General features: G+C 62.1%; 113 protein-coding genes and 4 pseudogenes (2 of these 117 only partly in view). 60 read left to right on the top strand and 57 right to left on the bottom strand.

Features of this window, described 5'->3' with window-relative positions:
* Positions 1-844 carry the 3' portion of an SDR family oxidoreductase gene (locus HYG82_RS32985; protein WP_425495343.1) on the top strand. The gene continues 26 nt to the left of window position 1, outside the view, so 844 of the gene's 870 nt are visible here — the last part of the coding sequence; the start codon falls outside the window, past its left edge; the stop codon is at positions 842-844.
* Positions 845-1006: 162 nt separating this feature from the next.
* Here the strand turns inward: HYG82_RS32985 and arlG are convergent, their stop codons facing one another.
* Positions 1007-1498 carry an archaellum stator protein ArlG gene (arlG, locus tag HYG82_RS32980; RefSeq protein WP_235217681.1) on the bottom strand — a complete coding sequence of 164 codons (492 nt, stop codon included), beginning with the start codon at positions 1496-1498 and terminating at the stop codon, positions 1007-1009.
* Between the two features lie 96 nt (positions 1499-1594).
* Positions 1595-2887 carry a TIGR00341 family protein gene (locus tag HYG82_RS32975; protein WP_179261280.1) on the bottom strand — a complete coding sequence of 431 codons (1293 nt, stop codon included), beginning with the start codon at positions 2885-2887 and terminating at the stop codon, positions 1595-1597.
* Between the two features lie 235 nt (positions 2888-3122).
* Between HYG82_RS32975 and HYG82_RS32970 the strand changes: the two genes are divergently transcribed.
* Both HYG82_RS32970 and engB read left to right on the top strand, forming a co-directional pair.
* Positions 3123-3596 carry a DUF7994 family protein gene (locus HYG82_RS32970; protein WP_179261279.1) on the top strand — a complete coding sequence of 158 codons (474 nt, stop codon included), beginning with the start codon at positions 3123-3125 and terminating at the stop codon, positions 3594-3596.
* A gap of 84 nt (positions 3597-3680) precedes the next feature.
* Positions 3681-4298, top strand: coding sequence for a GTP-binding protein EngB (gene engB, locus HYG82_RS32965; protein ID WP_179261278.1), 618 nt, complete (start codon positions 3681-3683; stop codon positions 4296-4298).
* 197 nt (positions 4299-4495) lie between these two features.
* Here engB and ddh read toward each other — a convergent pair whose 3' ends face one another.
* Complete coding sequence (gene ddh, locus HYG82_RS32960) at positions 4496-5425, bottom strand: D-2-hydroxyacid dehydrogenase (protein WP_179261277.1); 930 nt, start codon at positions 5423-5425, stop codon at positions 4496-4498.
* A 194-nt stretch (positions 5426-5619) separates the two neighbouring features.
* A complete protein-coding gene (locus HYG82_RS32955) occupies positions 5620-7059 on the bottom strand; it encodes an eIF2B alpha/beta/delta subunit family protein (protein WP_179261276.1) in 1440 nt (479 codons plus the stop codon).
* A 61-nt stretch (positions 7060-7120) separates the two neighbouring features.
* On the opposite strand from HYG82_RS32955, the gene HYG82_RS32950 reads away from it, so the two are divergent.
* The gene (locus tag HYG82_RS32950) at positions 7121-7621 is read left to right on the top strand and encodes a metallophosphoesterase family protein (RefSeq protein ID WP_179261275.1); all 501 of its coding nucleotides are present in this window, start codon (positions 7121-7123) and stop codon (positions 7619-7621) included.
* A 27-nt stretch (positions 7622-7648) separates the two neighbouring features.
* Here HYG82_RS32950 and HYG82_RS32945 read toward each other — a convergent pair.
* Positions 7649-8110 (bottom strand): annotated as a pseudogene (locus HYG82_RS32945) (pyridoxamine 5'-phosphate oxidase family protein).
* A gap of 279 nt (positions 8111-8389) precedes the next feature.
* Here HYG82_RS32945 and HYG82_RS32940 point away from each other — a divergent pair.
* Positions 8390-10456 carry a hydantoinase/oxoprolinase family protein gene (locus tag HYG82_RS32940; RefSeq protein ID WP_179261274.1) on the top strand — a complete coding sequence of 689 codons (2067 nt, stop codon included), beginning with the start codon at positions 8390-8392 and terminating at the stop codon, positions 10454-10456.
* A complete protein-coding gene (locus HYG82_RS32935) occupies positions 10453-12132 on the top strand; it encodes a hydantoinase B/oxoprolinase family protein (protein ID WP_179261273.1) in 1680 nt (559 codons plus the stop codon). The genes HYG82_RS32940 and HYG82_RS32935 overlap by 4 nt, the downstream gene beginning before the upstream one ends.
* 60 nt (positions 12133-12192) lie before the next feature.
* Here HYG82_RS32935 and HYG82_RS32930 read toward each other — a convergent pair whose 3' ends face one another.
* Positions 12193-12534 carry a hypothetical protein gene (locus HYG82_RS32930; protein WP_179261272.1) on the bottom strand — a complete coding sequence of 114 codons (342 nt, stop codon included), beginning with the start codon at positions 12532-12534 and terminating at the stop codon, positions 12193-12195.
* 230 nt (positions 12535-12764) lie between these two features.
* On the opposite strand from HYG82_RS32930, the gene HYG82_RS32925 reads away from it, so the two are divergent.
* Together HYG82_RS32925 and HYG82_RS32920 are read left to right on the top strand one after the other, a co-directional pair.
* Positions 12765-13535: a coenzyme F420-0:L-glutamate ligase gene (locus tag HYG82_RS32925; protein ID WP_179261271.1), complete on the top strand. Its 771-nt coding sequence runs from the start codon at positions 12765-12767 to the stop codon at positions 13533-13535.
* Between the two features lie 71 nt (positions 13536-13606).
* Complete coding sequence (locus HYG82_RS32920; RefSeq protein ID WP_235217900.1) at positions 13607-14584, top strand: 5,10-methylenetetrahydromethanopterin reductase; 978 nt, start codon at positions 13607-13609, stop codon at positions 14582-14584.
* A 34-nt stretch (positions 14585-14618) separates the two neighbouring features.
* Here the strand turns inward: HYG82_RS32920 and HYG82_RS32915 are convergent, their stop codons facing one another.
* Positions 14619-14813, bottom strand: a complete 195-nt coding sequence (locus HYG82_RS32915; RefSeq protein ID WP_179261269.1) for a DUF8024 family protein — start codon at positions 14811-14813, stop codon at positions 14619-14621.
* 87 nt (positions 14814-14900) lie between these two features.
* On the opposite strand from HYG82_RS32915, the gene HYG82_RS32910 reads away from it, so the two are divergent.
* The 6 genes from HYG82_RS32910 to yciH all read left to right on the top strand — a co-directional run bounded on the left by HYG82_RS32910 (position 14901) and on the right by yciH (position 20541).
* Positions 14901-15161, top strand: coding sequence for a DUF7573 domain-containing protein (locus tag HYG82_RS32910; protein WP_179261268.1), 261 nt, complete (start codon positions 14901-14903; stop codon positions 15159-15161).
* 96 nt (positions 15162-15257) lie between these two features.
* On the top strand, positions 15258-15452 hold the full coding sequence (locus tag HYG82_RS32905) for a cold-shock protein (RefSeq protein ID WP_179261267.1): 195 nt from the start codon (positions 15258-15260) through the stop codon (positions 15450-15452).
* Between the two features lie 250 nt (positions 15453-15702).
* Positions 15703-16683 carry an AAA family ATPase gene (locus tag HYG82_RS32900; RefSeq protein WP_179261266.1) on the top strand — a complete coding sequence of 327 codons (981 nt, stop codon included), beginning with the start codon at positions 15703-15705 and terminating at the stop codon, positions 16681-16683.
* A complete protein-coding gene (locus HYG82_RS32895) occupies positions 16680-17783 on the top strand; it encodes a DUF58 domain-containing protein (RefSeq protein WP_179261265.1) in 1104 nt (367 codons plus the stop codon). The genes HYG82_RS32900 and HYG82_RS32895 overlap by 4 nt, the downstream gene beginning before the upstream one ends.
* The gene (locus HYG82_RS32890; protein ID WP_179261264.1) at positions 17780-20086 is read left to right on the top strand and encodes a transglutaminase TgpA family protein; all 2307 of its coding nucleotides are present in this window, start codon (positions 17780-17782) and stop codon (positions 20084-20086) included. Before HYG82_RS32895 ends, HYG82_RS32890 begins: the two co-directional genes overlap by 4 nt.
* A 161-nt stretch (positions 20087-20247) precedes the next feature.
* The gene (yciH, locus tag HYG82_RS32885; RefSeq protein ID WP_179261263.1) at positions 20248-20541 is read left to right on the top strand and encodes a stress response translation initiation inhibitor YciH; all 294 of its coding nucleotides are present in this window, start codon (positions 20248-20250) and stop codon (positions 20539-20541) included.
* Positions 20542-20685: 144 nt separating this feature from the next.
* On the opposite strand, the gene HYG82_RS32880 is transcribed toward yciH, so the two are convergent.
* The 7 genes from HYG82_RS32880 to HYG82_RS32855 all read right to left on the bottom strand — a co-directional run bounded on the left by HYG82_RS32880 (position 20686) and on the right by HYG82_RS32855 (position 24356).
* Positions 20686-21060: a rhodanese-like domain-containing protein gene (locus tag HYG82_RS32880; protein ID WP_179261262.1), complete on the bottom strand. Its 375-nt coding sequence runs from the start codon at positions 21058-21060 to the stop codon at positions 20686-20688.
* Positions 21061-21231: 171 nt separating this feature from the next.
* Positions 21232-21837 carry an NUDIX hydrolase gene (locus HYG82_RS32875; RefSeq protein WP_179261261.1) on the bottom strand — a complete coding sequence of 202 codons (606 nt, stop codon included), beginning with the start codon at positions 21835-21837 and terminating at the stop codon, positions 21232-21234.
* 305 nt (positions 21838-22142) lie between these two features.
* A complete protein-coding gene (locus tag HYG82_RS32870) occupies positions 22143-22553 on the bottom strand; it encodes a DUF5809 family protein (protein WP_179261260.1) in 411 nt (136 codons plus the stop codon).
* A 25-nt stretch (positions 22554-22578) separates the two neighbouring features.
* On the bottom strand, positions 22579-23082 hold the full coding sequence (locus HYG82_RS32865) for a DUF5810 domain-containing protein (RefSeq protein ID WP_179261259.1): 504 nt from the start codon (positions 23080-23082) through the stop codon (positions 22579-22581).
* 76 nt (positions 23083-23158) lie between these two features.
* Positions 23159-23632, bottom strand: coding sequence for a ribosomal protein S18-alanine N-acetyltransferase (gene rimI, locus HYG82_RS32860; RefSeq protein WP_179261258.1), 474 nt, complete (start codon positions 23630-23632; stop codon positions 23159-23161).
* A gap of 98 nt (positions 23633-23730) precedes the next feature.
* Entirely contained in the window at positions 23731-23856 is a 126-nt protein-coding gene (locus HYG82_RS44310) for a hypothetical protein (RefSeq protein WP_284144994.1), read from the bottom strand.
* A gap of 5 nt (positions 23857-23861) precedes the next feature.
* A complete protein-coding gene (locus tag HYG82_RS32855) occupies positions 23862-24356 on the bottom strand; it encodes a ferritin-like domain-containing protein (protein WP_179261257.1) in 495 nt (164 codons plus the stop codon).
* Between the two features lie 275 nt (positions 24357-24631).
* On the opposite strand from HYG82_RS32855, the gene HYG82_RS32850 reads away from it, so the two are divergent.
* Positions 24632-25717: a M20 family metallopeptidase gene (locus tag HYG82_RS32850; RefSeq protein ID WP_179261256.1), complete on the top strand. Its 1086-nt coding sequence runs from the start codon at positions 24632-24634 to the stop codon at positions 25715-25717.
* A 91-nt stretch (positions 25718-25808) separates the two neighbouring features.
* Here HYG82_RS32850 and HYG82_RS32845 read toward each other — a convergent pair whose 3' ends face one another.
* Positions 25809-26177, bottom strand: coding sequence for a hypothetical protein (locus HYG82_RS32845; RefSeq protein WP_179261255.1), 369 nt, complete (start codon positions 26175-26177; stop codon positions 25809-25811).
* 258 nt (positions 26178-26435) lie between these two features.
* Here HYG82_RS32845 and HYG82_RS32840 point away from each other — a divergent pair, with 258 nt between their 5' ends.
* From HYG82_RS32840 to HYG82_RS32830, 3 genes are all read left to right on the top strand, one after another.
* On the top strand, positions 26436-27977 hold the full coding sequence (locus tag HYG82_RS32840) for a carboxypeptidase M32 (RefSeq protein ID WP_179261254.1): 1542 nt from the start codon (positions 26436-26438) through the stop codon (positions 27975-27977).
* Positions 27978-28173: 196 nt separating this feature from the next.
* Positions 28174-28911, top strand: a complete 738-nt coding sequence (locus tag HYG82_RS32835; protein ID WP_179261253.1) for an SDR family oxidoreductase — start codon at positions 28174-28176, stop codon at positions 28909-28911.
* A 112-nt stretch (positions 28912-29023) separates the two neighbouring features.
* Positions 29024-29530 (top strand): hypothetical protein, encoded by a 507-nt coding sequence (locus HYG82_RS32830; protein WP_179261252.1) that lies wholly within the window; start codon positions 29024-29026, stop codon positions 29528-29530.
* Between the two features lie 133 nt (positions 29531-29663).
* Here HYG82_RS32830 and HYG82_RS32825 read toward each other — a convergent pair whose 3' ends face one another.
* From HYG82_RS32825 to HYG82_RS32815, 3 genes are read right to left on the bottom strand one after another with little or no spacing between them, the layout of a single operon-like run.
* Positions 29664-30245, bottom strand: coding sequence for a hypothetical protein (locus tag HYG82_RS32825; RefSeq protein ID WP_235217680.1), 582 nt, complete (start codon positions 30243-30245; stop codon positions 29664-29666).
* Entirely contained in the window at positions 30242-31132 is an 891-nt protein-coding gene (locus tag HYG82_RS32820) for an ABC transporter permease (protein WP_179261251.1), read from the bottom strand. Before HYG82_RS32820 ends, HYG82_RS32825 begins: the two co-directional genes overlap by 4 nt.
* Positions 31129-32085 (bottom strand): ABC transporter ATP-binding protein, encoded by a 957-nt coding sequence (locus tag HYG82_RS32815; protein ID WP_179261250.1) that lies wholly within the window; start codon positions 32083-32085, stop codon positions 31129-31131. The genes HYG82_RS32820 and HYG82_RS32815 overlap by 4 nt, the downstream gene beginning before the upstream one ends.
* 650 nt (positions 32086-32735) lie before the next feature.
* Between HYG82_RS32815 and truA the strand changes: the two genes are divergently transcribed.
* Both truA and HYG82_RS32805 read left to right on the top strand, forming a co-directional pair.
* Entirely contained in the window at positions 32736-33581 is an 846-nt protein-coding gene (truA, locus tag HYG82_RS32810) for a tRNA pseudouridine(38-40) synthase TruA (RefSeq protein WP_179261249.1), read from the top strand.
* 241 nt (positions 33582-33822) lie between these two features.
* Positions 33823-34977, top strand: a complete 1155-nt coding sequence (locus HYG82_RS32805) for an NADH dehydrogenase subunit (RefSeq protein ID WP_179261248.1) — start codon at positions 33823-33825, stop codon at positions 34975-34977.
* Positions 34978-35413: 436 nt separating this feature from the next.
* Here HYG82_RS32805 and HYG82_RS32800 read toward each other — a convergent pair whose 3' ends face one another.
* On the bottom strand, positions 35414-38059 hold the full coding sequence (locus tag HYG82_RS32800; protein WP_179261247.1) for a glycosyl hydrolase: 2646 nt from the start codon (positions 38057-38059) through the stop codon (positions 35414-35416).
* Positions 38060-38459: 400 nt separating this feature from the next.
* On the opposite strand from HYG82_RS32800, the gene pepF reads away from it, so the two are divergent.
* The 5 genes from pepF (at position 38460) to HYG82_RS32775 (ending at position 43319) form a co-directional block, all read left to right on the top strand.
* Complete coding sequence (pepF, locus tag HYG82_RS32795; RefSeq protein ID WP_179261246.1) at positions 38460-40253, top strand: oligoendopeptidase F; 1794 nt, start codon at positions 38460-38462, stop codon at positions 40251-40253.
* 128 nt (positions 40254-40381) lie between these two features.
* A complete protein-coding gene (locus HYG82_RS32790) occupies positions 40382-40933 on the top strand; it encodes a hypothetical protein (RefSeq protein WP_179261245.1) in 552 nt (183 codons plus the stop codon).
* Between the two features lie 113 nt (positions 40934-41046).
* Entirely contained in the window at positions 41047-42279 is a 1233-nt protein-coding gene (gene pan2 / locus HYG82_RS32785; protein WP_179261244.1) for a proteasome-activating nucleotidase Pan2, read from the top strand.
* Positions 42280-42384: 105 nt separating this feature from the next.
* Entirely contained in the window at positions 42385-42864 is a 480-nt protein-coding gene (locus tag HYG82_RS32780) for a pyruvoyl-dependent arginine decarboxylase (RefSeq protein ID WP_179261243.1), read from the top strand.
* Positions 42865-42923: 59 nt separating this feature from the next.
* Positions 42924-43319, top strand: a complete 396-nt coding sequence (locus HYG82_RS32775; RefSeq protein WP_179261242.1) for a DUF5811 family protein — start codon at positions 42924-42926, stop codon at positions 43317-43319.
* A 128-nt stretch (positions 43320-43447) separates the two neighbouring features.
* Here HYG82_RS32775 and HYG82_RS32770 read toward each other — a convergent pair whose 3' ends face one another.
* From HYG82_RS32770 to ahaH, 13 genes and pseudogenes are all read right to left on the bottom strand, one after another.
* Entirely contained in the window at positions 43448-43888 is a 441-nt protein-coding gene (locus HYG82_RS32770; protein ID WP_179261241.1) for a DUF6276 family protein, read from the bottom strand.
* Between the two features lie 112 nt (positions 43889-44000).
* Positions 44001-44717, bottom strand: a complete 717-nt coding sequence (locus tag HYG82_RS32765; RefSeq protein ID WP_179261240.1) for a V-type ATP synthase subunit D — start codon at positions 44715-44717, stop codon at positions 44001-44003.
* Between the two features lie 159 nt (positions 44718-44876).
* A complete protein-coding gene (locus HYG82_RS32760; RefSeq protein WP_179261239.1) occupies positions 44877-46625 on the bottom strand; it encodes an alkaline phosphatase D family protein in 1749 nt (582 codons plus the stop codon).
* A gap of 235 nt (positions 46626-46860) precedes the next feature.
* Positions 46861-47009, bottom strand: a pseudogene (locus HYG82_RS44485) (zinc ribbon domain-containing protein); the annotation flags it as partial.
* Positions 47010-47441: 432 nt separating this feature from the next.
* The gene (locus HYG82_RS32750) at positions 47442-49055 is read right to left on the bottom strand and encodes a long-chain-fatty-acid--CoA ligase (RefSeq protein WP_179261238.1); all 1614 of its coding nucleotides are present in this window, start codon (positions 49053-49055) and stop codon (positions 47442-47444) included.
* A 290-nt stretch (positions 49056-49345) separates the two neighbouring features.
* Positions 49346-50764: an ATP synthase subunit B gene (locus tag HYG82_RS32745; RefSeq protein WP_179261237.1), complete on the bottom strand. Its 1419-nt coding sequence runs from the start codon at positions 50762-50764 to the stop codon at positions 49346-49348.
* Between the two features lie 2 nt (positions 50765-50766).
* Complete coding sequence (locus HYG82_RS32740) at positions 50767-52530, bottom strand: ATP synthase subunit A (protein WP_179261236.1); 1764 nt, start codon at positions 52528-52530, stop codon at positions 50767-50769.
* Between the two features lie 4 nt (positions 52531-52534).
* Positions 52535-52867, bottom strand: a complete 333-nt coding sequence (locus HYG82_RS32735) for a V-type ATP synthase subunit F (RefSeq protein ID WP_179261235.1) — start codon at positions 52865-52867, stop codon at positions 52535-52537.
* Complete coding sequence (locus HYG82_RS32730) at positions 52864-53916, bottom strand: V-type ATP synthase subunit C (RefSeq protein WP_179261234.1); 1053 nt, start codon at positions 53914-53916, stop codon at positions 52864-52866. The genes HYG82_RS32735 and HYG82_RS32730 overlap by 4 nt, the downstream gene beginning before the upstream one ends.
* Positions 53913-54494 carry a V-type ATP synthase subunit E gene (locus HYG82_RS32725; protein WP_179261233.1) on the bottom strand — a complete coding sequence of 194 codons (582 nt, stop codon included), beginning with the start codon at positions 54492-54494 and terminating at the stop codon, positions 53913-53915. The genes HYG82_RS32730 and HYG82_RS32725 overlap by 4 nt, the downstream gene beginning before the upstream one ends.
* Positions 54495-54518: 24 nt before the next feature.
* Complete coding sequence (locus HYG82_RS32720) at positions 54519-54761, bottom strand: hypothetical protein (protein WP_425495423.1); 243 nt, start codon at positions 54759-54761, stop codon at positions 54519-54521.
* A 225-nt stretch (positions 54762-54986) separates the two neighbouring features.
* Positions 54987-57251, bottom strand: coding sequence for a V-type ATP synthase subunit I (locus tag HYG82_RS32715; RefSeq protein ID WP_235217678.1), 2265 nt, complete (start codon positions 57249-57251; stop codon positions 54987-54989).
* On the bottom strand, positions 57238-57570 hold the full coding sequence (gene ahaH / locus HYG82_RS32710) for an ATP synthase archaeal subunit H (RefSeq protein ID WP_179261232.1): 333 nt from the start codon (positions 57568-57570) through the stop codon (positions 57238-57240). The genes HYG82_RS32715 and ahaH overlap by 14 nt, the downstream gene beginning before the upstream one ends.
* 157 nt (positions 57571-57727) lie before the next feature.
* Here ahaH and HYG82_RS32705 point away from each other — a divergent pair, with 157 nt between their 5' ends.
* Entirely contained in the window at positions 57728-58351 is a 624-nt protein-coding gene (locus HYG82_RS32705; protein WP_179261231.1) for a methyltransferase domain-containing protein, read from the top strand.
* A 45-nt stretch (positions 58352-58396) separates the two neighbouring features.
* On the opposite strand, the gene HYG82_RS32700 is transcribed toward HYG82_RS32705, so the two are convergent.
* Positions 58397-58903 (bottom strand): type IV pilin domain-containing protein, encoded by a 507-nt coding sequence (locus HYG82_RS32700; RefSeq protein WP_179261230.1) that lies wholly within the window; start codon positions 58901-58903, stop codon positions 58397-58399.
* 113 nt (positions 58904-59016) lie between these two features.
* Entirely contained in the window at positions 59017-60240 is a 1224-nt protein-coding gene (locus tag HYG82_RS32695) for a DUF7096 domain-containing protein (protein ID WP_179261229.1), read from the bottom strand.
* A 171-nt stretch (positions 60241-60411) separates the two neighbouring features.
* Here HYG82_RS32695 and HYG82_RS32690 point away from each other — a divergent pair, with 171 nt between their 5' ends.
* On the top strand, positions 60412-61707 hold the full coding sequence (locus tag HYG82_RS32690) for a DUF7345 domain-containing protein (RefSeq protein ID WP_179261228.1): 1296 nt from the start codon (positions 60412-60414) through the stop codon (positions 61705-61707).
* 37 nt (positions 61708-61744) lie between these two features.
* Here the strand turns inward: HYG82_RS32690 and HYG82_RS32685 are convergent, their stop codons facing one another.
* Positions 61745-62521: a hypothetical protein gene (locus tag HYG82_RS32685; RefSeq protein ID WP_179261227.1), complete on the bottom strand. Its 777-nt coding sequence runs from the start codon at positions 62519-62521 to the stop codon at positions 61745-61747.
* Positions 62522-63033: 512 nt separating this feature from the next.
* Complete coding sequence (locus HYG82_RS32680; RefSeq protein ID WP_179261226.1) at positions 63034-64029, bottom strand: radical SAM protein; 996 nt, start codon at positions 64027-64029, stop codon at positions 63034-63036.
* Between the two features lie 190 nt (positions 64030-64219).
* On the opposite strand from HYG82_RS32680, the gene HYG82_RS32675 reads away from it, so the two are divergent.
* A complete protein-coding gene (locus HYG82_RS32675) occupies positions 64220-65335 on the top strand; it encodes a DUF373 family protein (protein WP_179261225.1) in 1116 nt (371 codons plus the stop codon).
* Positions 65336-65351: 16 nt separating this feature from the next.
* Here the strand turns inward: HYG82_RS32675 and HYG82_RS32670 are convergent, their stop codons facing one another.
* From HYG82_RS32670 to HYG82_RS32660, 3 genes are all read right to left on the bottom strand, one after another.
* Entirely contained in the window at positions 65352-66194 is an 843-nt protein-coding gene (locus HYG82_RS32670) for a polyprenyl synthetase family protein (RefSeq protein ID WP_179261224.1), read from the bottom strand.
* Positions 66195-66680: 486 nt separating this feature from the next.
* Positions 66681-67634 (bottom strand): electron transfer flavoprotein subunit alpha/FixB family protein, encoded by a 954-nt coding sequence (locus HYG82_RS32665; RefSeq protein WP_179261223.1) that lies wholly within the window; start codon positions 67632-67634, stop codon positions 66681-66683.
* Entirely contained in the window at positions 67631-68422 is a 792-nt protein-coding gene (locus HYG82_RS32660) for an electron transfer flavoprotein subunit beta/FixA family protein (protein ID WP_179261222.1), read from the bottom strand. The genes HYG82_RS32665 and HYG82_RS32660 overlap by 4 nt, the downstream gene beginning before the upstream one ends.
* A gap of 200 nt (positions 68423-68622) precedes the next feature.
* On the opposite strand from HYG82_RS32660, the gene HYG82_RS32655 reads away from it, so the two are divergent.
* The 6 genes from HYG82_RS32655 to HYG82_RS32630 all read left to right on the top strand — a co-directional run bounded on the left by HYG82_RS32655 (position 68623) and on the right by HYG82_RS32630 (position 75491).
* Positions 68623-69096: a TRAM domain-containing protein gene (locus tag HYG82_RS32655; protein ID WP_179261221.1), complete on the top strand. Its 474-nt coding sequence runs from the start codon at positions 68623-68625 to the stop codon at positions 69094-69096.
* 248 nt (positions 69097-69344) lie between these two features.
* Positions 69345-70538, top strand: a complete 1194-nt coding sequence (locus tag HYG82_RS32650) for a DUF4129 domain-containing protein (RefSeq protein ID WP_179261220.1) — start codon at positions 69345-69347, stop codon at positions 70536-70538.
* Positions 70531-71265 carry a DUF7269 family protein gene (locus HYG82_RS32645; protein ID WP_179261219.1) on the top strand — a complete coding sequence of 245 codons (735 nt, stop codon included), beginning with the start codon at positions 70531-70533 and terminating at the stop codon, positions 71263-71265. The genes HYG82_RS32650 and HYG82_RS32645 overlap by 8 nt, the downstream gene beginning before the upstream one ends.
* Complete coding sequence (locus HYG82_RS32640; protein ID WP_179261218.1) at positions 71262-72713, top strand: DUF58 domain-containing protein; 1452 nt, start codon at positions 71262-71264, stop codon at positions 72711-72713. The genes HYG82_RS32645 and HYG82_RS32640 overlap by 4 nt, the downstream gene beginning before the upstream one ends.
* The gene (locus tag HYG82_RS32635; protein ID WP_179261217.1) at positions 72710-74416 is read left to right on the top strand and encodes a DUF7519 family protein; all 1707 of its coding nucleotides are present in this window, start codon (positions 72710-72712) and stop codon (positions 74414-74416) included. Before HYG82_RS32640 ends, HYG82_RS32635 begins: the two co-directional genes overlap by 4 nt.
* Positions 74417-74498: 82 nt before the next feature.
* Complete coding sequence (locus HYG82_RS32630) at positions 74499-75491, top strand: MBL fold metallo-hydrolase (protein ID WP_179261216.1); 993 nt, start codon at positions 74499-74501, stop codon at positions 75489-75491.
* Between the two features lie 66 nt (positions 75492-75557).
* Here HYG82_RS32630 and HYG82_RS32625 read toward each other — a convergent pair whose 3' ends face one another.
* Positions 75558-76511 carry an AAA family ATPase gene (locus HYG82_RS32625; RefSeq protein WP_179261215.1) on the bottom strand — a complete coding sequence of 318 codons (954 nt, stop codon included), beginning with the start codon at positions 76509-76511 and terminating at the stop codon, positions 75558-75560.
* A 104-nt stretch (positions 76512-76615) separates the two neighbouring features.
* Here HYG82_RS32625 and HYG82_RS32620 point away from each other — a divergent pair, with 104 nt between their 5' ends.
* The 5 genes and pseudogenes from HYG82_RS32620 to HYG82_RS32595 all read left to right on the top strand — a co-directional run bounded on the left by HYG82_RS32620 (position 76616) and on the right by HYG82_RS32595 (position 80953).
* Positions 76616-76969: a hypothetical protein gene (locus HYG82_RS32620; RefSeq protein WP_179261214.1), complete on the top strand. Its 354-nt coding sequence runs from the start codon at positions 76616-76618 to the stop codon at positions 76967-76969.
* 306 nt (positions 76970-77275) lie between these two features.
* Positions 77276-77734: a Tfx family DNA-binding protein gene (locus HYG82_RS32615; protein ID WP_179261213.1), complete on the top strand. Its 459-nt coding sequence runs from the start codon at positions 77276-77278 to the stop codon at positions 77732-77734.
* Between the two features lie 563 nt (positions 77735-78297).
* Positions 78298-78996 (top strand): annotated as a pseudogene (locus tag HYG82_RS32605) (hypothetical protein).
* A 141-nt stretch (positions 78997-79137) separates the two neighbouring features.
* Positions 79138-79923, top strand: coding sequence for an SDR family oxidoreductase (locus HYG82_RS32600; RefSeq protein ID WP_179261212.1), 786 nt, complete (start codon positions 79138-79140; stop codon positions 79921-79923).
* A gap of 49 nt (positions 79924-79972) precedes the next feature.
* A complete protein-coding gene (locus HYG82_RS32595) occupies positions 79973-80953 on the top strand; it encodes a hypothetical protein (RefSeq protein ID WP_179261211.1) in 981 nt (326 codons plus the stop codon).
* Positions 80954-81144: 191 nt separating this feature from the next.
* On the opposite strand, the gene ubaA is transcribed toward HYG82_RS32595, so the two are convergent.
* Entirely contained in the window at positions 81145-81981 is an 837-nt protein-coding gene (gene ubaA / locus HYG82_RS32590) for an SAMP-activating enzyme E1 (RefSeq protein WP_179261210.1), read from the bottom strand.
* Positions 81982-82258: 277 nt separating this feature from the next.
* Here ubaA and HYG82_RS32585 point away from each other — a divergent pair, with 277 nt between their 5' ends.
* The 4 genes from HYG82_RS32585 (at position 82259) to HYG82_RS32575 (ending at position 85908) form a co-directional block, all read left to right on the top strand.
* Positions 82259-82444 (top strand): HVO_0416 family zinc finger protein, encoded by a 186-nt coding sequence (locus HYG82_RS32585; RefSeq protein WP_179261209.1) that lies wholly within the window; start codon positions 82259-82261, stop codon positions 82442-82444.
* A 162-nt stretch (positions 82445-82606) separates the two neighbouring features.
* Entirely contained in the window at positions 82607-82765 is a 159-nt protein-coding gene (locus tag HYG82_RS44640; RefSeq protein ID WP_425495340.1) for a DUF7563 family protein, read from the top strand.
* A gap of 63 nt (positions 82766-82828) precedes the next feature.
* The gene (locus HYG82_RS32580) at positions 82829-84706 is read left to right on the top strand and encodes a UvrD-helicase domain-containing protein (RefSeq protein WP_179261208.1); all 1878 of its coding nucleotides are present in this window, start codon (positions 82829-82831) and stop codon (positions 84704-84706) included.
* On the top strand, positions 84703-85908 hold the full coding sequence (locus tag HYG82_RS32575; protein ID WP_425495338.1) for a M24 family metallopeptidase: 1206 nt from the start codon (positions 84703-84705) through the stop codon (positions 85906-85908). Before HYG82_RS32580 ends, HYG82_RS32575 begins: the two co-directional genes overlap by 4 nt.
* A gap of 98 nt (positions 85909-86006) precedes the next feature.
* Here the strand turns inward: HYG82_RS32575 and HYG82_RS32570 are convergent, their stop codons facing one another.
* On the bottom strand, positions 86007-86261 hold the full coding sequence (locus tag HYG82_RS32570) for a DUF7533 family protein (RefSeq protein WP_179261207.1): 255 nt from the start codon (positions 86259-86261) through the stop codon (positions 86007-86009).
* Between the two features lie 281 nt (positions 86262-86542).
* Between HYG82_RS32570 and HYG82_RS32565 the strand changes: the two genes are divergently transcribed.
* Together HYG82_RS32565 and HYG82_RS32560 are read left to right on the top strand one after the other, a co-directional pair.
* Positions 86543-88423 carry a PAS domain-containing sensor histidine kinase gene (locus HYG82_RS32565; protein ID WP_179261206.1) on the top strand — a complete coding sequence of 627 codons (1881 nt, stop codon included), beginning with the start codon at positions 86543-86545 and terminating at the stop codon, positions 88421-88423.
* A 122-nt stretch (positions 88424-88545) separates the two neighbouring features.
* Complete coding sequence (locus HYG82_RS32560; protein WP_179261205.1) at positions 88546-89151, top strand: riboflavin synthase; 606 nt, start codon at positions 88546-88548, stop codon at positions 89149-89151.
* A 167-nt stretch (positions 89152-89318) separates the two neighbouring features.
* Here the strand turns inward: HYG82_RS32560 and HYG82_RS32555 are convergent, their stop codons facing one another.
* Together HYG82_RS32555 and HYG82_RS32550 are read right to left on the bottom strand one after the other, a co-directional pair.
* Positions 89319-90347, bottom strand: coding sequence for a PrsW family intramembrane metalloprotease (locus HYG82_RS32555; RefSeq protein ID WP_179261204.1), 1029 nt, complete (start codon positions 90345-90347; stop codon positions 89319-89321).
* A gap of 214 nt (positions 90348-90561) precedes the next feature.
* Positions 90562-90987: a DUF7522 family protein gene (locus HYG82_RS32550; protein ID WP_179261203.1), complete on the bottom strand. Its 426-nt coding sequence runs from the start codon at positions 90985-90987 to the stop codon at positions 90562-90564.
* Between the two features lie 212 nt (positions 90988-91199).
* Between HYG82_RS32550 and HYG82_RS32545 the strand changes: the two genes are divergently transcribed.
* Together HYG82_RS32545 and HYG82_RS32540 are read left to right on the top strand one after the other, a co-directional pair.
* Positions 91200-91577 carry a DUF7532 family protein gene (locus HYG82_RS32545; RefSeq protein WP_179261202.1) on the top strand — a complete coding sequence of 126 codons (378 nt, stop codon included), beginning with the start codon at positions 91200-91202 and terminating at the stop codon, positions 91575-91577.
* Positions 91578-91662: 85 nt separating this feature from the next.
* A complete protein-coding gene (locus HYG82_RS32540; RefSeq protein WP_179261201.1) occupies positions 91663-93102 on the top strand; it encodes a ribonuclease FAU-1 family protein in 1440 nt (479 codons plus the stop codon).
* 64 nt (positions 93103-93166) lie between these two features.
* Here HYG82_RS32540 and HYG82_RS32535 read toward each other — a convergent pair.
* Positions 93167-93718: pseudogene (locus HYG82_RS32535) on the bottom strand (DUF7509 family protein).
* Here HYG82_RS32535 and HYG82_RS32530 point away from each other — a divergent pair.
* A complete protein-coding gene (locus tag HYG82_RS32530) occupies positions 93696-94103 on the top strand; it encodes an ArsR/SmtB family transcription factor (RefSeq protein WP_179261200.1) in 408 nt (135 codons plus the stop codon). The pseudogene HYG82_RS32535 and the gene HYG82_RS32530 sit on opposite strands and share 23 nt — an antisense overlap.
* Positions 94104-94727: 624 nt before the next feature.
* Here HYG82_RS32530 and HYG82_RS32525 read toward each other — a convergent pair.
* Both HYG82_RS32525 and HYG82_RS32520 read right to left on the bottom strand, forming a co-directional pair.
* On the bottom strand, positions 94728-94862 hold the full coding sequence (locus HYG82_RS32525) for a DUF7560 family zinc ribbon protein (RefSeq protein ID WP_235217674.1): 135 nt from the start codon (positions 94860-94862) through the stop codon (positions 94728-94730).
* 199 nt (positions 94863-95061) lie between these two features.
* The gene (locus HYG82_RS32520) at positions 95062-95721 is read right to left on the bottom strand and encodes a helix-turn-helix domain-containing protein (protein ID WP_179261199.1); all 660 of its coding nucleotides are present in this window, start codon (positions 95719-95721) and stop codon (positions 95062-95064) included.
* Between the two features lie 84 nt (positions 95722-95805).
* Between HYG82_RS32520 and HYG82_RS32515 the strand changes: the two genes are divergently transcribed.
* A complete protein-coding gene (locus HYG82_RS32515) occupies positions 95806-96582 on the top strand; it encodes an SDR family oxidoreductase (protein ID WP_179261198.1) in 777 nt (258 codons plus the stop codon).
* Between the two features lie 31 nt (positions 96583-96613).
* Here the strand turns inward: HYG82_RS32515 and HYG82_RS32510 are convergent, their stop codons facing one another.
* Complete coding sequence (locus HYG82_RS32510) at positions 96614-97054, bottom strand: hypothetical protein (protein WP_179261197.1); 441 nt, start codon at positions 97052-97054, stop codon at positions 96614-96616.
* 107 nt (positions 97055-97161) lie between these two features.
* Between HYG82_RS32510 and HYG82_RS32505 the strand changes: the two genes are divergently transcribed.
* The 3 genes from HYG82_RS32505 (at position 97162) to HYG82_RS32495 (ending at position 98343) form a co-directional block, all read left to right on the top strand.
* Complete coding sequence (locus HYG82_RS32505; protein ID WP_179261196.1) at positions 97162-97506, top strand: winged helix-turn-helix domain-containing protein; 345 nt, start codon at positions 97162-97164, stop codon at positions 97504-97506.
* A gap of 49 nt (positions 97507-97555) precedes the next feature.
* The gene (locus HYG82_RS32500; protein WP_179264478.1) at positions 97556-97879 is read left to right on the top strand and encodes a DUF7521 family protein; all 324 of its coding nucleotides are present in this window, start codon (positions 97556-97558) and stop codon (positions 97877-97879) included.
* Between the two features lie 188 nt (positions 97880-98067).
* On the top strand, positions 98068-98343 hold the full coding sequence (locus tag HYG82_RS32495; RefSeq protein WP_179261195.1) for a hypothetical protein: 276 nt from the start codon (positions 98068-98070) through the stop codon (positions 98341-98343).
* A 78-nt stretch (positions 98344-98421) separates the two neighbouring features.
* Here the strand turns inward: HYG82_RS32495 and HYG82_RS32490 are convergent, their stop codons facing one another.
* Together HYG82_RS32490 and HYG82_RS32485 are read right to left on the bottom strand one after the other, a co-directional pair.
* Positions 98422-99750, bottom strand: coding sequence for an RNA-guided endonuclease InsQ/TnpB family protein (locus HYG82_RS32490; protein ID WP_179261194.1), 1329 nt, complete (start codon positions 99748-99750; stop codon positions 98422-98424).
* A 173-nt stretch (positions 99751-99923) separates the two neighbouring features.
* Entirely contained in the window at positions 99924-100979 is a 1056-nt protein-coding gene (locus HYG82_RS32485; protein WP_179261193.1) for an aldo/keto reductase, read from the bottom strand.
* A gap of 161 nt (positions 100980-101140) precedes the next feature.
* Here HYG82_RS32485 and HYG82_RS32480 point away from each other — a divergent pair, with 161 nt between their 5' ends.
* The 4 genes from HYG82_RS32480 (at position 101141) to HYG82_RS32465 (ending at position 103307) form a co-directional block, all read left to right on the top strand.
* Positions 101141-101347 (top strand): hypothetical protein, encoded by a 207-nt coding sequence (locus HYG82_RS32480; RefSeq protein ID WP_179261192.1) that lies wholly within the window; start codon positions 101141-101143, stop codon positions 101345-101347.
* A 106-nt stretch (positions 101348-101453) separates the two neighbouring features.
* On the top strand, positions 101454-102353 hold the full coding sequence (locus HYG82_RS32475) for an acyltransferase (protein WP_179261191.1): 900 nt from the start codon (positions 101454-101456) through the stop codon (positions 102351-102353).
* A 73-nt stretch (positions 102354-102426) separates the two neighbouring features.
* Positions 102427-102756 carry a DUF7577 domain-containing protein gene (locus HYG82_RS32470; protein WP_179261190.1) on the top strand — a complete coding sequence of 110 codons (330 nt, stop codon included), beginning with the start codon at positions 102427-102429 and terminating at the stop codon, positions 102754-102756.
* Positions 102757-102992: 236 nt separating this feature from the next.
* Complete coding sequence (locus HYG82_RS32465) at positions 102993-103307, top strand: HalOD1 output domain-containing protein (RefSeq protein WP_179264476.1); 315 nt, start codon at positions 102993-102995, stop codon at positions 103305-103307.
* A gap of 115 nt (positions 103308-103422) precedes the next feature.
* Here HYG82_RS32465 and HYG82_RS32460 read toward each other — a convergent pair whose 3' ends face one another.
* A complete protein-coding gene (locus tag HYG82_RS32460) occupies positions 103423-104187 on the bottom strand; it encodes a hypothetical protein (protein WP_179261189.1) in 765 nt (254 codons plus the stop codon).
* A gap of 554 nt (positions 104188-104741) precedes the next feature.
* On the opposite strand from HYG82_RS32460, the gene thsB reads away from it, so the two are divergent.
* Positions 104742-106421 carry a thermosome subunit beta gene (gene thsB, locus HYG82_RS32455; RefSeq protein WP_235217672.1) on the top strand — a complete coding sequence of 560 codons (1680 nt, stop codon included), beginning with the start codon at positions 104742-104744 and terminating at the stop codon, positions 106419-106421.
* A 117-nt stretch (positions 106422-106538) separates the two neighbouring features.
* On the opposite strand, the gene HYG82_RS32450 is transcribed toward thsB, so the two are convergent.
* From HYG82_RS32450 to lrp, 4 genes are all read right to left on the bottom strand, one after another.
* A complete protein-coding gene (locus HYG82_RS32450; protein WP_179261188.1) occupies positions 106539-106784 on the bottom strand; it encodes a hypothetical protein in 246 nt (81 codons plus the stop codon).
* Positions 106785-106793: 9 nt separating this feature from the next.
* Positions 106794-108065: a chymotrypsin family serine protease gene (locus tag HYG82_RS32445; RefSeq protein ID WP_179261187.1), complete on the bottom strand. Its 1272-nt coding sequence runs from the start codon at positions 108063-108065 to the stop codon at positions 106794-106796.
* A gap of 306 nt (positions 108066-108371) precedes the next feature.
* Positions 108372-108560, bottom strand: a complete 189-nt coding sequence (locus tag HYG82_RS32440; RefSeq protein ID WP_179261186.1) for a hypothetical protein — start codon at positions 108558-108560, stop codon at positions 108372-108374.
* A gap of 196 nt (positions 108561-108756) precedes the next feature.
* Complete coding sequence (lrp, locus tag HYG82_RS32435; RefSeq protein ID WP_179261185.1) at positions 108757-109221, bottom strand: HTH-type transcriptional regulator Lrp; 465 nt, start codon at positions 109219-109221, stop codon at positions 108757-108759.
* 126 nt (positions 109222-109347) lie between these two features.
* Here lrp and glnA point away from each other — a divergent pair, with 126 nt between their 5' ends.
* Positions 109348-110703: a type I glutamate--ammonia ligase gene (gene glnA, locus HYG82_RS32430; protein WP_179261184.1), complete on the top strand. Its 1356-nt coding sequence runs from the start codon at positions 109348-109350 to the stop codon at positions 110701-110703.
* A gap of 114 nt (positions 110704-110817) precedes the next feature.
* Here the strand turns inward: glnA and HYG82_RS32425 are convergent, their stop codons facing one another.
* Complete coding sequence (locus HYG82_RS32425) at positions 110818-111462, bottom strand: metallophosphoesterase family protein (RefSeq protein ID WP_179261183.1); 645 nt, start codon at positions 111460-111462, stop codon at positions 110818-110820.
* A gap of 153 nt (positions 111463-111615) precedes the next feature.
* Between HYG82_RS32425 and HYG82_RS32420 the strand changes: the two genes are divergently transcribed.
* Positions 111616-111885, top strand: coding sequence for a hypothetical protein (locus HYG82_RS32420; protein ID WP_179261182.1), 270 nt, complete (start codon positions 111616-111618; stop codon positions 111883-111885).
* Between the two features lie 114 nt (positions 111886-111999).
* Positions 112000-112518, top strand: coding sequence for a gamma carbonic anhydrase family protein (locus tag HYG82_RS32415; RefSeq protein WP_179261181.1), 519 nt, complete (start codon positions 112000-112002; stop codon positions 112516-112518).
* Between the two features lie 56 nt (positions 112519-112574).
* Here the strand turns inward: HYG82_RS32415 and HYG82_RS32410 are convergent, their stop codons facing one another.
* On the bottom strand, positions 112575-112817 hold the end of the coding sequence (locus tag HYG82_RS32410; protein ID WP_179261180.1) for a hypothetical protein. 252 nt of this gene lie beyond the right edge of the window; 243 of the gene's 495 nt are visible here — the last part of the coding sequence; its start codon lies beyond the right edge, outside the window; its stop codon occupies positions 112575-112577.

Here is a 112817-nt window from a genome sequence, read left to right as displayed (position 1 = left end):
CGGACAGACTGCATTTATCACCGGGACGACGCGGGGAATCGGGAAGCAACTCGCACTCGCACTCGCCGAACAAGGGTGTAATATCGTCTCGACGGGCAAGACGGTCGACGATTCGGAGTCCGATCTGGACGGAACGATCCATAAGACGGCCGATGCGTGTGCCGAGAAGGGCGTCGATACGCACGCCGTCCAGTTGAACGTTCGAAACGAGGCCGAGATCGACGCGGCTATCGAGGACGCGATCGACGAACTGGGCGAGATCAACATCGTCATCAACAACGCCTCGGCCATCCAGATGCAGTCCGTCGAGGAGATGCCGGCCAACCGGTATGATCTCGTGAACGAGGTCAACGTACGCGGCACCTATCTCGTCTCGCGGGGCTTCATCGACCACCTCAAAGGAGTCGAGGAGGACGCCTGGATTCTGACGAACGCGCCACCAGCGAAAGTCGACCGCGCGCCGGGAAGCGCCGCCTACTCCTGGTCGAAGATGGGCATGTCTTTCGTCACGCTGTCGCTTGCCGACGAACTGGACGACCACGACATCGGCTGTAACTCCTTCTGGCCCGTCACTGCCATCGATACGCGCGCGACCCGCTATTTCGGCATGGGAACCGAAGACGACTGGCGAACGCCGGAAATCGTCTCGGACTCGGTTCTCGAGATACTCGATCGCGACCCCGCCGAATTTACTGGGAACGTCGTCTACGACGAAGACATCCTTCGGGACGCCGGTATCGAGGATTTCTCTCGATACAACCTCACCGACGGCGACCCGGCGCCGCTGTCGGCACAGATCTTCGACCCGGACTATTCGCGCCCCGAGGACGGCGACGAGACGTAGACGCGTAACGGCGCAAAGACCCACAGGCACACGAACGAGTGCCAAAACCACTCGAGGGGCCGTCCCGTCGCCGGTGCAGTAGTGACTCTCGTCACTTGTCTCGAGTCGCGACTGAATGCGAACGTCAGTCTTGAATCTACAGGCGGAGCAGGCCGAGGCGGTTCACCCTGCTTCGAAGGTCAGGCGGTCCTGAGCAGTGTGAATCTCGACGACTGCGCGGTGTTCGCCGGTCCCGAGCGACCGGTCGATCGTCACCTCGAGGACCGTCCCGACCCGCCAGTGGTCGCCCCGGGTTCCGAGAAGTCGGACGGAGCGATCGGCGGATTCGACGTACCGCCCGTCGAGCACGACCTCGAGTGCGACCGGCTCGAGCGTCTCTCGGCCGATGTTCTTGATGTACAGCGTACTCTGCCCAGCGCTCTCATCGTACGTCGTGCCCGCAGCGGGATCGTTGATGATGGCGACTTCCGCGTCTATCTCTGCGACCGCCCGATCGGTTTCGTCCGCGTTCGACTGCGCGTACAGCGTTGACTGCGTGACGATAGTCCCGGCGAACATGGTCGCGATGCTGACGGTTGCGATGAACAATAACGTCTGTACGACGGCAATTCGAACCATCCGCTCCGTTGGGAACACAGCGTCGTAAACCGTCATATGCCTACCGGCCGACCGGAACTGGCACCCGGCGGAGCCGATCGTCCGGTGAGACTCGTTTCCGTTCTGAAACGGCGTTCGAATCACTCACGCCGGTTACCGCTCGAGGACGGCGACGTACCTGACCTCCACGGCGACGGACTGATCGGTGTGACGATTAATCCGCTCGTCGAGAACGGTGGCCAGTTCGGGTGGCGACCCGTTCGGCGGGCCACCGATCGTCACGATTACCCGTTCGGGGTTTCGGAACGGATAGTCGTCACCCATCACGACCTCGAACTCGAGCAGTTGGTACTCCTCGTATTCCTCCTGTGCGAGGACTGCCTCTACCTCCTCCCGGGCGTTCTGTTCGAAGTTACTCGTTTCGTAGGATGAGTACGTAATTCCGCCGAGAAACACCGCGAACACGAGAACGATGAGGACGAGACCCACGATCCGCTGGCGAAGCCGTCGCTCCGTTTCACCGAGCTGAAACAGATTCTCCGGACGATAGCCGGCGTACCAGAGCGTCAACAGCCCGGCGAGGTTCACCGAGAGGAGGTTGACGAGGACGAGGACAGTCGCACCGATCGCGGCCGACGGCTGGCCCCACGCGAGGGAGATGCCCGCGACGCCAGCGGGCGGTATTAACGCCGCTGCGATCATGACGCCGACGAGTGCAACGGAGGTTCCGGTAGCGATGCTGACGACTCCAGCGATGCCTGCGCCGAGGGCGATCACGAGCGAAAGCAAATCCGGTGCGAGTCGTTCCGAAATTTCGCCGACGTTAGAGAGGACGAGCCCCGGAGGAACGATGTTCGTCATCCTGACGAGTAACGCAAAGATCGCAGCGGCTCCGATCGCGAGAACCACGCCGATGATCTGGAACGTGATACTTTCGGTGAACAACTCCTCGTCGTCGATCACAGTCCCGACGCTGGCTCCGAGCGCCGGTCCGATCAACGGCGCGATCACCATCGAACCGACGACGACCGCAGGCGAATCCAGCAGGAGGCCCGCAGTAGCGACGATGGCACTGATGATCGTCATCACCGAGTAGACCGGAAACGTGGGCGTCAGCTCCTCCGCTTTGGCTTGTAACTCGTGGCGCGAGATACGCTCCGACTCGACGTCACCGTCCTCGTACTCGTCGCGCAGCGCCTGGAACCGTCGAGAGACGACCGTCTCCGCGTCGACGACGACCGTGTAGGCGTCTTCGTCGATCCCCGCCTCCTGTACCTCGTCGAGGACGGGTTCGACGGCCGCATCCGGCAACGGAAAGTAGACGACCGCCGTGTACTCTCGGCTGCTGCCTTCGTCAGTCACGACGTAATCGATTTTCCGCGCGTCGAGAGTCTCGAGGATCGTCTCTCGTTTTCCCGTCGGCACTGTCAACTGTACGAGCCGCACATCGAAGGATGAGGCACTCTGGGGTCATAACTCCGGGGCATTCGGTCCCACGAAGTATAGTAGTCGTTGAACGTCACTGCACATCTCGCTCGCGAGTTCGCGGCCAGCGAGTACTCGCTGGCCGCAGCAGTGCGAGCGGTGGCAACATCGTCCCACCGGCTACTATAGGTCGGGATAGTCCGTCTACTTCAACTCATTCCGCCGTTTTCTTGTAGTAACTCCCGAATGTACTGGTATGATCAGACGTCTCGCCTCGGTGTCCGGTACGGTAGTACTGATGTTCGCCGTTAGCCTGCTCGCTATTTTCGGCCGCTACGTCATCATCGACCCCGCTACAGCCATGACCATCGGTGCCCTCGTTCTCGCGTCGCTGTTGTCGATCATCGGTAGCACGTCGGACTCGGTCGCCTTCGGTCCCCTCACCGTCCCGTGGAACGTCCTCGTCGGCACAGCGAATATCGTCATTTCTGTTACTGTCGTTTTATCCACAATTCGGGCCGCCGTTGTTACCGGAGACGTGGCTTCGTGGCTCGTCGCCGCGGCGATGCTCACCGTCGGCGTTGCGGTCTCCTGGCAGGGGGGCCAGATCGCTCGCAACAGCCGTCATCTCGATCTCGACGAAACGCCCTCGAGTCGTCGATTCGTAGCCGGAACGCTTCTTCTGGCTGGGACGTTCGGTTTCGGCGTGCTCGCGGGGACGGTAGTGTAGCAATTCGGCAGGACGGCGACGGAATCGTCTCGCGACCGAATCCCGTTCAATGCGTATAAACCACCGAGACACCTACGCCGGTACATGTTCGATACCCGCCCCGATCGAGCGGCCGAAGTCGTCCTCGTCGGCCGCTCGAACGTGGGGAAATCCACGCTCATGCGCGAGCTAACCGGCCACAGCTTCGATACCGGGGGCAAACCCGGCGTCACGCGCTCGCCGAACCACTACGACTGGGCACCCGAAGATTTCGTCATCACCGATCTTCCCGGCTTCGGCTTCATGAGCGGCGTCGACGAGGATCACCGCGAGCAGATCAAGACTGACATCGTCCGGTACCTCGAGGAGTACGCGGAGAACGTCCTCGTGGCGATCCTCGTCGTCGACGGCAAGAGCGTCATCGACATCATCGATCGCCACTCCGGCCCCGACGAGATTCCGTACGACGTCGAGATGTTTCACTTCCTCCGCGACCTCGGGGTTCCGACGGTCGTCGCCGTCAACAAGATGGACAAGGTCGACGACGTGGACGACCGACTCGACGATCTCTGCGACCGACTTGGACTGTTGCCACCCTGGAAGCAGTGGCGAGAAACCATCGCCCCAATCAGTGCGAAACGGGGGCAACTCGAACCGCTCGACGAGGCCGTCCGAGCCCATCTCCACGAGCAGCAACGCGACGACCTGTTCAAGTTTTTCTAGCGCATTCTTCCTCTTCGGGGCGGTTTCTCCCTCTCGGTAACATTTCGATCGAAGGCACTCTTCTCTCCGTTCGCTCCTCCGTTACGACGCTCGTCGCCGCGCTCGAGACCTGCTTCCAGCCACCGAACTGCAGCCCTCCAAGACGCCTTTCGATTCCGCCCTCTAGCCGCTTTCGCACCACCGGACGGACCACCGACTCAGACGACCCGATTCGTCAGGTCGTCGTCCGTCTCGAGTCGCGAGACGTTCTCGCGGACGATCTCGCCGACGTCGCGGAAGTAGTCCCGCGTGTAGGCTGCACAGTGTGGCGAAATGATCACGTCGTCCATCTCCCACAGCGGCGATTCCTCGGGGAGTGGCTCTGTTTCGAAGACATCAAGCGCCGCTCCCGCGAGGTCGTCGGCCTCGAGCGCGTCAATCAGCGCCGGTTCGTCGACGACCGGCCCACGGGCGACGTTGACGAAGTAGGCGTCTGTACGCATCGCAGCGAAGGCCTCCGCGTCGAAGAGGTGACGCGTCTCGTCGGTCAGCGGCACGGTGACGATCACGAAGTCGGCGGCGGCGACTGCCTCGAGCAGGTCGTCCGTCGCGAACATCTCGTCGAAGCCAGGGACGGAATCGGTGGACTGGCGGACGCCGGTTACGCGAATGCCGAGCGCGCCGAGTGTCTCCGCGACGCCCCGGCCGAGGGTTCCGGTGCCGACCACGCAGGCGGTCGTTCCCGGAAGCGTGAACGCCGCGTCCCACTCGGGGCGGTCCCACCGCCGCTGCTGTTGATTCGCGACGTGGTCGTGTAATCGTCGGGCGAACATGAGCAGGTAGCCCGCGACCGTCTCGCCGACCGTTCGATCGTGGATTCCCGTGCTGTTCGTGAGGAGAACGCCGCGTTCCTCGAGCGTCTCGAACGGGAACCGGTCGACGCCCGCCTGAATCGAGTGAATCCAGTGGAGGTCGAGAAACGCCTCGCGATACTCGAGGGTGACGACTGCGTCGCAGACGTCGATCTCGTCGTCACCGATCACAGCGACCTCGATCGACAGGTCGACGAGAGATGTCGCGAGTTTCGCCGGCGGAAAGACGTGGGAAACGGACTCGTGGACACCGAGTCGCTCGAGTTCGACTTGCATAGACGACGATACAGGCGACTTGGAGTTGAAGGTTTGTCCGTCTAAGAGACGTCACCGCTTTCAGGAGAACGCCAGCACCGTCGTCGAACACTATCAACGCACGAGTTCGCGTAGAAAGGACGGCGGCTCGGGGAAAATCCTCGTCACAAGGGGCTCGGAGGGGGTAACTCTTCGTCACGGCCGCCGCTTCGGACCTACTCCCTCGAGTGATTTCGGTCTGTCGTTTCCTGTTCCGCCGAGCCTCGTCTGTCGCGCCACTCCTCTAGCTCGCGCAACTCTTCGGCCACCGTCGTAATTTCCCCGGACTCGAGCGAGCCCCGCTCGGTAACGACCTCGGTGACGCAGTCAGCGGGCGTCACGTCGAAGGTCGGGTTGAGAACGTCGACGGGAGCGTCACCGTCGTAGATCGCAGTCCGGTCGCCGGACTCGAGGTTTACGTTGCCGCGGGTCGAGATCTTGTCCGTGGCCGCGACGACCGACAGCGGAATCCCCTCGCGGTCGGCGGCGATGGCAAGCGCTCGCGTCCCGGCCTTGTTCACGACGGAGCCGTCGGGCAGGACGGTATCGGCGCCGACGACGACGCGATCGATCTCCTCGCTCGCAAGAACGTGGGCAGCCGCCGCATCGGTGTGAACCGTCACGGCTCCGTCGACCGTCTCGGCAAACCGTTCTGCGACGCCGATTCCCTCGCGTGCCGGCCGCGATTCGGCGACGAAGCTGTGCGACGGTTCGCCCTCGCGGATCGCGTCGAAAACCGTTCCCGACCGCGACAGCGTCGCGATGCTCCCCTCGAGCCGCTCGGCCGCGTTGTTCGCGGCATCCATGTCGGCTGCCAGTGCACGATCGATTCCCGAGAGTGCGGATTCGAGAACCGCAGATGCCCCCTTCTCAGAACCCGTCGAATCGGCCATTACCCGGTTGACGCGGTTCCGGAGAACTGCCATCGACGGCCTGGCCTCGAGCAGTCGACTGGCGAGTTCGGCGAGTTCGTCCCACTCGCCACCGTACTCTCCGGCCGACCCGTGGAGCCCGCGGTCGCCGTCTCGAGGCGACGACTGTGTCTCGTTCTCCGCCCGTTCAGCGACGAGCAATCCGGCCCGATCGCGGAGTATCTCGAGTGCGCGCACGGACAGATATGCCGCACCGTGTTCGTCGTCGGCCGCGATCGACCGGACGGTTGGCGCGACGCGCTCGTAAGCGGTCCACAGTTCCGGTACCGTTTTCCGGCCCGCAACTGCCTCGAGCGTCTCGGTCGGTGCGACCCACTCGAAGTCGTCGTGTTCCTCGCTCAATTCGACGTCTCGGGTCTCGCAGTCGAACAGGTAGGGATGGACGACCCATTCTCGATCGAGGTCGGCGTCTACGAACTCGACCGGCCGTCCGGACCGGACGAGCGTGACGGCGTCGCGCTCGAGGCCCGTTTCTTCGCGAATCTCGACTTCGACCTGCTCGTTCGGCGCCCCTTCTGCGAAGCCTGAAACGCCGCCCCACTGGCCCGCGTAGGTCCCGACCGAATCGCTGCGACGCAACAACAGGACCGCGCCACGATTCCGGAGGAATGCGGTGACGACGTGACTCGCACCCGATTCGTCGCCCTCCTCTGCGTGGCGATCCGCATCCGGTGTCTCGCTCATGCTCGGAGAAACGATCGCTTCGGGGGAATCGCTTTCGGGATCTGGGTTCGTATTCACGTCCATGCCACGCGTTGCGCTCGTCTCAGATACGCACGTCCCCTCCCGCGAACGGATCGTTCCCGACTGGGTAGTCGCCGAACTCGAGCGGGCCGACCACGTGATTCACGCGGGCGATTTCGACTCGAGAGAAGCCTACGAGCGGATTGCATCCTACGCGAACGGGGAACTGACCGCCGTTCGGGGAAACACCGACCCGCCGACGATCGAAGTGCCCCACATCGACACGATCGAAATCGCCGGGGTACCGTTCGTGGTTACCCACGGATCCGGTTCGTTGTCGGGATGGAATCAACGGGTCGCGGAGATAGCTACGTCCAGCGCACCCGATGCGGATCCGATCGCCGTCGCAGGTCATACTCACGAGGTCGTCGACGATATCGTCGACGGCGTTCGGGTGTTGAATCCGGGCAGCGCAACCGGTGCGGCTCCGGCCGATCGTGCGACGATGTACGTCGCGACCGTCGAGAACGGCGATGTCGAGGTCGAACTGCGAACCGAGTGACCGGGTTCGCTCGGGACACGACCAGTTTCAGGCGGTGGGGCTCTCGATACCCCGCATCCGGTCGGTGTAATCCCAACTGTACATCTCGTTGGGCTGGATCCGAATGCGGATCTCGTCGCGTGCGTCACTCAGCAGTCACTCTGCGAGATCGGAGTCGGTCCCCCCGAGATAGCGTTCGATGAGGATTCGAAGCGTCGCCTTGTCCTTGTCCGGAGACATAGCAGCGGTACCGTTCCCCCTGACACCTCGGTACGGCGGTTGATTCGTCGAAATTTCGAACGCGACTCCCGCGTCGCTTCGGAGGAAGCGTACGACGTCGGCGTTCGCCCACGTCGCACACTCGAACGAGCCGGCTTCGTAGCGATACCACAGCGCCACCATCCACATGGACCCGTCTCCTCGCTGGGTCGAGAGGCGGATCGGGATCCGTGATTCGTCGAGAAACTCCTCGAGTTGACGGTCGGTCCACGCACCGGTGATCCGTACCATACGAGGTTGTACGACGGCGACGGAGGAAAAACGACCACGCTGGTTACGAAGTCGGACCCGATGGAGCGACACATTCGAGTCCGTATCCGGCACGTCCGGGCCGATCGTAGCCTGTGGCAGTTACCGATACCGGCGAACTGCGATGCTCGTGGACTGTCTACTCGGACGACGAGTGCGTGAACTATACCTATCTCGACCGCCCCCGTGTGACCATGACGCAGTACGTGACGGTATCGCTCCACGACGAATCGAACGCGGTTTTCGAAGCGCCGAGCATCGATGGCAGGCGATGAACTGAGAGCCGACGGTGGCGACGACGGACTCGGCGACGGCGAGACCCGAATCGGCGTCGACGTCGGCGGGACGTTTACCGACGTGGCGCTCTCGGTAGACGATCGACTCGTCACCGCGAAGGTACCGACGACCGACGACCAGCACGTCGGCGTGCTCGAGGGAATCGAAAAGGCCTGCGACCGCGCTGGCGTCGTACCGGGCGAAATCGACGGCTTCGCCCACGCGATGACCGTCTCGGTCAACGCCCTCCTCGAGCGCGACGGTGCGAGGACCGCGCTCGTAACGACCGAGGGATTCCGTGACGTCCTCGAAATCGGCCGTCAGAATCGCCCCGATCTGTACGACCTCGAGGCCGAGAAACCCGACCCACTGGTTCCGCGTGACCTGCGATTCGAGGTCGACGAGCGGACGACGGTCGACGGCGTCGAGCGACCCGCCGACGCCGAGGCGGTCCGCGACCTCGCGACGACCCTGCGCGACCGCGACGTCGAGGCCGTGGCGGTCTGCCTGCTGCACGCCTACGCCGATGCCGAAAACGAGCGCGTCGTCGCGGAAACGCTGCGCAACGAACTCGAGGTACCGGTCTCGACCTCTCACGAAGTATTCGCGGAGTTTCGCGAGTTCGAGCGCACGTCGACGACCGCCGTCGACGCCTATCTCCGGCCGGCGATAGACCGTTACGTCGGTCGGTTAGTCGACGAAGCCGAGGCCGCGGACATTCCCACGCCGTGGATCATGCAAGCGAACGGCGGCATCGCCGATCCCGCGACGGCCCGCGACCGCGCGGTAACGACGACGTTGTCGGGGCCGGCGGCGGGCGTCGTCGGAGCGGCGGCGACCGTCGACGACGCCGACGTGGCCGGACTCGTGACGTTCGATATGGGCGGGACCTCGAGCGACGTGAGCCTCGTCCGTGACGGGCGGGCCGAGCGAACGACCGACGCCGCGATCGACGGTCTCCCGATCTGCACACCCATGGTGGACGTAACCACCGTCGGCGCGGGCGGTGGCTCGGTCGCCTGGGTCGATTCCGGCGGCGCGCTCCGAGTGGGCCCGCGCTCGGCAGGTGCGGAACCCGGCCCGGCCTGCTACGGCCGCGGCGGTGCGGAACCGACCGTCACCGACGCATCCGTCGCCCTGGGGTACGTCGGGCCCGAAACCGCACTGGGCGGTGAACTGACGCTCGACGTCGACGCGGCCCACGAGGCGCTCGAGCGACTCGCCGCCGAGGCCGGCCTCGAGGGTGCACTCGAAGCGGCCCGCGGCGTCTACCGCGTCGCGAACGCGACGATGACGCGAACGATCCGCAGCGTCACCGTCGAGCGAGGCCACGATCCCCGTGAATTCGCATTGGTCGCGTTCGGCGGTGCGGGACCGATGCACGCCGCAGCCCTCGCCGATTCCCTCTCCGCGGACCGCGTCGTCGTCCCGCGGCCAAGCGGCGTTCTCTCCGCGTTCGGATTGCTCGCGGCCGACGAAAGCTACGACGCTGCCCGGACCGTCGGGGTCGATCTGGACGGTGTCGACGCCGTCGACCTCGACGCTATCTACGACGACCTCGTGTCGGACGTTCTCGCCGACGCCTCGGACCCGGACGCGGCGTACGTCGACCGAGCGGCGGACTGTCAGTACGCCGGGCAAAGCTTTGAGCTGACCGTGGCCGTGGACGGCGAGTTCGACGCCGAATCGGTCGCTGAGCGGTTTCGGGAAGCTCACGAACGAGCCTACGGCTACGCGATGGACGAAGCGATCGAGGTCGTTACCCTCCGCGCGACGGCGACGGTTCCCGGCTCCGAACCGGCCATTCACCACGATGGACAAGGTGACGATATCGTCGGCACTCGGGAGGCGCACTTCCCCGGCATCGGTCCGCGGACGGCGACCGTCTTCGACCGAGACCGCCTCGCGCCCGGCGCGGCCGTGTCCGGTCCCGCGATCCTCGAGCAAGCCGAGAGCACGACCGTCGTTCCGCCCGCGTGGGCAGGCGATGTCCTCGCGGACGGAACGCTCGTACTGACGCAGGAACGCGAGACGAAAGAGGGCCAGCGATGACCGCGAACACCGACGATACGGACGATACCGACGGCGACCGCATCGATCCCGTCACCCTCGAGGTACTGCGCAACCAGCTCGAGGGCATCGCCGAGGAAATGGGACAAACCCTGATTCGCGGGGCGTACTCGCCGAACATCAAGGAGCGCCGGGACTGCTCGACGGCGCTGTTCGATGCCGACGGGCGGATGATCGCCCAGGCCGAACACATCCCGGTTCACCTCGGTGCGATGCCGGCGGCAGTCGAGGCCGTCCGCGAGCGCGATCCCGATCCCGGCGACGTGTTCGTCCTCAACGATCCGTTCACCGGCGGGACCCACCTGCCGGACGTGACGATGGTTTCGCCGCTCGCGCCCGGTCTTACCGGGGGCGCCGAGAGCGACGACGATGCCGGCGCCGGCGAGGGGTGCGACGATAGTAGCGACGGAACGGACGGCGACCGAAGCGGCCGCGAAATTGTCGCCTACGCGGTTTCGCGGGCCCATCACGCTGACGTCGGCGGGATGGCTCCCGGCAGTATGCCGGCCGGCTCGCGAGAAATCCATCAGGAAGGCCTTCGGCTTCCGCCGATTCGGCTCGTTGCCGGCGGACAACTCAGGGACGATGTCCGCTCGCTGATCCTCGCAAACGTTCGCAACTCTCGCGAGCGCCGGGCCGATCTCCGCGCACAGCAAGCCGCCAACGAGCGCGCCGAAGCGCGACTCGCCGAACTCTTCGACGAACACGGCCGCGAGACCGTTCGTACCGGGTTCGATGCCGTGATCGAGTACTCTCGCGAGCGCATAGAGCGCGAGATCGCGGCGCTACCCGACGGCAGCTACGAGGCGACCGACGTCCTCGAGGGTGACGGGGTAACCGACGAGGACATCGAAATCGCCGTCACGGTGACGATCGACGGAACACAGATCGAGGTGGACTTCTCGGGGACCGCAGCGCAACTCGAAGGGAACTTGAACGCCCCACTCGCGGTCGCAAAGAGCGCGGTCTACTTCGTCGTTCGCTGTCTCACCGACCCCGAAATCCCGCCGAATCACGGCTGCTACGAACCGGTATCGATCAGCGCTCCCGAGGGATCGCTGCTCGATCCTCGACCGCCCGCGGCGGTCGTCGGCGGCAACGTCGAGACCAGCCAGCGGGTGACCGACGTGGTCTTTACTGCGCTCGCGACGGCCGCACCGGACCGCGTGCCGGCCCAGGGTCAGGGGACGATGAACAACCTGACCATCGGCGCGCGCGACGGCTCGTTTACCTATTACGAGACGATCGGCGGCGGCTTCGGTGCGCGCCCCGACCGCGACGGGATGGACGGCGTCCAGGTCGGGATGACCAACACTCTCAACACGCCGATCGAATCGCTCGAGACCGAGTACCCGCTCCGAGTCGAGCGCTACGCGCTTCGCGAGGACAGTGGCGGCCGGGGCCGGTTCCGCGGCGGGCTGGGCCTCGAGCGCTCGGTGACCGTCGAATCGGACGCGACGGTGTCGCTACTGACCGAGCGCCGTCGCCACGCCCCGAAGGGCGTCGCCGGGGGCGAGGACGGTGCGACCGGCCGGAATCTGATCGACGGCGAGTCGGTCCCCGCCAAGACGACCGTCGACGTGCCGGAAGGGACAACAGTAACCGTTAAAACGCCCGGTGGCGGGGGGCACGGCGATCCGAACGAACGGGAGGAGTAGGTATGGGTGTCGTGGCCGGCGGTGTCCTCGAAAAACGAATCGACCGACAGGAACGGACCGTCAATCGGACGTTCCGGGTCCGACCTTGGGTACTCGAGGTTGACGCGGGCGCGAAAGACGCGACCAGACGACGCGTCCGCCGATCGCACCGAGCGAGGAGAGGAGCAGGAGCGAGCAGAAGTACCACGGTTTGTACTGCACCACGGCGAGGCCAGACCCGGATGCGGGCACGACTCCGAGCGCGAGCAGGTAGAACGCGGTCAGGAGGGCGAGCGAAGACTGGCGGTGGCCGTGCCAGTAGAGGATGCCGACGAGAATACCGGAGAGCAAACCGAGTTGGCCGGAGTGAAGTTCGGGAATAGTGCTGAAAACCGATGCCAGGACGGTCTCGACGGTAGCCATGTCTGGAGACACTGTAAGGAACCGGCATACGTGCCGGCCTGTACAAATGCAGCCACTATCTCTTCAGATCGCGCTGTCACGTTCCGGCGACCTGCGGACGGACGACGGCTCTCGGTCGGGCAGGCATCGCCGTCCGAAGTCCGTCGGGCTCCGGGTCGACGGCTGCGGCAGCGCGGTGCCGAATTCTTCGATGACGGTGCGTTTTTGACGCCGCTTCCCCACCCTCCGATATGGAACTCACAGGCGTGGCGGATCTGCCCGAGATCCGCCCCGGCGACGATATCGCCGCCCTCGTCACGGATCGGGCCGATCTGGAGCCCGGCGACGTACTGACCGTCGCGAGCACTATCGTTTCGAAAGCCGAGGGCCGCACCGCCGACCTCGAGGACTTTCCCGTCAGCGGCCGGGCACAGGAGATCGCCGACCGCATCGCGGCGATGGTCGGCGAGGAGAAAGACCCGCGATTCGCACAGGCCGTCCTCCAGGAGAGTACGGAACTGCTGATCGACGCCCCGTTCCTGTTGACCGAGACGCGCTTCGGCCACATTTGCGTCAACGCCGGGATCGACCGCTCGAACGTGCCGGATCACGACCTGTTGCTCTTGCCGAAGCGACCGGATGAGAGCGCCGAACGAATTCGATCGGGGCTCGAGGAGCGGGGAATCGAGGACGTCGCGGTCATCGTCACGGACACCTCCGGGCGTCCGTTCCGGTACGGACAGCGCGGCGTCGCGCTCGGCTGGGCCGGGATGCCCGCGAGCCGTGACTGGCGGGGCGAACTCGACCGGAACGGCCACGAACTCGGCGTCACCGTCCAGTCGGTCGTCGACGAACTCGCCGCCGCTGCGAACCTCATTACGGGTGAAGGCGCCGGGGGCACGCCGGCAGTCGTCGTCCGCGACTGGGCGTTCGGCGACCACGATGGTACCGACGAACTGTTCCGCTCGGTCGACGACGACCTCGTGCGTCAGGCGCTCCGAGAGTGGAGGGTCGACGAGTGACGGACCGGACGGAGACGCCAGAGACGACGGGGACTGCCGACCAGTCGGGATCGTCGGAGGCAACGTGGGCGATCGAACTCACCCCTGAACACCCCCCCGAACGGGTGGCCGATCTCGCCGCGGTCGCGGAGAAGGAGGGCTTCGACGTCGCATTCACGAGCAGCCACTATTTCAACCGGGACCCGTTCGTCGTCCTCTCACGGATTGCCGACGCAACCGACGAAATTCGGCTCGGACCGGGTGTGGTCAACCCCTACGAGACCCATCCGGTGAAACTCGCCGCCCAGACGGCGACGATCGACGAGGTCAGTGACGGCCGAGCCGTTTTCGGCGTCGGCGCCGGCGACCGCTCTACGCTTTCTAACCTCGGGTTCGAACGTGAGCGGCCGCTGCGGCGCGTCCTCGAGACGTTCGACCTCGCACGCGACCTCTGGACGGGCGAAACGGTCACCCACGAGGGAACGTTTACCGCGCGAGACGCGTCGCTGAACCTCGAGCCGCCGTCCGGAGAAATTCCAGTCTACGTCGGCGCACAGGGCCCTCACATGCTTCGGATGAGCGCAAAGCACGCTGACGGCGTGCTCATCAACGCCGCCCATCCGCGAGACCTCGAGTGGGCAGCGGGCGAACTCGAGCAGGGGGTAGCAGAACGGCCGGCGGATCGCGGACCGTTCGAAACGCTCGCGTTCGGAGCCGTCAGTGTTGCCGGCGACGAAATCGACGCGCGCGAAGCCGCTCGACCGCCGGTCGCGTTCATCGCCGGTGGTGCCACAGAGCAGGTCCTCGAACGCCACGATATCGACCGCGAGGCAGCGGCTGCGGTAAGCGACGCGTTAGAGCGCGGAGATCTGACCGCGGCATTCGACCGCGTTACCCCGGCGATGATCGACGCATTCTGTATCGCCGGGACGACCGAAACGGTCGCCGACCGATTCGAGGCGGCGCTGACCCACGTCGACGGTATCGTCGTCGGCTCGCCGCTCGGGCCGGACCTCGAGGACGCGATCAGGCGGGCGAGCGAGGCGCTCGCTCGCGCGACTGATCAGTGAGAAGTCCGTCGTGTCGGGACGGTTCGAAAGCGTCTCAGCTCGCGGTGAAGAGGTTCCCGACCGCCCCGAGGGTGAGGAGGCCGAAGACGCCCATCGTGAAGACGACGAGGAGTGCCCCGACCAGGATCAGCAGTGGTGCGAGTCCCGCGCCCATCGCCACGTCGCTGAAGAGCTCGGTCAATTCGACGAGGTTGTCCACAATGATGTTCATCGGCGTGAACGTGTCCATGTTCGGGGGGTTGTTACCGGTCCTACTTGGCCGTGCCGGTCCCGCACCGGCGGAGCGATTAAGCTGTCGCCGTTCGTCTCTCGATTCGTGACCGACGACGCGACGCTTTCGGACTTCACGACGGCAACCGACGAGGAGACGGGTGACGAGTCACCGGACTCGAACGACGTCGCCGGGATGCCACCCGTCGACTCGAATCCTGATAGCGAATCGAAGATCGGCGCCCGCGACGTTGGATTCTCGACGTACGCGTCCGGCGAATACAGCTGTTGGAACTGTAAACGGACGACCGATCGCGTCTGGCGTGACGACGGCGAACTGGTCTGTCCGGATTGCAAAGAGTGGTGAACCAACGAGTGAAACGGTACTGACCGTCATCTCGAGGTGCGCCTGCGAGTGTGCCCCCGAACATTTATATCTTCGTCGTGGGTTTGTTTACTTGCAATGGCGAAAGGTACGGTCGCATTCTTCAACGACACTGGCGGTTACGGATTCATCGAAACCGACGACGCGGACGAGGACGTGTTCTTCCACATGGAGGACATCGGCGGCCCTGATCTGGAGGAGGGTCAGGAACTGGAGTTCGAAATTGTCGAAGCTGAGAAGGGGCCACGGGCGACGAGCGTCGAACGGCTCTAGACGATTCCGGCAGGGAGTATCGTTTTCAGACCGTCATTCCGTGAGCGGCGCCACTTCCGAGTTCGTCGATATCGATCACACGAGGTCGAGGAATTGGCGCGATGGCAGGTCCGGCGAACGCAGTGATGACACCGCGCCATCGTTCTTCTCTTTCGACTGGTATTTCATATGGCATAAAACATATGTTCCAGAGGAACGGATGGCGAAGTAATGACCGGGCCGCCCGGGCTCCGCGGAAATCTTAGAGAATATGACTAATGTCAACCCGACAGCGGATACAGGTACCGATTCGACGGTCGATGACGATGCCCCCTCCGTATCGACAGTCGAACGGCTCTGTGCTGACATCGAGGCGAACGTCTCGCGCGTTATCGTCGGCCACGAAGACGTGATCGAACACGTCGTCACCGCCATTCTCGGGCGCGGCCACGTTCTGCTTGACGACGTCCCCGGGGTCGGCAAAACGATGCTCGCACGGTCGATCGCCAGATCCGTCGACTGTACGTTCAGCCGCGTCCAGTTCACGCCGGACCTCCTCCCGACCGACGTCACCGGCGTCAACGTTTTTAACCAGAAGACCCGCGAATTCGAGTTTCAGTCGGGTCCCGTCTTCGGGAATATCGTCCTCGGCGACGAGATAAACCGTGCACCGCCGAAAACCCAGGCGGCGTTGCTCGAAGCCATGGAAGAGGGGCAGGTGACCGTCGACGGAACGACCCGCGACCTCCCGATGCCGTTTATCGTTATCGCGACCCAGAACGCCGTCGAACCGAATCGCACCTACGACTTACCCTTTGCCGAAGTCGACCGCTTCATGAAGAAGCTCCATTTGGGCTATCCCGATCCCGATGAGGAAGCCGAGTTGCTCGGCCGAACGGTCGGCGACCACCCTATCGAATCCCTGGAGTCGGTGACCGACCGCGAGACCCTCGTTGCCGCACGCGAAACCGTGTCGACCGTTCAGGTTGCCGAGCCAGTCCGAAAATATACGACGCGGCTGGCCGCGTTCACCCGCGAGAACGCCCATATCGGCGTTAGCCCTCGAGGGACGATCTCGCTGCTGCGTGCCGCGCAGGCGCGCGCCGTCACCGACGGCCGCGAGTACGTGATCCCGGACGACGTTCAAATCGAGGCACCAGTAGTGATGAGTCACCGAATCAAGACGACTGGTCGCGAACGAGATGGGACGGCAGTCGTCGAGGATGCACTCGAGCGTGTTCCCGTCGAATGAGGCCGAGACTCACGATTCGCGGATGGAGCGTCGTCGCCGTGATATTCGTCGCCGTCGCGATGAGCTGGGGGTCTGGCCCCCGAGCGCTAAACGCAGTCGTCGTGCCACTGTCTGTCGTCCTGTTGGCCGGCCTCGTCGCCGTCATCCGTACCGACCGGCCACGCGTCGACCGTCAGTCCGTCTCCGACGGATTCATCGGGGAGCAGCGACGAATCGAGGTCGATATCGAGAGCCAGCGGCCCGTTGCGGCGTCCGTTCACGATACAGTCGGCGACGGACTTTCGACCACCGACGAACCGATCGTGGAAACGACCCTCGGGACCGGCGAGACGGTTTCGTACGACGTGAGCCTCGAGCAACGGGGCGAGCGGCAAGTCGGCCCGCTATCGATCGCGGTTCGCGACATCCTCGGGCTCGTAGAGCGCCGGTTCGAATACGAGACCACGACCCCAGTCCTCGTCTATCCGCACATCCGTGAACTGGGTCACGGGTCCGTTGCCGACCTGCAGACGCTCTCCAGCGTCGCCGATCGACACGATCACGAGGAATTCGACCACCTTCGTGAGTATCGCAACGGAGATCCGCTGCGTGACGTCCACTGGAAGAGCGCCGCCAAACGCGCAGACGATACCCTGAACGTCATGGAGTACGCCGACGGCGACGAGGCCGGCGCCGTTACGGTCGCAGCCGAGTGTCGCGCGGGTCGGTCCGACGGAGACATCGACCGCGGCGACGAGATGGCCGCAGCTGCTGCCAGCGTCGCGACCTATCTCCTCGAGCTGGGTGCACCGGTCGGAATCGATCTCCCTGACGTGGCGCACCCGCCGGGAACGGGACGAACGCACCACCGCGAGCTGTTGCGGCGGCTGGCAGTCGCCGAGCCCGGCGAACTTCCGGAGTACACGCGGCGAGATGCAGACGTTCTGGTTCGAACTGACGCGGACGGGACGACGATACTCGTCGACGACCGCGAGATACCGTTCGGTCGGCTCTGCGGCCGTGACGAAAACGGCGAGGAGAGTCGAATATCGCGAGTCGGGCCCGGTCCCGACGATAGCACGGGCCGGGACACCGACAGTTCGCCGGAGGTGACCGCATGAGCACCGGGTCGGCTACCCACGCCGGCGATCGAACGATATCGACCGGTACGGACGACTCCCGTGACACCGATGGCGTCCGCTGGCTCGCACTCGGCTGCGTGCTGGCGCTAACGGCCTCGTACGTGAACGTTCTGTACGGGGTAACGCACGTCGTCGGCGGGACGCAATCGCTGATCACCCTCGTCGGGGTGGCGCTTCTCGCTGCGACGGTATTCGCCCGGACGATCCGTCCGCGAACGGCCGCCGCGCTCGCGCTGTCGGCAGCCGGGTTCGGATTTGCCTACTACCTCACCTCGGCTGGCGTCGATCTGGGCGTCGTCTTCACGTCGACCGGCGCCATCGTCTCCGACACCGTCGCACTCCTGACCGGGTTACCGCTGCTCCGGATGGTTCAAGCGGGCGTGTGGACGCTCGGCTTCGCGCCAGCCCCGGTTTTCCTTTCGTGGTATCTGGCCCTCCGAGGCCGATACGCCTCGAGCGCCGCTCTCGGCGGCGCCGCGCTCGGGTTTCTCGTCTTGACCGGCGACGCCGGATCGTTGGTCACCCTGACCGGTACCCTCGCTGCGATCGGTGCCGTCGCGTTCGGCGAATTCGAGAACCGGGGTGGGTCGATCGCACAGGCGGACCTGCTGATAGTCATGTTCGCACTGGCCATCGTCCTTTCGTTGACCGTGACGGCCGTTCCCGGAGAACCGGCTGGCCCGACCCACCTCGTCCAGGGCGAATCGGGCACGCTCGAGGCGACGATCGATACCTCGCCGCAGCGGTCAGGCATCTCTGGCCAGGTCGCCCTCTCGCCGGAAGTCCGATTTACCGTCGAATCAGACCGTCGATCGTACTGGCGGACGGGTGTCTACGACCGGTTTACCGGCAACGAATGGGTCCGAACGGGTCAGAGCAACCCGTACAACGGGGGGATCGACGCCCCGCCCGGCGACTACGAGACGGTCGAACAGACCTTCACCGCCGAAACGAAACTGGGAATCATGCCCGTCGCGCCACATCCGGTCTCCATCGACGGCGAGACCGCACAACGGGCGACCGTCTCCACACACGGCCAGCCGCGGCCCGAGAAGCCACTCCAAAAAGGTGACAGCTATACCGTCGAAAGCGCGATCGTCGACGCCGAACCGAGCGATCTTCGTGCCGCGGGGACGGACTATCCTGACGCGATCACCAATCACTACCTCCAGACCCCCGAAGGGACCTCAAGCGAGTTCCAGGAACGTACTGCCGAAATCACGGCGGATGCTGATACTCCGTACGAGACGGCGGTCGCAATCGAAGACCATCTCGAGTCCACCAAGGAGTACTCTCTCAAAGTATCCAAACCCGACGGAAACGTGGCCGAGGGATTCTTACTCGAGATGGACGAGGGATACTGCGTCTACTTCGCAACGACGATGACCCAGATGCTCCGTGAAGAGGGCGTCCCGGCCCGCTACGTTACAGGGTATACGAGCGGCCAGCAGGTCGACGATAACGAATACCTCGTCCGGGGACTCGACGCTCACGCCTGGGTCGAAGTCTACTTCCCGGACCACGGCTGGGTCCGGTTCGATCCAACACCGGGTGACAGCCGCTCCGAAGTCCACATCGATCGTCTCCAGGAGGCCCGTGCGAACGGAAACGAGGACGTTGATACCGAAGAGAGCGAGAACGTCCCCATCCCCAACAGGAACGACGAATCGCCCGCCGATCCCGGCGATACCGAATCACCCGAGCCGACACCCACCGAGAACGAGACGACGTCAGACCGAACGTCCCCCAACGAGACTGATCCACGGGACACGGATTCCGAGTCGAACGACAGCACTGACGATTTCCGCAACGGGACGGCGAACGCTACCGGAGGTGATGAGTCGTGGCACGATCGACTCGTCGCGTTCGCACGCGAGACGGCGGCCGTCGGTCTGGTGCTGGCCGTCGGCCTCGCTGCGAGCGCACGACGAACCGGCGCACCGGCGCGCATCCGTCGCGCAGTCGGCATCTACTGGCACGGATTCCGAGCTGACCCCGACCGCGACGCCGAACGCGCGTATCGGCGACTCGAGCGACTACTGGCGCGACGGTATCGGCCGCGGCGTCGATCCGAGTCACCTCGAGCGTACGTGACGGCTATCTCGGAAGCAGCCGAAACGGACGGTGAAGAGCCGATCGATCCGCGGACCGAGCGAGTGCTCGAATACCACGAACGTACGGTCTACGGCGGTGGGGTCACGAGAGCAGAAGCCGACGAAGCGATTTCGATCGTCGACGAACTCGCTCGAGATCGACTGCCGATTCTCGGTCGCCTCCGATGAGACCGGTTACCGTCGTCGAGACGACCCCGACCGAGTCGGGACGTCGATCGGTATTCACATTTCTATCCACCGGGGCCCCTATCGAACACTCAAAAAGAACCATGCGAAGGCATGCGGGTCCCGATAGTGTTTAATATGCCCGTTTCATAGCAACGAACGTAATGTCGGAAGTCTGCTCGACGTGCGGGCTGCCCCAGGAACTCTGCGTCTGTGAAGACGTGGCCAAGGGCCAACAGCAACTCAACATCCGCATTGACGAGCGCAGATACGGGAAAGAGGTAACGATAGTCGAAGGATTCGATCCGAAGGATGTCGATCTGGACAGTCTCTCGTCGGATCTCAAGTCCAAATTCGCCTGTGGAGGGACCGTCGAGGACGACCAAATCGAACTCCAGGGCAATCATACCGGCCGCATCGAGGAGTTCCTTCGGAACCGCGGCTTCAACGTCGCATAATGCCCGCGATGCTCTGAGACGACTTCCGAACCACGACCGAACCGCGCGTTCACTACCGTTTCGACGCTACTACCTGTCAGTACCGTCATCGGTCCGTCCGCCGCCGCGAGTCATGAGCGGATGCGACCGGCGGTCGAGGCGCGATTAGAAGGGGGATTCGCGCTGGGCTGATTCGCTGTCGCCCGACTCGTCTCCGTCCTCGCGGACGAGGCCGAACTTCATCCCGTACTTTTCGAGGCCGCCGTCCATGCTTTCGACGCGGGCGTCCGCCGTTCCCTCGTAGGTGGAGATGAGCTGTGCGGCCTGGACGCTGGCCTTGCCGTGTGGACAGACGGTGACGATGTGGTCTGCGTCCTCGAGTTCGTCGACTCGGCTCGTCAGTTCGTGGAATGGAATGTTATCGCTGCCGGGAATGTGGCTGTGTTCGAAGGTTCGCTCGTCGCGGATGTCGACGATGCGAACGTCGGCGTCGTCCTCGAGAAGTTCCTTGACCTCGTCGGTGGAGATTTCGCCGTCCATTACCGGCGCGTTAGGCGGCGGACCGAATAAGGATGCGGGTCCCAGTGCGGCCCGGTCGTGGCCCGCTGCTGGAACTGGCCCGGCAGAAGCCGTTCATCGAACCCGACCCATTTCGGCCGCCGTCGGCGAAATATCGACTGTAAAAGCGGACCGATCGATGACTACGGACGATCACAGGAGCCCGTCTTCTTTCGCCAACAGCAGCGCCGAGAGCGTCGAATCGTTGGCCGGCGCCTCGCGAGCGCGCCCGACCGCTTCGTCGACCGGCACCGTCGTTACTTCGAGGAACTCGTTGTTGTCGTGCTCGCGTTGACCCGGCTCGAGGCCCTCTGCGTAGACGACGCCGCGGTCGTGTCGTAAGACACCCGTCGCAACCGCGTACTCCTGAAGGAGTGCGGTACTCGTCGGACGAAAGCCGGTTTCCTCCTCCAGCTCGCGGGCCGCTGCCTCCGTGTAAGACTCGCCGTCCTCGACGATTCCCGCAGGCAACTCGAGGTGGGTTTCGCGGATCGTCGGACGGTACTGTTCGACGAACAGGAGGCGATCGTCGTCGATAGGTTCAGCATCGTCGCCCGCGGGATCGGCGGTGTCTTCTGTCGCCACGTGGACGCTGGCGTCGATCCGTGCGACGACGACGACCGCCGGCGGCAGATCCGCCCAGTAGTACCGTTTCTCGCTCCCGTCTGGCTGCTCGAGGCGGTCGAAGCCGCCGTTGTACCAGCCCGTCTCGTACTCGGTTCGCTCCTCGAGGAGTTCCCACTCGTCGGGTGCTGTCATCGTGAGAGGGTGGGTGCTCGATGGGATAATAGCTGGTGGTCGCCACTTCAGCCGGTGATGCGGCCGGGTTACCGGAGCAGTTCTGGAAGATCGATTAGTCAGTCGTGTTTCGAGGCTGTCGACTCGATGATGCCACCTCTGATTTCGAGTCCCGAAAAAGACCCGCGCAATCGCGCCCCCAATTGCTATGTTTCGGGACTGCTATCGTTTCGGGACTGCTATCGTTTCGAGACCGCTGACGTATTGCGTTTCTCGAGACGCCAGTCCGTCATCGGTTCCATCGGTTCGGTAATCGTTGTTACCGTCTAGACCAGATCTCGGTATAATCGTCCGAAAGCCTGCCGACGAAGCGTTGCCACCGCCGCGTCTTCCTCGTTCTGGTACGTCGCTGCAACTGCTTCGCTGTCGGGCCCTGCATGCCAGGCGACGCGGTCGACGCTCTCGTGGCCGACCGTCGTCACTTCGCCGTCGTAGGATGCGACCCACTCGTCGAACTCCTGGCGGCTTCCGACGTGGACCTCGAGCATGCTTGCGAAGAGTGCGTCTCGAGCGGTCTCGACGACGTCACTCGTCACACGTTCGTCGTACTCCTGGCGATCGAATTCCATCGCCTTCGCGACCTCGCGGACGACCGTCTGGGCCGCGGGACCGACCGCCTCGTAGCGTTCGCGAGCCCTCTCAGTTGTCGCCGGTGAGAACGTTCCGACCGTATGCATACTCGGATAATCGCCAGACCAGCAGTTACGCGTTTTCGTTTTTGCTGGCGTCGCTCTCATCTGTATCCGCGTCGCGTTCTTCCGTGTCACTCTCGTTGGCGTCGGCGTCGGCGTCCGGCATTGCGTCGTCCGCGTCGCTTTCACTCGAGGACTGCATCTTGCGAGTCATCTCTGCAGCCTCGCGCAAGACGGACTCGGTTTCGCCGGTCATCGAACCACGGCCGGGCTGTCGGCTCTGGCGAGCGAGTCCGTCCTCCAGAGACCCGGGTCGTCCGGGGTCGTGACTGTGGCCGGCCCCGTGTCCGTGTGCATGCCCACCCTCCTCGAACTCGGGCGTGTCGATTTCTGCGGCGTGCTGGGTGACGATTTCGCCAAGCTCCTCGGGGTTGCAATCGCTCCAGTCGGGTGCGTGCTCCTCGAGCCACGCGCGGTGGTTTTCGCGCCCGAGCGAGGCGGTAATCGCGAGGTGGTTTGCGAGGTGACGCGCGTCAGCCTCTTCGGCATCACAGACCGGACAGGCGTATCCCATAGAAATTCCTACGAACGCGAACGGTAAAACCTCCCGCACCCGGAATCGGGATCGGGATCGGTATCGGGATCGCGGATCAACCGAGCTTTCGAATCATCACGATCGCATCCTCGCCGTCGCCGTAGTATCCGGGTACTCGTCGGAGCGGATCGAAACCGAACTCTCGGTAGAGCCGTTTTGCCTCGTCGTTCGACCGTCGAACCTCGAGTTTCACCGTCTCGGCACCCCGTGCGGCGAGGACCCCGAGCGACCGGGTGAGGAGTGCCGACCCGACGCCCATCCCGCGCCGGTCAGGGTGGACGGCGATGTCCTTTACGTGGCCGAGGGATCGACCGACCTGCTGGATCGTGTCGGCGACGACGTAGCCGGCTACTTCGCCGTCGGTTGCTGCGACGAGAAAGCCCGGTTCGCCGAGGAACCGCTCGAAGGCGTCGTACGGCCAGGGCTGGGAAAACGCCTCGTTCTCGATGCGAACGACCGCGAGGAGATCCGCACGCTCCGCGGGTCTGATGGATACTTCGTCGGTTTCCTCCGGAACGGGCGTCGTCACACGAGAGGGTAACACACCGAACAGTAAAAGACGTACGCGTCCCGGCTGTCACCCTCGCGGGGGACGGAGCCGGCGAACCGAACCCCTCGCAGCGGTGTCTACTCCCCAGCGTCACTCTCCTCGTTCCCGTCCGCATCGTCGTCGAGGCCGGTCGTCGGCTCTTCGTTCTGGGTGCCGCCGTACTGGGTCTGCTCCTCGCCGTCCTGATCGCGGTCGTCAGCCATGCGAATCACTCCGCCTGAATCGCATCGATTTCGAACGTCTCGGTCAGTTCCTTCAGCTCGTCGAGGGCGTGTTGCTCCTCTCGGAGGTTTTCCTCGAGGAGATCGGCCGCGTCGTCCATCCCGAGGTGGTCCGCGAGCGGAATGAGGTTCCCGTATGCGGCGATCTCGTAGTGTTCTGTCTTCTCCGCGGCCGCCATATTGTGATAGTCCATCACGTCCTGGGTCGGCTCCATCGAGGTGAATTCCTCGTACTCCTCGAGTAGCCCCTCGACGCCCTCACACTCCTCTTTCTCGGGTGGCTCGCCGAACTCGTCGAAGACTTCCTCGAGGCGATCGATCTGATCCTGCGTCTCTTCGCGATGATCAGCAAACGCCTGCGCGATATCGTCGTGCTCGGTATTGTTCTCGAGTTCCTCGAGCGCATCGAGTAGCTGGTGTTCTGCGTGGTAGATGTCTTCGAGGCCGTGTTCGAACAGGTCATGAATAGTATCCATACTCATGGTGTAACCAGCCGACCGTTCACCAGCCGTGGGAAAAAGGCACGCGCCTGCGACAGCAATGTCGTCGTGCCGACGTGCCCATATTCGGCCGCTACAGTGTGTGACCTCATATTTTGGCATCGGTAGAGCCGTGGGCGATCCGATGGTCGTCCCGGTTCGTCGCGTTGCTCACCGGATCGACCGGCGTCGTGGCTCGCTCGAAAACCGCGACTGGCTCCCGGCCGACGCGGGGACCTTTCGGTGGACTGAACACGTCAGCCGTCGAGACGCCAGCTATGTCTCTCGCCGACCTGACGGGCGATCTCGTTTCGATTCCCAGCCACGAAGACGAGACCGCCGCCGGCGACTTCATCGAGGAATGGTTGCGACGCGAAACCGACGCCAGCGTCCGGCGGGACGACGCCGGAAACGTGATCGCGAGGAAGGGGACCGACACCGAGACGCTCGCGCTCGTCGGCCACCACGACGTCGTCGAACCGGCGGAGTCACAGATCGAAGCCGGCGGAAACGAGTACATCGTCGAGCGACGTGACGGACGGCTCTACGGCCGCGGGACGGCGGATATGAAGGGAGCGCTCGCAGCCGCTATGCTCGCCTTTCGGGACGCGGATCCGGACGGGGAACTAGTCTTCGCGAGTTTCGTCGGCGAGGAAGTCGGCGGGATCGGCGCTCGACACGCGGTCGACCGAGGGTTCGACCCGGAGTACGCCGTCGTCGGTGAGGGATCGACCAACTACTCCGGCTCGGACGTCACCGACGTCGCCGTCGCCCACAAGGGCCGTCGCGGGAGTTCGATCGTCGCCAGCGGGACCCCAGCCCATGCAAGCGAGGCCGACGCCGGCGAGAACGCGATCTACCGCGCCACTGCGGCCGTCGACCGCGTCCGAGACCTCGAGGTTCCGTCGGTCGACGTGGCCGGTGATACGCTCGAGGGGCGGCTCACGGTGACGGAGATCGAAGGCGGATCGGCGATGAACGTCGTTCCCGCCCGCTGTGCGGTCACCGTCGACGAGCGGACGGTTCCGGGCGAACGCGCCGACCTCGAACGAGTCGAAGCGCTCGAGGGGATCACGTGGACGGTCGATCAGGACCTGCCACCGATGCACTGTGAAGACGAGGCGTTCGCCGAGAGCGTTCTCGAGGCCGCTGACGACGCCCAGGATGGTCGCCCCGAACTGGTGACGAAACCCCATGCAACCGACGCTGGTTGGCTTTCACAGGCTGGCACCGAGTGCGTGATCTACGGCCCGTCAGAACCTGGCGAGGCCCACACCGACGACGAGAGCGTCTCGATCACCGTGCTCGAACGGTGTCGCGAAACATACCGACGGATCGCAGAGGAGTGGCCGACTGCGCGGTGAGGCAGGCGTGGCCGACTGCGCGGTGAGGCAGGTGTGGCTGACTGCGCGGTGAGGCAGGAGTGGGTTCGGTGGCGGGGCTGAGCGGTGTCCCTCAGACACCCGGAACGCCGACCGCGGCGAAGCCGGTGACGCCGAGCGCAGCGAGGACGTAGAGGACGATCAGAACGGTAACCCAGGCGACGAGAGCGATCATCGCCGCTGCCGTCCACTCGCCGGGGTATCGCCAGTTGATCACCGCGATGTAGGCGAGCAGGGCGACCAGCGGCCCGACGAGCGGAATCCAGCCGACGAAAAACCCGACGATCGCCCAGACGATCGCCCCGATCAACGCGGTGACGATCGCGTGGTCGTAGTCCGCCCTCCCGACGATGATGCGTGCGCCGGCGTAGATACCGAGCGCACCGATTAGCAGGCTCACGACGAAAACGACGATAGACGCAAGCGGCGAAGCAACGGCCATAGCGATTCGTTATGCATCGGGGTACTCGAATAAGGCATCCCTTGCATATCCAACACATTCCTCGCGCACGGTTGGTTTCCGAACGCGTCGCTCTCGATCCCGGCTCCGGATTCAGGCCGTCTCGAGACTTGACATCTCGAGATTCGATACGTCCTCGCGGTGTTCGCACTCGTGTCACGCTCTCGATTCGCTCGCCGCTTGAAGAGCTGAAACACCGTAACCACACGTTGATACCCCGTCCGGGCGAAGGGAGTATCCATGGCGACCGATCAGGCACAGGATGACGCGAGCGATGGCGACACGTACGACCGATTCGAAGACCGAGTGACGCGCATCTCGAACGTCGGTAATGCCGCCGGAATTCTGCGATGGGATCAGGAAGTCGTAATGCCCGACGAGGGGACGCCGGCCAGAGCACAGCAACTCTCTACGTTGTCCTCGATTAGCCACGAACTTCTGACCGCCGACGAAACCGGGGAACTGCTCGCGGCACTCGAAGGGGATGACCTCGCTGACGAGGAGGAGGCAGTCGTTCGCGAAGTCCGCCGAACGTACGATCGCGAGACGAGCGTGCCACAGAGTCTCGTCGAGGAAATCTCCGCGACGGCGTCGAACGCTCATCCAAAGTGGAAACAGGCTCGGGAGAACGACGACTTCGGTCACTTCGCGCCCACCCTCGAGAAACTGGTCGATCTCAAGCGAGAGTATGCGAACCACATCGATCCCGACGACGATCCCTACGCCGTCCTCTTTGCGGACTACGAGCCGTACATCGATCTCGAGACCGCCGAACGCGTCCTCGAGCGTCTGCGCGAGGAACTCGTCCCGCTGATCGATGCAGTCCAGGACAGCGATGCGGAGCTGGCGACCGACGCGTTCGCAGGCCAGTTCGACGACGACGATCAGGAAGCCCTCGCGCGGGACGTCCTCGATTCGCTGGGGTACGACTGGGAACGCGGCCGCCTTGATACCGCACCGCATCCGTTCTCGTCGGGAACCCAGTTCGACGCGCGCGTGACGACGCGGTTCGACGAGTCGGATCTACTGGGATCGATCACCTCGACGATCCACGAGTTCGGCCACGCGAATTACACGCTCGGCCTCCCCGACGACGGGTACGCCACCCCTCTCGGCGAGGCTCGTGACCTCTCGGTTCACGAGTCTCAGTCTCGGCTCTGGGAGAACCACGTCGGTCGGTCGCGACCCTTCTGGGAGCACTTCCTGCCGATTGCCCGCGAACGGTTCCCGGAACTCGAGGACGTTACGCCGACCGAGGCCTACGAGGCCGCAAACCAGGTCTACGATGACAATCTCATCCGGGTCGAGGCGGACGAACTCACCTACCACCTCCACATCGTGATCCGCTTCGAGATCGAACGCGACCTCGTAAACGGCAACCTCGAGGTTTCGGAGGTCCCCGACGTCTGGAACGACAAGTACGAGGAGTATCTCGGCGTCCGTCCGGAGACGGACGCGGAAGGGTGTCTGCAGGACATCCACTGGTCACACGGCGACTTCGGTTACTTTTCGACGTACTCGCTTGGCTCCGTGCTCGCCGCGCAACTGTACGCCGCCGCGGAGGCCGACCGTGGCCCGTTCGACGACGCCATCCGCGAGGGCGAGTTCGACGAACTAAACGCCTGGCTCCGCGAGAACGTCCACCAACACGGCAAACGCTACGTCACGCCAGACCTGATCGAACGAGCGACCGGCGAGGACCTGACCGCCGACCACTTCGTCGAGTACGTCTCCGGGAAGTACGGTGATCTGTACGACCTCGAGGGATACGGTCGTCGTTGAAACGATGCACCCACCGTTCGGACTGCTGCGGACAGCGAGGGTTCGCTGGCCGTAAATTCGCGAGCGGGGCGTGCACCGACCTGCGACGACTCCTACACTGCCCCCCGAATGCAATCGGGTGACGGCCCGAGCCGGTCGACAGTACTCCGGTTTGTGCCCCTCATTTTTTGTGACGTCGCCCGTCTATCGGGTTACGATGACGAACACACTCATGCAAGATACGGCAATCGTGACGGGTGCAAGTTCGGGTATCGGCGCGGCGACGTGCCACGAATTGGCAGATGCGGGTGCGAACGTCGTCCTCGCGGCCCGCAGCGAGGACCGGTTGCGAGACCACGCGGATGACATCGAGACGAGTAAGAGCGTCGAGACGTTGGTCGTTCCGACGGACGTCCGCGATGAAGAGGACGTCGACGCGCTCGTCGAGGCGACCGTCGACCGGTTCGGTGGAATCGACGTGTTGGTGAACAATGCGGGACTACTGCGTGGCAGCGACGTCGAGTCGATGACGACCGACGAGTTCGAGACGATGCAACGGACGAACGTCGACGGCGTCTTCTACGCGACCAGAGCGGCGTTGCCCCACGTTCGCGACCGCAGTGGCCACCTGATCTTCGTCGCGAGCTTTGCGGGCCAGTACCCGCGCTCGTTCAATCCGGTCTACGCAGCATCGAAGTGGTGGGTACGCGGCTTCGCAAAGAGCATCGCAGCCGATATCGGCGCGGACGGCGTCGGCGTCACCGTTATCAACCCCTCCGAAGTTCGTTCGCAGTTCGAGGCCGACGGGACGACCTTTGCAGACCGGTTCGGCGAGGATGAGGTCAGCGAACCCAAGGAAGTCGCCGAAGCCATCCGCTTTGCGGCGACTCGCGAAGGCTCGAGCGTGAGCGAACTCGATCTGTACCGCCGGGACAAACTGGCCGACGGCTTCTGATCGTCACGGAGCGGCAGCCGTCGATCCCGTTCGGACGGCCGTCGATGCGGTACAAAAGGAGGGTGACACTGCCGGGTACGGACTCACCCGTCCCAGGCCCCCTCCAACGAGTATGCGAGTATCCATTCCACGCATGCCGGGCGTGTACTTCGATACCGACGGCGAGTCGACGGCAAAGACCGTCGCGCTAACCGCCGCCGGTCGGCGAGCACCGAAACCACACGGGTACGCGATTCAGTTCCTCCCGTACCTGTGGTCGTTCGACGTCGACCTCCGGGAGGTGCCGAACGAGCACCCGATCCAGTACCTCCACCCTGAAGGGGCTCGGAGTTTGGGCGAACTCTCCCCCACCCGCGGCGTCCGCGAGGCCGGCACCGAACTCGAATCGGTCATGCGATTCGTCTGGTCGGTCAACGAGGAAGTCGAGTCGGCGACCGGCGAACTCCTCGGCATGTCGTCAGACGACGACGGAATCACCATCGAAGTTCAGGACGGGACCGTCAGCGCAGACGGATCGGCGCTCGAGACCGACGAGTTCGACGTCGACGAGTCCGGCACTGACGAGTTCGACGTCGACGAGCCCCACCACAATAGCTTCGACCCCGACGACGAAGCGTAACCCGGCCACGGTGTCGTCGAATCGGTCGGGAAACAGAACTGACTACAGCGACCTGAACCGGCCATCCGCATCAGTACGAACTAACCCGCCTCTTCTCCGAATGCTCGCCTCCGTATGCTCGACGCGCAATCTGTCACCTCGAGGACACCAGATATCCGCCGATACCGAACGAGAAGACTGCGAGCAGCGAGACCCCGAGACGGAGTAGTTGCGGCGTCGAGCCGAGCGGTGGTGGCCCCTTCGAGATCTCCATCATATCGTACCGCATCACCTTCTCGCGGTGCCTGTCAGCCTCTTCGTCTCGCGCGGGAGGCTCCCGATCGAACGGTTCATCTGCCGTCGGAATGGTGGCGTTCTCGGGCCGTTCGATAGCGACGTAGCCGGGCCGCGTATCCGGATTCCCCTTCCGAAACTCGGCCCGTTCCGAACCGGTCATGTAGTCGAAGGCGGGTGCACCCTCTCCCGTCGGGACGCGGTACATCCCACCGTTCTCGAGGGTCTGTATGTACAGCTCCTGCCCTCGATCTGAGAGGTTTTCGTATTCGACGATCGTGACGCCCTGTTCCTCGAGTTTTTCTCGGCCGTCGAAGGTGATGGCCGTCGTATCGTGCGTGAGTACCGCCTGGACCGGGAACAGAGCAGGTACTGTAAAGAAGAGGATAGCGATGGCGACGAGCACCGTCCCGAACCGGGTGCGTCGATCCGTTGGTATCACTCCAGATCAGCTCGATTAAACGCCCAGTAGCCGACGAACAGCGGGACGACGAGCCAGAACGCCAGAACGACTATGGAGAACTCGTCGGTCAGGTATATCGGCAGATCGAGATCGGCGGTAGCTGCCTGTACAGTCGCGCTTTGATCGACGTTCGCGGCGCTATCCCGGAACAGTTGTTGTTCCAATCCGTCGGGCACCACGAGGTTTATCGATTTCCGATACGCGAGGTACGGGCTCGTGTACTGGACGGCGTTGTAGAGGTCGGGATTGCTCTCCATTCCGAGTATGCCCGTATGAACCACCCGAACCAGATTTTTGACCTGAATCAGGGGGAATACGTAGAGGATAACGAGGACGAAGTACGATACAAGCGAATTGGCGATCGCGCGGCTACGCGTTGCTGCTGCCGCCGATATAGCGATGGCGATGCTAACGAACACCGACCCGTAGATAATCGTCATCAGCAGGGTTCCGAGAATCAGACCGACGGGAAACGCACCGTGTTTTGTCAGCGAAACACTCACGGCAGCGATATACATGAATACCACACCCGATGTGACGATGGCGAACCGACTCAGGAGCTTTCCGGCGAAGACGTCCCGTCGGGTATTCGGCATGGATAGCAGGAACTTGATCCCGCCACCCTCGCGTTCCCCAGCGATAGCCATGTACGTCGCAGCCAGCGCGACGATAGGCAGCAATACAGCCAGAATCTGCGTCATGGTCTGGAACTGGCTCTGAACGATTTCCGTCCCGCTTAGTCTGTGACCGCTGCTCGTGTGTCCGAGTAAGACGGCGATCAATCCGAGGAGGATGGTCGCAGCCCAGAGCGTCTGGGACCGTCGCGCTCCCTTGAAGTCTTTCTTCGTGACGGCGAGCACACTCATACGGAGGCCTCTCGGGACGTGCTGTCCGACCCCTCCGTGCTCGTTCCATCGCGTCCACCGCCTGTATACCGGTTGAAAAGTTCCTCGAGTGATGTCTCGTCGACGAGAATATCGACGACGTTGGCCTGCTCATCGACGCGCCTCACCACATCGGCCTTCACCGAAGGGTCCGTACAGTACGCTGTCAGCGTCGTCTCTTCAACGATCACCTCTGTGACAGCGTCTAACGCCTCGATTTCTTCTGCTGCCGGTTGCATCTCACACTTGAGTTCGATGCTCGCACGGCCACCCGCCTTCTTTCGAAGACCGTCTATCGTATCCATCGCGACGAGTTGTCCGTCGTTCATGACGCCGACGCGATCACAGACCGCTTCTACCTCCGAGAGGAGGTGACTCGAGAAGAAAACGGTCGTTCCGTCATCGGCTCGGTCACGAATTATCGACCGCATCCGTTGGATACCGTTCGGGTCAAGTCCCGCCGAGGGTTCGTCGAGGATGAGGACGTCGGGGTCGTCGACCAGCGCCATCCCGAAGGCGAGACGCTGTTGCATCCCCGTGGAATAGCTGGCAGCTTTCCGAGCTGCGTCGTCTCGGATGCCGACAGTCTCGAGTATCTCGTCGGGGTCGTCCTCAGCGGCTTTGGTCTCGATAGTCCATTCGACGTATTCGCGCCCGGTCAGGTACTCGTCGAACTCGTACCCTTCCGGGAGGACGCCGATGCGATCGCGGATCGCGGCGGTGTCCTTCTGGACGTCCATTCCGAGGACCTGGGCGGACCCGTCCGTCGGCCTGATGAAATCGAGCAACATGTTGATCGTCGTCGATTTCCCGGCTCCGTTTGGACCGAGGAACCCAAATATTTCACCGGATTCCACCGTCAGGTCGAGACTATCAACCGCGATAGTGTCATCACCGAATTGTTTCGTCAATCCATTCGTCCGAATAGAGGGCATGCGTCGACCTCTACGTTCCTTGTAAGGTGTGTAATACCTTACGGTCTGTTGATATATGATGGGAGCGTGCCGTTGCGTCTCGAAATAGTTCGCTATCGCTCTCGGTCACCCGCATACACTTTCGTGTACAGTCGACAGCCATCCGTTTCTCATCCGTTTCGAGTCCCCGAATCCCGTTTGCGAGGAGGCCTTCGAGGGGAGTCGGCGGCTGTCATGCTCAGTACGACCTGTAGCCCACCTGCCGGTAGTTCGATCGATTCCTGATGGAGTAGTCATTGAACGTCAATGCACGCCTCGCTCCCGGATTCGCGGCCAGCGAATCTTCGGCGGTCGCAGCAGTGCGAGCGGTACGTAACTCGTTTCAACAGCTAGTATTGGTTGCCGGCCCGCGCGTTTCGTTCGCTGTCTGCCAAAGCCCGAATCGGTACCGCGAAGCGCGAACCTATGGGTGGTTTTGCGTGACCGATGCTGGGTGATTCCACACGACAGTCCGTTCTCTGCCCCGTTTTCGCAGTATAACCGCACGAGCGCACCTGTATAATCGTCGACCAGAACTGTCGGACGACGAAGAAACGCCGGTCCATCCTCACCAGCACAGCGAACAGTATAACCCGCTGGCCCCGCTGGAACGATTTGAGAACCGATATTCGATGTCTCTTCGCGCGTTCCGGGTCGCCTACGACGGAACTGACTACTACGGGTACCAGCGCCAGCCCGATGTCCCGACCGTCGAGGACGCGATATTCGACGCCCTTCGCGCGCTCGAGGTCTGTGCTCTCGACGCCGACAAACCCGACGGCTACGCGGCCGCCGGCCGAACCGACGCGGGCGTCTCCGCGCTCGCACAGACGATTGCCCTCGAGGCTCCCGCCTGGCTCACACCGCGGGCGCTCAACGCTGAACTCCCCGCCGACGTTCGGGCGTGGGCGGCTGCCGACGCGCCCCAGGGGTTCCACGCGACTCACCACGCCGACCGGCGGGAGTACACCTATCACCTCTACGCCCCGACGGGGGTGCCGACCGCTTCCGAACCGGCCGATTCTCCGTTCGACGACGAACGGTTTCGGACGGCCTGCGATGCACTTTCGGGGTCCCACGATTTCCACAACCTGACGCCGGATGATCACAATACAGAACGCTCGCCTTCGATCGAGGCGACCCGTGACGACGACTACCTCGCCGTGACCGTCAGCGCGGGCGGGTTCGCTCGAGAACTCGTCCGTCGCCTCGTTTCTCTGGCCCGTGACGTCGCCATCGGCGAGGAACCGCTCGAGAAAATCGACCGCGTCCTCGCAGTCGATCCGGTACCGGGCCACGAAGGGGTCGAACCCGCCCCGCCGGAACCGCTCGTGCTGACCGACGTGTACTATCCGAATCTCACGTTCGCCGTCGACGAAGCGGCGGCCGCGGGCGCCCGTGCCGTCTTCGAACGTCGTCGAATCGATCGTCGAACCGGTGCCCGGGTGGCCGGACAGGTATCAGACGGCATGCGGTGAGGCGGCTGGGAGCACGCGTGACGCCGATCTGCTCGAATCGTGCAGTGTACGCTGAGTCGCCTTGCTCCGTTCGATCTCACTCTGACGACTCGGTACCAGTTTCGTACGAAAATTCGCAAGGAATGGGAAATACGTCGACTTCTTTCGGTATATTATCACATATCTCCACCCAATGGTATAAAAATGGCCTCATGCGTGCGGCAGAATTCGTAATCGCCGCCGATTCGTAGCTGTAACCGTCATGGCACGAGGGACACTTCTGTCCGAGCGGCCGTCAAATCGGCAATTGATCGGGGAAAACGCCGTCGAACGAATTCGAAACGCGGGTGTTGCAGGTGCAGGCGGCGCCGGATTTCCGGCCTACGCGAAGTGGGAGCGGATGCGGTCGACGGATTATTTGCTGGTAAACCACCAGGAGAGCGAGCCGAACTACTTCATCGACAAGTGGCTCGGCAAAACGCGTGCGGCCGAGCTCGCATCCCTCTTCGACGCCCTGCTCGAGGACGTCTTCGAGGCCGTAGTCATAAGCGCCAAATGGACCGACCGAGACGAGTACATGATCGAACTCGAGGCCGCGACCGGCGGGACGGTGGTACGGCCGGACGAACTTCCCGTCGATATCGAGACCGAATCCGGCGTCGTGTTCGCCTACACCGAGCCCAGATATCAGTACGGGATGGAATCCGTCCTCCTGAACGTCGTCGCCGACACCGTGATTGGCAGCGACATTCCGACGGACCACGGCTGGCTCGTCCAGAATACCGAAACGATGACACACATCTATCGAGCGCTGACGGAGGAAACGCCGGTCACGCATACGTACGTCCACGTCGACGGTGGCGTCCCGCGACACCGCTTTCTCGAGGTCCCGATCGGGACGCCCGCGAGCGCGCTTTTGTCGGCCGCTGGCCGCCCGCCAGAGACACTTCCGTCGGATGCCATGCTCGCGACCGGCGGCCCCGGTTGGTGTTTCGAGATCGAGCGATCAGCGGAAGAATTCGGGGTTCGCAAGGCCACGAACGGTCTCCTGGTGCTGGACGAAGCGACCGTCGAGGAAAACACGCTCGGAGATGGCCGCATCGACGTCATCGAGTCGACTGACTGGACGGCTCGACCGATGGAAACCGAGCCGACGGAGACGGTCGAACCCGATCGCGTTCGCATCCCCCTCATCACGAACTCGGACCTCGAAGGGACGGTTGCGCCAGGGACTCCCACCGTCGCTCCCGGCGAACGCGTCGAAGCCGGTGACGTCGTCGCGACTGCCTCATCGACCGGAATCGGCATCCCGCATCACGCATCGATCGACGGCGAAGTGACCGGGGTCACCGACTCGAGTATCGAGATCGCTGTGGATGCTACCAGCGAAATCGGCAGATCCAACCGTTCTACGTAGCGATCAGCGTGTCTCATACCGATCGTAAACTTCGTGACCGAGGCCGCGGCGAACCCGAAGGCCTGCTACAACCGCCGACGACCACGTCCCCGGCGAACGTCCGAGCAACCCAACTCGATACAGGCGGGATCGACATCGAGTCGATGCGTTCGGGTGTGGCTCCGGAATATACTATCGGAATCGCCGCTCCCATCGTCGGGATCAGCGCCGAACCAGTGTCCAGTTCACGGAGTACCCCCGTCGTGACCATCGTGCGAGCACCGCACGTCGTCTAGCAGCGAGTACGGCAACGAGTCCGCCCTAGAACGATCGAGTTCCAACACCAGTTGCCCCTGGTCTCGAGTCGCAGACGAACGATTTTCACCCCGCCGTGGCTCACACTTCTTCGAAAACGTTCGGTTCGTGTGCGGTGTTTTTCGGTATCGTTCCCATCCGATCAGATCTGTCGAAGCAACTCGAGAACGTCCATGGAGCCGACCTGACCGTCTCCGTCGAAGTCGAACTTTTCGGGGTTGCTCTGAACGTCGTCCGATTCGAGGTGCTCGAAGAAGGCGTTGACGTCCTCGTGAGTGGTTTCACCGTCGCCGGTGATGTCGTTGTAGCGGCCGTCACCGGTGGAGTCCTGTGCGACGTGCTCTCCGACTGTGATTTTCTCACTGCTATTTCCACTGTTGTCACTGCCTCCACTGCCGGTGCCGTCGTCGTGGTTGCTGCCATTCCTGCCGTTGGTGCCTCTATCGTTCCTGCCGTCACCGCTGTTGTTGCGGTCGCCGTCGCCGCTGTTTCCGGTATCGGCACCATCTCCGCTATTGCTATCGCCATCTCCGTTATCGACCCCCGACGAGGTTGCCATCGAGTTCGCTGGAACCGTGAGGGTTGTTTCGTCGGAGAAAGTCACCGTCGTCGACGAATCGCTCGCGTTGTACGCGACGTAGGTTCGTTCGCTTCCATCGCTGAACACCTGATAGAACGGCGTATCGGCCGTCACAGTGCCGTCCGGAGACCCCATTGCGCGGAGGTTGTGAATCCAGTGATAGGTGTGTGCGCGCGTTTCGCCCGCTTCCACCTGGTAGGAGTTCTTTCTGGCCTCGAACTTTTCGGCTGCGTCCTCGGCATCGGAGAACGCTCGATACATCCACATCAGATCCGGCCAGTAGTCGAACTGATCGGTCCCCCTGGTCTCGACGAGTTCGTCGTAGTTCGTCGCTGGACCGGCGGCGTCCCAGCCGAGATGAAGCGAATAGCCGCTCAACGGCAACCAGTTGATGCCGTGGATCGCCTCTTCGTCGTCGGTCCACCAGGTGGCGTAGGCGTATCCGTTCCCCCAGACCATCCCCGCGGTGTCGTGATCCCACGAGTCCGGGTGGTTCTCGTCGTCGACGTCGAACCAGTACTCGTGGACGGCGTGTAACTCGGTGGTGTAGAGGTAAATCCCGAAATCGCGGAGTTCATCGTTGCCGGTGTACTCGCCCCACTGGATCATCGCCGAGTAGGCGTTTAACGCCTCTGAGGAGGACTCCTGATTGTTTCCGTCGGCGAATTCCGCGCCCCCACCTTCGGCCCACGAGTGGCCGCAGTAGGGGCTGAAGTTCCTGGCGAACGGGTACATCGAGTCCTCCCGACTCGGATTAGCGTAGTCGCGAATCAGGTGCTCGATCATCTCTCCCCACTCGTCTGGGACGGCCCAGTCAGGGTTCGTCCGAGCGATCTCGGCGGCCGCGCGAACGAAGTACCCGTAGTGGAAGTGATGGTCCGAGAGCGAACTCGCCGAACCGTGACTCTCGGGGTAGCCGAGCAGGGTCTTCCAGTTGTCGTTGTAGTAAAAGACCTCTTCGTCCGAATCCGGCTGGAGCCACCGCTCGAGTCCATCTCGTATCGCCCCAATCAACTCGTCAGCGGCCGCGTCCATACCGACCTGCTCGGCGAGCGCACGACTCTCGACTAGGCGACCGAACTCCTTGCCCGCGTTGTAGGTATCGTTCCCGGCCGGGAACGTCGCCTCGATCTCGTCGACGTATCCTCGAAGTTCGTCGGGGGTATACTCCCCCTCGTCGGGGAGGAACGGCAGCATGCCCCCGTAATCGTACGTCGTCGAGAACGACGTCCCCGTTACGAGTCGCATTTCGCCGCGCTGGGAGGTGTAGGTCTCGTTCAACGTAGGGTCCTCGCTGTACTTCCACTGGTGCGGGTGCAACGCCGCGATCGTTCCCGTCGCGTTGCTCTCCGGGAATTCGTCAGTTTCGAAGCGGTACGTCGTGGAGACGGTTGCGTTCGTGCGGTCGTACTCCCACTCGACGCGCGTTTCCGTCACGACGTTGTAGGCGTACCTCTCGTATCTCTCGAGGGATTCGGGGCGTGGCAACAGGGCGACCGTACAGTAGCCGCCGTTTCCGAGGTCGTTGGAAATCGTCGCCGACTCGACGTCCACCCACGTCGTTCCCTCGGGCGCGAAGAGACCGTAGTGGTTCCCGTTGACGGTTACGCCGAGGACGTTTCCGTCGTCGGCGAAGATCTCTGGAACTGACTCGAAGGCGATTTCGGTGCCCCCGCCGGCGTACTCACAGAAGACGAACGGCGATCCCTGTGCGAACCGCGTTCGGAGCGACGTCGCTGTCCCGTCGCCGAACAGGGCCGCAACCGACCAGTCGCCGTGATCGTCGAGTCTGGCGTCCTGGAAGCCGCTGGTCTCAGCGTGGCTGATCGTCAGGTCTTCCTCGGCGGCCATCACCGTCGTCGAACCGTCGACCCACTCGGTGGGATAGCCGACTCCGAGACCGGTCTCCTGTGCCCGAACCAGCAGCGGTTGTGCGAATACGCGCTCCGAGAACGCGTTCCAGACGAGGCTCGACCACCAGTCGTTGGTGGGGACGGGGTCGTCCCCAAAGTTGCTCGTCGTCCAGATTGTTTCCTGCGGTTCGCTCGCGTCAGGTGGGAGTGACGTCCGATAGCCGCCGTTCCCACGTTGTTCGTGACTGCTTGCGCTTGCTACCCCAGCTAGGTCGATCAACCCGGCCGCCCCTGCGATGCCGAGAGACTGACAGTACTTCCGTCGTGAAAATCGGTTAGCGAAATCCTCTGACATGAGTCGTTACGTACACCGTGCCTGATTCCATGACGACAGCCTTTCGCGGTATCCGTCTCCACCGCGGTCAGTCAGTCCCCTCTGGAACGTGGACACTATGGCACGTGTTATATATCACCATCCGATTAGAAATAATTTACTATGTTGCAGATTTAAAAATAAGTAGCGCAGGTGCCGCTCTCGAGACCGATCTCACGCCGTTTTCGATCTGAACCGCCGATCCGAGTGGATATCCGGCCGACAGTACGCACAAGGGAGCGACCAGTGGTCGGAACTGATGCGATTCGGCAGGAAAGCCAGTACGCTAGAACCACCATCTCGCTCGATCGGGGGTTTCGCTCGCTGTCGTATGCTGGTCTGGTCCGGCAAGCTTTACCTCGTGTAATTCTAAACAGCCGCTATGAGTTCCGTTCCTGACCGCTCCGAGGTCGATGAGGAATATACTTGGAACCTCGAGAGCATCTACGCGACGGACGACGACTGGGAGTCCGCTTACGAGGCCATCGCCGAGCGCGTCGACGAACTCGAGGCCTACGAGGGCCAGGTCACCGACGATGCCGAGACGTTTCGTACCGTGCTCGAACTGCGCGACGAAATCATGCGCGAAGTCTCGACGGTCGCGGCGTACGCTCGCATGCGCCGCGACGAGGATACGACGAACCAGCAGTATCAGGCGCTGACTGCCCGCGCCCAGTCGCTTGCAGCCGACGCTCAGTCTGCGGCCTCCTTCATCGACCCGGAGATTCAGGAGCTGTCCCGTGAGGACTTCGACTCCATGATCGACGCCGAGCCACAGCTCGAGACGTACGATCATTACGTCGACGATGTTCTCCGGATGAAACCCCACACCCGGTCGGCCGAGGTCGAGGCGCTGCTTGCTGACTTGAGCGAGGTGACGGGCGCGACGGGAGAAGTGTACAATATGCTCTCGAACGCTGATATGGCGTTCCCGACCGTCGAGGATTCATCGGGCGAAGCCGTCGAAATCTCACAGAGCAACTTCACCAACTTGCTCAAACGGCCCGACCGCGAGTTCCGCGAGCGCGTCTACGCGGCCTACTTCGACGAGTGGGAATCCGTCCGAAACGCCGTCGCATCGGCCTACAAGAACAGCGTCAAAGCCGACGTCAAAACTGCCCGAGCGCGAAACTACGAGACTGCACGCGAAGCCGCTCTCGATGGCCCGAACGTCCCCACTGAAGTTTACGACACCCTCGTCGACACCGTCCACGACAATCTCGGAAAACTTCATCATCACGCCGAACTCAAACGCCAGGCGTTAGACGTCGACGAACTCCGAATGTGGGACCTCTACATGCCGCTGACCGGCGACGAAGGCCCAGATCTCGAGTACGATCAGGCGACCGAATACGTCGTCGACGCGCTCGCACCGCTGGGTGACGAGTACCAGTCTCGAGTCGCCGACGGACTCGATTCACAGTGGGTCGACGTCTACGAGAACGCGGGAAAGCAGTCGGGTGCGTACTCAGGCGGCACCTACGACACCCAGCCGTTCATTCTGCTGAACTACCAACACGACATCTCCTCGATGTATACCCTGTCCCACGAACTCGGCCACTCGATGCACTCCGAACTCACCAAAGACGAACAGCCGTTCATCTACTCGAGCTACGAAATCTTCGTCGCAGAGGTTGCAAGCACGGTCAACGAGGCGTTGCTTACCAACCAACTGCTCGAAACCGTCGACGACCCCGAGTTCCGGAAACACGTCCTCAACGAATTCCTAGAGCGCGTACGCTCGACGCTGTACCGACAGACGCTGTTCGCCGAGTTCGAACACGAAACCCACCGGCTCGAAGAAGACGGCGAACCGCTGACGGCCGACCGACTGGACGACATCTATCGCGGCCTCAAGGAGGACTATTACGAACCCGCCGTGATCGACGATCGGATCGCCCGCGAGTGGATGCGCATCCCCCACTTCTACCGGGCCTTTTACGTCTACCAGTACGCGACCGGTATCTCCGCGGCGCTTGCTATCGTCGACGACGTCCTCGAGCGCGGTCAACCGGCCGCCGATGACTACCTCGATTTCCTCCAGCGGGGGTCCCGGGAGTACCCGCTGGAACTCCTCCAAATCGCCGGTGTCGACATGAGCACCTCGGACCCGATCGACCGCGCGCTCGAGACCTACGGTGAGCGCCTCGACGAGTTCGAGTCGTTGTTGACGTAACTCACCATCTGACCGCAGACGAACGCGGTTAATATATCCTATAACAACTATGTGTATATTGGGGGCGTACAAATTCACATCCCACTCGAGAGTTCGGCGATCGAAGCCGACAGACTCCATCGCGGTCTATGAGCGCAATCGAGACGACTGGGCTCCCGATCGTGACACTCGTGACCGGACTCGCGACGCTGATCTCTCCGTCCACGCTCTTCGAACGGCTCGGCCTGATCGTCGTTGCTGGCTATCTCACCTGTGTCGCCGTGACGATCACGCCGGCGATCGGAATGGCGTTTCCGCGATTTAGTGGTAACTCGGTCGAACAGCGCCGGGACGTGATTCCACCGCGGATGAGTGCCGTCTTACTCCAGGGGGTCCTCACGATCGGTCCCGGAGCGGCTCTCGCCGGGCTCGTCGTTGCCCCGGAATCGACTCACGCGGTGCTCGTCGGGTCGTTCGTGCTCCTCCCGGCACTGTTGCTCCGATCACTCGCAACGGTGACCGGCGGCGCGTTCGCGACGCTCGCCGAGTGGTCAATGGCTCTCGCGGAACGATTGGCGGCGGTCGATCTCATCCACCTCCAACTCCTCGGCTGTAGTGCGTTGTTGCTTGGTGGTGCGCTCATCCCGACAGTATCGTACCGTCACGCTATCGCCCGATTCGACCGTCACACTGTCGACTGAGCGCGCAGTCGATATCGACTCGTCCAAGACGCCAGAGTACGAACGTGACAATCAAAAACCATCCGGGACCCAAAGGCACATTTACTATCGATATCTTAACGGCGTATATCAGGATGTCTCGAAGCCCGTCTATTCCCGACCGACCTCACCGCGATATAGACTCAGATCTCCCCGACGACGAGCGGCTCGAGGCGCTTCGCGGGCACTACGAAGACCTCGTCGAGGTCAACGAGCAGTTGACTGCCCAGCTCGATGACGCAGAGAAACGCCGCCAGCGCCTTCGGGAGAAAGTCGATCGCGTCGAACGAGAAAACGAATCGCTGAAGAGTTCCTCGCTTTACATCGCCACCGTCGAGGACGTCCTCGACGACGACGAGGTCATCGTCAAGCAACACGGTAACAACCAGGAGGTGCTGACCGAAGTCTCCTCCCGGATGGTCGACCGCGTCGAACCTGGTGACCGCGTCGCCGTCAACGATTCCTTTGCGATTCAGACGGTGCTGAACGCTGAGACCGACGCGCGCGCGCAGTCAATGGAAATCACCGAGAAGCCGGGAGTTACCTACGCGGACATCGGCGGTATCGACGAGCAAGTTCGCGAAGTTCGCGAGGCCGTCGAGCAACCGCTCGCCGAACCCGAACTGTTCGACGAAGTTGGAATCGACCCGCCCAGCGGTGTCCTCCTCTACGGGCCGCCGGGGACGGGCAAGACGATGCTCGCGAAAGCCGTCGCCAACGAGACCGATGCGACGTTCATCAAAATGGCCGGGTCCGAACTCGTCCGCAAATTCATCGGCGAGGGATCTCGCCTCGTTCGCGATCTCTTCGAGATGGCCCGTGAACGCGAACCCGCTATCATCTTCATCGACGAGATCGACGCCATCGCCACACGCCGGACCGAGTCGAAGACCTCCGGCGATGCCGAGGTTCAGCGGACGATGATGCAACTACTCTCCGAGATGGACGGCTTCGAAGCCCGCGGCGAGATTCGTATCATCGCCGCGACCAACCGATTCGACATGCTCGACCGTGCGATCCTCCGTCCCGGCCGGTTCGACCGTCTCATCGACGTCCCCGAACCCGACTGCGACGGCCGCGAACAGATCCTCGAGATCCACACCCGCGGAATGAGCGTTTCCGACGATGTCGACTTCGCCGAGCTGGCCGCCGATACCGACGGTTACTCCGGCGCAGATATCGAGAGCCTCGCTACCGAAGCCGGCATGTTTGCCATCCGCAACGACCGCGATACGGTCACACATAGCGACTTCGCCGAAGCGTTAGAGAAGATCGAAAACGACGACTCGAGCGACGTAATCTCGTCTGCGGGTTACTTCTATCAATAACTACGTTCCTCCGTCGTTTGAGCCACCGGAGATGTCTCTTGGTCTCCCTCTTTTAGGTTCGCTTCGGATCGCAACGCCTTACGCTGCCCATCCCCCAGTACGAGTATGAGCACGATTCGAGTCGTCTGGGGGTCGTCGTCGGGTCCCACGGCGATGGCTTCCTACGACGCCGCCCTCGCCGAAGCCGGTGTCGAGAACTATAACCTCGTCCCGGTCTCCTCGGTGATCCCGGCGGCGGCCGCTGTCGAGGCCGTCGGCACCGCACCGGACCTCGGTCCCGCCGGTGAGCGATTGACGGTCGTCGAGGCGCGAGCGACCACTGCCGGTCCAGGCCGAGTGAGCGCTGCGCTTGCCTGGTCCCAGTCCGCCGACGGGGGGCCGGGGTTGTTCTACGAGACCGCCGGCGAGATGGATCGCGCCGACGTCGAACGGCGAGTTCGCGAGGGACTGGCCGCCGGACAGGAACTTCGCGACTGGACCTTTGGGGACCCGCGAGTCGCCGTCGAGAGTCGACAGGCCGATTCGGGTCGGTACACGACGGCCGTCGTCCTGGCAGTGTACGGCGACAGCGACCCGATCCTGTAGATTGTCCGAAGGCGAACCCTTTTCACCCGGCGGCCCATTGATACGGGCACACACTTCTCATGAACGGAAATACGCCGTACGCAGGTCTACCGGGCGAAACTGGGGCAGGACAGCGTGCCGCGGCGGACGTTCCGGACCTCTCGAGTGCGCAGAGGCGACTGCTTCACCGCGACGTCTCGCGGATCGCCGCCCGTACGAGAGAGTACCTCCCGAACGAATATATCGTCGACGCCGACGTCTCGACCAGTTTGACCGGCCCGCAAGTCACCGTTGCAGTTCGCCCGCCGGTCGGCCACCCGGTCAGTGCCGGCTTCACACCAGACCTGGACGAAGCGGCGGCGGAAGAGGTCATCACCGCGGACGAACGCGATGAGGTCGCCCGAGGCCTGGCCGCAAGCGCCGCTTTGCAAGTCAAACAGGCCGTCAGTGATAACGTTCGGCCGACCGGAAAATAGCTACCGTCGTTTTCTCCACTTGATCCGTCGTCCCCTTCGAGCGATCAACTCTCAGTACCTCGATACCGACTCGTCTTCGTCATGATTGCAGTTGAGACTGGCCCATAGTCCGACGATAGTGCGAGGGGTCAGTACAACAGTTGCTCGAGCTGATGTTGCCGTCGATCGAGATCGATCACCGGATCGACCGACGGATCGTCGCTGAGGCGATCAAAGACGAGCAACGGGTCCGTTCCGGTGCGTTCGACCTCCTTGAGCAACAACTCGATTGCGGTACGGTTCGTCGCAAGTGACGAACACAGTCCGATTGCGAGTATCATCGGTATCGCACGCTCTGGGTGTGCCGGAAACGCATCGCTGATCCGTGTGAAGTCGGGCGAATTTCCCGTGGTCGCGTCCTCACTCGCAGCGATGCCTTTCTCCGAGACCGAGTCCGGATTCGGGGCAGGTTCGAGGGACAGACAATGCGGGCAGACCGTAGCGAACGCTGCCTCCGATGGCGAGTACTTGCGGTACTCGTCGGGAAGGGAGAACAAAATCGTCGACGTACCGCATTCGGAACAGTTCATACGTGTCCTCAGCTGTGGATGCGACAATTCTCGGCTGTGGCCGCGACAGTTCTCGGCTGTGGCCGCGACAGTTCTCGGCTGTGGCCGCGATAGTCCTCGACGGACGGTCGGCTCAGTCGTCGTCCGCAGTCGCTTGCTCCAGTTCCGTTTCGTCTTCGGACTCGGGCTCCGTTTCGTCCGCGGTTTCTCGCGCTTCCTTCTCCTCAGCTTCCTTTTTCTCCTTGATCTTCTTCAGTCGGAACGTCTCCTCGCGCTCCTGTTCCTCGAGTTTCTGCTCGATGTACTCCTGGTTCTCGTAGAGTTCCGGCAGGAGCTTGAATTCGAGGGCGTTGACCCGACGTTTGGTCGTCTCGATCTCTCGGAGCATCTTCTTCATCGCCGTTTCGACCTCGGCGGCGAGGATGATGCTCTGCAGCAGATCTTCGTAGGCCTCCGCGGCCTCGTCGATTCGGGCAGAGGTGCCCATAATCCCGTACCCGCGCTGGTCGAGGCTCTTGGTGACCCGCGAGGATTCGATCTGCGGGACGACGACGCCCATGATGTTCTTCGATTCGGTCGTGATTTCGGGGTGTTCTTCGAGTGCGGCCGCGGCACCGCGGACCGCGACGTCGCCCTCCATCGCCCGGGCCATGTTGATCTTCTGCTGGGCCGCTTCGTAGTCGTCAGCGAGGTTGCCACGGACGTCCTGGGCTTTGTCCAGAATGTCCATGAACTCCATGATCAGCCCGTCACGTTTCTTCTCGAGCGTGCCGTGTCCCCGCTCGGAGAGCTCGATGCGATCTTCGATCGCCATCAAGTTCTTGCGGGTGGGCTTGACGTCGTTGGCCATCTTGTGGGGGGATAGCGGCCGCAGTCGGATAACTGTTTACAGTTTTCGTTGGCCGCTCCACGTTTCATCCTCGCTCGCAGGCGTTCGATCCGTGTTCCGTCAGACTCTCGGAGACGGTCCGGTACCGAACACGGAGGTCGGAACCGAATTTAGCCGTCCCTATCGGTCCGATCGCGTGTCGCGTTCGTAGAGTGCGGTACTGCCGTCTGGGCTGCTATACTGAACGAGCTTCGTCCGTTCTGCATCTCGAGAGTTCGTCTCTTTGTCGACTTCGTACACGGTGAAGGTGCACTCGTCTCGGGAAAACTCGACGACGGCGTAGCCGTGTCGGTGGAAGTTACTGAACTCCAGCTGCTCGTTTTCTTTTTCAGCGAGGTGTGCGAGCGCTTCCTCGTCCCAGTCGCCGGGGAAGTCGACGACGTCGGCAGCGTTGACGCTCGTCACCGAGGGGGTCATGAGTTCGATACCGACGCGTTCGTCGGTCTGGTTCCGGTCGATTTCGCCGTACCCGCTTTTCACGTATCCGGCCAGCGAGGCGTGGAGGTCGCCGGTCAGCGCGACGAAGTTCTGCGGATCCGCATCGGCGACGTGTTGCATGAGCTCCTTCCGCTCATGTTGGAACCCGTCCCAGGAGTCGAGGAACAATTCGACCTGATTCGATCCGTCGCCGATCGTCAGCGGCATCGTCAGCACCTCGTTTGCCCAGACCGTCCAGATCGCGTCCGACTCGCTGACCCAGCGTTTGAAGTCTCGTTTCTGCTCGCTCCCGAGCATCGTCCGTCCCTGCGCCTCCTCGTCCGTGCAGAAGATCCGCCGTCCGTCTTCGCAGGGTGGGCCGTCGCGATAGAGACGTTCGTCGGTAACCGCCAGATCCAGGAGGTCTCCGAATCGGACAGTTCGCCATAACTCGAGTTGATCGTGGAGTGTCGATTCACTTCCGTCGAATTCGACGCGGACCGGCGTGTATTCGATCCAGGCCTGAATGCCGTTCGCGGTAAACTCCGTCGCGACGCTCGGCTGCCCACCACCGTTTTTGTCCGGGAGGACGGGGGCACCCGTCTCGTAGTTCCAGTATCGGTTGTTGCCGACCTCGTGATCGTCCCAGCCGTATACGAACGTATGTCGTTCCAGCCCGTCTTGCAGCAGTTCGTCCCGCTTATAGGTTCGATAGAGCGTCCGGAAATCGGCCAGCGACTCCGCCAGCGGTTCACCGCTGGGGAGATCGAAGTCACGCCCATCCGCGATACCCGCGTTCGGCGCGGTGTAGGATCCGTCGGCGGATTCGTACACGAAATCGCCGAGGTGCACGACGAAATCGACGTCTTCCGCCGCGACGTGGTGGTACGCTCCGTAGTACCCGTTCTGATAGTCCTGACAGGTCAGTACCGCAACGGACAGGGAGTCTGGGCTTTCGTCCGGAGCTGGGAGCGTTCGGCAGCGGCCGGTTCGCGTCGCGACTCCGTCGTAGATGAACCGATAAAAGTAGAATCGATTCGACTCGAGCCGTCCGTCGAGGTCGACCGAGACCGTGTTGTCGTGAGCGCTCGAGATCCGCTCGGCCGGAACGGTTCCCTCGTAGACGATGGCTTCGAATTCGTCGTCCGCCGCGACCTGAACGCCCATCGGACGGTCGCTATCTGCCGCTTCGGTGGAGAGACGAGTCCAGAGAATAACGCCGCTCTCCGTCGGTCCGCCGCTCGCTACTGACTGTGGAAACGTCTCGTTCGGATCGACCGTCTCGTCGAATTCGAAGACGCTCCGGTCCGAGACGCTCCGCGCTTCGACCGGGTGAACGATGTCGCGTTGACCGAGTACCGCGGCGAGTCCGCCCGTAACGGAACCGATGCTGAGTTTCTCGAGGACATCGCGTCTGTTCGTTCCGCGTCGTGTCGTGCCCTGGTCGGACATACGACAGCACTCGGAAGACACAGCAAAGATTTATTATATTTGTACAAAATTCAACTACCATATATACTGGATAGATACAGTCGTCTATATACGAACGTCAGTCGATCGTCCGAGACTTCGGTATCGAATTTGCAGTTTGCGTCGATCCCCAGATTACCTGTCAACGTCAGTGATGCTGCCGTGGACGTACTCGGCCATCGCTGGCGTTCGACGCTCGCTCGAGCGGTCGTCCCTGGCCCAAGTACAGATCGACCATGTTGCCCGACAACTGGCCTTTATAGAGTTCCGAGTAGCCGCAATTCGCACATCTCACGACCATGAAATTCCGGTTCTGAACGTCGAACTCCTTCGACAGACCGTTCCTCTCGTCGAAATTTCGTCGATTTCCGTTTCCGTGTGGTCGCACTTCGGTCAGCCGGGATCACTTCTGCTCATATCATATCGTCATCGACGGAAAGCAAGATACGTATGCGTCGTCTCTCGGGTGATCGACAAGCGATGGCCAGCGTGCTCGTCGTCGTGGCGCTCGTATCGCTCCTGTCCCGTACGACCTCTGGCTGGCGATCGGCCGGGACACGTCGAATACGACGGAACCCGATTGTGCGGTAGCCGAATAATTCGCCGAAGAGGGCGGTGGATAAAGCCGCACCCGCTCGATTTCAATGGTGATCGCTCGCGTGTCTGCGGTGGGTGACGCGGATTCGACGGGGATAGCCCGCAGTCTCAAACTACCGAGATCCGTGGCGGGGAAGGCCGGTGGGGGATTCTGAATCGACGACCCCCTACCGAGTTCGCCCCGTCGTGCTCGGGGTGTCCTTACCCCTGTCCGACCATTCGCTCTTCGTCTTCCCACTCGTCCTGACGGAGTTCGTACTTCTGGACTTTTCCCGTCGCGGTCGTCGGCAGTTCCTCGACGAACTCGACCCGGTGGACGACCTTGTAGCCCGCCAACTTCTCTCGCGTAAACGCCTCGAGGTCACCTTCGGCCACGCCCGGGTCGTCGGGATTGCCGCTTGCCGGGACGACGAACGCCTTCGGCGTTTCCCCCCACTCGTCGCTCGGGGCCGGGATCACCGCCACGTCTGACACCTCCGGGTGATCGAACAGCGCGTCCTCGAGTTCGATGCTCGAGATGTTTTCGCCGCCCGAGATGATGATGTCTTTCTTTCGGTCCTGGATGGCGATCATGCCGCGTTCGTCGATCGTCGCGAGGTCGCCCGTGTGGTAGTAGCCCTCGATGCGGTCGGAAAACGCTTCCTCGGTCTCCTCGGGCTTCTCCCAGTACTTTTCCATGATCTGGTTGCCGCGGACGACGACCTCGCCGAGCGTCTCGTCGTCGCGGGGAACGTCGGTGCCATCTTCGTCGACGACACGGATTTCGGTTCCAAGATAGGAAAGCCCCTGCCGTTTTTTGATTCGGAATCGGTCGTCGCTGTCGTCGTTGAAATGTCGGCGAGCGTCGGAGGTGGTGATCAGCGGCCCCGTTTCGGTCGCGCCGTAGACGTGTTTCAGGTACCAGCCGAATTCGTCTTCGACGGTGCGGATGGTCGCTTCCGGCGGTGCGCTGCCGGCAGTCGCGAGCCGAACGCTCCTATCGCCGGTCGTCTCCGGTTCGTTCTCCTCGTAGTAATTGACCAGCATGTTCAACACCGTCGGTGCGCCGCACATGTACGAGACGTCCTCCGATCGCACTGCGTCGAATATTTCTCCGGCATCGATCCCGCGCGTGCAGACGTGTTTCGCGCCGATTCCGGTCACCGCGAAGATGTGTCCCCAGCCGTTCGCGTGGAACATCGGAAGCGTCCACAGGTAGACGTCGTCGTCGGTGATCTCCTGATGGCCGACCAGCAGGTACGCGTGGATCGTTTCACACCGGTGGGTGCGACAGACCCCCTTCGGATCGCCCGTCGTCCCCGAGGTGTAGTTGATCGTGATGATCTCATCTTCGCTCATCACCGGCCGGTCGTACTCGGTCCCCGCATCCTCGAGGACGGCGTCGAAACTCTCCCATTCTCCGTCTACTTCGGTAGTATCATTCGTGACGAATGTCTCCGTCGGCACCTCGTCACGGATCGCCTCGATCTTCTCGGCGTACTCGTAGTCCGCGTAGATCGCATCCACGCCCGCGTCAGACAGGATGTACTCGAAGTCGTCGGGAGTCAATCGGTAGTTCAGCGGCGTGTGAATCGCACCGAGTTGCATGATTCCGTACGCCGCCTCGAGGTGGTAGTGGGTGTTCGGGTCGAGGACGGCGACGCGGTCGCCTTTCTCGATGCCGCGTTGCTGAAGCGCCGCCGAGAACCGATCGGCGCGTTCGCCGAGTTCCTCGTAGGTGAACCGTTCGCCTGTCGTTGCCACGACCGCCTCGTCGTCGCCGTAGTGGGTCCGCGCCCGGTCCAAGAACTCCGGCACGAGCAGTGGTTTGTGCATGCGTACCACACTTGGCGGGCGGGACATACGATGGTTTTCATCAGTCCCACGCAGAGAATGTCTCCGAAACTGATAATTTGGAACGAATTCAGATAGTATGGACTTCATCGCACCTGAGTTCGGAGGCGAGAATATGAGTTCCAGTCTCGTGGCTGAGTGTCTTCTTCTCGCAGAAGCGTCGGTATCGGAATCGTATTTCGTCCTTCGACGAAGATGGTAGGTAGCGCATCTGTTACTCCCCATCTGATCGGGTCATCTAACGAAATACGGGCAAGAAAAGATCGCCTTCTTCAGTCGTCGGCAGTCGCTTCGACCGCCTCGCCTTCTTCTTCGCGGTAGTGCTCTTCGATGAGGTCCTCGTCGATCCGGTTGAGCTCCGTCTTCGGCAGCGCCGACAGCAGATCCCAGCCGACCTCGAGCGTTTCGTCGATCGAGCGGTTGGTGTCGTAGCCCTGCTGGACGAACTCGGTCTCGAAGCGGTCGGCGAAGTCGAGGAACTTGTTGTCGCGTTCGGACAGCGCCTCGCGGCCGACGATGTTCACGAGGTCGCGCAGGTCCTCACCCTCGGCGTAGGCGGCGTACATCTGGTCGGAGACGTCGCCGTGGTCTTCGCGAGTCAGGCCCTCGCCGATCCCGTCGTCCATCAGCCGGGAGAGGCTGGGCAGGACGTTGATCGGGGGTTCGATCCCCTGACTGTTCAGGTCCCGGTCCATCATGATCTGGCCTTCGGTGATGTACCCGGTCAGGTCCGGAATCGGGTGGGTGTCGTCGTCGCCGGGCATCGTCAGGATCGGAATCTGCGTGACCGATCCCTCCTTGCCCTCGATTCGACCCGCGCGCTCGTAGAGCTGCGCCAGGTCGGTGTACATGTATCCGGGGTAGCCACGGCGGCCCGGGACCTCCTCGCGTGCGGCACCGATCTCTCGCAGCGCCTCACAGTAGTTGGTCATGTCCGTCAGGATGACCAGCACGTGGTAGTCCTCCTCGAAGGCCAGATACTCGGCCGTGGTCAGGGCGAGTCGCGGGGTGACCTGTCGCTCGACTGCGGGGTCGTCCGCGAGGTTCATGAAGACGACCGAGCGCTCGAGTGCGCCGGTGCGCTCGAAGTCGTCCATGAACTCGTTTGCCTCCTCTGCGGTGATGCCCATCGCGCCGAAGATAACTGCGAACTCGGAGCCTTCGCCTTCGCCCTCTTCCTCTTCGGGAACGGTCGCCTGTCGGGCGATCTGTAGTGCGAGTTCGTTGTGGGGAAGCCCCGATCCGGAGAAGATCGGCAGCTTCTGGCCCCGGACCAGCGTGTTCATGCCGTCGATGGCGGAGACGCCGGTCTGGATGAACTCCTCGGGGTATTCACGCGAGAAGGGGTTGATCGCTTCGCCGACGATGTCGCGGCGTTCGTCGGGAACGATTTCCGGGCCGCCGTCGATTGGATTCCCGGACCCGTCAAGCACCCGTCCGAGCAGGTCCTCGGTGACGGGCATCTTCATCGTCTCGCCCAGGAAGCGAACGGAGGCGTTGCGGTCGATCCCGCCAGTGCCTTCGAACACCTGGATCGAGACGATTCCCTCGCTCGATTCCAGTACCTGTCCGCGCAGGGTGTCGCCCTGTGGTGTCTCGATCTCGACGATCTCGTCGTATCCGACAGGTTCGTCGACCTCGGCGAACACCAGCGGACCGCTGATTTCCGTGATAGTCTGGTACTCTTTCATTGTTAGTACAGTGCGCGCAGTTGCGTTTCGAGGTCGCTTTCGATCTCGTCGATGAACTCGTTCCACTCCTCGGCGGTGCCCATCCGGTTGAGCCGCGGCGCCGCGTCGACGTCCTGAATCTCTTCGACCGGGACGCCGGCGTCGAGCGCTTCGAACGCCTCGTCGTTGAACGTCTGGATCGCCTGGAGCATCCGGTAGGTCTTTTCGGGTTCGCAGTAGGTGTCGACGTCGTGGAGTGCGTTTTGCTGGAGCCAGGCTTCACGCAGGTAGCGTGCGACCTCGAGCGTGAGCTGCTGGTCTTCCGGCAGCGCGTCCTTGCCGACGAGTTGGACGATCTCCTGTAGTTCGTCTTCCTCGTCCAAGACGTCGACGGCCCACTGGCGAACCTCTGGCCAGTCACTCTCGACGTTTTCCTCCCACCACGGATCGAGCTGGTCCTTGTACAGCGAGTAGGACTCGTTCCAGTTGATCGCCGGGAAGTGCCGACGCTCCGCAAGGTCGGCGTCCAGCGCCCAGAAGGTCTTGACGATGCGCAGCGTGTTCTGGGTGACGGGTTCGGAGAAGTCACCGCCCGGCGGCGACACAGCGCCGACGACCGAAATCGATCCTTCGCCGCCGTTGATCAGCTGGAACTTGCCGGCGCGCTCGTAGAACTCCGAAAGCGCGGCTGCCAGATATGCGGGGTATCCTTCTTCGCCGGGCATCTCCTCGAGTCGGCTCGAAATCTCCCGCATGGCCTCCGCCCATCGCGAGGTTGAGTCGGCCATCAGTGCGACGTCGTAGCCCATGTCACGGTAGTACTCCGCGATCGTGATTCCCGTGTAAATACAGGATTCGCGGGCGGCAACGGGCATGTTCGACGTGTTTGCGATGAGGCACGTCCGGGCCATCAGCGGGTTCCCGGTCTGCGGGTCGGGCAGTTCCGGGAAGTCCTCGATGACCTCGGTCATCTCGTTACCGCGCTCGCCACAGCCGATGTAGACGACGATGTCCGCGTCGGACCACTTGGCGAGTTGCTGCTGGGTGACGGTCTTCCCCGAGCCGAACGGGCCGGGAATCGCCGCCGTCCCGCCTTTCGCAAGCGGGAACAGACCGTCCTGAATTCGCTGACCCGTCACCAGCGGCTCGGTCGGCGTCTCCTTATCGCCAGCGGGTCGGGCCTCGCGGACCGGCCACTCCTGGTGCATCTGGATTTCTTCGCCGTTCGAGAGTTCGACGACGGTCTCCTCGACCGTGAACTCGCCGCTCTCGACGCTGGTCACCTCGCCGCCCTCGTAGTCCGGCGGCACCATGACCTTGTGGTCGATGGTGATGGTTTCCTCGACCGTCCCGACGACATCGCCGGGTTCGACGGTGTCGCCTTCCTCGACCTCGGGGGTAAACTCCCACAGCTTCTCGAGGTCGATCCCGGGGGCGTCGACCCCGCGGTCGAGAAACGCCGTCCCCATCTTCTCTTCTAAGACGTCGAGCGGCCGCTGGACGCCGTCGTAGATGGAGTCCAGCATGCCCGGTCCGAGGTCGACGCTCAGGGGCTCGCCCGTGTTCTGGACGGGTTCGCCCGGGCCGACGCCGGACGTTTCTTCGTAGACCTGAATCGTGGTCAGGTTCCCTTCGATCTCGATGACCTCGCCCATCAGTCCTTCGTCGCCGACGTAGACGACGTCGTTCATCCGGGCGTCGAGGTCCGTGGCGGTCACGACGGGACCGCTCACGCTTTCGATTACACCGTCTTCGTCGACGGATTCGATGTCTTCTGCCTGGCTCATAGTATTACTCGCTTTCGTCTTCGTCCATCAGGTCGATACCGATCGCACGTTTGATCTGGTCGCGCAGTCCGCCGCCACCCGTTCCGCTGCCGATGGTGACGACGACCGGTTCGACGCTCGTTTCGACCTCCTGGCGAACGTTGCGCGACAGGTACTCGAGGTCGTCGTCGTGCATGACGACGATCCCGACGTCCTCGTCTTCGAGGGCCGCTGTCGCTGCGTCGTCTAGTTGTTCTTCTTTCTCGTCGTCCGGGACGTTTTCGAACCGTCTCACTCCCGCGAGGCGGAAGCCGGTCGTAAACTCCGGGCTGCCGACGACTGCGATTTCCTGGCTCATAGGATCACCAGCTCCTCTTCGATCTCGCTTTCGCTGAGTCCGACCTCGCGTCCCCGCGCGATTGCACGGATGTTCTCTACCTCGCGCTCTTTCGCGAGGATGTACGAGAGAACGGGGGTAATGGTAGTCGGATAGATGCTCGAGAGCGTGTCCGCGTACTCGAGCAACGCAGCGTCTAGTGCGTGTTCGAACTGTATAAGGCTGTCAGCATCACGAAGGCGCTCCAGTGCCTCCGACAGTCGGTCGCCGTAACGTTTGTTTTCTGCGATGTGGTCGACGAGTTCGTCGTAGTGACCGACAAGTCGATTCAACTCGGACTCGTCGAACAGGACGCCACCGTCGATGTAGTAGGCTGCGGGGTCGAGATCGGAACCACTTCTTGCGAGTCGCAAGGCATTTCGCGCGTTTCGAAAGTCGATCTCGGTTTGCAGGAACTCGACGTACGTGGCTTCCGGCCCCTCCTGTGGTCGGCCGAGGTCCTCGAGCAAGTTCTCGTAGAACGCTCGGTCCAACGCATTTTCGAGTGGGACGAGCGTCCCGACAGCTTCGAACTCCTCGTAGGCGTCCGCGAGCGGCGCTTCGAAGATCGTGCCGCCGAGGATTTCGATCACGTCCTCGATCGAGTCGACTTCGACCAGCCGGTCGATCGTCCGATCGTCGAGTTCGCCGGCTCGGATGAGGTCCGTCCGGATCGCTTCGGAATCCGAATCCGTGTAGATCCCGCGGATGATCGTCTTTACGTTCCAAACGTCGAACTTGCGGAGGTAGCGCGCGATGAGGTCGTAGAGACGGCCCTCCGCCCAGTCCAGCAGGTCGTCGAAGTGCTTCGCGAGGTTGCGGTTCAGCGCGTACTCGATCAGGTCGACGCCCGAAAACCGCGTTCCGAGTTCGTTGATCTCGCGTTCGTACTCCGTTTCCTCCATGAACCGCGCGATCTCGCTCGGCCCCATCCGGATCAGCTTGCGGTAGTCCTCGTCCGCCAACATCGCCGCCTGACGCGAGCGAACGCGAGCGTTCACGTATTCCGGATTCGAGGCACCTGAACTCATTGCTCGAAGAGTCGATTGCTGATATCCCGGAGGTTGTCTTCCCACACGTCCTCGAGTACGGTGTCGAACGTGTTGTTGATACGGACGCGGGACTGTTCGCTTTCGGCGACGATGCCGCCGAGACAGTCGTACTCACCAGCGTACTCGTAACCGTCGTAGTCGGCGAGGATCGAGTCGATCAATTCCTCGTCGTCGCCGCGGCCGTAGACGTTGACGTCGTCGCCCTCATCGAACTCCTCCGTCGCCGCCTCAAGCAGGTCGCGGGTGAGCGCTTCGCGGGTGTCCCCCTCGAGTGCTGCGAGTTCGTCTTCGACCGCCTCGTGGACTTCCCCGAGTACGTCTCGGCGTGCCTCCAGGCGCTTTTGTTTCGCCTCCAGCTTCGCACTGGAGAGTCGCTGTTCGCGCAGTTGCTCGATTTCGCGATCGACCGCCGCTTCGGCGTCTGCGACGATATCTTCTGCATCCTCCTGGGCGGCCGATTCGATCTCTTCGGCGCGCGTTTCGCCCTCGGCACGGATATTCTCCGCACGCGCGTGAGCCTCTTCTCGAATGTCCTCAACGACTGTATCCAGACTCATTGTAGGAAAGTTCGATAGGACGCTTTAGACGAAGAGCGCGACCAGTGCGAAGATCACGAGCGTCTCGGGCAGGACCGTCAGCAGAATCCCGATACCCGGGGAGATGGAGTCCTCGGCGAGTGCGCCGACGACGGAGGCCCCGATCCCTCGCTCCGCATAACCCGCGCCGATTGCCGCGAGACCGATGCCGATCGCTGCAGCCGGCCCCTGTTCGAGGATCACGAGCGGTGCGGCGGTTTCAGCGAGACTGTTCAGCGCGAGTCCGATCTGGGGTAGAGTTTCGATTGTCATGATTGAGTTTTCCTTTGTGGTTTTGCAACCGGACAGGTGGTACTACTCCCCAGCGTCTTCTTAAAACTTCCCAAACCAAATTGCCGATTTTGCCGGCCTAACCGTTGATACGTGGCGTCCGAAGGTATTATCCTTTCGATTCGAACGAGAAAATATGCAGGAGGATAACAATCGTGGCAGTAACAGGATCGGCGGACGAGGTCAGTTCTCGTCGTCGGACCGAATTCCGCCGAAGGGTTCGAATACCCGTCCGCCGCCTTCGTAGAACTTGTTGAAGAACTCGACGTACTCGAGACGGATTCCCTGTAGACCGGCGCTTGTAATCCCCAGCAGGAGGACGACGATGTGGCCGAGAACGAGGATGAATACGCCCAGGATGGCCATCCCGATGCCGCCGTGGAGCAAGCCGCCGAACATGACCTCGGTCACTTCGTGACCGTGGTAGGTGCCCTTCTCGAGCATTTCCTGCGGGGCGTGGCTGGTTCCGAAGTGCCACTCCGCGTGTTCGCCTTCGCCGACGACGTACACCCCGAAGAACAGCATGTTGACGACGAACGCCATGCCCGCCTTCGCGAGGATCACCGCTGCGATCCGGAGGTACGAGAGGACGTCACCGAGGACGTTGAAGCTCTCGAGGCCCCCGATGATTATCCCGAGCACACCGTAGTGTTTGACTTCTCCGTAGATCATCGTCACGAGCCCGATGCCCGCAAGCGGGAGTCCGACCATGATGCCGACCTCCGTGGCGAAGCCGGTAAAGCCGAATTCGTACGCGGCTTCCGAACCGGTGCCGAATGAGGTAAACAGGAAGTCAGGCTTGACGCCCTCAGCGTGGCGGCTGAGGATCCAGACCCAGACGCCGATCATGAGCAGCGCCCACGAACCGTTCTCGAGGTACGCATCGGTGACGCCGTGATCGAGATCGTTGATGAATCCGAAGATGTACCCGACGGTAAGATGAGCCAGTCCAAGGAGGACACTCACCAGTAGCCACGTCTGACCGTACTTTGCGTACACGGGCTGGAGTCCCTTGTGCAGCGGCGGACTGCCGTCGAAGAGAATCTCTCCCAGCACGTGCAATCCGAAGATTTCGCCGTACAGGATGCCAAACAGCATCGTGAATCCGCCGGCCCAGATGCCGATCGCACCCAGGCTCCGAACGATGTCCTCGTCGAAGCGGCTGTACAGCGTGTATCCGGCGATCGTGTACAATATTCCGTAGCCGAGGTCACCCAGCATGAACCCGTAGAACGCCGGAAACGTCAACAGCAGGACGACTGTTGGGTCGAGTTCGCTATATCTGGGTCGGTCGATCAACCGCAGCAGAAACTCGAACGGCTTGGCGGGGCCGACGTTGTCCTGAATGACCGGCGGTTCGTCCACCATCGTCACGACGCCGGTGCTGCCGGCGGTCGTGCCGCCGTCGGCGGCAACTTCCTGCGTGGCGACTTCCCGCTCTTCCTCGTCGGTCGCCTCGTCCGGCCCGCCGGGACCGCCGTGGTCGACCTCTTCCGTGCGCGTCGGATATCCCTCGTCGTTGTAATCCGCCCGGACGAGTTCCTCGATCTCGAGGCTGTCGCCGACGGCGTCGTTCAGGGCCGCGACGAGGCGGTCGTACTCTTCGGTTGGGAGCCATCCCTCCGCGACGAACGCGTGATCGGTCGTCGCGAACTGCAGCGGGGCTTCCGCCTGCTGGACCTCGACCGTCAGCTCTTGTTCGGCTCCCAGGAGGAACGGGCCCTCCGCTCGCCTGATCTCTTCGAGTTCCGCGTCGATGTCGTCGAGCTGGGACTCGAGGTCACGCTTTCGACTCTCGAGGTCCGATACGTAGTCGGTCGGGCTCTGGTCCGTCTCGGGTATCTCATGGCGCGTAAATTCGACGCCGACCAGCGCCTCGTCGATCGAGTTTTCGTCGCCGTCTTCGGCGGGTGCGGCCACGATAGCCACGACATCGCCGCCGGTGAACGTCTCGTACGCCCGAACGTCGTCGGACGTGTCCAGGGCTGTCTCTACCTCATCGAGCGAGCCCTCACCGACGAGAACGTCGACCGTCTCGTATCCCGACAGCAGATCCAGATCGATGCCCAGTTCCGCGAAGGGAGCGATGCCATCGATCTTCTCGTTGATCTGACGCAGCTCGTCGTTGATCTCCGTCCGTCTGTCGTCGAGCTCGTTTATTCGCGTGCGGATCTCCTCGAGTCGCTGTTCCCACCCTTCTTCGAGCGCCTTCGGTTCGGCTTCATCAGCCGATAGATCGAGGGTGCTTTCGAGGGCGCGGACGGTCACCAGCTTCTCGGAGGATTCGTCAGCTCTTCCGATCGGGTTCCCGTTGTCGAACGCGTCCCAGGACCCGTCGTAGTCCGAGAGGTGGACCAGACCCAGTTCGTGAATCGTCTCGATGACCGTGGGCATCACGCCCTTGGAGCCGGTCACCGAGACCTTGCTCATTCGCTCAGGTCTGAGCATGAACGTCCTCCTGGAACAGTTCGACGACGTGGTCGGTCACCTCGTCGACCCGACTCCGGGCGCGCTCGGCGAGTGCTTCGCGCTCCCGTTCGCCATCTTCGAGGACCTGCTCACATTCCCGGTCGATCTCCTCGCGAGCCTCCTCCAGGCGGCGCTCCTTCAACTCTCTGGCCTCCTGTTCCGCTTCCGTGCGAATCTCCTCGGCACGTTCCCGGGCCTCGGCTATCCGCTCGTCGCGGTCGTTTTCTGCCTGTGCGACGATCTCGTCGGCCTCGTCCTCCGCCGACTTAATTCGTTCGAGAACCTCTGGCCTCGGCATACTCTAAGCAGTCGGATGTTTGCCAGAGCGCGTATATGGTAGTTGCGAAAGTGACTCGGCACGAACCGGTGCCACGCCTGCAGTAATACCGACTTACTCCTCCCGTACAGCACCGAGAACAGCAGACATATGCTGATCCGACCGAAACTCCTTGTCAATGGGACTTCTCGAGAACAAGGCGCGGGCCCGACTGTTCTACAAGTACCTCTCGCGAGTCTACGACCGGGTAAACCCCTTCGTCTGGACTGAAGAGATGCGCACTGAGGCGCTCTCTTTGCTCGAGTTCGAAGACGAGATGACCATCCTTGACCTCGGCTGTGGCACTGGCTTTGCGACCGAAGGATTGCTCGATCACGTCGACGAGGTCTACGCGCTCGATCAAAGTAAACACCAACTCGCACAGGCGTACGAGAAGTTCGGCAAACGCGCCCCGCCGGTCCACTTCCATCGCGGCGACGCCGAACGGCTCCCGTTCGCGACCGATACTTTCGACGTCGTCTGGTCGTCGGGCTCGATCGAGTACTGGCCAACCCCGATTCTGGCACTCCGAGAAATCCGCCGCGTCCTCAAACCGGGTGGTCAGGTACTCGTCGTCGGGCCGAACTATCCAGATAACCCGATTTCCCAGCGCCTCGCCGATGCGATCATGCTCTTTTACGACGAGTACGAGGCCGATCGAATGTTCAAAACAGCTGGGTTCGAGGACGTGAAACACGCGTTTATGGGCCCCTCGTACGACCCCGACGTCGCCATCACGACGATCGGCCGCGCGCCTGCATAGGCTAAGCGCTGGCGTATCAGCGAAATGATCGTCGCGTTCGTGGTATCAGGTCGCCGTCGTCTCGAGCTTTGCTAGTTGTCGATCATCGACGACAAGCGAGACAGTGACCGAATCGCCGGCCGTAAGTTCCGGACTGTTCGTCTTTGCGATGGAAACGCCAGCGTGCTCACCCGCCGTCCACTCGGAATCTGCTTTTGCGTTGAACGGGCCGTCCGGCGCCCCATCGAATCCGGTCGCGCCGACGAACGGAACCGGCGGTTGTCGCGTCAGTGCCGTGTTGTTGACTGATATCGTCATCGACAATCTCTCGACATCGATGGGATCGCCAGCAACGTGTTCGATCACAATTGCCGACCGATTCGCATCGACCGAGAGCTGAAAAGCTGCGGTTGGATCCGACGACGCAAGCGACCACGCGTCGAGTCCAACGGCGATGACGACTGCCAGACAGACTGTGAGCGCGACCAGCACGAGTACGCCGACGACGTGACTGACCCCACGGGTTTCGTTCGCTCGTGATCGACACCTGTCGCGTATTCGTCCCGGTTTCACGACCCGGTCTGGCTGCGCTCTCCCGTATAAACGTTTGTTACCTTCCCCACAGCGAGCGGTCGCTCGTCGGCACGTGTCGACAGTGTCCCGCCTGAACCCCTACCGGACTGCGACTAGCGCGACACCGTTGCGTTAACCACACCGTTTGCCGTTTTCGCCTCGAGTTTGTGTTTCCCGATCAGCGGAGCGACCCACAGCGTTCCGTCTTCGCCGGTGTTGCCGACCTCGACGCCGTCGAAGGTGATGGTTGCGCTAACGGGCTCGCCAGTTTCCTGATCGGTCACGGTTACTTCGACCGGCCCGTTCGCTGGTGTCCGGTTCATCGTCATGTTGAGTCCGTCACCCGTCCACGGTCCGAGGTACTCACTCGGGAGCGACGGCGCGATGAGTTCCTGGACCTCGCGGTGGACCTCACCCGACCCGGCGTCGAGGTAAATTTCGAGCCGGCCCTGACTGTGACCGATTTCGGTCCAGTAGTGATCGGGGCTGTTGTCCTGGAAATGCGGAGACCCGTGTTCGTCTGCCCACGGATAGAGTTCTATCGTTCGCTCGAACGCTTCGAGATCCTCGAACTGGTCGGACGCCGTTTCGTTCCGATTATCGAACCGAGTCGTCTCGACGATGTAATTACTCCCCTTCATCATCGAGATACTGTATCCCGACTGTGATGTCGAGACGATCACGTTTTGATTCCGCCCGCTGTTTGGCGTCTTCGATAGCCAATCGAGTTGCGTCCGAAGGGACGTTCGGTGGAAGCTAAAAATGTTCTTGTCGACTCGAGTTTGTCGGGAGGGGAGTGAATAGCCGGGGATTCGGTCCGCTTTGGCATCCAGTTCGTCGAGTCGTTCCGAAAGCACCGCAGCTTCGTTGTGATTCCGAAGTAGCGTCTGAAGCAGTTGTGCTGTCGACCGGTCGCCGTCTGCGTGTTCCGTGACCGCGTTTCGTTCGCGGCGCTCGAGCCGGTCTGCTTGTTGTTTGAGTCGTTCATACGCTGCCTGAACCATCGCTGCTCGTTCCTCCGGAGTCGCGCGGGTGAATTCCTCCTCGACGAGGGCGTACTGTCCGTGGTCGATTCGGAGTTCGTCGTCTGCGCTTGCGAGTACCATTCCGAGATCAGGCCGATACTCGGTATACTCGCTTCGGATGTCTCCGTTGAGGTGGAGTCGGTTCGTCGTGTTGGCGACGTCAGTCTGCGTCAGTCGAGGCGGGATCTGGTTTCGGGAAGTCTCGACTGACTGTTCGTCCGTTCCCCTGGTTGGCGCCGCTGCACCGACGGTCGCTGCGGGCACAGAGAGGACGAGAAGTAACGCGAGGAGGGCGGGGGCCGCGTTGTTCATCGAACCACCGTTTGTACTCCTGATACAAAAACTGGTCGTCTGACGATGATATCCGTGAGCCCCTTCATTTTAGGCATGTTCACGGTTTCTGAGACGGCACACAGCCGTCGGTTACGTTTTATTTTTCGATGGAAAGTGTTTTTTCCCCCGGGAAACCACCCGTTGGTACGCATGCGGATTACCACTGCCGCCACACTCGCCCTCACGGTCCTCCTTGCTACAACTACGCTGGGGGCAGTGGCCGCTACACCATCGGCATACGAGCCGACGGCTGTCGATCAGTCGCCGTCAGCGGCGCCCTCTCTTTCCCCAGCGTTCGAGCAATCCCCCTCCGTTTCGTCTTCATCGACTGCACCACCGCCACTCGAACGTCCGGATACCTGGCAGGTGATCCGTATTCACGTCTCTGCCGACGGTACTGCGACGTGGACGATCGAAAGTCGGTTCCTCGTAACGAACGATTCCGACGCAGAAACGTTCGATCAATACGCCAAGACAGTTGTGTCAGGACAACCGAGTGGGCCCTACAAACCAGAAACGTTCCGCGAGTACGTGAACTACGCGTCCGAATCGACCGGCCGAGAGATGTCGATTCGAGATGCAGGATGGAACGAACCCAGAATCGAACAGCTCCAATCTGAAGACGGTCAGTCGGCCGACGATTCGAACGTCCGGGTCGGCATCATCTCCTACTCGTTTACCTGGACCAACTTCGCAACCGTCGACGACGACCGAATCCACGCCGGTGATGCCTTGCAAACGGACGACGGTCCGCTCTTGCGGACGCTGAGCGACGGCCAGCGTCTCGTCGTCGAACCGCCCGACGACAATTACGGGTTCGTCGACGCGCCGACGGGCACCGAAAACGGGGCACTCGTCTGGAACGGTCCCCACGAGTTCGGTATGAACGCACTCGAGATCACCATCATTCGCGGAGCAGGGGGTGGTCTGTTTTCCGGTTCGGCCCTGCTAGCTATCGGATTCGTCGGTCTTGCCATCGTCGTCGGTGTTGGTAGCTATCTCCTCGCGCGGCAGGAAGACGTTGATGTGTCCGTTTCTCTCGATCGCCTCCCGGTGCTACGACGTCGCGACAGCGGTGATGAGGGGCTACCAGAACCGACTGCCGAAGGTGATGGCGGATCCGAATCGATCGACCCGCAGTCTGCCGATTCCCTCCCAGCTCACGGCACTGGACCGATGTCAGGAACGGAACTCGAATTCGAGGAACCTGTTGAAGACGGAATCGACCCGGAACTGTTGAGCGACGAAGAACGCGTCCTTCGTCTCCTCAACAAGAACGGTGGCCGAATGAAGCAAGCCTCTATCGTGTCAGAAACTGGCTGGTCGAACGCCAAGGTGTCACAGCTTCTCTCGAAGATGGACGACGAGGGTGAAATCGAGAAGCTCCGGATCGGCCGGGAAAATCTCATCACGCTTCCGGGTGTCGACCCGACCGCACTCGATTGACCAGTACGGCGCGTTCCGCTCGGCTCGTCGTTTCCGCCTACGTCTCACTCGTTTCGGATTCGTTGCCCTCTGTCGACTCCGTCTCGTTTGTATCGCTGTCGTCGTCCACTTCTGGTTCGTCCGTCCCCGTTTCACCGCCGGAATCGGGGTTAAAGTGGATGCTCTGTGTGGTCGCGTCTAAAACGTCGTCCCAGTCTTTGTCCCTATCCACCAGGAAAACCTCGACGTTGAGGTCGTCCTCGCCGAACTCTTCGATCCCGGCTGGACGAACGTCGATGTGGTATCGTCCGTTTTCTCTCTGGGGAACCTGTGACGTGCGCTCGATGAGTTTTCGATCATCTGGCCCCTGATTGATCTTGACGAAGAAGTACGGCTCGCCTCTGACGGTCCCGTGGCTCGGTGGATCGATGTTCGGCATACTCGTGTTGGCGGTGACTTCGAGATTGAAGTTCGAGTAACCCTGTCCGTCTTCGGCGGGCACTTTGTCGACGAACTCGACGGACTCGATGCGGTCGATCGCCTCACCGTTCAGGTCTTTGCGTTCGAGCGGCCGGTTCGGTTCCTGTGGTGGGCTCCACTCAGCGTTTGCCGTGTCGTCTTCGTTCTCGTCGTCCCCGTCGCTCGGTTCCGTGTTATCGGAAGAATTCGAATCGTTGGTGGACTCGTTCTGATCGTCGGAGACTGGTTCGGTTGGCTCATCTGTATCGTTCGTGTCGTTCGCGGGCCCGTCAGTTTGCGATCCCCCAAATGCGCTGCACCCTGAAAGGATCATAAGCAGCGCAACTGCGATGACAGCAACTTTTCGAAATTCCATCGTACCCCTTCGTTCCGGAACCTAGCCCATTATTACAACCTCGATAAACCGACTCACCTTGTTCGTCAGAAAATACCGGTATCCATCCTTGTATCGGCCACTTTCGAACTGTTTTCCGGTGTGAAACGGTCGCTATACTGTGGCAAAAACCGTTCGAAATCGAACACGTCGGCTTCAAGCCGCTACTGATACAATTCGTCGCCACTGTCCCCTCATCCGCTATTGTAAGGCGTTTTAGTCATGGCTAATCTACCTGGCCATGTTTAATCTGCCCCAATACAGCACAAGAGCAGCGCTTGAGTATTCGTGCTGGCGAAAGCCGCATCGTTCTCCGCCTCACGGTCTTCCCGGCCGGGTTACCGAGGCCGGCTTTACCGCCCTGTTTCGGCAGTCGTCTTCGGGCGCTACGCGAGCGGTGTCCGTTCGACGACCTGACGCATGCACCTTTTTCTCGTCGGGTTCGCTCACTTCGTTCGCGTCCCCTCCTCGAAAAATCTGCACCAAAAACGGGACTACGCGAGCGGCGTCCGTTCGACGACCTGACCGTCGTACGTTGGATACTGCTCGACGATCTCGCCGCCCTCGAGGTCGCCTTCCTCGATCATCTCTTCTAAGAGCCACCAGGCGACTTCGACGTGGTTCGACTTGACGGTGTAGAATTCTTCGGGGACGCCAAGCGCCTCGAGGCGCGCTGGCTCGGTGTCCGTTTTGCCGTAGACGAGGGTCCCGTCGTCGGTAATATCGTCGAACTCGCGTCGAACGTTACGGGCCATGCGCTTCAGGCGGCGGCGGTGTTGGGCGGCGTCCTTGAAGACGGAGGTACAGAAGTAGACTCGCTCGTGATCGCCCATCTTTTCGAGGATGTCCTCTCTGGAGCCGTCGACGGCGCTCATGTGGCCTTCTTTGAGTTCGAACCCTTGCTCTTGCATGCGGCGGTAGTTCCCCTGGGACATCTCGAACTCGTTGACGTTACAGAACTCGGCGGCCCCCTCGTCGATGAATTCGAGAAATTCCGTTTCGGCCCGGATTCCTGGAATTTCGAATGCGGGTGTCAGTCCTTCGTCACGGGCGATGTAGAGGATGTCCTCCCACTCGGTTCCGTGGAGGTCGCCCCACTGTTCGTAGGGCGGGTGGAAGCGAATTTCGTCGAGGCCGGCTTCCGAGAGGCGGCGCATGTTCTCGCGACCGCCGGTGATGCCGGTGTAGAGGTGCGTGTGGTGGTCCTCGCCGAACTCGTCTTTGAGTAGCTCGAGATAGTGGCAGGTCCGACCGAGCGCCTCCTGGGGCTCACCACCGGTGATAGACGTTCCGAGCGCGTCCATCCGACGGGCTTCGGTGAGGACGTCGTCGTCGGTTTCGACGAGTCGTTCGTTTGCGTAGACGTCGGTCACGTTTTTGCGATTCTCACCGAGGGGGCAGTAAAAGCAGTCGCGCTGGTCGCAGTAGCCGTAGACGAACATCACCATCTTGCCGCCTTTCGCGCACTGCTCACAGCCCTTCGAGATCATTCGACGAAACGTAACCGGTCGAGACCCAAAAGCTGTACGAAACAGACCTGCGCCGTGGTTTCACAGATACGCCCACGCAGACCCGTCGACGGAAACCGGCTCGGGGACGCCATTTCCGCCGCTGACCGTCGATCGTGAACAGTTTCGTTGTCCAGAAGAGGGAAATACCGCGGCGTGCAAGCACGACGCAATGCTGTTGGTCCTCTGTGTCGACCTCGACGACGACCTCGGCCGAAAGACCGGCTTTTCGACGCCGGTCATCGGTCGTGCTCCTGTCGAGGAGGCGGCCGTCGCTCTCGCGACCGCGGACCCGGAGGATTCGGACCTCAACGTCATCTTTCAGGGCTTGCATATCTACGACAACCTCGCTGACCGCGGCGAGAGCGTCGAGGTCGCCGTCGTCACCGGTAACGATGACGGAGACGTCAGCGCAAACCGCGAGGTCGGCGACGAGGTCGATACCGTCCTCGCGAGTCTCTCGACCGGAGAAGACGTCACCGCACTCGTCGTCACTGACGGTGCCCAAGACGAATCCGTCATCCCGATTATTCGCTCGCGCGTCCCCATCGACGGTGTCAGACGCGTCGTCGTCCGACAGGCCCAGAACCTCGAGTCGATGTACTACACGATCAAACAGGTACTCGACGACCCCGAAACGCGGGGGACGGTTCTCATTCCGCTGGGGATCCTCCTGTTGATCTACCCACTCGCGCTGATCGGGACCGTATTGAACATGCCCGGTATCGTCCTGGGAACGACGTCGGCGCTGCTCGGGTTCTACCTGATCTCGCGGGGGTTGGGACTGGGCGATCGGCTCGATTCGGCCGTCGAGCGTGGTCGCCGCTCGCTGTACGCCGGCCGAACGACGCTGCTCGCCTACGTGGTCGCCGCGGCGCTGTTCGTTCTCGGCGGCGTCAGCGGTATCGACACCCTCGAAGCGGTGCAAGGGTCGACCGAGGCTGACCTCGAGGTCCCGGTCATGCTCGCTGCGCTCGTGAACGGTTCGATCCTCTGGTTTGCCGCTGCCGGGCTCACGACCAGTCTGGGTCAGATCACCGACGAGTACATCGCTGGCGCGCTCGAATGGCGCTACCTCAACGCGCCGTTTTACGTTCTTTCGATCGCAATCGTCCTCCACGCTGTGAGCGCGTTCTTCCTGGACGAAGTCGGGATCACCTACCTCGCGGCGGCTCTCACAGCCGGGACGCTGTTAGGTATCGTGAGTACGCTCGCCTTTGCGGTCGCGGAATCGCGCTTTTCAGATGTCGACCGAGAAGACGGGACGCGCGGTGCCGAGCGAGCCTGAGTCCTTCTCCCATCCATCACCGTTCGCGCTCGACGACGAACTCCGCCAGCTCGAGTAAGTAGTTCCGTGCCTCGGGATCGGCGACGTCCACCCGTTCGAGGGCATCGATCGCCCGGTCGGCCTCCGCCCGAGCGGTCGCATTGGCCTCTTCGGGCGTGAGGTCGGTCACCTGAACGACCGATGGGCGTTCGAGAGCGGCGTCGTGACCGGTGGGTTTGCCGAGGTCGGTCGGGTCGGCGACTGCGTCCAGGACGTCGTCCCGGATCTGGAACGCGACGCCGACGCGTTCGGCGTACTCGCCCAGCGCGTCGACGGTGACGGAGTCGGAGTCGGCGGCAATCGCGCCCAGTTCGGCCGCAGCCCGGAATAGCGCGCCGGTTTTGCGCCGCGCCAGCGTCATGTACTCCGCCTCGTTCGCGGGTTCGGCTGAGAGCTCGGTCGCCTCGCCGACGCCGAGTTCGACCATCGCGTCGGCGACGACTCGAGTTGCGTCCGGGTCGGCCGAAAAGAGCGAGAACGCCTCGCCCAGCAGTCCGTCGCTGGTGATGATCGCTGGACCGTGACCGAACTCGGCCCAGGCGCTGGTCGTCCCCCGGCGGAGGTCAGATCGATCGATGATGTCGTCGACGACCAGCGATGCCGTGTGAACGAGTTCGATTCCGACGCCGAATTCGACCGCCTCCTCGGCCCGACCGCCGACGGTTTCGCAGGCCAGCAACGTTACTATCGGCCGGACGCGCTTCCCCCCGGAGAGCGCAACGTGGCGAACTTCTTCGGTGAGCGTCTCGGGTTCGACCCCTTCGACCACCTCGACGAGACGCTCCTCGATTAGCGCCCGTCGGCGCTCCAGCAGTTCCATCACCCGGGCTTAGGATGGGGTAGAAAAGTAGCTAACGAATCCATACCAAGTGTTTCCCTCAGTGACGCTTTCACTCCGTTGTCGGATACGTATCGCCTGCTCGGGCGGCTCACGGCTCCCAGTTCTCGTGCTGGGACGACGTCGAAGCGGCCAGTCCACCCTTTTCCACTCGGGTTCGTTCCGCTCACCCTCGTGCAAAGATCTCGACCAAAAACACCGGAAGAGCTGCACTCTTTCGAGCCCTCGTTCACTACGTTCACGAGAAAGACTCCTCACTTCCTTCCGGCTGCGTCCGTCAGAATAACGTGGTTCTCGGCCTTCGGCCTCCGAACCGGGCGTCGGTCGCGGTTCGATTACTGGAACTCGTCGATAAGCGCCGGGACGACGTCGAAGAGGTCAGTCCGACCTTTTTCCACTCGGGTTCGCACCGCTCACCCTCGTGCAAAAACCTCGACCAAAAAGCCGCTCACTTCGTTCGCGATCGGGCTACTGGAACTCGTCGATAAGCGCCGGGACGACGTCGAAGAGGTCGTCGTGGATCGCGTAATCGGCGATGTCCATGATCGGTGCGTTGGGATCGGTGTTGATCGCAACGATCGTATCCGACCCCTTCATGCCGGCGACGTGCTGGACGGCACCGGAGATGCCGATCGCGATGTAGACGTCGGGCGTGACGACTTTGCCGGACTGGCCGACCTGGCGGTTTTTGGGCAGCCAGCCGTTGTCGACGATCGGACGCGAGGATGACAGCGTCGCGCCGAGGGCGTCGGCCAGATCCCGGATCAGGTCGAGGTTCTCCTCTTCTTCGATTCCGCGCCCGATCGAGACCAGCAGTTCGGCCTCGCTGATGTCGACGTCGCCGCCGCCGACTTCCTCGAAGCCGCTGACGGTCGAGCCGATGGCGGCTTCGTCGATGTCGGCGTCGAAGGCGTCGATCGTGGCGTCGCCGGTCCCTTCGGCGGCCGGCCACTCTGCGCTGCGGATCGTGACGACGGCGTTATTTTCGAGTTCGTTCGTCGTCTCGACTTTGCTGCCGTACATTTCACGGGTTGCGATCAGGGTTTCGCCGTCGGTTTCGAGGCCGATGGTGTCGGTGACGACCGGGAGGTCGAGTGCGTTGGCGACGGCGGGGGCGTAGTCGAGTCCGTTGACGCTGTTGGGCGTAAGGACGTACTGGGGGGCGAGTTCGTCGTAGAGTTGCGTGATCGCCTGCGTGTAGACGTCGTGGTTGAACTCTTCGCCGTAGGGGACGGTGTGGATGGCGTCGACGCCCTCGCGGTTGAGTTTGTCGGCGAAGTCGTCGACGGTGCCGCTGATGACCGCGAGGTGGAGGTCGCCGCCGGTTTCGTCGGCGAGGCTGCGGCCGGCGGTGATGAGTTCGTAGCTGACGTCGCGGAGTTCGCCGCGGCGGTGGTCGGTGACCGCGAGCACGTCGGTCATTGTGCCACCCCCTTGTCGCGGAGCAGTTCACCGAGTTCTGCGGCGGTATCGTCCGGGCCGCCCTCCCAGACGGTGACGTCGCTTTCGCTTTCGGGTTCGTACATGTCCGTCAGTTCGAGGTCGGCATCGATGGCGCTCTCGTCGACGCCGAGGTCGGCCAGGTTCTGGACGTCGAGTTCCTTGCGCTGGGCCTGGCGGATACCGCGGAGGCTGGCGTAGCGGGGCTCGTTGATCCCGGTCTGGATCGTCAGCACGGCCGGCAGCTCGATTTCGTTCAGTTCTTCGACGCCGCCCTCGAGTTCGCGGCGCACCGATACGGTGTCGCCGCTGAAGTCGTGCTCGAGGTGATTGACGACGGCGCCCCACTGGAAGCCGACGTTTTCGGCGACGGACACGCCGGTCGCGGCGAAACTGTCGTCCCCGGCCTGGACGCCGCTCAAGACGAGATCGGGCTCTTCTTCCTCGACGACGGCGCTCAAGATCTCCGTCTTCGCGTTGACGTCGAGCAGGTCGACGCCCTCGAGGGAGTCGTCCCAGACGCGGACGGCGCGGTCGGCGCCTTTGGCAAGCGCCTGGCGGATGGTCTGTTCACAGTCTTCCGGCCCGATGGTGACGGTTACGACTTCGTCGGCGATCCCGGCTTCCTGGAGCTGGACGGCTTCTTCGATCGCGTAGTCGTCCCACTCGTTGAGATCAGCACCGAGGTACTGATCTGCAATCTCGGTGCCGTCGATTTCGAACTCGTCTTCGACGGTCGCCACCTCTTTGACCGTTACGAGAATTTTCATCAGCCATCACTGGGGCGTCCAACCCGTAAACCTTTTCGAAACGCAACGTCTCCCGCAATCCGTTTCCGTACCCTATAACCGTCATTCGATCGGTGTTATTTCCATTCCATTCTCGTGGCGAGGAATTCCCCCGATTGTTTGAACCTCGTAACTATCCGAAAGACGGAAACGGTTTAACGCCACCGCTGATAGTACAGAACATGGCAGACTGTCCACTTGCCGACGACTGCCCGAGCTTTTCCGAACGAATCTCGGGTATGGGGTGTCAACATTACGGTGATCGGGGTGGCAAAGAGTGGTGCAATCACTACAATCAACCCATCGATGACCTCAAAACGCAGCCAGTCAAACCTGGCGAGGAAGTCGTCATCGACATCGTCGACATGCACGAAAGCGGTGCCGGAGTCGGACGAACCGAGGACGGGTTCATCGTCATGGTCGACGGCATCCTCCCCAAGGCTCGCGCCCGAGTCGAAATCACACGTGTTCACAGCAATCACGCACGCGCAGAAGAGCTGGAAATGCTCCCGATGGATCCCGGAGACGAATCGACGGATGCTGAAACGACTGACGACGTCGCCGCAGAGAGCGATGGTGAGTCGGATGCTGGTACCGATGGCGACGATCCGTCACGCGAGCGCCTTGGCAGCCGCGAGAACTTCTGGGGCTCCTGATCCGCCCCCACGAGTGGACAGTCGGTCGTCGTATTGGTGATGCCATGTTTCGAGTGTGATTTCTTTCGATACGCTAGCACTCGGTTTGGAGTGATACCGGTTTCTTCCCGTTCGTGGCAATAAAGCGTAAATACCGATTGCGTCTACTGTACGGTACTATGAATGGTGGGCCGAGTGCTGGACGGCGAGCACTCGCAATCGGTGCGGTAGTATGTGCGATCTGTGGGTTGATCTTGGCGGCGAGTGGGATGGCGCCACTCACCGCAGCGTCGCCAGCGAGTGACGTTTTCGAAGACCTTTCCGGAGATCGAATTTCCGGCGGCTCGACGGAGCTATCACCTGCCGCCGGAATAAGCGGATCTGGTGGTATCGGTGAAAGCGGTGGGGGCAGTGGTGGCAGCGCTGGTACAGGTGGTTCGTTACTCGGCTCGAGCCTCCTCGACGAAGCCGACGTGTCGGGAAGTCCGCTTTTCGGTAGTCTCTTCGGCGAATTGATGGCGCTGTCGAACGGGGGCGGTGGATTCGGCGGTGAGCTGGCTGGCGGCGACAGCGAAACGGCGTCGAATGGCGAGGGGAATGGACCCGATAGCGACGCAACGGACGGGGGTGGCGAAGCCGAGAAGTCGTCCCTCGAGCGGGATCGAACCGGCGGAAACGACGGCCAATCCGATGCGCCTCGAAGCGAGAGCGGCCCCGACTCGGCGGGAAGCAACGGGCAGACTACCACGAACGCAGCCGAGAGCGGTTCGTCGCTCACGGACTCGGTCTCGGAGCTCTCCGGCTACCCAGTGGTGGCTGTCCTCGCCGTGATCTCCCTCTTGCTCGTCGGCTATCTCTTCTTCATTCGAGACGAGCCGATCAGTACCCTGCTTTCGATCCTGGCTCGACTCGTTTCGTTCTCGCTTGCGGGTGTCGTCGCCTGCTCGCGGGCGATTGAACGAGGGCTCGTTGCACTTCGCAGAGTGACTTCGATCGCTGAACTTCCGGGGCTCGTGTTAACCGCGATAACGAACGTAATTCGTTCGATCGGCGAGCGCGTTCGAGACGCCGGCTCGTCGGCGGCGCTGGTGTTGCTCGGTAACGGCGAGGACGATGGCGACGCCGCTGCTGCCCTCGAGGAACGGGCCGCCCCTCGCGAGCGAATCCGGCAGGCCTTCGAGAGCGTGATCAACGCCTCGCCGATGTATCGGCGGCGCGTCGCGACTACGACGCCGAAAGATGTCGCTCGGAGCGCCACGAACGCCGGTGCACCCGCCGATCCGGTCGAGACGATCACCGACTCCTTTCGCGACGTAGAGTACGGCGATCGGGATCCGGACTCCTATCTCGAGCGAACGAAAGCCGCTCACGACCGACTGCGTGACGCACTCGACGCGACATCCGAGGGTGGGGACGACGAACTGGGCACGGTGCCGGAGACGGAGGACGGGACCGATGAGTAGGACGCCGTCGACGGCCGGACTCGCGATCGTCACGTTCCTCGCGGCGGCGTTGCTCGCTGTCGGTACAACTCTGACTCTCCAGCCGACGGTGCTTCTCGATGCGGTTCCCGTACTCGAAGCGCTATTGATCGCGCTCGACCCGAGCGCGGTCGTGCTGGCGCTCATCCTCGTCCTCGTTCTGCTCGCGCCGACGCTCGGTATCACCGGCCGGCTTCGCTCGTCGTCGACGACGTCGCTGATCGGCGAGGCAGACGAGTCGGCTACTGGACGTCCTCGGCTCGACACCGAAGCGACGGCCGACTATCCGATCGTCGGCGATCCGTTCGATCGCCGGATCGAACTCGCGAGGGCCTACGACGACCGGCCGCGTTCGACGCGCGAAGAAGCCCGTGAGCGGCTCGTCGAGTCGCTCCGTCCGATCGCTGCGACCGCCTACGCGAACCGGGCCGGACTGACCGAACCCAGCGCGATGGCCGCGATCGAGGCCGGAACGTGGACCGACGACCCGCGAGCCGCCGCGTTCCTCGGAGGCGACGAGGGACCGTCGACCCCGCTGTGGCTCTGGCTCGTGGACCTCGTCAGCACCGCAGACCCGTTCGTCCGGAGCCTCGAGCGTACGATCGACGAAATCGACCGCATCCAATCGACGCCGGCGGTTGCAACCGAGACGACATCGACGGTGACCGCGAACGCAGAGCCTGGCACGGATGCGGAGGTGACGTCGTGACCGAATTCACCCGCCGCGCTCGCTGGCACGGCGCGCTCGTCGTCGCTCTGTTCACTGCCTTGCTCGCGGTCACGCTCGGCATCCCGGCTCTGTTCTTCCTCGCGGTCGTCGCGCTGGGGTTCGTACTCGTCGGACAGGCGAGTTCAGTCCCCGACCTCGGCGCCGAAAACGAAACCGGCCGCCTGGATGCAGATACGACTGCCGACGCTGATTCTCCCCCTGAAACCGACGTCGACTCCGACTTGCGACTCGAACGCGCGGTCGAGGACTCGCGGGTTAGACCCGGCCAGTCGGTGACGGTGACGCTGTCGGTGACGAACGAAGGGTCGACTGTCGCGTCGGACGTCCGCGTCGTCGACGAACCGCCCGAAGAGGTACCGGTGACCGGCGGTTCGCCCGCGTTCGCGACCGCTGTCCGGCCGGGCGAGACGGTTTCCCACGAGTACGACCTCGAGCCGCCGCGCGGGGAACACGAGTTCGGGACGGCGACGGTCCGCTGTCGTTCGCTGTCGGCGACGGCGGTCGCGACTGCCGAGTACGATCTCGGTGGCGACGACAGTTTCACCTGCGAGACGCTGCTGGATTCGTTCCCGTTACAGGATCGGACGATCCAGTTCGTGGGTCAGACGCCGACCGATGACGGCGGAAGCGGCGTCGAGTTCTTCGCAACTCGAGAGTACCGCCGCGGCGATCCGATGAACCGGATCGACTGGCACCGGTTCGCCCGAACGGGCGACCTGGCAACCGTCGAGTACCGCGAAGAACGGGCGGTGACGATCGTCTTCGTGATCGACGACCGCGCGAACGTCCATCGCAGAACGAGCGACGGCGGCCCGGATTCGTACGACCTCACGCTATACGCCGCCTCCCGCGGCGTCGTCGCCTCGATCGAGGACGGCAACCGAACCGGCCTGGCGATGCTCACGGGCGAGACGTGGATCGAGCCGGGGGCGGGCGATGCCGTTCGGAGTCAGGTCGCGGACGCGATCAGCGACGCGGCCGGCGGGTCGGGGAGAGAGCCACAGACCGGATCGAAATCGGAGTCGGGTACGTTTTCAGAATCTACGGCTGGTCGTCCCGTTGCGGACGGCGGTGACCGGTCCGATGGCGGCACGCTCGCGGTCGACCTCGAGCGGCGGTTGCCCCAGCGCGCGCAGGTCGTTCTGTGTACGCCGTTGTTCGACCGGGCGGCGGTCGATATCGTCGAAACGCTGCGGACACGCGGGCGGGCGGTGACGGTCGTCTCCCCCGACGTGACGGCCGATATCGAGTCGTCGTCGGCTACGACGGGGGCCAGGATCGCCGGCCTGCAGCGGGCGAATAGGATCGATGCGCTCCGCGGACTCGGTGCGACCGTCGTCGACTGGCAGCGCAAAGATCCGCTCTCGGTCGAACTGGCCAGGGCGTTCCGTGCAGGCCCCGGCGGTCGCGGAGGTGGGCCCGCGTGAGGGGCGACGCTGTCACTGGCTCCGCCGGACGAACGAATCGTCGCGGCCGCGACGGAAACGACTCGGTTGCGGGAGGGGCGGTATCGCGGCGAGCGGTCGCCCGGGAGACCGGACGATACGTCCTCGAGTCAGCGATACGTGGTGTACGGACGGCACTCCGTAGACCGACGGCGAGTGACGTCGCGATGATCTGCTGGACCCTGGGAGTTGGGATCGCGATCGGTTCGACGCTCGTCGGCCGCAGGCTGGCCGTGCTGGCGACCGGGGCCGGGCTAGCAGCCGCGCTGACCACGGTATTGCTGGCGAGCGAGCGGCCGCTCTTGCGGGGTCTCGGCGGCGTCGTTGCGGCCCCGGTTTCCGTCCTGGTGTCGTCGCCACTCCTCCTCGCGAGCGTACTCGCGTTGACCTCGTCGGGGGTGGGGCTGATCGCCGGCGTAACCGTCTGGGCGCTCGTCGTCGCTGCCTTCGCGGCCGGGCTACTCTCCTGGCCGCGGTTCGGACGCGGTGGCGTCCGTCACGGTTCGACTGGGACGATACTCGCCGCGCTCGGCGTCGTCGCCGTCGCGGTGCTGCCGATTCTCCCCAGGGCTGACCTCCGTGCACACGCTGTCGCGGCCGCAACGGACACGCTCGGCGTGATCGAGGACGTCCTCGTTACGCCCACCGGAATGCTGGCGGTCGTCTCGTTTGCCGGACTCGTGGCCGTCGCCGCGATGCTCTCGAGCCGTGCGCTCGCGACGCTCCCGTTCGAGCGGCTCGTCCCTCCGGACCGCCGCGACGCGGTTACGACGGCTGTATCGGGCCTTCGCCGGGGATGTTCGCTTTCGATTCGCGGGGCACTCGCGCTCGGGGCCGGAGCCGTCATCGCACCGATCGCCGTCGATCGACTCGACGGACCCGTGGTGACGCCGGTCGCGCTCAGAACGGAACTGCCGGCTCCGGCCGGTGACGCGCTGGCGTCGCTCGTCGTGATTGCTGGCGTCCGACTGGCGCTGGTCGCGCTCGCGGGGATCGCGTTCGCGCTCCTCTTTCTCGAGTGGTCGCGTCGCATCCTCGGTCGCGGTCCCGCGGTCGTGGTAGCCCGACTGGTCGCACCGATGATCGGCGGCGCGCTCGTCGCGATCGTGCTCGTCCAAGCGACTGCGGATTCGGCGCTCGCGGCGGATATCGAAGGATTTCTACGGGCAACTCTCGAGGGACCAGCCCCACCGTCGGTACTCGAGTTTCTCACTTCAATTCCGCCGTTTACGCTAGTGGCGATCGTGCTGGTCTTCGCGCTGGTCGCACTGTCGTCGCTGCTGTGGACGGTGACCACGTTACGAGTGATTCGACTGCTTCCTGAGCGAGCGATCGGCGCCGCGCTCGCTGCGGGCGCGGTGTTCGTGCTGGCAGTTGCACTCGCGATCGTCGGCCGAGTCGAGCCGGCCATATGGACGACGGCGGCGGCGTTCGTCCTGTGGGACATCGGCGAGTACTCGGACGTAATTCGAACGGAACTCGGCCGCGGTGCGTCGACGATGCGGGCGGAGCTCGTCCACGTTGGCGGGACGCTCCTTTCGGGCGGCGTCGTCGCCGGCGGAACCGTTGCTCTCTACCGGTGGCGTGCAGGCATCCCCATGATCACCGATCCGGTGATCGCCGCCGTTGCCGTCGGGTCGGGGCTGTTCGTGGTCGTTCTCGTAGCTTGGGCGCTTCGCGGCTGACGCCGTGAGCACCGATCCGAACCTCCGTTCGTAACGTGCCGATTCAGATAACGTTTTCTTGGGTCCTCTGAGATGTGGGTGCATGGAACGAATATCGCTGTCGAATTCTGCGTTCGAAGGTGACAACAATACGTACCTCTTTTCGGATGGACCGGAGACGGTACTGATCGATACCGGAGACTGGATGGCGACGACCCGCGAGCAACTCGAGTCGGCGTTCGACGAACGGGGGCTCGAATTCGCCGACGTCGACCGGATCTTTCTTACGCACTGGCACCACGATCACTGCGGGTTAGCCGGCGAAATTCAGGCCGAAAGCGGGGCCGAGGTCCACGTCCACGCCGATGATGCGGCACTCGTCGAAGGTAGCGACGACGCCTGGGAAGCGATGTACGACCGCCAGAAAGAGTACTTCGAGGAGTGGGGGATGCCCGAGGAGAACCAGGCGGCGCTTCTCGAGCGGATGGCCGACGGCGAGACGACCGTCGAAACGCCGTCCGTCACCCCGTTCGAACACGGCGAGACGTTCTCGTTCGACGGCGTCGAACTCGAGGTCGTCCACACGTCCGGACACGCGGCCGGCCTCAGCATGTTCGAGGCGGATCTCGAGGGTGAACGGCAGGTCTTTTCCGGCGACGTGCTACTGCCCGTCTATACGCCCAACGTCGGCGGTGCGGACGTCCGCGTCGATCGGCCGCTCGAGAAGTACCTCCGCGCGCTTCAGGGGATCGTCGACGCCGGCTACGACCGTGCGTGGCCGGGCCACCGCGATCCGATCGCCGATCCCGCCGACCGCGCCCAGTACATTATCGATCACCACGAGGAGCGGTCCTGGCGCGTCCTCGACGCGCTGGACCGACTCGGTCCCTGCGATACCTGGACGGTCAGCGCCGACCTGTTCGGTGAACTCGAGGGCATTCACATCCTCCACGGACCGGGCGAATCCTACGCCCATCTCGAGCATCTGGAACGCGAGGGGACCGTCGTTCGCGAGGGGACCGACTATCGGCTCGCCGATGGCGTCGCAGACGAACTCGCACGGACTGAAGCGGAGCGCTGGGAACTCGAGTATTGACGACCCGACCGTGGTGGGGTAACGAATGATCGACGCGTCGGCGACCGAGCCCCGACCGCTGCACTCTTACTCGTCCATCGACGGCACGGGGGTACTGTTTAGCGCCCCGTCGACGATCGAGTGCGGATCGACGTCGCGGACGTCCGCCTCCGTCGTCAGGACGATTCGGTGGTCCAGCACCGGATGGACGACAGCGTGGACGTCTTCCGGGGACACGTAGTCTCGACCTGCGATCGTCGCGCGGGCCCGACTCGCCTCGAACAGCCGCTGGAGGCCACGCGGCGAGATTCCGACCTCGACGCGCTCGTCCTCTCGAGTTGCTCGACAGACGTCGACCAGATACTCCTGGATCGCGGGATCGACGGTGATCGACTCGGGAACGTCCTGCAACTCGAGTACTGCATCACGAGTAACGACGCTGCTGACGTCAGGCGTTCGGGACTGGCGGTCCGCCCGCCGGTCGACGAGCTCGAGTTCGCCGTCCCGGTCGGGGTAGCCCATCGTCGTCTTGATCATGAAGCGGTCGATCTGGGCTTCCGGCAACGGAAAGGTCCCCTCCTGCTCGACTGGATTTTGCGTCGCGATGACGAAGAACGGGTCCGGCAGCTCGCGGGTCTCGCCGCCGATCGAAACCTGCTTTTCGCCCATCGCCTCGAGCAGCGCGGCCTGCGTTTTTGGCGGCGCACGGTTGATTTCGTCCGCAAGAACGACGTTCGCGAAGATCGGACCTTCATCGAACTCGAACTCGCCTGCCTGCTCGTCGTAGACGTGCGTGCCAGTGATGTCGGCCGGCAACAGATCGGGCGTAAACTGGATTCGTTTGAACTCGAGGTCGAGTGTCGTCGCGAGGCTCCGTGCTGTGAGCGTTTTCCCGGTCCCGGGGACGTCCTCGAGGAGGACGTGTCCCTGACCGACGATGGCGGTGAGGATCGTCTCGAATCGTGTTCGGTCACCGATAACTGCCGTCTGAATCTCCGCAAGGACGTCCTGACTAGTCTCGGCTGCTGCGGATACGTTCATGCACGGCGTCAGTCTCCGACCGATATATACAGTTCGGCCAACCGATCGGCGAGCCGCCCGGCACCGAGAAGTATTTACTCTATGCCGAGTAAGAGTTGACTGTGATGTGGCAAGATCTCGTATTCCTGGCCGGTAGCACCCTCTCGATCGTCTTCCTCGCACCAACGGTACGCGACTCAACGGCCCGAATCCCGCTCGGCTCGAGTGTACCGTCGATGACGATCGGTGCGATCTATGCGCTGACGTACGGGACGATGGACATGTCGTTCTCGGCGGTCGGTTCGTTCGGCGTCGCGACCATGTGGTCGCTAATCGTCTGCTACCGCTCGCCCGGTCCACACGACGGCCCCGCGAACGTTGCTCGGTTCGTTGGCTCCTTGATCCGGCGGACGCGCCAGTCAGTGACCGGAACGGCGACCGAAACCGATCGCGGTGCGACCGGCCACTCGGCTGACTAATCGACACGTCTCTCGTCTGCTTTCTCGGCTTGGTTTCGACTGTACGACCCCGTTCTGATCGCTCCCAACGTCGGAAGTTCTGTTGTGATCGCTCCCAACGTCCGAAGTTCTGTTGTGATCGCTCCCAACGTCCGCACAAGCCTCTTCCTGGCGGCGGTCGAGTCGCCCGAAGCGACCGTAGCGTGACCCAGCGATGGTCTCGATACCGGGTTCGCTCAGTGCCGGGACCGGGGAAGCTTTGATCCCACCGGCAGCTATTACTACTATGCGCACGCGAGACTGCGTATCGGGCTGGAGGGGGGAACTATGATCGACGAGGTAGAGGAACTTCTCGAGGAGATCGGCTTCGAGGCCGAGACCAGCGTGTTGACCCACCGACAGGCTCAGGTACTCGTGCTGCGAGAACGCGGCGTTTCTCAGGCCGATATCGCAGACAAGTTGGGAACCTCGCGAGCGAACGTCTCGTCGATCGAGTCCAGCGGTCGCGAAAACGTAGCGAAAGCCCGGGAAACGGTCGCATTTGCGGAGGCACTTCGCGCACCGGTTCGCGTTCGTGTTCCCGCTGGGACCGACCTCTACGACGTGCCCCAACTGGTCTACGATGCCTGTGACGAGGCCGGTGTCAAGGTCGATCATACCGCACCTGACTTGATGAAGGTCATCAGCGACGCCGCCGGAAACGCGGTCTCGGGCCGGCAAGTGTCATCACCGCTGATCGTCGGCGTCACATCCGAGGGGATGGTTCGGGTTCGCCATCAGGAGTGAGCGGTACTTCGTCGGCCTGCACCCGTCAAACGTCGATTATTGCGTCCACCAGCCTCCGTTCCGTTCCCTGTTTCTCTGACGTCCAACCGAGAGGGCGAGCGTCTCGCGTGATTCGAGTCGGCGAACGGACGGCCGACCGCTGGCCGCTTCCACAACCGCGTGCCCGACCTTCGAATCCGGTTTTCGCAACCGGGCGCACCCCACTCGAATCATCCTTTCAACACGCGCTCCAGTCTGTGGGACAGAATATCCCACAATTTTCGCTTTTTCCGGGAACGATAGTCGATGCGGTACACGATTTCGCGCCGAGTAAGCAACGATCGGACGCGGTGTTACGGTGATCGAATACATGAATCGAAAACCTGACACTATCGATGCGAACTGCGGTTCGATCGGTGTATCGTCCCGAAACTGGGTTCCCGTCGATCCCGTCGTGTACTCGCCATCGGAGGTGAGCGTACGTGAGTAACTCTCAATCCGGATCGGCGGTTTACGGGCGACTGTTCGACGGTTTCGCCGTGTCGATATCGGACGTTTTCGAGCGGTTCGGGCTGGCGTTCGTGATGGTCGCCAGCTACTTCGGCTCCGGATCGGTCTTCATCATAAGCTCCGCTGGGGTGCAGTTTGGCGACGCGATGGCGTGGCTGATCGGCCTTGCGGTCCTCCTCGGGATCATGGCCCAGGACATGAGCGCTCGCGTGAGCATTTTCGGCGATTCGCTCGGTCAGTTCACGCGGCGCTAGCTCGGTGAACGCGGTGCGACGGTGCTGCTATCGTTTATCTCGATCGGCTGTGTCCTCTGGGGATTCGAGTTGACCGCGGCGTCCAATAGCATCAGTCCGATTCTGTGGTGTCCCGCGTATATCCTCCACGAGGCCCGCGGGAAAGCGATTCGATCGCCTGACCCCAAGCGAGCCCGTCGGTCGTTCCGTATCGTCTTTGTCGCCCTCTGCGTCTTTGTCGCCCTCTGCGTCTTTGTCGCCCTCTGTCTGGTCAGCGGCCTCTCGCCGCTGGTCCACGTTGTCCTGAACCTGAGCGTCGTCGAGATGATCATTCTGTTCCCCGCCTGGAACGGCGTGTTCGGGCTGCCGATCGCGGCCAGCCTGCTATTCTGGGCGGTTAACGACGAGGAGACGATGGGTAATCGCGTCAGCGATCTGCGCCAGAACGTCGCCAACATTGTCCTCGTCGGCCTGTCGGTGGTTCTGGCCGTCCTCTCGCTGCAGGACGTTCTCGAGACGATTTTCGGCGGCGGCTTCTGACGTCGTTGCGGGGACCGCTGTGTCGGGTCCGGTTTCGGCTTTCTCGGCTCCATCCGACGCGTCCTCCGACCGGTATCCGGTGGCGTCCGGCCTGCTGTCGACTCCCCGAGAGATTTGTACGCTGCCTGCGTCGGCTTCGGTATGGACTTCGACCTACACGGAAACAGTGCACTGGTAACCGCAGCCTCGAGTGGCCTCGGCTTCGCGAGCGCACAGGCGCTGGCGGAAGAAGGCGCAAACGTTGCGATCTGTGGCCGTGACGGCGATCGACTCGAGTCGGCCCGGGAGGACCTCGCTGAGATGGCGACTGGCGACGTTCTCGCCGTGCAAGCGGATCTGACCGATCCGGATGACGTCTCGCATCTCGTCCGGGAAACGGTCACTGCCTTCGGCGGGCTTGACCACCTCGTCACGTCGTCGGGTGGGCCGCCAAGTACGACCTTTCTGGAGACGGACGAGCAGGACTGGTACCGGGCCTACGACATGTTAGTGATGAGTGTGGTCTGGACGATCGAGGAGGCGTACGAACAGCTGCTTTCCTCCGAAAACGGGACGATCACCTGTATCACGTCACGAACCGTCCGGGAGGTCGTAGACGGGCTCCTGCTCTCGAATTCCGTCCGCCGAGGCGTGATCGGCCTCGTCAAAACGATATCGCGGGAATTCGCGCCGGAAATCCGAGCGAACGCGGTTCTGCCGGGTACCATCGAGACCGCTCGAATCGAGGAACTGGTCGAAGCCGGCATCGAGCGCGGTACCTACGCCGACTACGAGGCGGGACTGGAAGCGCTAGCAAGTGACATCCCAATGAAGCGCATCGGCGAACCCCGCGAACTCGGCGACGTCGTCGCTTTCCTCTCGAGTCCACGCTCGAGCTTCGTCAACGGGATCGAGGTACCGATCGACGGCGGACTCATGCGGAGCTAACGAGCGTCGAATCGTAACTCTCTCGGCACCGCTCGGAAGAGTCGGTCGTGTGTACGGTCCGGTTCAGTTCGCTGGGTACGTCGCATTGCTGTTGACACCCGCCACGTTGCTCCTCGCTGCAGTTCGCTCACCGCCCGCAGTCCCGACCGAGCTTGCACCCCTTCAGTTCGGCATCGTTCTGACGGGAACCGTCATTGCGGCATCGGAGCGCCGACGTCTCTCGAGCCTCGATGCGGCCGGATTCGATCGAACCGACGTCGTCGACGTCGGGACGGTCGGGATTGGGGCTGTCAGTACGTATCTTCTGAGCACGAACCTCGGTTTCGGTCCGATACTTGCCTCTGCGCTCGTCGGACTGGTCGTCGGCCTCAGCTTCCCGCAGATCGACGGGCCGGCCTACTGCGGTTCGTTCGTCGGGATGGTTTCTCCGGCGGTGTTTCCCTCGCTTGAGGGAGTTGCGATAGCGGGCACTGTCGCCGGCCTCGCGTTCGTCTCGACGGCGAAATCGTTCGGCGGGTTCGGTGGTAAGTACGGGACGATCGCCCTCTTTGGCTGCATCGTGACGGTGTCTCTAACGGGTGCCGACTACGCTACCGGAAGTCCACTCGCCCCATCGCTCGCTCCGTCGATCGTCGTCGTCGCCATCCTCGCCGCGCTCGCGACCGTCGGACTCCGCACTCGCGGCGGGATGAGTTCTGTCGTTGCCTCGGCTGCGGTGGGGGTGAGTGCCGTCGTTCTGCTCCCGGTCTTGTTCGGTTTCCTGACGGGACAGGGTTCGACCCTTGCCGCCGTCGCCTTCTGTGCCTCGTTCGTCGGCATGTCGAGCGGCGAACGATTAGAAACGACAGCCCACGTCGCGGGTGCTGGCCTCCTGTGCGGTCTCGTCTTTCTCGCCGTCGCCCCCGCACTGACCGGCGCGGGCGGCAAACTCGGTACGACCGCGTTCGTCTCCTGTCTCGCGCTGGCAGGTGCGCTCGAACTGAAAGCCGTCGTCGACTCGACCGTCCGTCGGCTCTATCCGAGCCGCTAACGGGCGAATCGAACGGCTGTACGCGCTGGTCCGATCGAAAGTAGTCGGTCAAAATGAGATGCTATAGTAGTCGTTGAAACGATTTACCCACCGCTCGACCTACTGCGGCCAGCGAGTGTTCGCTGGCCGCGAATTCGCGAGCGGGGTGTGCAATGACGTTCAACGACTACTATAGTCCTCTCACCCCGGGGTCAGTCCGCCGAAATCTCGCAGGTCCCCTCGTAGGCGACGTCCCCGACCGACTCGATTTCGGGGTCGTCGCCACAGACCGGGCACGACGGATTCGACTGCACCGGGACCTCCTCGAAGCTCATGTCCATCGCGTCGTACATCAGAAGTCGCCCCTCGAGCAGGTCACCCTTCTCGAGGAAGAACTTGACGACCTCCGTGGCCTGAATGCAGCCGACGGTGCCGGGGAGGACGCCGAGAACGCCTGTGGTAGCACAGTCGGGGACAGTACCGGGTTCGGGCGCTTCCGGAAAGATACACCGGTAGCACGGCGGCGACTCGTTTCCGCTGCGTTCGTTCGTGAACGTCGTGATCTGCCCCTCGAACCGGTAGATTGCGCCGTGGGACAGCGGCGTCTCCGTCAGGACGCAGTGATCGTTGAGCAGGTACCGGGTCGCGAAGTTGTCGCTTGCATCGAGAACCACGTCGTAATCCGCCACGAGATCCGCCACAGTGTCGGGCGTGACACGAGTCTCGTAGGTCTCGACCTCGATATCCGGATTCAACTGGGCGACGTGATCGGCTGCGCTGTCGACTTTCGGCCGGCCGACGTCGGCGTCGCCGTGGACGATCTGGCGCTGCAGGTTCGAACGCTCGACGACGTCGTCGTCGACGATCCCCAGTCGGCCGATCCCGGCTGCTGCGAGGTACTGAATCGCCGGCGAGCCGAGCCCACCCGCACCGACGGTCAGGACCGATCCATCGAGCAGTCGTTTCTGCCCCTCGGGTCCGATCTCGTCCATAATTACGTGTCTCGAGTAGCGGTCAAGCTGGGTCGCATCGAGGCGTAAGTCGCTCATGGGTTCCAGTTGGTTCGAGACCGAGAAAAGTCCGCGGGTTGGGCTATAGTAGTCGTGGAACGTCATTGCACACCCCGCTCGCGAATTCGCGACCAGCGAGTATTCGCTGGTCGCAACAATGCAAGCGGTGGGTAAATCGTTTCAACGGCTACTATATCGTCACCAGTTTCCGACCACCCGTATGTGACTTCATCGACATCTCTCGTCGCAGCCTCCGGTGGAGGCAGCATCTTCATCGACCCAACGATTTAATAGTGTGGCATGAGTTCACACACTTATGGCAACCTCACCCACGGATGCCGGTGACGACGTCATCGATCAATTCCTATCCGATCGCGGTCATTCGGTCGAGAAAGTAGGGTGGGAACAGGAGTATAACAAGAAGCAGTGCCCCGATTGTGGTGGACTCCACGATACGTCGGCAACCTCCTGTTCAGTCTGCGGGTGGGAACCAGCGACGTAGCGACTGTGTCACAGGAGGTCGATTCACGGAGCGATACCCGCGTTTTCTTTCGGCAATTGCGTCGAGTAACCCAACCAGCCGATGCACTCACGAGGCGTTTTTATCACTGGCAATTCGACACAATTATAATCTATTACTGAGTATCGCGTATCGAGAAGAACTATGCCGGAATGTCAGAATTGTGGCGGATTCGTTACGGACGCGTATGCCAGGGTATTCACCCCACGCGACATCGACGACCCGCGTGTTTGTCCGGACTGCCAGGACAAAATTCGCGACGGTGCCGATGTGAGAGATGCCCGCTCCCCCCGGGATCCCTAACCGCGTTTTCTTGTCGAAGAAAACCCACGTCACTTATGGGTGTCGCGCTCTTGTATAGCTACAATGGCTACGACGGACACGAAGGTCATCCGCCTGTTTGGTGGTCCGGGAAGTGGGAAGACGACCGCCCTTCTCGACCATGTCGAGGATATCCTCGACCAGGATGGCGTCACCTTTCGGGATATTCTCGTTGTCTCATACACGCGAGCGGCAGCACAAGAAGTTCGAGAACGACTCGCTGACCGCCTCGACGAAAGTCCACGTGCGCTGCAAGGCAACGTCTGTACGATGCACGCCAAAGCGTACGAACTACTCGATCTTTCTCGAAGCGACGTTATCGGTGAATCGGACAAGGAGGAATTCTGTGAGGACTACGGTCTCGAGTACGAAGACGAGTACAGCGGTGCCGGTCGCCGGACTGCACGGTCGACGACGATCGGAAACAAGATCATCGCGACCAGCCAGTGGCTCCAGCGAACCAGTCGCGACGTCTCTGACTGGTACGACGTCCCGTTTCAGTGGAACGACGAGGAAGTGCGTCTCCCCCCGGAGATCGATGCAAACGCGCAGGAAGGCAACAAGTACACACCGACCTGGCCAAGCGACGACGATCGCATCGACGTTCCCGAGGCCATCCGTGCCTGGCGCTCGTATAAGGGTGAGCAGGGCAAGATCGGCTTCGCCGACATGCTCGAGCGAGTCAAACAGCGCTCTCTCCTGCCGAACGTCGATTACCTGGTGATCGACGAGTTTCAGGACATCACCACCCTCCAGTACGACGTCTACGAAGAGTGGAAACCCCACATGGAAAAGGTCCTGATAGCCGGTGATGACGACCAGGTCGTCTATTCCTGGCAGGGTGCAGATCCTGCACTCCTGCTCGAAGAGGAGGTCGACGACGACATTATTCTCCCGAACTCCTACCGACTTCCGTCGAACGTCCTCAACGCGGTCAACAAGGAAATCCGCCACATCGAGAAGCGCCAGGACAAAGACCTCAAGCCGCGCAAAGAAGGCGGCGCTGTCGAGGCTCGCGCGAACGCGTCGATGCTCGACGTCGTTCGTATGGTTCGGCGGACGCTCGTCGAAGGCGACGGCACGATCATGGTGCTGTTCAGAGCCCGCTATCAGATGTTCCAGTTCATCGACGAGTTCATCACTGAGGGCGTTCCGTTCACCTCTCTTACGGACCAGCGAATGTGGACTGACCGGCTCACCCAGTACGTCCGGGCAGTCGAGGCCGTCGACCAGGGGGAGGACGTAACGGGTCTGCAGGCCCGACGGCTGGCCGACATGCTTCAGGAGTCCGCGTTCGGCACCAACGAGCGCGACGCTCTCTTCGACGAAATAGACGACCGCCAGGAGAACGCTGGTATCGACGATCTCGAAGACCTCATGATTCCGGCGTCCGTAATCGAGGACCATGCCCCGTTCATGCCCGGCCCCGCTTCGGCGTCGGACATGCTCCGAAAAGTCACGAACTTCCAGAAAAAGAGCGTCCGGTCGTACTTCGCAATCGGCGAGTATCAGGGAATGGACACCGACCGCGTCCGCGTCGGCACCATCCACTCAGCAAAGGGGCGAGAGGCCGACCACGTCTTCGTCGGGACCGACCTCACCGAGAAGGTCGTCGAGCAGATGGTCGCCAGTGTTGACGATCCCACGGACATTCCCGAATGCGAGAAATTCACCAAGACGACCTCGCCCGTCCCTGTCCTTACCGACAACGAACGCCGCGTCTTCTACGTCGGGATGTCCCGCGCCAGGGAACGTCTCTTCCTGCTCGAGAACCTCGTAGACGGTGCACCGACGTTGCCGATCGACGTGCTGCTCAGGAACCGTCTCACCGACTCGTCGATCGATGAACTGATCGAGCTGGCTCAGGAACCCGACGCCGACCCGGACGCCGACGAAGTCGAAGCCGAAGCCGAAGCGCCGTGACCGAGCGGACCAACCGCAGTTCCGGGGACGACGTTCACGCAGCCCTCGACGTCGATATCGGCACCCAGCGACGCGACCGTGTGGTCGCAGCCCTTTCAGACCCCCTCACGGGGCACGATGCGGCGGCGTTCGTTCACGTCGGTACCGACTGCGATCCGGGGATCCGATACGCGTCCCAGATATCCCAGCAGGGACTCACAGCGATTGCCTACGACAGCATCGAGCGGGAGTGGCTCATCCGCTCGACTGCCGACGAGCCCGGCACTCATCCAGCCGAACGGGTCGCATCCGTTCTCGCCGACCGCGGCCGCGAGGGGACAATAGTGACTCCAGCTGGAGTGCCACACGACGCCGCGCTCCACCTCGAAAATGCGGGGTTCGAACTGGTTTCGACGGACGCGCTCGAACGAGCGCGGGCGGTCAAGACGGCCGGCGAGTGCGAGCGTATTACGGCCACCCAGCGAGCGGCGAGCGCTGGCATTCGGCGAGCGGCATCGATTCTGGCCGACGCAGTGGTCGTCGATGGACGACTCGCGGTCGGCGATACCGTCGGAGACGGGAGCGAAACCGCCCCCGATACCGACGCTGACCTCGATACCGATCCCGAGTTTCTGACGCCGGCACGAGTACGGATCGCCATCGACGAGGCTATCGTCAGGGCCGGTGCGCTTCCGGCTGGTAACACCGCTGTCAATCCCGCATCCGATACCGGGACCATCGACACTGCGCTCCGACCGGGTGACCCGATCGTACTCGAGACAGCGCCCCGAGGCCCGGCCGGCTACTACGGCGGACTCGTCCGAACGTTCGTCGTCGACAGCGACGGCGGGCGAGAGCGACGGGTCCACGTCGCGGTCACCCAGTCGTTTCGCTCGGCGCGGTCGATGCTGACAGCCGGTCCGGAGTCGGTCACCGCCGTCGAGGCTGACCTCGAAGCGGAGGTTCGTTCGTTTGGTATCGGCGACAGCGACGCGATCGAGACGCAGGTTTCGGGTGTGGGACTCGAACCCCGCGAACGGCCCGTCGACGGTGGCGACACGCTCGATCTTGGGACCGTTGTACGTCTCGACGTCGCCGCGAGAGTCGACAGAAACGATTGGCTCCGGATAGCTGATCTGCTGGAATGTACGGACGACGGCGAGCGTCCCACCTGGCTCGTGGCCCCGTCGCAGTCGCTCGATCCGTCTGCGATACTCGAGTGATCCCTTCGATGGCAGCCGATAATTATCGGTTGGAACCCTGTGTGATCGGATCTGGCGGTGCCTCGTTGCTGGCAGCTGTCGTAACGACGCGATCTCCGCTACGGTCGGTCGTCTTCCCGATCTGGCTCCGACTCTTTTGTGACCGTTCCAACGACCCGCTTTGCGAGTAGTTCGGGGATGTCCGACGGGAGCGTGAGCCAGTGTTGAACCACGACGAGTCCAATCGCCAGGGCGATGAGCGCAACGCCATAATTCGTCTGCCCGCTCATCACTAATTCGAGCCCCGCGATCGCTGCGGGGAGCGCCAAGACGAGAGTCCCCCCGAGCTTGATCGTGTCGATAATTCCGGCCATTGCAAGGGGATAGTTTCGGCACCGCCAAAAGGCCGACGACGGGCGGCGTCGCAGTCGTCGGTTCGTGGCCTGAGATGAACTCGAGTTACCATCCACCTCAATATTTGACGGATGACACTTTTGATAATTCGTTTTGGATATTCGATCTAAACTGTTATATTCCCATCAGAATAACTCGCCAATCTTTCGTTTTCGTCGGACATGGCGGATCGATTACTAAAAGTTTAAACGGGATTGCACACCGTAATTCGATACCGACCTGAGCGCGGCGAACCCACGATATGTCTCGACAATCCCGACAATCTCGACATCGATACGAAGCGATCTGTGAAGCATCGCCCGATGCGATCGTCCTTGTCGATACCGAGGGCCGGATCACCTACGCGAACGGACGAGTCACGGATCTGTTTGGGTACGAACCGGATGAACTCCTCGGAGACCCAATCGAGATTCTCGTGCCGGAATCGTCCAGCGCCATGCACGTCGACAAGCGGAATCGATACATCGACGATCCCGAAACTCGCCCGATGGGGGCGAATCTCGATCTATTCGGCCGCCGGAAGGACGGGTCACTGATTCCGATCGATATAAGTCTCAGTCCGATCGAAAGCGATAGCGGTCTCGAGGTTATGGCCGCGGTTCGAGACATCAGCAAGCAGTACGCGCTCCGGATGAAATATCAGACGATCCTCGAGGCGGTTCCGGATGCGGTCGTCGTAGCGGACGCGACGACCGGCGAGATCGTCGAGATAAACGAACAGGTCACCGACCTTCTGGGATACGAGACGGAAGAACTCGTTGGAGAGCGCCAGTCGGTCCTTCACCCGACGACGGAAGATGACCGGTATCGGCGCCTCTTCGAGCAATACATCACAGCCGAGCAGTCGATACTCACGCAGTTCCCGGACGGCTCAGATATCTACGTCGAAACCAAAGACGGTGGGCGAATTCCGGTCGAAATCAACGCACACGTATTCGAGTTACAGGAGCGCCAGTTGATCGCGGGCGTCTTCCGCGAAGTGACGGCCCGAAAGGAGTACGAACGACAACTCCACGCGCTTCACGAGGCGACGCGTCGACTGATGCGAGCGGACGACCGGGAAGAAATCGCACGTCTCGTCGCCGACTCGGCGAAGACCATACTCGGATATAGTAGCAACGTCGTCCGGCTCGTGAACGATGAAATGCACCTGCATCCGGTCGCCGTGACCGATCAGGCGAAAGCGGACATGGGGGACCGCCCGGACTATCCGACCAACGGTGAGAATCCCGTGAGCCGTGCGTACGAGAGCGGTGAACTTCACCGGTACGATGACGTCCGCGAGATCGAGGACGGCTACGACCGTGGCAACGTCCGTTCCGCACTCTATCTCCCGATGGGGGACCACGGGGTAATCAGCATCGTCGATCCCAAAGCCGGCGCGTTCGATCGGTCAGACGACGAACTCGCGTCGATTCTGTCGCTGAACGCGGAAATCGCCCTGAACAGGCTCGCATACGAACGTTCCCTCGAGCGGCAGAACGACCGACTCGACGACTTCGCGAGCATCCTGGCACACGACCTTCGAAACCCCCTCAACGTGGCCTACGCGTTGTTAGAAGACGCTCGAGCAGGCCACACGGTCGCGGAACTCGACGAGATGGAGACCGTTCTCGATCGGATGACGGGGATCATCGACGACGTGCTGACGATGGTTCGAGGCGGCTACGACGTCGACGCCGTCGAACCGCTGGTGCTCAGTACTCTCGTCACGGAGTGCTGGGAGACCGTGGCAACCGCGGATGCGACGCTCCGAGTCGATTTTGATGGCGTCATCTACGCGGATTCGAGCCGGATCCGAAACGTGTTCGAGAACCTGTTTCGCAATGCAATCGAACACGGTGGCACGGATGTCTCCGTCTCCGTCGGGGTCGTCGAAGACGGCTTTTACGTCGCCGACGACGGGCCCGGGATCCCCGAAGCAGAGCGCGATCGGGTGCTGGAACCGGGCTGGACCACGACCGAAGACGGAACGGGACTCGGGCTAAACATCGTCCTCGAAATCGCACAGGCCCACGGCTGGGATGTCTCCGTCTCAGAAAGCGAAGCCGGCGGTGCTCGATTCGACTTTACCGGAGTTCGAACCGCCGTCTACGACGGGTCTTTCGACATCGAGACGTAGTCTCCAAGCGGTGTCGGTTCCGACTCCGTGGGTCCCCCATGGCACCCTCTCTGTCGGTACCGTGACCGGCGGGCGCGTCTGAACCCGGAACCGCTTTCCTTCGTCGGCCGTCACCTGGACCTATGTTCACTGGAATCGTCGAAGAGACCGGCGAAATCGTCGCTCGAGAGCAGACCGAGGACGGGCTTCGACTGCGAATCGGGGCCGACGACGTTGCACGAGGGCTCGAACACGGACAGAGCATCAGCGTTAGCGGCGTGTGTCTGACGGTCGAACAGTATGCGGACGGCGAGTGGTTCGACGTCTTTCTGGCAACCGAAACGGTCGAGCGGACCTACCTGGGCGATCTCCAGACGGGTGCCACGGTCAACGTCGAGCGGGCGATGCCGGCCGACGGCCGGTTCGACGGCCACGTCGTCCAGGGTCACGTCGACGCGGTTGCCACAGTCACCGACGTCGAGTCGGTCGACGAGGACTGGGTTTTCGAGTTCGACCTTCCGGAAGGGTACGAGCGCTACGTCGTCGAGAAGGGATCGATCACGCTCGACGGCATCAGCTTGACCGTCGCCGACCGTGATCCGGACCGCGGTCGGGTGACCGTGGCAATCATCCCGACGACCTATCAGTTAACGACGCTCTCGGAGAAATCACCCGGCGATCCCGTCCACCTCGAGGTCGATGTTCTGGCAAAGTACGTCGAACGACTGCTCGAGGCGCGTTTCGACTGAGGTTGAATCCGAACCGCCGAAGTCGTCATCGGGCGTCGGGTCGCGGGCCGCTCGTGAGCCGACGAACCCGATCGAAGCGCAGGTCTACGAAAGTCAGCCGATCGATACCGGTGACGGGCACGAAGACGACCGAACTGACGCGACCGTGATGAATCGATTGCAGTTCCCTAGTCCCGGCGGCGGTTCGGTGGGTCGAACTCTGTCACCTCCGACTGCGAGACCTCTTCGTCGCCCCTGACGGCGCGATACGTGTCGCGGTAGCGGGAGATCTTCCGGTAGAGATAGTAGCCGATCGTCAGGTCGTAGACGACCACGTAGACGACGAACGCGACACCGAAGCCGAGGGGAAGGAGATCGGCGAGGATGGTCGGGACGAAGCCGACCGTCACGTTGTACGTTCCGTGGACGAACGCCGCAACGAGCAGCCCCTTGAGAATGATCGGGCCCGCGTAGTTGCGATTGAACTTCGCCAACCCGAGATAGTAGCCTGCGATCGCGGAATAAATGACGTGACCGGGTCCGGCAAGCGCCCGAACCGTCGCGATCCCGCTCGCGGCGAGGAACAGATTCCCCTCGGGGGGTGCTTGTCCAATGTCTCGGCTGATGTAGAGTACGTTTTCGATGGCCGCGAATCCCAGCCCTGCGACGGCGCCGTACACTGCACCGTCGATGACGGCGTTGAAACTGTCGCTTCGATAGGCGAACGACTGGACGGCGAGTAACTTGACCGTCTCTTCGATGGGGCCGACTATCAGGTAGAAGTACAGAATGCTGCCGCCGATGCTGACACCGAACAGCGTCTGCGTAGACGAGTTAACGAGGGCCGCAAACGTCGCGAACAGCACCGCAAGCAGAAAGGTGACGACGAGCAACGAGAGCGGTTCGCTCGTCGTTATATCCGCATACCAGATGTAGGCCGCGAGCAAAGCTGCGGGGACGATCGAGAGGCCGAAAAAGAAAGCGACGAACGGATCTTCGAGGACGACTGCGGCAGGTGAGACCAGTAAAACGAGGGTAATTCCGAGCGCGAAAAGCAAGATAGCCGCCCGAAATCCGTATCTACCGACCTTGTAGAGTGCGTATGCGAGTCGATCCAGGATCGATCTCGGTTCCCACGTCGAGACGTCGTAAAGATCGGTCGACCCGTCGCCGTTTCGCTCCTCTGCTCGTTCGATCGGGTCGTGCCTGCGCTGCATGGTCGTCCGTACGATTTCCTGCCCGGTATAGGTTCGGCCACTGACGACTCGAGCGCTGCTTCAAGACGGGCTGTCGCGTCTCGAGGGGCGGCCGTTCCGGTCTGCAGACAGATGTACTGCCCATCCGCGCGATGCCGAACGGACGGAAATTCCGATACTGGAGCGCTTCGGTCATCGGATCGCACATCCGAAAGTTCTTCGTCGCGGTTCGTCGCTACTCGCCACGTAACAGTTCTTGAACAGCGATGGCTGCGTCTTCGAATGCGTTTGCGTCCATACTGTCGATCGTCAGCAGGACACCGGACCCGCCCTGGAGCACTCGAAGGACGAAGCCGTCGTCGTGGAACCGGACGGTAAACTCATACTCGCCGATGTTCGACCCGGCGTCTCCGTGACCGAGCGCCGTCCGGACCGGTCCCTCCGCGAACCCGACCTGTTCTAACTCGACCAACTGTGCTTTGGCTCGCCGAGCATCGTCCACCGAGTCGTAGAGGTCCTGTCGGAGGTACAGGATGTCGAAGTCCGACGGTGTGAAGTAGATCGTGCTCCGAAGAGTGTCCCCGAGACTGGTCCGTGCGGCACTTGCGATACCAGTGGCCAACTCTTCGATGATTTCCGTCCTGTACGGTTCGTCTATCATGAGCCATGTTGGCGGCTCTCGGTATCAAACGTTTCGCCTACAGTGACGGCGACTGGAAACGGTTCGGCCGGTCGATTCCGCTCTTGCGGGCGGTCGACGGTCGTCGACCGCGCCGCTTACACCGTTTGCGACGGCTGTCAGTCGAGGTGTATCTATAGTAGTGGTGGCTCGAACACGGAATCGTCAAAGGCCTGCCGACCCAATCGGCGCGTATGCACTTCGATCAGCGAACGCAGCAGGCGCTTCGCGATGTCGGCCTCGAGACCGACGATCTCCGGGCCGCCTCCGAGGCCGTCGTCGAGGCCGTTCAGGCGGATGCGGCAGCGCTCGAGGCGTTCTTCGACGAACACGACACCGTCTACTCCGATATGGATATGGCCCATTCGAGCGCCGAGTATCCGGAACACGCCGTCGACTACGCCGACATCACGACCCACGGCGACGAGATGCGCGGCTGGCTCCGGTTCGATACGTGGGGGGTCTACGTCGAGGACGGCCGGATTCTGGACGACGAATACGTCGAACTCTCCCTCGGGCCGACGATCAACGACCGGATTCGGTTCGCCGCCGACCGGGACACGATGCAATGATCACCGCGGTCGAGACGAGGCTCGGGTCGATCGAGCGGGGTCCACGACAGGATAGAGAGGGATCGCAGCAGGGGGAGGCCCGGCGATGACGAGGGCACGAGTCCGAGGCATATACACGACGGCCGTCACCCAGCTGCTGGCGGAGAACGATTGCGAGGTCGTGCAGGCGTCCGAGCCGATCCGCGACCGGTTCGACCGATCGTTCGACGCCGCGCCGGCCGACGTTTCGGTCGAGACGACCCGCGACCGACAGGGCGTCGCGGTTTCGGGCGCAGCCGATGCGGTCGAGGTAGTTGCGACCGAACTCGAGGCGCTCGCGATCGACTCGTTCCGTTGGCCGACCGACGTCGCTCGCGGGGCGGTGTTTGACGCGGAAGTGCTCGAGGCTGGGGGCGGCGGCGGTGCCGTCGTCGACCTCGGCGAGGGCCGCCGCGGATTCCTGAACTACGACGACGTCGACGGCTACGTGGACGATGGGAACCGATATCGAGTCCAGGTCCACGAGCCCGCGCCGCCGTGGGATGACGACCGGCCGCTCGTCCGACCGACCCTCGAGATCCATGGCGGTCTGTGTACCCTTTCGCGCGGTCGGAGCGGCGTTACGGCGGCGCTTCGCGGTGACCGAGCCGAGGAACTCGTCGGTATGACGGATCTCCTCTCGGTCGACGTTCCGGACGACTGGGGAATACGCTGGCAGCACGCGGCGGCCGACGCGGACCTCGGAGCGATGGAAACTGCCCTCGAGGATGCTGCGGATCGGGCGCAATCGCTCGAGGACGCGCTCGCCGATGCATCGGCCGAACCGAGCGGACCGGCTCTGCTCGCTGCACCGGAGACGACAGCGTGGTGCTGGTTCGGCCGGGAGTCACGATTCGCACTGGACGGCGTTCGACGGCGGGTCGAAACGACGATGCCGGGACATCACCGGACGAAAGCTGCGGATCGAGCGGCGAGCGCGGCGGTCGACTTCGCCGAAACCGTTTGCGGGTCGTTCGGAACGAACGGCGGCGATGTCGACTCAGAATTCCCGTTTGGGACGGTGGCTCGCCAGTTCGGCCCGACGGGCGGCGATCGGCTCGAGATCGGTCACGGCAAACCCGACGGACGGCTCGTCTCCCTCGGACGCGGCACCGTAACCGACTGGAATCCAGCGGGGAACGTGACCCTCGAGCGCTCGATGCGCGGTGGCGGCCAGTACGACGCGCTCGGCGTCCCCAAGGAGGCGGGTGACGTCGCCGTAACGAAGTTCCGCGAAGGCCGATGGTGGTACCCGACGACGTACAAGGCGGCTGACGGGACGTCGAAAGGAACCTACGTCAACGTCTGTACGCCGGTCGAACTGTTTCCGGACGCCGTACGATACGTCGATCTCTATGTCGACGTTATTCGTGGCGCCGATGGGGCAGTGGACGTCGTCGATAGGGACGATCTCGATGACGCCGTCGATGATGGCCTCGTTTCCGAGGAGCTAGCCGAGAAAGCGACCAGCGTTGCGGAGGCTGTCGAACGCGCCCTCTCGAAGTGACGTCATGTCCGTTCAGCAGGCCGTCCGCTCTCGGAACGTTCTCGACGAATCTGACTCGAACCGGTTACTCGCGAGAGTCGAGCGTACCGAACTGTTCGCGATTCATTGTAGTTACGACGAACCGTCTCACCGTGTCGACCAATTCGTCTGCCGTCTCGTACGTTTCGATTCGGAGGTCTCATCTGGTTCGCGCTGACCGGATCATCTCGCTGGTGACGTTCGCTTCGTGTACGAAGACGATCCTCTCGCCGTGTGTGTCAGCCACGTTCTCGAGGATACTCCCCGCTTCTTCACCGACCCCGAAATTGTGTCCGAGGAACGGAACGACGAATACCGTCGCATTCGAGTGACGAGCGTATTTGATCCTTTGCGTCACGGCATCGACCTGCTCCGTGTCGACATCGACGTCGACTGCGAGAAACGCGTTCACTCCCGGATCTGTCCGAAGATGGCCTTGAACACGCCTGAGTAGCGCTTTCGCTTCGTCTATCGCGTCTTCGTTCTGGAAGAGTTTTCGAAAATAAAAGGTAGTGTTTTCAGCGAATGCTGGCTCGACAACGGCTAAAAGCTGAGAGCGAGTATCGCGAGACAAGATGGGGACGAAACGTACCAGGATCGCCGACGACGTTCCGGACGACCCGAACGAATTCCTCCCAGAGATGAGCGTTCTCTCCCTCGACGAGTATCTCGACATGCAGGCTGCGATCGGGAACCGGACGCGCTTCGAGATCGTGTACCGGCTCTCTCATACCGGTGAGATGACGGCCACCGAGCTCGATGCAGTGATGGATGTCGACGATAGCACGCTTCACTACCACCTCAACGAACTCCGCGACGTGGGGCTGATCGAGAAACGCGTCCGAACGGAACGGGACGGCGACGGACTGTATGCATACTACCGAGCGACGGTTCTCGGTGACGGTATCCTCGAAGACGGTGTCGAAGAACTCCTGCGCCGTGAACGGGCCTTTCTGGACACGTACGATAGCAGCCGCAACTGACTCGAGCGCAGGTGCTTGCTCGAGCGTGGATGCGGACTCGAGTTCTATCTTTAAACAGCGAGAGAATCCCGCCGGTTACGGCGTTGACGTGACGCGAAGCGTCTCGTTCGCACACCAGAACGCATAGCGTTCTGGGGACGGGCGTGAATCGAGTACTCTCATTAAATTTTTATCGAATTGGAACGAAAGGTACGCCACGAGGCGGTACATCCGCCCCCATGTCGGGACAATCGGACAATATCGGGATTCCGTCCGCATTCATTGGGAGTATCCTGCCAAGAGAACGAGTCGGATACCGACGGAAAACAAGCAAGATACTCCCGAATCCCGTGTGGGATAGGGATAACGGGGGCGTGGCACTCCCAGTATATCGTCGGTGTACGAACCCGAGGTTCCCAAATCAACCGCGTGCGGTGCGGTGGGAAGCCCCGTCGTCGTCGGGCGACGCCCGACTGCCTGAGGGACCGACGGTCCCTCTCCGTTTACGGCGGGGAGGATGTCACACTGACCGCTCCATTTCGCTTACGTTTTGCCGTCGCACTCGTTTCAGCGGTCCGTTCTCAGGGTATGATTCTGTTTTTCTGGCCGTTCAGGGTCCCCGTATAGCGACGATTCGACAGCCGCTCACATCGCGAAGTTGTCGGAGGTCACCGATCGCCCACAGACGGGGCACCCGTTCGCCAGCGTTGCCTCGCGCATCGGTCCCGTGACGGGGATCTCTCGACCACAATCCGGGCACGTGAATTCGTACGGTTTCATTGGTCTCGGGAGGGGATTCCTCAGTTACTCTATGGTCTCTCTTCGCATAGGGGGGGTACCCAGATATAGAGGGACGTATATATGGCCTCGCGGTCACCTCCGGTCCCGTGCTGTCCTCGATTTCAACGCGGCTGGACTGGGTGGCGGCGATTTCGTGCCGGTTTCCGTCCACCGACGGGGCTGTCGACGAACGTAACGCTCATCCCGTCAGGACCGAGCGGAGGAGTTTGGATTCCGCCTTTCGCAGGTGTTCGGCGGCCGTACTCGGAGCACAGTCGATCGCAGTCGCGACTGCTTCGTGATTCGCCTCACGAGGTATCTCGTAGTACCCGAGGTCGAACGCCGCGTCGATCGCCTCGCGCTGGCGCTCGCTCAACAGCGACTCGAGGACGCCGGGCGTCGCCGCCAGACCGCCGATCTCGGCTATCGTCACCGCGATCGGATCCGGAATCTCCTCGAGTGCGGTCTGGATCGCGTCCGACGGGCCGAACGCCGAGTACGAGACGGTGCCGTCGCGTTCGTACTCGATCGGCGGGATGACGACGATCGGCGTTCGCGTGACCGCGTCGAAGAGTTCTCGCATCGGCTCGTTCGTCGCGTCCCGTATGTAGACGTAGAACGCGTCGTCACCGGCCGACGTGAGTTCGTACGCCAGCACTTCGGGAATCGACTCCATCGCCGCCACGAACGGCTCGCGGTCGCCGACGACGTAGTGCATGATACCGAGTTCGTCGCCGGCGACGTTCCAGTGCATCGCCGTCGCTCGTTCGACGTACGACGCATTCGCGAGGACGTCGTACATCGGGTGTATCTCGGCTTCGCGGCCGTTCGCGTCGAGCGTGACCCGAACGTGTTTCATGAGACATCTGTCTCCCTCGTTGACTTAAACCCCACAGACGAATCCGGCACGTATGCTTACCTACTTCGGATCGAAATTCCCGCTATGACCACTCGAACGCTTCTCACGGGCGCGACCGGGACGCTCGGGACGGCGTTGCGTCCTCGATTATGCGATGCGGGACACGACGTTCGCGCGGCGAGTCGCTCACCCCCGGCTGGCGACGATGACGACGTCTCGTGGACTGCTCTAGATCTGATCGACGGAACGGGCGTCCGAGCCGCGCTCGAGAACGTCGATGTCGTCGTCCACGCGGCCAGCGCGCCTCGCGGGGATAGCGAGGCCGTCGACGTCCGCGGCACCGAGCGACTACTCGAGGCAGCCGCCGATGCCGCGGTTTCGAACTTCGTGTACGTCTCGATCGTCGGCATCGACGACATTCCGTACTCGTACTACGAGCACAAGCTGGCGGCCGAGCGGGCCGTCGAGGCGAGCCAGGTACCGTCGACGATCCGCCGCATCACGCAGTTCCACCCGTTCGTCGGCGAGCTGCTCGAGATGGTATCGCGACTACCTATCTGGCCGTTACCGACGGCGTTTCGGCTCCAGCCGATCGACGTCGGGGAAGCGGCGGATGCAGTCGTCGAGTGTGCGACGACGGAACCACGCGGTCGCACGCCCGACGTCGGCGGTCCCGAAGTGCGAACGGTCGGCGATCTCGCACGGAGCTACCGCGGGGCGAAGGGATTGCGACGGCCGGTCGTCCGAGTACCGCTTCCGGGGTCGATCGCCGCCGGGTTCCGCGCCGGCGAGGCGACCTGTCCGGATCGAGCCGACGGAACGGTGACGTGGGACGAGTGGGCCGAATCCCGGTTCGAGTGATCGCTGCGACCCGCGCCGTTCGGGCTCGTCCTCACAGGAGATTCGCGACGACGAACGCCAGCTGTCCAACGAGGAGCGCTATCAGGGTCGCCAGTACGCACAGTTCGTACAGCCCGCGGGTGTAATCGGGGTCGAACGCGACGGAACGCTCGAGGCCCAGCGCGAGCCCCCGCAATCCGAGATACATCAGTGCGATGAGCACCGGAAACGCCGCCAGCGCGAGCGGCGTCGGCGCGTACTCGGGGCCGTAGTACGCGCCGACGCTCCAGCGGATGCGGACGCTGTCTCCGAGTGCCTGGGCCGACGCGAGACTCACCGCAGCACTGGTGAGTACGACGAGTAGCCCGCCACCGCCGGTCGGGCGGAGCCGACCGCCGGTGGAACTCGTCCACAGCGCCCCCGCCCGCGACGTTCCGAGACGAATTCGTTCGACAAACCGTTCGAGCGCATCCGACAGGTGATGCCGTGTCATCGTCTATCGGGACCGACGGGACGTGGGAGAAAAAACCGGCTGGCACAACTGCAGCACCTGCAGTGGCGAAAATCCCTTTATGTGCGTTCTCTGTACACACGGAAACCGTGAGTGAGGAGGTCGACGTCGAAACGATCGGGGCCTTGCTCGAGGACCCGACGGTGCGGACGATCCTCACCCAGACGAGCCAGGAACCCATGACAGCGAACACCTTGAGCGATCACTGCGACGCGTCCAAACCCACGGTGTATCGACGGCTGGAGGACCTCCGCGAATGCGGACTCCTCATCGAGCGGACCAAACCCGACCCCAACCGGGGTCACCACCGGACCGTTTACGCGACGAATCTGGAACGAATCACGGTCGAACTCGGGGACGACGGATTGTCACTCCACCTCGACCGTCGCGAAGATATCGCTGATCGGTTTACGAAACTAATCGAGGGGATGTGACGTGAGGTCGACGCCACTGCCCGACCTTGGACCCGTGTCACTTTCTGATCTGGGACCGCCGCCGCTCCAGCTCTGGGACGCGTCGCTGCCGCCGGAGTGGATCGCGACGTTCGTCCAGGCGACTGACGTCCTGAGCGCGCTCATCGGATTGTTCATCGCGTATCAGGCCTATCGTGGCTACCGGCGAAACGACAGTCGGCCGATGCTGTTTATCGCCGTGGGGTTTGCGCTTGCGCTCGCCGTGCCATTCCTGTTATTGTTGCTCTATGTAGCACTGCCGTTCGTTTCGGAACCGATCGCCGCCGTTCTCGGCCAGTGCAGCCAGGTGACCGGTCTACTCACTATCCTGTATGCGCTCCGAATGCCGTCGTAGCTCTGTCTGCCGGTATAGCGTGGCGTAGCTGGCCGTCGTGAGGAGCGAAAGTAGCGTGAGACACAGTGGGAGCGCATACCCGCGCCTTTCGGTGCAGGAGGACGTCAATACGCGTTTCCCGGAGCGGGTTTGGTCCACTGTACAGTTCATGGCGAACGGTTATACTGTGCTACTATCTACCACTGCAAATGGGCTCGCTGAACGACGAAATGGCTGACGTTCGGTCGGACGTCGACCACGTCCGGACACAACTCAGAGAGGACGTTCCGGACTTCTTCGGCTTCGACGTTGCTGTCGGTAACATCACGTACAACGCAAACAGTAATAGCGTCTCCGTAACCGTCGAGCCGAGTTCTCGAGCACGAGAGCAACTGTCGGACGAACTCGGCGGTGTGAACGTAAAGACGGATGGGAAACTCGAGTTCGAGTTCCGGCTTACGGAAACGTCGTCAGAGTCGGTGTGACATCCTCCTCGCCGTGAACGGAGAGGGATCGAAGATCCCTCAGGCAGTCGGGCAGAGCCCGACGACGGCGAGGCTTCCCTACCGCAGTTGGGATATTTGTGGTTTGCAGCTGCTCGCTTGTTCAGCGAACGTCCCCTGTCCACGACTATGGTCGTATTCTCCACGACGGAACAGGTTGACTACTGGACGTGCCACACGCCCGCTACTCCTATCCTCTGTAGATCGAGGATTCAGAGTTACCTTTTCTGCTTGGTCTAACCGACACCGAATGTTCTCCGCACCATTCGAATCGGCGTTCATCACGGCCTCACACTCACGACAGACGTATAAGCCTCGCTCAACACGGTTGGCGTCTCGTTTCTGCCCACAACGCGAACACGTCTTCGACGTGTCTCGCTCGCTCACTATGACCACAGTGATACCTTCGGCTTTCGCCTTGTATGTGAGTAAGTTCGTGAAGCGGTCGAACGCCCATCCGTGCAAGCCTTCGTTGCCACGGTCGCCCCAGTTCCGAGCCTCACCAGTCTCGTCGTCTTCGCGGATGCCTTCGAGGTTGCCGACAGCAATTGTCCCAACACCTCGTTCAACACACTCTGCAACGATGTGTTTCGTGACGGCGTGTAAGTAGTGTGACCGACGCTTAGAACGCTTCTTGCGGAGTCTCAAGGCATTGTTCGAGCGAGATGAGTTGCACTTCGCAATCTCCTTAGCGAAGTACCGTTCGTCGGTCTTGAGAGCGTTCCCCGGATACAACTCGTGGTCGCCCGTAGAATACGAGACGGCGGCGAAGTTTGAGATACCGAGGTCAATGCCAGCAGTTTCGTCGCCGGGAGATTCGGCCTCGATTTCGTGTTTGCACACGATGTGAAGTTCCCATTCGCCTTTAGAATCGTTCCAGACTGCTTTCACTTGGCCAACGTTCTCGATCGTCACGTCTGGTCGGGTTTCAATCTCACAGAGGATGAAGTCTGACCAGTGTTCTTTCAGATTTCGACCTTTAGAGAGTCGAATCCGATTATTCTTTGCGTCGTGTTTGAACCCGTCTTCTTTGAACGTAACTGTCGATCGTGGGTGATCGTCGCCGTTCTTCCGATACTTCGGTGGGTTTGCGCGGTCGTCCCCGTTTCGGCGTTTAGCATACCAACCACTGAACGCTTCAGCGAGTTCTTCTATGACTCGCTGACTCGACTGAGAATTACGGTCGGCATAGCGTTCGTGATTCTTCAGATATGCCTTGAGTGGGCCATCCTCAGGGATTGTCCCTGTTTCACCCCAGATGCGGTCACACGTCCAGCGTGCGATGTTCCAGAGCTTTGCGGCGGCAAACCCAAGCGAGTCCAGATCACTCTGCACCTGTTGCTGGTTGCGAATGGTAGCAACATAGGTGTGAGTGACCTGAATCGCCATACATAGTCTATGTAGACAATCCTACTTAATAGTGCGGATTGGTATTAAATATCCGGCCTGCCATCGACGGTGGTGTGTGAATGAGTCGTCGGATTCACGCCCGGCGTAAACGCCGGGATTCTCTCCTTGAAAAAGATAGGTCAGATGACTGCTTGATTCGAATCCGGGACCGATCAGTCGGCCGTGAGTTTGTCCAGACCGGCCGATTCGATGTCCTCGCCGCTGACTGACGAGCGCAGCGCGTCCATCCCGTCGTCCCGGTCGATGTCGAAGTCGGTTTCGTACAGTTCCGTGACGCGGGCCATCTCTTCGTCAGAAAGCTTCGGCACGTCACTGGCGGCCGCCCACTCGTCTATGTCGGCTTTCGTGCGGAACGTCGGCGTTACGCTGGCGACCGGGTCGTGTGAGAGCAACCACGCGATAGCCGCTTGCCCCATCGTCCGCTCGCCGTCTCGCTCGAGGAAGCGGAGTTTCTCGAGTTTCTCCCAGCCCGTCTCGTACCATTCGTCGGGACGGAAGCCGCGGTGATCGCCCTCGCCGAGTTCGGTATCGGGGGTGACCTGCTCGTTGAGGATGCCCGACGAGTGAGGAACGCGGGGAATGAGGCTCGTCGAGGAACCCGTTCGTTCGATCGTCTCGAGGAAGTGATTTCCGACTTCTTGCTCGAGGACGTTCCAGACGAGTTGGACGGAATCGAATTCTTCTTCGATCGCGAAGTCGCCTTCGGCGAGCCAACCGATTGAGGGGCCGAGCGCGAGTCCCGTGGCGTCGATCGTGCCTTCCGCTTCGAGTTCGTCCAGCAACTCGAGGACGGCAGGCGTAATTTCTTCGACGTTGGCGTTGTGAAGCTGGAGGACGTCGATAGAGTCCATTCCGAGCCGGTCCAGGCTCTTCTCGACGGCGTCTCGGAGATAGTCGGGGTCGACCTCCTTGGGTAGTTCGCCGTGGCCGGCCTGTGGGTTGGTGTAGAAGTCGTAGCCGACTTTCGTGGCGACGGTGACCTCGTCGCGGACTTCCGACAGCGCCTGACCGAGTAATTCCTCGCTTCGGCCGTGGCCGTAGACGTCGCCCGTGTCGAAGTAGGTGATTCCCTGATCGACGGCGTACCGGACCATTTCGAGGGCGTCCTCTTCGGATCGATCGCCCCACCAGTCGGTACCGACGACCCACGCGCCGAAGCCAACCTCACTGACGCCGACGCCGGATTCGCCGAGTTCGCTGTATTGCATACTCGCCCCTTCGGAGCGGGGGAACTTATGGTGTACGGAACGCTCGAACGGGCGATCCGAACCCGTTCGGGAATCGGACTGGGGACGGGTCCTGGCCTGATCCGGATTGGGGCCACGGTTCAAGTCGAACCGCTCTTTGACTCCGCCGAACAGTGATGCGTATGGACGAGTCCCGTCAGCGGAACCTCCCCCTGTTCGCCGTCGTCGCGTTCGTAGCGGTCGTCGGTTTCGGCGTCGCGTTGCTGGACCTCCCGCGGGACCGCATTACGGGTGGGGCGGTCGTGCTCGGTGTCGCACTGGTCGGCCTCGCGCTCGTGTTACCCGCGCTAATTCTTTCCGAGTGGCAGTCAGCGGACGAGAAAGAGTAACACCGATTAGCTACTAATCGGTTCACGTAACGTGCATGCCAGTGGGACCGGCAATCTCGACCACACAACCGAACCACTATCAACTCGGCGGACTATACTCCGCTGTATGACAAAGCGGTACATCTCGCTCCCCAACGAGGCGGAGGCGGGGATGCGCGAGTTCATCGACGAAGTCGACCGACGGTTGTCGAGCGACGAGGACACCTGTTCGGTCGTCGAGGACGTTCTGATCGACCTCTCGGGGGATCGGGAAGCCTACGAACGGTGGCAAAACGGCGCGTCGGCCACGCCGGCTGAGCGCGTTCGTCTCCAGAGTTACGATCCATGTAACACGACTCTCGAGAGCGAATATTACGCCGAAAAAGACGAAGAGAAGTTCCGAACGTCCAAACATCTCCAGTGGCTCTGGCGTCAGTTCGACAGTCTACCGATCGCGGATAACGTCGAATTTGCGCTGCGGTTCCGGCGGATGCTCGCGGACTACCTGTTCGAAGACTGTGGCGAAAACTGTCGGTTTTTCAAAGGCATTTCGTTCACGTACGGCCACAACATAACGATCGGCGACAACGTCGTCGTCCACGACGACGTCCACCTGGACGATCGGGGTAAACTGACCATCGGCGATCGGGTGTCGATCTCGGACGGCGTTCACATCTACAGTCACGATCACGACGTCGTCGACCAGACCGAGGTCAGAAATTATCACACCATCGTCGAAGACGACGTCAGACTCACCTACGACTCGATGGTCCGCGCGGGAAACAAGGTCGGTGAAAACGCGATCGTCGGCGCGCGTGGCATCGTCCAGCACGACATCCCGCCCCATCATATCGCGGTCGGCATGCCCGCAAACAGCGTCAAGATCAAACCCGGATGGGAAGACGTTGCTATTCCTGTCGAGGAAGCCGGCGTCAACCGACAGGAGCAACGCCACCTCGAGTACGAACTTCCCGAGGACCTCGCGGTCTTCGACGAATTCCAGCGCGATTTTCACTCATCCCGATAGTCACCGTTTCGTGATTCTCATCGAATCGTAATGCGGGGAATACCCAAGTGCCTCGAGAACGTATCTCACACCGATGGAGCTCTGGGGCTGGCTCATCGGTTACGTGGCGTTGTTTGCCCTGCTTCACCTGTTACTGTATTATCTGTACGCCCGTCGCGACGATGGCGACAACGATCGCACGCCATCGTTTGCCGACCCTAACCGCGCCAGCATTCGGTCGGCACCCGGTTCTGACCGTTTTCAGCGATCTGCCGACGAGGTCGGTGACGCTGATCCAGGGAGCGACGGCCGTGACCTCGAGGGAGGGAGCGAGTCGATACGCTGTCCCCACTGTGGAGCACCCAACGCGACTGACCAGACGTTTACGTACTGCTGGAACTGCATCTCCGGGCTCCGGCAGTGAGCGCCACTCGGTGATACCGGTGTCGCGTCTCACCCACGTGTTCGACCGAGGTCTGTCGAGTGGTGAGCGTGGGTCAGCAAGGCAGACCGCAGCCGACGGATATTCACGATTCGTTCCCTTTTCGGTGAAATTCACCAATACTGACGAGAGAGCACCGCTCAATCTGACGAATTGGTCCGGTAAGCAACGATTACGCTTTTGGTGTTCAAACAGAGATGGATAGAAGACGAACCGTTATGACCGGATATGCATCCCCTGCCTCGCAGTCTCGCTCTCCATCCGTGTATCGCGCCACGCACGACCCGACGGGCCCGGCCACGCTCAGTACGACTGTCATTCACGCGCTGGCTGATTGTATGGGTGTGGACGTAACCGACAGCCGCGTCTCGCTTTACGATTCCGTCGATCCTGACGCTCTCGACAAACTCTTCCGGCCGCGCCACGACGGCACGCCGCGGTCGGGCGCGACGCTTTCGTTCCACGTCAACGGATACCACGTCCGCGTCAGCGGTACCGGCGAGATCGTGATCGAACCGCCTGCCCGCCGCTAACCGCACTCGTTTTCTCCGGGCACGCTGACTATCGCCGGCCCTGACGACCCAACGACGTTTATCTTCACGCCGACCGGTAACCGCGCGACGGAACGCGGTCCGTGCGTCCCGATTTTCACTCGTCGCTTCGCTCTGAGAGCCCCGTTACGAGTCGCTCGAGGTGATCGACGCCGGCGACGGCGACGACGTCACCCGGTTCCGAACGAATCTCCTCGAGACGGCCGACCATACAGCGCTCGCGCGTCTCGTCTCGGTACGCCAGTGCACTTCCGTCGGTATCGACACTTCCCAGTAATGCCTGTACGCCGGCGACGTGCGAGCGCTCGTGTGCGGCTTGTCGTTCCGGCGAATCGTCGACGTCGCAGTCGTACTCGATCGGGTCGTCCGGGGCGACAGTCATCGAGGTTGCGTGCGTCATCGTCGCGGCGACACGGCAGGCGAGGGCTTCGCGCGTTGCACCCCCGAGACTCGAGATGACGCGTCGAGCCGTTCCGGGAGAGACGCGATCGGCTACCAGTCGAGTAAGGAGCTCTCGGAGGAACGACCAGTTCGGTGCGTCGATGCCCACGTGATCCGCATCCGGAGCCGCACGGATCGCGGCGCTCATCTCGCCGCCGAAACGCGGCGGTGTCGAGCCGTCGGCGTCGCCGTTACGAGCGTAGACCCGGTACAGCGGCAGCGCTGCCGGTGGGAGCTCGAGCGCGAGCGTTTTCGGCTCGACGCGCTCGAGAACGTGCTGGACGCGGGCGATACTTGCGGGGTGATCGTGGACGACGCCGAGGAGAACGAGGTCGCCCGCCATACCCGGAAGCCGGCGGCAGAACTGAGCAGTGATTCGGGGATCGTCGAACGTTTCGGAAAATGGCGGAGACTCGGCCATTGATCGAGTGGTAATACGTGACTACCGTCATAACTCTTCCGTTGCGTTGACTCGGCACCGAGTCAACGATTGTCTCGGTGGCCGCCTCTGTCATGGCGTACACTGCAGACGGAACTCGCCGATTCAGTTCTCGCCTGTCTCGTTATCATATCGTTTCATCGATCCATGCGTTGGTTGGCCTGACGTTCAGTCTAACTTGGTTGCTCCTCTCCGTTGCGCTTTGCATCGGTAAGACTAATCAACGCACCCAGTTGCGATTGGACTACCAGTTGTGACCAGTCTGCGTTGCTGACAATCTCTCCATCGGCACCCGTCGTCGGCGGCGCAAAGAGAGCGCGGTGTCGGACCGACAGCGTGTTTCGTATACCATTATAAAAAGAGCCTCTTCCTGTTGGACTGTGAACTATTGGCGTTCGAAATCTACCGCCGCAAACCGACGAAATTGTCCCGCATTGCCACGGTTTCTCTCCGACGATGACTGTTCGATCGCTCGACGCTGGTCGAGGTGATAGAGAAATATTTATATAGAATCACAATCAATCATCCATCCGACTATGAGTCAGCGAATGCAGCAGGGTCAGCCGATGATCGTAATGAGCGAGGACTCCCAGCGCGTCAAGGACAAGGACGCGCAGGATTACAACATCAGTGCCGCCCGTGCGGTCGCTGAAGCCGTCCGGTCGACGCTCGGCCCGAAGGGAATGGACAAAATGCTCGTCGATTCCATGGGATCGGTGACCATCACCAACGATGGCGTCACCATCCTCAAAGAGATGGACATCGACAATCCCACGGCCGAGATGATCATCGAGGTTGCCGAAACACAGGAAGACGAAGCGGGAGACGGAACCACGACGGCCGTCGCGATCGCCGGTGAACTCCTGAAAAACGCCGAGGACCTTCTCGAACAGGACATTCACCCGACGGCGATCATCAAAGGCTTCCACCTCGCCAGCGAGCAGGCCCGCGAGGAGATCGACGACATCGCGACCAACATCGACACGGACGACGAAGAGCTGCTTCGCAAGACAGCCGAAACCTCGATGACCGGCAAGGGGACCGAGGTCAACAAGGAATACCTCGCCGAACTCATCGTCGAGGCGATCCGACAGGTCACCGTCGTCGACGATGAAGGCGAGAACGTCGTCGACCTCGAGTTCCTCAACATCGAAACCCAGACCGGAAGCAGTGCCGGCGAATCCGAACTGCTCGTGGGCGGTATCGTGGACAAAGACCCCGTCCACGACAATATGCCCACCGAAGCCACTGACGCAGACATCCTCCTTCTGAACGAGGCTATCGAGGTCGAGGAGACCGACGTCGATACCGAAGTCTCCGTGACCGACCCGGACCAGCTCCAGAAGTTCCTCGACCGAGAGGAAAAGCAGCTCCGCGAGAAGGTCGATCACATCGCCGACACGGGCGCCGACGTCGTCTTCTGTCAGAAGGGCATCGACGATCTCGCCCAGCACTACCTCGCCAAAGAGGGTATCCTCGCGGTGCGCCGAGCCAAGAAGAGCGACCTGGAATTCCTCTCGGAGGTCATCGGCGCGTCGGTCGTCTCCGACCTCGAGAGCGCGACCGAGGCCGACCTCGGCTTCGGCGACGTCACCCGCGACGACGAAGACGAACTCTTCTACGTCGAGGGCGAGGACGCACACGGCGTCACGCTCTTGCTTCGCGGCTCGACCGATCACGTCGTCGACGAACTCGAGCGCGGAGTCAACGATGCACTCGACGTCGTCGCCCAGACCGTCTCCGACGGCCGCGTTCTCGCTGGCGGCGGTGCAATCGAGGTCGAACTCGCTTCGCGACTGCGCGACTACGCCGACTCCGTTTCCGGTCGCGAGCAACTGGCAGTCGAAGCGTTCGCCGACTCGTTCGAACTCGTTCCGCGCGTCCTCGCCGGGAACGCCGGGCTCGACTCCATCGATACGCTGGTCGACCTGCGAGCAGCCCACGACGATGATGACGTTACGGCGGGCCTGAACGTCTTCTCGGGCGACGTCGAGGACACCTTCGAGGCCGGCGTCGTCGAACCGGCCCACGCCAAAGAGCAGGCCGTCACCTCCGCCGCCGAAGCGGCCAACCTCGTCCTCAAAATCGACGACATCATCTCCGCCGGTGACCTGTCGACCGACAAGGGCGACGACGAGGAAGGCGGTCCCGGTGGCGCCCCTGGCGGCATGGGCGGCATGGGCGGCATGGGCGGCGGCATGGGCGGCATGATGTAAGATCGGTTCGGCGCAACCGCTTTCTGCCGTTCGCACCACCGCTAAAAACACGGCCCGCGATCGGAGCGTCAGTGCGGATTGTCGAGCACCCGACGCGCGACGCTCCACTGAGGCCGCCTACATCGATCCCGGCGGTCCGAATTCCCGGGGCGCCGTGACGACATTCTCACGGTCGCCGGTGGGGAGTTCGGTCGCCGTCTGCTCGTTCTGCCGATTCGGCTGGTATTCCGTCGGCGGCGGCACGACCGTTCCCGACGGCGAGTCCTCCGGCGGCTGTACATCAGCTTGCCGTTCCTCCGTCTCCGCCGATTCGGTGGCGACGTCGACGGCCTCCGTCTCGTGGGTCGATATTGTTATTTCCATCGTGTGTCACTACCGTCTGACGGCGTATTTGACGTCACAGTCCACCGATGCGTTGGTTCGTTTATTCTGTATGCGAACCCGGTAGTAGACGCCGCTGGTTGTCTTGTACGCCGACTCGACCGAACTACTCACCCATCCACCCGCCGTTTCGGGAATCGCATCGAAATCGACGCTGTAGCGGTCGTGCCAGGGGCCGCTCCACCGGTAGGCCGACTGCCCGGCGTTGAGGCTCATGGAGAACGCGGTCCCTGTGATCCGCATATCGTCCGGGTCGACCAGTTCTCTCCCGGTCATCGGCTCGAGGCGGCCGTGGAACTGCTGGACGGCGTCCATCGGTATTCCGAGCGTCAGACTGCTACTTCCGGCGAACAGAAGACTCGACCCGTAGAACCCGTCGGGCCGCTCGACGCCGATGAGGCTTCCGCTGTCGCCGCCGGACGCGATCGGCTCGAAGACGTCGAGTCCGACGAACCGGGCAGTCCCGTGCTTGAACCCCACGTTGAACGTGGCGTTGCGGGCGGTGCACTTGCCGTTCGTCACCGAGGTCGTCCGGCCGCTTTTCGTGTGCCGTTCCCCGATCTCTGCGTCGGTGAACGCCCGGAGGTCCGAACCGAGTTCGAAGATATCCGACTGGAGGTGATCCGGTCTGACCTCGACGAGGGCGCTGTCGGTCGTGTTGTTCCCGCTCGTCGAAATCTCGCTAAATTCGACGAGGGTGCCGATCACGTCGCTCGAACTGCCGCCATCGTACGTGCCGGGCTGATACACGTCGTCGCCGTCGCTCGCGTCTCCGCTATCAGCGGCCACGTGTGAATTCGTGAGGAAAACGGTTCGCCCGTCGGTCGTCCGCAACGGTGGCGTTCCAAGCGTCCCAGCGGTTACGTCCGGGTGACCGACGGAGACGCCGGCCGGTGCCGGTCGCCACTTCTCCTTTCTCGAGAGGCTCGGCGGAATCGCTTCGAGTTCCGGTTCCGCTTCGGCCATCTCCATCGGCGGCTCCGACGGCCGCATCGCCTGCTCGAGCATCTTTACGTCTCCGGACTCCTGAACGTCGATCTTGTAGGTTTCGTCGTCGATATCGAGCTCCTTGGGCAGGATGTCTTCGTCGGCCAGCTCTTCTTCGGGGCGCTTTTCTTCGACGTAGACGACGATCGCTTCTCGATCCGTGATCCCCTCTTCCCGAGTTTGCTTTAGCCCGAACGCGGTTCCGGTTACATTTTCGGTCGATTCGAGGTCCTCTCGGACCGAGTCTGGGATTTCCATTGTGTCAATCTGTGCCATGTGTTGTACCTCCTTCACATATAGTCGTCAGCCGATACCGACCGTCTCCCGTCTCCGGCTATTTCCCGTCTCCGGCAGTGTGCGTACACCTAGCACTCATAAAAATATATCCGTAAGTAATATTATTTGCTTATCAGCAGCGGGTGACCATTCGCTTTCGCGGAATACGATCGGCTACCATGTTCGCCGATGCACCACCGACGACTCAGTGTTCTCCCGGTCACCGTAACGCACCGGACGGAAAATCTTGCGTCCCGATCGGTCGCAGTCAGGTCACTCGTGTGGTCGCTATCGACCGGTTCGTCGTCACCCGTTGATCGGCTCGAGGTCGGCTTCGCGAACGTGGAATTCGACCAGCGGCGTCGACATGCTCGTTACAACGAACCACAATTCGTCTCCGTGTTGGTATTCATCAGTGACCATCGCATTTTCGCCCGGCAACGGTGGGCGTGCTTTCTGGGGCTGTGCGGACTGCGTCTCGGAACTGTCGTCCATTCTGTCCTCCCTTTTCGGCGGCGAGATTGTCAACGCTTCGGCTTCGCAAGCAGGCCGTTTGCGAGTCACGGAGGCTGAACAGTCTGTTGACTCATCAAAATCAGTCGGCCGGAAACCGCCACTACGAGACGGGACATCGCGCCGAGAAGTACGATCAGTATCCGCGTTCGGTTCCGTCTCTGACTACCATTTCGATTCAGTCGTTCTCCTCGACTTCGAGTTCGAACTGCTCGTTTTCGCTTACGGCGTTGAGAACGACGCTCGTGTTCGAGGCCTTGATGTCAGGGTCGGTCAGCAACTGTTTGATCTGGTCGTTCATTCCATCTGTATCCGTGAACTTCCCGATGGCGATTACGTCGTAGTCGCCGGTGACCTCGTAGACGCTGGTCATCTGGCGGTGATCGCGTAGCGTGTCGGTGACGTCGGGTAACGCGTTCCCCTCGACCTGAAGCTGGATAATCGCGGTCACGTCGTACCCGACCGCATCGTAATCGACTTTCGGCGTGTAGCCGTCGATCACACCCTGTTCCTCGAGAGCGGAAAGGTGGTTCGAGACGGTCGTAACCGAAACATCCAGTTCTTCGGCGAGGCTGCGAAGGCTCGCTCGGCCATCGCCGAGAAGTGCATTTACTAGTTTTGCATCGAGATTTTCATACGTCATCACATCTACCCTCTCACCGGAGCCTTTAGAACTTTACGAATATGCACTTTCCTACGAGAGATGGAAGAATTGCATGGAGCAGTAGTGTTTTAGTAGCAGAGTTACGAGGATAGCACGACGAGAAAGATGACAAGCGGAAACCTCTCTGAAACGGAACAGGCGGTACTCGACGAAATCGAGGAAAAGGACGTCGACTTCCTCAGACTGCAGTTTACGGACATTCTGGGGACGGTCAAGAACGTCTCCGTACCGGCCCGCCAGGCCGAGAAGGCGTTTACGGAAGGGATCTACTTCGACGGGTCGTCTATCGAAGGGTTCGTTCGGATTCAAGAATCGGACATGCGACTCAAGCCCGATCCGGACACCTTCGCAATTCTCCCGTGGCGCCAGAAAGAAGAGAGCGCAGCCGCCCGAATGATCTGTGACGTCTACGATACCTCCACTGACAGGCCGTTCGAGGGCGATCCGCGTCGCGTCCTCAAAAACGCCCTCGAGCGCGCTCACGAGATGGGTTATACGGTCAACGCCGCGCCCGAACCCGAGTTCTTCCTCTTCCAGGAAGACGAGGAGGGTCGCGCGACGGTCGAGACCAACGACGCCGGCGGCTATTTCGACCTCGCACCGAAAGATCTCGCGTCGGACGTCCGCCGCGACATCATCTACGGGCTCGAAAGCATGGGCTTCGAGGTCGAGGCCAGCCACCACGAAGTCGCCGAGGGCCAGCACGAAATCAACTTCACCTACGACGATGCGCTGACGACCGCCGACAACGTCGGCACCTTCCGCACCGTCGTTCGGGCGATCGCCGCACAGCACGACTTGCACGCGACGTTCATGCCCAAGCCGATCCCGCGAATCAACGGCTCGGGAATGCACACGCACATCTCGCTGTTCACCGAAGACGGCGAGAACGCGTTCCACGACGAGGACGACGAGTTCAACCTGAGCGAGGAGGCCCACGCCTTCACCGCGGGGATCCTCGAGCACGCGCCCGCAATTACGGCGATCGCGAATCCGACGGTCAACAGCTACAAGCGATTGGTTCCGGGGTACGAGGCGCCGGTTTACGTCGCCTGGTCCGACCGGAACCGCTCTGCGCTGATCCGCAAGCCTGCAGCGCGTACTCCCGCGGCTTCGCGCGTGGAACTGCGCTCGCCCGATCCGTCCTGTAACCCCTACCTCGCGCTCGCCGTCATGATCCACGCCGGACTCGACGGGATCGAGAAGAACCTCGAGTGTCCGGACCCCGTCCGCGAGAACATCTACGACTTCGACGAGGAGAAGCGAGAAGAGTACGGGATCGACACGCTCCCGTCGAACCTCGGGCAGGCGGTCGACGCTCTCGAAGAAGACGAAGCGATCTACAGCGCACTTGGCGATCACGTCAGTTCGAAGTTCGTCGAAGCCAAGCGCCAGGAGTTCCAGGACTACCTGGTCGACGTCTCCGAGTGGGAGCTCGACCGCTACCTCGAGACGTTCTGAGCCACTGGACGGAGGGTCGATCCACAGCTTCGTTTTTGGTGCCGACTGCCGACTGTTGCCGACTGCCGACTGCCGACTGTTGCCGACTGCCGACTGCCGACTGTCGCCGACTCCTTATGCTTCGCTCGTCGATAGCTCGTGGTCGTGGGACTCGAGCGCGAGCGTTTCCGGATCGAGCGTGTAGTAGCGTTCCCAGGCCGGTGCGAGACTCACGACGCGGGACCCGCCGATGTCGGCCGTTCGGTGGCGGTGATGGTGACCGACCAGACAGAGCGACGGGGAGAGCGCCTCGAGCAGTTCGTCGACGTGTTCACAGCCGGGATCGTAACCGTACGACAGCAGCCCGGTCGGTGCTTCGTGGGTGAGGAAGACGTCGACGTCTTCGAGTTTGGCTGCATGTTCGACGTCCTCGTGGGTAAAGTGGCGACGACGGTCGTCCGACAGGTCCGCTCGTGAGTGATCGTACCTGGTCGGTGCGAAATTTCCCGAGAGGCCGGCAATCCGGAGTCCCTCGAGTGTGGCCGCCGTGCTCGCGAGGAGGTGGACGTTCGTCGTTCCCGACGCATCGCCTGCACGAAGCGCGTCGATGACGTCGAAGTCCTCGTTGTTACCGGCGACGAACCAGGTCGGGGCCGGCAGATCGTACCGCTCGAGGTCGCCGACCTGGAGGACGCGATCCGGCTCGAGCGTTCGGTACAACTCGAGGAGAGTTTTCCGTCGATCCGAGTCGGCAGCGTGGGCGTCGCCGAGGACGAGCATGTGGTTCGTTCGAGCGCGAGTCGGAAATCGTCGCCGGCCCGACGTGCCGCCAGCCGAGCGGACAGTACGGCTCCTTCGTTCGCTGACCATCGCGGTGGGCTGGAGGCAGATTCAGGGCCGTTCTTTAGATGCACCGCTGTCGGACGATCACCTATGGCCGACACGCCAGACGTCAACGCGGTCGAGACCGAAGACGAGTACATTCACGTTCGCTTTCGCGACCCGGATCGATACGACGAGATCCGGACACCGGAGTGGGCGGAAAATCCGGCGGAGTCGGTATCCGAGGGCAGCGAGGTCAGGACGGGAAAACTCGAGGGTAAAGACGACTGGGAGGTTACGAGCGTCCTGATCGAGAAACACGTCGGGGAGGACAAGGCGAAAGAACAGGCGAAAGAGATCGTCGACGAAATCGAATCCTGATTCGACCTCGCACGGCGTTGTCGCCTCCGTTCCGGTACTCGAACCGTCCGGTCTGACTGACAGTCGCCGTCGGGACGATCCGGTATTATACTCTCGTCCGTGGTCCGATCGCCCATGGACGACAGTCGAACCTACGCGTTCGAGGGGGAGCGGCCCACGATCGACGAGTCGGCCCGGGTGAGCCGGGACGCGATACTCGTCGGAGACGTAACGGTCGACGCGGACGCGAGCATCTGGCCGGGTGTGGTCTGTCGCGGCGACGTCGGTCCCGTCGAGATCGGTCGCGAGACGCACGTCGGAGACAACGCGACGCTTCACGCCGCGCAACTCGACGCGGAGGTGATGGTCGGCCACGGGGCCATCCTTAACGAAACGATCGTCGAAACGCAGGCGCTCGTCGGGTTCAACGCGACGATCAACACCGACGTCACGATCGGCAGCGGGAGCATCGTCGCCGCGGGGACCGTCGTCCCCGACGGGTACTCGATCCCGCCGGAGTCGTTCGTTCGCGGCGTCCCCGCCGATATCACGCCGCTCGAGAAGACTGGAATCGACGCAGCGTCGATCTTCGAGTCGTATTCATCTGGCGAGTACACTGACCTGGCACAGCGCCACGAAGAGGTGTTCGAGTAGCCGCTCGGACGGATGAACCGACGGTACGCACGGAACGGCGGCGAACTGGGATCTGATCAGCGAGTCGAATCGAATTCGAAGATTTCGCGATAGAGCCCCGCCGCGAGCTGATCGAGGTTCGATTCGGCTTCACTCGCTGCCATCGTATCGCCAATACCGCGCCACTCGATGGTCAGCCGGGCTATCGGAATCAGTGCGATTCCGCCGATGACGATCTCACCGTCGGGAGTGTGTACCCGCCACTCCGTTTGCATGCCGTTCGAAGACCTGGTAACGTCCTCGATCCGTCCACCTGCCGT

This window comes from Natrinema halophilum, assembly GCF_013402815.2.
GTDB lineage: Archaea > Halobacteriota > Halobacteria > Halobacteriales > Natrialbaceae > Natrinema > Natrinema halophilum.
Note: the sequence above shows the minus strand (reverse complement) of the source record. Positions and strands in the feature narration are given on the sequence as shown.

Coding starts and splice junctions, on each gene's coding strand:
- arlG (WP_235217681.1), bottom strand. CDS start 1,498: ATGACGGTTTACGACGCTGTGTTCCCAACGGAGCGGATGGTTCGAATT.
- HYG82_RS32970 (WP_179261279.1), top strand. CDS start 3,123: ATGATCAGACGTCTCGCCTCGGTGTCCGGTACGGTAGTACTGATGTTC.
- engB (WP_179261278.1), top strand. CDS start 3,681: ATGTTCGATACCCGCCCCGATCGAGCGGCCGAAGTCGTCCTCGTCGGC.
- ddh (WP_179261277.1), bottom strand. CDS start 5,425: ATGCAAGTCGAACTCGAGCGACTCGGTGTCCACGAGTCCGTTTCCCAC.
- HYG82_RS32955 (WP_179261276.1), bottom strand. CDS start 7,059: ATGAGCGAGACACCGGATGCGGATCGCCACGCAGAGGAGGGCGACGAA.
- HYG82_RS32950 (WP_179261275.1), top strand. CDS start 7,121: ATGCCACGCGTTGCGCTCGTCTCAGATACGCACGTCCCCTCCCGCGAA.
- HYG82_RS32940 (WP_179261274.1), top strand. CDS start 8,390: ATGGCAGGCGATGAACTGAGAGCCGACGGTGGCGACGACGGACTCGGC.
- HYG82_RS32935 (WP_179261273.1), top strand. CDS start 10,453: ATGACCGCGAACACCGACGATACGGACGATACCGACGGCGACCGCATC.
- HYG82_RS32930 (WP_179261272.1), bottom strand. CDS start 12,534: ATGGCTACCGTCGAGACCGTCCTGGCATCGGTTTTCAGCACTATTCCC.
- HYG82_RS32925 (WP_179261271.1), top strand. CDS start 12,765: ATGGAACTCACAGGCGTGGCGGATCTGCCCGAGATCCGCCCCGGCGAC.
- HYG82_RS32915 (WP_179261269.1), bottom strand. CDS start 14,813: ATGGACACGTTCACGCCGATGAACATCATTGTGGACAACCTCGTCGAA.
- HYG82_RS32905 (WP_179261267.1), top strand. CDS start 15,258: ATGGCGAAAGGTACGGTCGCATTCTTCAACGACACTGGCGGTTACGGA.
- HYG82_RS32900 (WP_179261266.1), top strand. CDS start 15,703: ATGACTAATGTCAACCCGACAGCGGATACAGGTACCGATTCGACGGTC.
- HYG82_RS32895 (WP_179261265.1), top strand. CDS start 16,680: ATGAGGCCGAGACTCACGATTCGCGGATGGAGCGTCGTCGCCGTGATA.
- HYG82_RS32890 (WP_179261264.1), top strand. CDS start 17,780: ATGAGCACCGGGTCGGCTACCCACGCCGGCGATCGAACGATATCGACC.
- yciH (WP_179261263.1), top strand. CDS start 20,248: ATGTCGGAAGTCTGCTCGACGTGCGGGCTGCCCCAGGAACTCTGCGTC.
- HYG82_RS32880 (WP_179261262.1), bottom strand. CDS start 21,060: ATGGACGGCGAAATCTCCACCGACGAGGTCAAGGAACTTCTCGAGGAC.
- HYG82_RS32875 (WP_179261261.1), bottom strand. CDS start 21,837: ATGACAGCACCCGACGAGTGGGAACTCCTCGAGGAGCGAACCGAGTAC.
- HYG82_RS32870 (WP_179261260.1), bottom strand. CDS start 22,553: ATGCATACGGTCGGAACGTTCTCACCGGCGACAACTGAGAGGGCTCGC.
- HYG82_RS32865 (WP_179261259.1), bottom strand. CDS start 23,082: ATGGGATACGCCTGTCCGGTCTGTGATGCCGAAGAGGCTGACGCGCGT.
- HYG82_RS44310 (WP_284144994.1), bottom strand. CDS start 23,856: ATGGCTGACGACCGCGATCAGGACGGCGAGGAGCAGACCCAGTACGGC.
- HYG82_RS32855 (WP_179261257.1), bottom strand. CDS start 24,356: ATGAGTATGGATACTATTCATGACCTGTTCGAACACGGCCTCGAAGAC.
- HYG82_RS32850 (WP_179261256.1), top strand. CDS start 24,632: ATGTCTCTCGCCGACCTGACGGGCGATCTCGTTTCGATTCCCAGCCAC.
- HYG82_RS32845 (WP_179261255.1), bottom strand. CDS start 26,177: ATGGCCGTTGCTTCGCCGCTTGCGTCTATCGTCGTTTTCGTCGTGAGC.
- HYG82_RS32840 (WP_179261254.1), top strand. CDS start 26,436: ATGGCGACCGATCAGGCACAGGATGACGCGAGCGATGGCGACACGTAC.
- HYG82_RS32835 (WP_179261253.1), top strand. CDS start 28,174: ATGACGAACACACTCATGCAAGATACGGCAATCGTGACGGGTGCAAGT.
- HYG82_RS32830 (WP_179261252.1), top strand. CDS start 29,024: ATGCGAGTATCCATTCCACGCATGCCGGGCGTGTACTTCGATACCGAC.
- HYG82_RS32820 (WP_179261251.1), bottom strand. CDS start 31,132: ATGAGTGTGCTCGCCGTCACGAAGAAAGACTTCAAGGGAGCGCGACGG.
- HYG82_RS32815 (WP_179261250.1), bottom strand. CDS start 32,085: ATGCCCTCTATTCGGACGAATGGATTGACGAAACAATTCGGTGATGAC.
- truA (WP_179261249.1), top strand. CDS start 32,736: ATGTCTCTTCGCGCGTTCCGGGTCGCCTACGACGGAACTGACTACTAC.
- HYG82_RS32805 (WP_179261248.1), top strand. CDS start 33,823: ATGGCACGAGGGACACTTCTGTCCGAGCGGCCGTCAAATCGGCAATTG.
- HYG82_RS32800 (WP_179261247.1), bottom strand. CDS start 38,059: ATGTCAGAGGATTTCGCTAACCGATTTTCACGACGGAAGTACTGTCAG.
- pepF (WP_179261246.1), top strand. CDS start 38,460: ATGAGTTCCGTTCCTGACCGCTCCGAGGTCGATGAGGAATATACTTGG.
- HYG82_RS32790 (WP_179261245.1), top strand. CDS start 40,382: ATGAGCGCAATCGAGACGACTGGGCTCCCGATCGTGACACTCGTGACC.
- pan2 (WP_179261244.1), top strand. CDS start 41,047: ATGTCTCGAAGCCCGTCTATTCCCGACCGACCTCACCGCGATATAGAC.
- HYG82_RS32780 (WP_179261243.1), top strand. CDS start 42,385: ATGAGCACGATTCGAGTCGTCTGGGGGTCGTCGTCGGGTCCCACGGCG.
- HYG82_RS32775 (WP_179261242.1), top strand. CDS start 42,924: ATGAACGGAAATACGCCGTACGCAGGTCTACCGGGCGAAACTGGGGCA.
- HYG82_RS32770 (WP_179261241.1), bottom strand. CDS start 43,888: ATGAACTGTTCCGAATGCGGTACGTCGACGATTTTGTTCTCCCTTCCC.
- HYG82_RS32765 (WP_179261240.1), bottom strand. CDS start 44,717: ATGGCCAACGACGTCAAGCCCACCCGCAAGAACTTGATGGCGATCGAA.
- HYG82_RS32760 (WP_179261239.1), bottom strand. CDS start 46,625: ATGTCCGACCAGGGCACGACACGACGCGGAACGAACAGACGCGATGTC.
- HYG82_RS32750 (WP_179261238.1), bottom strand. CDS start 49,055: ATGCACAAACCACTGCTCGTGCCGGAGTTCTTGGACCGGGCGCGGACC.
- HYG82_RS32745 (WP_179261237.1), bottom strand. CDS start 50,764: ATGAAAGAGTACCAGACTATCACGGAAATCAGCGGTCCGCTGGTGTTC.
- HYG82_RS32740 (WP_179261236.1), bottom strand. CDS start 52,530: ATGAGCCAGGCAGAAGACATCGAATCCGTCGACGAAGACGGTGTAATC.
- HYG82_RS32735 (WP_179261235.1), bottom strand. CDS start 52,867: ATGAGCCAGGAAATCGCAGTCGTCGGCAGCCCGGAGTTTACGACCGGC.
- HYG82_RS32730 (WP_179261234.1), bottom strand. CDS start 53,916: ATGAGTTCAGGTGCCTCGAATCCGGAATACGTGAACGCTCGCGTTCGC.
- HYG82_RS32725 (WP_179261233.1), bottom strand. CDS start 54,494: ATGAGTCTGGATACAGTCGTTGAGGACATTCGAGAAGAGGCTCACGCG.
- HYG82_RS32715 (WP_235217678.1), bottom strand. CDS start 57,251: ATGCTCAGACCTGAGCGAATGAGCAAGGTCTCGGTGACCGGCTCCAAG.
- ahaH (WP_179261232.1), bottom strand. CDS start 57,570: ATGCCGAGGCCAGAGGTTCTCGAACGAATTAAGTCGGCGGAGGACGAG.
- HYG82_RS32705 (WP_179261231.1), top strand. CDS start 57,728: ATGGGACTTCTCGAGAACAAGGCGCGGGCCCGACTGTTCTACAAGTAC.
- HYG82_RS32695 (WP_179261229.1), bottom strand. CDS start 60,240: ATGAACAACGCGGCCCCCGCCCTCCTCGCGTTACTTCTCGTCCTCTCT.
- HYG82_RS32690 (WP_179261228.1), top strand. CDS start 60,412: ATGCGGATTACCACTGCCGCCACACTCGCCCTCACGGTCCTCCTTGCT.
- HYG82_RS32685 (WP_179261227.1), bottom strand. CDS start 62,521: ATGGAATTTCGAAAAGTTGCTGTCATCGCAGTTGCGCTGCTTATGATC.
- HYG82_RS32680 (WP_179261226.1), bottom strand. CDS start 64,029: ATGATCTCGAAGGGCTGTGAGCAGTGCGCGAAAGGCGGCAAGATGGTG.
- HYG82_RS32675 (WP_179261225.1), top strand. CDS start 64,220: ATGCTGTTGGTCCTCTGTGTCGACCTCGACGACGACCTCGGCCGAAAG.
- HYG82_RS32670 (WP_179261224.1), bottom strand. CDS start 66,194: ATGGAACTGCTGGAGCGCCGACGGGCGCTAATCGAGGAGCGTCTCGTC.
- HYG82_RS32665 (WP_179261223.1), bottom strand. CDS start 67,634: ATGACCGACGTGCTCGCGGTCACCGACCACCGCCGCGGCGAACTCCGC.
- HYG82_RS32660 (WP_179261222.1), bottom strand. CDS start 68,422: ATGAAAATTCTCGTAACGGTCAAAGAGGTGGCGACCGTCGAAGACGAG.
- HYG82_RS32655 (WP_179261221.1), top strand. CDS start 68,623: ATGGCAGACTGTCCACTTGCCGACGACTGCCCGAGCTTTTCCGAACGA.
- HYG82_RS32650 (WP_179261220.1), top strand. CDS start 69,345: ATGGCGCCACTCACCGCAGCGTCGCCAGCGAGTGACGTTTTCGAAGAC.
- HYG82_RS32645 (WP_179261219.1), top strand. CDS start 70,531: ATGAGTAGGACGCCGTCGACGGCCGGACTCGCGATCGTCACGTTCCTC.
- HYG82_RS32630 (WP_179261216.1), top strand. CDS start 74,499: ATGGAACGAATATCGCTGTCGAATTCTGCGTTCGAAGGTGACAACAAT.
- HYG82_RS32625 (WP_179261215.1), bottom strand. CDS start 76,511: ATGAACGTATCCGCAGCAGCCGAGACTAGTCAGGACGTCCTTGCGGAG.
- HYG82_RS32620 (WP_179261214.1), top strand. CDS start 76,616: ATGTGGCAAGATCTCGTATTCCTGGCCGGTAGCACCCTCTCGATCGTC.
- HYG82_RS32615 (WP_179261213.1), top strand. CDS start 77,276: ATGATCGACGAGGTAGAGGAACTTCTCGAGGAGATCGGCTTCGAGGCC.
- HYG82_RS32600 (WP_179261212.1), top strand. CDS start 79,138: ATGGACTTCGACCTACACGGAAACAGTGCACTGGTAACCGCAGCCTCG.
- ubaA (WP_179261210.1), bottom strand. CDS start 81,981: ATGAGCGACTTACGCCTCGATGCGACCCAGCTTGACCGCTACTCGAGA.
- HYG82_RS32585 (WP_179261209.1), top strand. CDS start 82,259: ATGGCAACCTCACCCACGGATGCCGGTGACGACGTCATCGATCAATTC.
- HYG82_RS44640 (WP_425495340.1), top strand. CDS start 82,607: ATGCCGGAATGTCAGAATTGTGGCGGATTCGTTACGGACGCGTATGCC.
- HYG82_RS32580 (WP_179261208.1), top strand. CDS start 82,829: ATGGCTACGACGGACACGAAGGTCATCCGCCTGTTTGGTGGTCCGGGA.
- HYG82_RS32570 (WP_179261207.1), bottom strand. CDS start 86,261: ATGGCCGGAATTATCGACACGATCAAGCTCGGGGGGACTCTCGTCTTG.
- HYG82_RS32565 (WP_179261206.1), top strand. CDS start 86,543: ATGTCTCGACAATCCCGACAATCTCGACATCGATACGAAGCGATCTGT.
- HYG82_RS32560 (WP_179261205.1), top strand. CDS start 88,546: ATGTTCACTGGAATCGTCGAAGAGACCGGCGAAATCGTCGCTCGAGAG.
- HYG82_RS32555 (WP_179261204.1), bottom strand. CDS start 90,347: ATGCAGCGCAGGCACGACCCGATCGAACGAGCAGAGGAGCGAAACGGC.
- HYG82_RS32550 (WP_179261203.1), bottom strand. CDS start 90,987: ATGATAGACGAACCGTACAGGACGGAAATCATCGAAGAGTTGGCCACT.
- HYG82_RS32545 (WP_179261202.1), top strand. CDS start 91,200: ATGCACTTCGATCAGCGAACGCAGCAGGCGCTTCGCGATGTCGGCCTC.
- HYG82_RS32540 (WP_179261201.1), top strand. CDS start 91,663: ATGACGAGGGCACGAGTCCGAGGCATATACACGACGGCCGTCACCCAG.
- HYG82_RS32530 (WP_179261200.1), top strand. CDS start 93,696: ATGGGGACGAAACGTACCAGGATCGCCGACGACGTTCCGGACGACCCG.
- HYG82_RS32525 (WP_235217674.1), bottom strand. CDS start 94,862: ATGAAACCGTACGAATTCACGTGCCCGGATTGTGGTCGAGAGATCCCC.
- HYG82_RS32520 (WP_179261199.1), bottom strand. CDS start 95,721: ATGAAACACGTTCGGGTCACGCTCGACGCGAACGGCCGCGAAGCCGAG.
- HYG82_RS32515 (WP_179261198.1), top strand. CDS start 95,806: ATGACCACTCGAACGCTTCTCACGGGCGCGACCGGGACGCTCGGGACG.
- HYG82_RS32510 (WP_179261197.1), bottom strand. CDS start 97,054: ATGACACGGCATCACCTGTCGGATGCGCTCGAACGGTTTGTCGAACGA.
- HYG82_RS32495 (WP_179261195.1), top strand. CDS start 98,068: ATGGGCTCGCTGAACGACGAAATGGCTGACGTTCGGTCGGACGTCGAC.
- HYG82_RS32490 (WP_179261194.1), bottom strand. CDS start 99,750: ATGGCGATTCAGGTCACTCACACCTATGTTGCTACCATTCGCAACCAG.
- HYG82_RS32485 (WP_179261193.1), bottom strand. CDS start 100,979: ATGCAATACAGCGAACTCGGCGAATCCGGCGTCGGCGTCAGTGAGGTT.
- HYG82_RS32480 (WP_179261192.1), top strand. CDS start 101,141: ATGGACGAGTCCCGTCAGCGGAACCTCCCCCTGTTCGCCGTCGTCGCG.
- HYG82_RS32475 (WP_179261191.1), top strand. CDS start 101,454: ATGACAAAGCGGTACATCTCGCTCCCCAACGAGGCGGAGGCGGGGATG.
- HYG82_RS32470 (WP_179261190.1), top strand. CDS start 102,427: ATGGAGCTCTGGGGCTGGCTCATCGGTTACGTGGCGTTGTTTGCCCTG.
- HYG82_RS32465 (WP_179264476.1), top strand. CDS start 102,993: ATGACCGGATATGCATCCCCTGCCTCGCAGTCTCGCTCTCCATCCGTG.
- HYG82_RS32460 (WP_179261189.1), bottom strand. CDS start 104,187: ATGGCCGAGTCTCCGCCATTTTCCGAAACGTTCGACGATCCCCGAATC.
- thsB (WP_235217672.1), top strand. CDS start 104,742: ATGAGTCAGCGAATGCAGCAGGGTCAGCCGATGATCGTAATGAGCGAG.
- HYG82_RS32450 (WP_179261188.1), bottom strand. CDS start 106,784: ATGGAAATAACAATATCGACCCACGAGACGGAGGCCGTCGACGTCGCC.
- HYG82_RS32445 (WP_179261187.1), bottom strand. CDS start 108,065: ATGGCACAGATTGACACAATGGAAATCCCAGACTCGGTCCGAGAGGAC.
- HYG82_RS32440 (WP_179261186.1), bottom strand. CDS start 108,560: ATGGACGACAGTTCCGAGACGCAGTCCGCACAGCCCCAGAAAGCACGC.
- lrp (WP_179261185.1), bottom strand. CDS start 109,221: ATGACGTATGAAAATCTCGATGCAAAACTAGTAAATGCACTTCTCGGC.
- glnA (WP_179261184.1), top strand. CDS start 109,348: ATGACAAGCGGAAACCTCTCTGAAACGGAACAGGCGGTACTCGACGAA.
- HYG82_RS32425 (WP_179261183.1), bottom strand. CDS start 111,462: ATGCTCGTCCTCGGCGACGCCCACGCTGCCGACTCGGATCGACGGAAA.
- HYG82_RS32420 (WP_179261182.1), top strand. CDS start 111,616: ATGGCCGACACGCCAGACGTCAACGCGGTCGAGACCGAAGACGAGTAC.
- HYG82_RS32415 (WP_179261181.1), top strand. CDS start 112,000: ATGGACGACAGTCGAACCTACGCGTTCGAGGGGGAGCGGCCCACGATC.